We start from the raw sequence: 115343 nt of genomic DNA, 5'->3' as shown, positions 1-115343 counted from the left end.
TGTAGCTTCACTAATTTTGTACTCATCCATTAATTTTTTATAATTATTAATCGTTGATATAACTTCTTGTTCAACAACACTATTCATTTTAATGACACTATGATTTAGTTTACCTTCAAAGTATTTAGTAATCATTTGATTTGTTCTTGATATTAAATTACCAACATTATTTGCTAAATGAGCATTATATGATTCAACGAATAAATCTTCAGTAAAGTTACCATCTTTTTCAGTTGGTAATTCATAAGCTATATAAAATCTAAATCCGTCAGCTCCATATTTTTGAATTATTTCAATTGGGTCAACTACATTACCAATCGACTTACTCATTTTAGTTCCACCACTAAGTATTCAACCATGACCTAATAAATGGTTTGGTTGTCTTAAGTTTAGACCTTTTAAAATAGCTGGTCAATATATTGAGTGAAATCTAATAATTTCTTTTCCAGCTAAATGTAAAATTTCTGTATCCTTATCTTCTCAATATTTTTTAAAATTGTTATCATTTTCTTGTAAGTATCCAAGTGCAGTTATATAGTTAGTTAATGCATCAATTCAAACATAAACAACATGTTTTGGATTTTCATTAATTGGTATACCTCAACTAAATGAAGTTCTTGTTACTGATAGATCTTTTAACTCTGGTTTAACAAATGAATTTATCATTTCATTTCTTCTATACGCTGGAATTAAAAAATCACTAGCTAAAACATCATTTTCTATAAAATTTTGAAATTTAGACAATTGTAAAAAATAAGTGTCTTCTTGAACAACTGCAACTGCATTATTTGATATTTTACATCTATTATCTTCTGTGATTTGATCAAAGTTTAAAAACTCTTCACAACTAACACAATAAAAACCTTCATATTTACCTTCATAAATATATCCTTCTTCTAATAATTTTGTAAATATCTTTTTAACAGTTTCTTTATGATAAACATCTGTTGTTCTAATAAATTTATCATAATCAATATACAAAAGATTTCACAAAGTTTTAAAACTTTCTACTTTATCTTTTAAATATTCCATTGGCGTTAAATTTTCTTCTTCAGCTTTTTGCTCAATTTTTTGCCCGTGTTCGTCACTTCCTGTTAGAAAGTAAGTTTCATAACCATCAAGTTTTTTATATCTTTTTAAAATGTCAGCTAATGTTGTTGTATAAGCATGACCAATGTGTAAATTTCCTGAAGGGTAATAAATTGGGGTTGTTATGTAAAATTTTTTGGGCATATATGACACCTTTCTCTTTTATTAAAATTATTTTATCATTTTTTAGGTTTTGATTTTGATATAATTTATTTATAAAGGGCAGAGGTAGCGAAAGCTTGAGAAAAACTCTTAGAACCTGATCTAGTTAAAACTAGCGTAGGGAGTCCTAAATTGATTTTTTTTCTGTTTTTTTATGTGGGGGTTTTTACATGGAAAAACATTTTTTTATAAATGTTAAAAGACTTAGAACAAAAGACATCGCCATAATGGGAACGATGTTATCAATATATGTTATCTTAAATGCAACCACAGCATTTTCTTTTTCTATTTTCTTTTTATCATTTAACTTAAAACTTATTCCAATATTTATACTAGCAGCTTATACTGATTGATTAAGAACATTAATTATTGGTTTAATTGGTGGTTTAATTGGTTATTTTTTGCCAACTAATGCAGACGCAGGAATACCTATAGCTTATATTTTTGATTATTACTTTCCATTATTGTTTGTTAGTTTTTGTAGCGTATTATTACCAAGAAATTATAAAAAAATAATTAATTATTCAAATTTTTATAATTCATTTATTGGTCATTTTTGAGGTGTTATAAAAACTTTTTTTATTTGATTGTGGCAACAAAAAATTTTTGTTTTAGTTTTAGCAATTTATGTAATAATGAGTTATTGTTCAAAAATAATAGGTGGGGTTTTATTTTGGTCTGCTGGGAAACCAGAAGGCGATAACGTTTGAATTTGATCTATGATTTATAATATACCAAACTCTATAAATAACTTTGTTTTTTTCGTTTTATTTATTCCAATTACTTGTTACACAATAGAACCTATAAGAAAGCAAATATATTAAACAAAAAAATAAAAACTTTTATTTAAATATAGCATTGAATTTTTCTGAACAATATTGATATAATTTATTTATAAAAGGCAGAGGTAGCGAAAGCTTGAGAAAAACTCTTAGAACCTGATCTAGTTAAAACTAGCGTAGGGAGTCCTAAATTGATTTTTTTTCTGTTTTTTTATGTGGGAGGATTTTACATGGAAAGACATTTTTTTTATAAAGTTAAAAAAATTAGAGTAAAAGATATAACAACAATGGGCATAATGTTGGCTTTATATTTAGTTTTAAATGTAATGATAGGTTATTCTTTTGGTGGTTTATATTTTACAATTAATATACAGTTCATTCCTATCTTTATTATGGCTGTTTATACTGATTGATTAAGAACATTAATTGTTGCAATGATTGGGTCTGTAATTGCTTTCTTTTTACCAGCAAATTTAGATGCTGGTAATATTCCAGCTTATTTATTTGATTATGCAATCCCTTTATGAATAATAGCAGTTTGTAGCTTATTTATGCCTAGAGAAATTAAAAACATTGTGAAATATTCAAGTTTTTATGATAAACGTATTGGTAAAATTTGAGGTTCAATAAAATATAGTTTTATTTGAATTTGAAGACAAAAGGGATTTGTTATTGGCATTTTTGTTTTTGTAGTATTGTTTTTTATTTCAAAATCAATTGGTGGAGTATTATTTTGAAGAGGTGATAGACCAATTAATTTTCAACTATTTATTTGAGCAGGAGGTGTGAATCTACCTAACTCTATTATTGATTTAATTCTATTAGGTATTCTTATTCCATTAGTTTGCAATATATTACAACCAATCAAAAAACAAATATATTAAAAAGACTCTTTTGCTTCCTTATTTTTTATATTTTGATAAATTTATATGGCAATACCCATTTGGGTTTTTGTCTAAATATTTTTGGTGGTATTCTTCAGCATTAAAAAAGTTTTTCAATAACTCATTTTCAACAACAATTTTTTGGGGATCATTGTTTTGTTTATCAGATATATAGTTTTTCGAATAATCTAATATAGTTTTATCTTCTGAGTAAATTCCAGTTCTATACTGAGTTCCTTTATCATTTCCTTGCTGATTTAATAAATAAGGATTTATAATTGAAAAATACAAATCAAGAATTTCTTTTAAGCTTATTTTATTTTCATCAAATTCTATTTTAAGAGTTTCAGTATAATTTGTTTTGCCCGTACACACTTGCTCATAAGTTGGATTATCAATATCTCCTTGAGCATAACCAACAGTTGTTTTTAATATTCCTTTTTGATAATCAAAGAATGCTTGAACACCTCAAAAACATCCTCCAGCTAAATATATTGTTTTCATTTTATATCTCCTATTTAGTTTTATGTTTATTAATCATATCAACAAACATTTCATTTATTCCACTTAAGTTATCTTTATTTAAATTCATTTCATTTTCATATGCATCAATCATTTTACAAACCTTTGCTACAAGTACTTCACCTTTATTTGTTAAATAGATTTCATTTTCATTTGCTCTTAAAGAGGTTTTGATTACTATAAATCCCTCTTTAATAAGTGTTTTTATGTTTCTATGTAATGTTGGTTTAGTGGTATCTGTTAAATAAGCTAGCTCTGTTTGACTTATTCCTTCTACATTCTTAATAAACATTAAATGAAAATATGCCAATGGATATAACGATGGATATTCATGTGTTATTATTTTAGTTATTTGTCTTTTAATAATCATTATAAGTAGTTCACCCTTAAGTAAAACACTTAAATTATTTAAATTATATTTCTTTTTCATTGCATCCCTTTCGTTAAAGTTGTAATATATAATATAACTTGTTTCATTTGAAATTAGTTATATTATTTGAAACATTTATTATCTTGTTAGATTTATTAATTTTACTAAAAAGTTAAGGAGATTATATGGAATTAAACAATAAAAAAATAAATGGTGTTAGTTATCACTTATTAGAAGCTATAAAAAATAGAAAAGGTTTTTCTATAGGGGTTTTATTGCTAACTATTTTTACTGTTTTATTAATGGTTTGAAATATTAAATGTGTAGAATTGATTACTTCTTTAATGGTTTCTAAAAGTGTTTTAGATTCTATGAAAGATATAGATCCAAAAAATATACAAGCACTTATACAATTATTAAAATTGCCAGAAGGCATAACAACTGATCAAATTATGAAAATATTAGCTAGTTGTTCAACAACACCAGAATTTTATCAAGCCATTATTCAAGAATTTTTTTATAAATTCATAAGTTATGATGGGTCACAAATTTATATTAATCTTTGAGGGGCTAAGTTTGGTTTGTTTGCTTTAGCTTACTCAATGATAGCGGATATAATTGTTATAATTATTATGTCTTATATAAAATATATCTTTTCTGGAAATGTAGCTTTAGCTTACGAAAATAAATTGAGACGCCAACTAATTAGTAAATTAATTGATCAAGATGTTCAATTTTTTGATTTGAATCAATCAGGACAAATTATTTCAACAGTTATAAAAGATAGTGGGGGTTTAAACAACTATATTAAAGAAGCTCCAGTGATTATTCTTTTAGCAATTTCAACAACAATTTCTTCTGCAATTTTAATGTTAACTATTAGCTGAAAACTTGCATTATGTGTTTTTGGACTATTAATACTTTTTGTAATTATTATTTTTATCAGTATTAAAATTTCCAACAAAGCAACTAGAAAAATAAATGCTATAACTGAACAGCAAAATAATGATATGAGTGAAAAAATATATAGTATTAAGTTAATTAAATCATCAGGCACTTTTGAAAAAGAAAGAAAACACTTTGATGACCTTATTCAAAAAACAAACAAAAAAGAGAAAAAGAAATTTTTTGTTGGCGAGTTGCCCTCAGCTTTAATTATTGGTGGTGTTGGAAGTTTTTCAATGGCTTCTATTGTATTTGGTGTCTTCTTATTTATTAATGATACACAATCATTAATAAGTATCATTTCTTCTTTCACAACAGGTGTTATCACTATGACAATCCCAATTATGCAATTAAGACCTATTATTAACGAAATACCAAGAACCAAAATAGCTGCGTGTAATATATCAAAACTATTAGAAAGTGAAATTACAATAGATAAATTTAAAACTCAAACAATAAACGAAAAAGTGGAATCAATTAAGTTTGATAATATTAATTTTATTTATCCAAATACTGAAAAAATTATATTAAAAGATTTTAGTGTTAAATTAGTTAAAGGTAAGAAATATGCTTTTGTTGGGCCTACTGGCTCGGGTAAATCCACAATAGCTAAATTACTTTTAAGATTTTATGAAATTCAAAATGGTGAGATATTAATTAACAATAATATTAATCTAAGACATTTAAATCTTAAATCTTGATTAGATAAAATAGGTTATGTTGATCAAGAACCACAAATACTAAGTGGAAGCATTTATGATAATGTAGCTTATGGTTTAGAAAATAAAACTATAATCGAAATAGAAGAAGCATGTAAAAAATCAAAACTACATGATTTAATTATGACTTGACCTGATGGATATGACACAATTTTAGCTGAACGTGGTGCTCAACTATCTGGTGGTCAAAAACAAAGATTAGTTATTGCTAGACTTATTTTAAAAGATCCTGAAATATTAATTCTTGACGAAGCTACTTCTGCGCTAGATAATATTGTAGAATCTGAAATTCAAAAAGAACTTGAAGTATTAATGGAGGGAAGAACCACAATTTCTATTGCACATAGATTATCAACTATTAAAAGTTTTGATGAGATATTTGTGTTAGAACCTGGTGTTGGAATTGTACAAACAGGAAATTTTGAAGAGTTAACAAAAAAAGAAGGACTATTTAAAGCTCTTTATAAATTATCGAAATAGTTATAATTATTTATTAATAGGTAATTAGAAAAAATTAATAAAAAAAGGCTATTAGAAACCTTTTATAAATTTAAATTAATCTTTTTTTATTTTTTTGTTGTTCACCAATCAATTTACAAATAAAAAGTCTAATGAGTGCATAACTAATTGAGCTTTTATTGAGTTTATATCTCATAATAAAGATTAATCACTATCAAACTTAATGAAATCTTGAAACAAATTTTGAAAATCACAAGTTTTATTACCAATTCCTAAAAGATTAGTTTTTTTAGTTAGTTGTTCAGCAATTCCTTTAATTAATGAATTATTTCCAGATATCGTTATTAAAATAACGCAATCATTTTTTGTAATCGTGTTTATATATGTTTCAATGGACACTGGGTCTGATTCTGAAATAATATTTAAACCTTTTCAACACATTCTTTGCACAAAATTTTTTGATATATTATATGAAAGATTAAACGCAAAAATAAATATTCTTTTCGAATATGTAAAACAATCATTAAAAATTTTTATATCTTTATGTGAAAGATAATTAAATTGTTTTTCAAAAGATTCATTATGTATTTTTACATACTTTTTATAAAAAACCTTTGAATTGTTATTTATTTTTTCTGAAACGTTTACAAAATTTCCATCAATAATAATAGACTTAGAAATATCTGAAAGTCTTAACTTTAATTCTCTGTAACCTTTTAAATTAAGTTTTTCTGCAAACCTTGTTATTTTTGTTGGACTGGGGTTGCCCACTTTTTCTGGACCCCCAACTTTGATTTACTCCAGCATTTAAAAAACTTACTTTTACAGGTTCGGTGAAAATTCCCATTAAAGGTGCTAACCACTTGTTACTTCCAAATAATGATATAATTTGAATCATTGTTCATGTTATACCTCACATTATTCAACCTCAACCAAAAAATGTTACAAGTGCTAACAATATTCCAAAAAAACCTATACCAAAGTTTTTAACTAACATTTCATAACTTTTATTTATTTTTTCTAAATAAAAAGATTCCATTTTTTTAAGAAATCACCCAGACAAAGGGCCAACAACCATTGCACCTATAAATTGATTAGGTGAACCAGGATGTGAACCATCAGCTAAAGTTATGTGATTAGCATAAATTCAATCTGTCCCAATTATTGTTCCTAAAATTACAAAAGTAGCTAACATCCCTCCTCTTATTCCATAAATCATTCTTGCTCCATTGAATGCGATTAAAATTGGAATTAAATATTTTATACCAGGGTCAACTAAACGGCCCAACATTGGGGCATTAAATCATCCTAAAGGTTTATTGTTATCATAGTCATATAAAAAAACATTGCGGTTCATAAACCTCATGCTAAAAGTACACCAATTGATGGCATAATCATCCCAGCCATAAAACCTTTTAAATTTATTATAAATAAAATTTTCATGTTTTTGATGATTTTTACAATCTTTAATAAAAAAGAAAAAAAGCTGCTAAGCAGCTTTTCTATTCTTTATTTTTAAGTTGTGGAAATAATAATACATCTTTTATTGATTCACTATTAGTTAATAACATAACTAATCTATCAATTCCAATACCAATACCAGCAGTTGGAGGCATTGCATATTCTAAAGCTTCAATAAAATCTATATCCATTTCAGTAGCTTCATCATTTCCTGCATCAGCTTCTTTAATTTGATCATTAAATCTTTCATATTGGTCAATAGGATCATTTAATTCACTAAATGCATTTGCATATTCTCTACCAATAATAAATAGTTCAAAACGATCGGTGAATCTTTTATCATCTTTATTTGTTTTAGATAAAGGTGATATTTCTTTTGGGTGACCATAAATAAATGTTGGTTCAATAATTGTACTTTCAACAAATTCTTCGAAAAATAAGTTAATAATGTGTCCAACAGTTTGTTGGTGTTTTTCAACATGTATGTTATTTTTTTTAGCTAATTCTAAAGCTTGATCAATTGACATTTCTTTTCAAAAGTCAACACCAGTTAAATTTTTAATCTCATCAACCATGTGTAATCTTTTAAATGGTTTTGATAAGTCTAATTGATGTTCACCATATTGAATAATTTGCGACTTATTAACTACTTCATTAGTTTTTCTAAATAACTCTTCAGTTAAATCCATTAAAAAATAAAAGTCTTTATAAGCTACATATAATTCAATAGAAGTAAATTCGGGATTATGTCTTGTGCTAATTCCTTCATTTCTAAATATTCTACCAATTTCATAAACTCCATCAAATCCACCAACAATTAACCTTTTTAAATGTAGTTCTGTAGCTATTCTTAAATAAACATCAGTATCTAGGGCATTGTAATGTGTTTCAAATGGTTTTGCAGCAGCACCACCCTTTATATTGTGCAATATAGGTGTTTCTACTTCCATATAACCTTTAGCATCTAAAATATTTTGAATAGTTCTAATAATTTTTGTTCTAGAAATAAAAGTTTTTTTTGTTTCTGGGTTAACAATTAAATCAACATATCTTCTTCTGTATTTTTCTTCTATATCTTGAATACCAGCGTGTTTATCTGGCAACACTTTTAATGATTTAGAAAGTAGTGTGTATTCTTTAGCTCTTAATGATAACTCGCCATGATTTGTTTTCATTAAAATACCTTTAAAACCAACAATATCACCTAAATCTAATTCTCTAAATAAGCCAAACTCTTCTTCACCAATCTCATCTAATCTCACATACACTTGTAAAGAATCGTTTTGATCATCAATATTAATAAAAGCTGCTTTGTTACCAGCTTCTCTATATAATCTGATTCTTCCAGCAATTGAGATTTCTTTTTGGTTTAAAGATTCTAATTCTTCTTTTGTATACTTATTAAAATTAGATATTATTTCATTTAATGAATGAGACCTTTCATATTTTGTAGCTTCAAAAGGGTTTTGACTTAATTCTTGAAGTTTTAATAATTTAGCACGACGTATTATTTCTTGCTCTGTAAATTTTCTTTCTGACATCTTATTCTCCTTTGTAAAGTTTTATTATATCTATAATATCATTAAATGCTTGAATTTGATTTGCTTGTTCTTTTAAACTGCTAATATTTTTAGTTTTATCTAGGGCAGCTAAGTATCAAGTCAAGTGTTTTCTAAATTCCTTAATAGCAAATTCTTCATTACCTCTTCATTGAATTAAAAGTGTGGCGTGATTTAAAACTGTGGCTTCTCATTCTTGTAAAGTAGGTTTAGCTAATTCTTCACCAGTCTCTAAATAATGATTTATTTGTTTAAATATTCATGGATTACCTTGACTAGCTCTGGCAATCATTACTGCATCACAACCAGTTAAATCTAACATAGCTTTAGCACTAGGCCCATCAACAACATCCCCATTACCAATAACAGGAATAGAGACCGCTTGCTTTACTTCTCTGATTTTTTCTCAATCAGCATTGCCAGTATAAAACTCATCTCTTGTTCTACCATGAACAGCGATTGCACTAGCTCCAGCTTTTTCAATTAACTTTGCGACTTCAACAGCATTAACACTATTTTTGTCTCAACCTAGTCTAATTTTTGCTGTTACAGGTTTTTTAGTATTATTTACAACTGCTTGAACAATATCAAAAATAAGGTCTGGGGATTTTAATAAACTTGATCCACTAGCAGATTTAATAGCAACTTTTGGGGCAGGGCAACCAATATTAAGATCAATAATATCACAATCAACATTTTCATCAATTCATTTTGTTGCAGTAATAAATGAATTTACATCATTTCCAAAAATCTGCATGCTCATTGGGTGCTCTTCTTTATTAACTTCTAACATTTCATAGGTTCTTTTGTTATTGTGTGTCATTCCTTCAATAGAAACCATTTCAGCACATACAAGACTTGCTCCATGTTGTTTTGCTATTAATCTAAAAACAGGATTAGATATACCAGCCATTGGAGCTTGTACAAGTTTACTTTTTATTTCTATATTTTTAATTTTCATAATTATCCAAATACCTGCCCTTCTACATAAAAATCTCTATTAATGTCTGTGAATTTTATTGAAATTTTTTTATTTAAGTGTTTGAAATTATCTTCAATATGACTAACCATTTTTTCTCTTAATTCTATTTTTCTACAAATTCAGTTTATTTCTATATATTTTTTCTTTATCACTTTCTGGTGATAGTATTGTTGATGGAATGTAGACATAAGAAATAGCGTTTGGTTTAGCCTGAATCAATAAAGCTAATTCATTTGTTTTTTTGAATACTTTATTATTTCTTTTTCTGTTAGTCCATAAAATTTTAATATTGGCAAAAGAACTCTTTTCTAATTAGTAATATTTTAACAAATAAAAAAATAAAGGAATTAACCTTTTATTTTTATTATTTGATTGAATCTAAAATTGTATTATTCAAAATTTCTATTTTATTTGTTCTAGATGATCATTTGAAAGAACTGTTTGTTTGTTTTTCTGGTATTTTAGAAAACTCTGAATCTAAATCTCCTGTTACAAAAAACTCAGCATCATTTCCAAATTGCTTGACTAATTTTTCTGTAATAGGTTTAGGGTTCATCGATTTGTGACCTCCTGAAAATTTATCCCACTTAGATGTTACCATAGTTGTAGAAAATATTGTATATTTTGATTGACCTATAAGTTCTGCGACTTTTAATGTAGCTGAATTATCAGAGCTGTGATGTGCTGCTATTAGAAGGGCTGTTTCTTTTTCTTCAACTTTTTTCATAAATTTATCATCTCTGAGTATTCCTTGATTTTGTAAATCTCCCAAAACCAAAACAGTGTTACCGTCAGCTGTGAACCTGAGAACTTGACTAGTGTCATTTGGGTCTTCTCAAGGTTTTTCTTTTAAAGTTTTTAAAGTTTTATTTGAAGAATAAGCAGAAAGATTTTCAAAAGTTCCACCTAAAAAATTGTATTTTTTTGAAAATTTTGTATCTACTTTCCCATTTCAATTAGGAGCGTTTCTTATAATTGTTTTTTTAAGGTTATCATATTCTAAAGGAGCTATAACTTTTGTTTTATCTTGTTCATAAGATTTTAAAATTTCAAAAACCAAATCATAATGATCTGAGTGCTTGTGTGAAATGAAAATTCCATCAAGATATTGGATCCCAGCTTTATTTCTCATAAAATCAATAGCTCATTTTGAAGATGTTTTTTTCGCTTTTGTTCAATTTTTTTTAGGGCTGACTTGATAATTATTTATAAAGAATTGTTCTGATTCGCTATTAGAATGGCTATGTTCTATTTCAGCAAACTCTAATTCATTTTTACTCGTTGAATCAACACCAGAACCTGCGTCGATTAAAACTGCATGAAAATCTTTTTCTACAATTGTAAAATTAGCATTTCCAACTGACATGACATAATAATTTACATTAGTTAGTTCTTTTGTTTTTGATGGTAAAAATATATAAAAAAGAATTGAACCAATTACTAAACATAGTATTAAAATTAACGAAAGTGTTATTGCTTTAACTTTTTTCATTATTACCCTTTAGAACTTGATGATCCTCTTTTAGAAAGACCATTGATTATAAATTTATTAAATACTACAAACACAACTAACATTGGTAAAATTGCTATAAAAGACGCAGCCATTTTAAGATTTATAGGGTTAAAACCAACTTGTAATTCTGGTTCAAGACCTGAAGTTTGCATCATTTTCCAAAGCATAATAGGTATTGTTTTTCACTCTGAGTTATCTCGCATTATAGTTACTGGCCATAGAACTGAGTTTCATGATTCAATAAAAGATATTATGAAAGCAGTAATAATAGTTGCACTAATAGCTGGTAAAGCAATTTTTAGAAAATATTGAAAACTAGAAAGACCATCAATTTTTGCCGCTCTTTTTAAATCTCTATTTAATGCATAAAAAGCATTGCTCATTAAGTAAATTGTAAAAACATTACCTATAAAAGGAATAATTAATGCCATTAAAGTATTTGTTCAGTTTAATTGGACCATAAGAATATATCTTCCAAGTAACATAGCTTCTCCAGGGACCATCATAATTGAAAACATTATCATCATGAATAATGGGTTGATTTTTGTTCTTCAATTATAAATTGCAAATCCCCCAATAATAGAAGCTATCAATTGAGTCAATGTTGATAATATTGCTATAAAAAATGAGTTTAAAAAAAATCTTTGAAAAGATATTGAGTCAGAAGAAACAGAATCAATAAAATTAAACATGTTTTTGTATGTTTCTAGACTTCAACTTTTAGGCCATAGCAATTCTCACAAAGTTCTTGTCTTTGTTGGATCAACTTCATCATAACTTTTAAAAGACGTAATTAACATTCAATAAAAAGGAAATATCGTAATAACAAACATAACTAAAAGTATAGTTCAATTCAAAAGTCCGGGTGCAATATTTTTATATCAAACATCACCAGACATTCTTAATGTATTTTTTTGTATTTTTTTAACTTTTTTTAAGTAGAAAAAGTTTTTAAAGTTTATTCATTTTAAAGAAAACTTAATGAAAAAAAACAAACTTATTTTCATAATAAACGCATTAAATCAATTATTAGACAAAATAATTTTTTCTTCTTTTTTTTCTATTTGACTTTCGTAATTAGAAATTTGAAAATTGTATTTTTCTCTTGATAAATTTTGGCTAGCCATATTTTCCTTTCTATCTGTATTTTTTATTTAAAAATCTAGATAATTTTTTATTAAATATTGTCATAAGCAAGGTTAATACCATAAGAACTATTGAAGCAGCTCCAGCTTTTCCATAAGAAGGTATACCACCTCCACTTGGATTAACTTTGTCAAATATATAATAAACAGCTGTTTGTGCTGAAGATTGTCTTGCTTCGGAATAGTTGTTAAATAAACCTAAAGGCATAAACTTAAACCCCCCAATTATACTTGTGGTAATCATGTAAATTATTACTGGGAGTATTTGGGGTAATGATATTTTTCAAAATTGTTGTCATCTAGGGGTCCCATCTAATGAAGCTGCTTGATACAATCTTTTATCAACTCTTAAAAAAGCTGATGTGAACATTATTATTTTAAAAGGCAACATCCTTCATACACCAAATATAACAAGTAATATCATGGTATATTTTGGTTCTCTTCAATTTACATTAAAATCTTTTATAAAAATTTTCATAAATGTATTTATAACTGGGGCACCACCATTTAAAAATAATGTTGAGAAAACCATAGCCACAGCTAAAGATGATGTAACATAAGGTAAAAATAATGTTGATTGGAAAAAACCATATGCTTTTTTGCTTAAAAGATTAGAAAGTGCTTTTGCAGTAAATAAAGCTATAAATAACGATATCGGCACTGAAATAACAACGTATATAAATGTATTTCTTAATGAATATACAAATTCTCTAGTTTGATCTTCAAAAAGTATAAATTTTATTTGTTGGAAGCTGAAAACAAAATTTCCAACAGATCCCCCAGCACTAAAACCATATCTAAAAACTATAAAAATTGAAAAATAAGAAAATATTAAAACAAATATTAAACCTGGTGTTATTCATAATAACTGATTTAAAAAGTCAAATTTACTCTTTTCCATATTTTTTGGTTTTGGTGTTAAGAACTTAGGTTTAAAGTCACTGTTTTTTTTATCTTGAACACCTTTAGGATTATCTTTTAATTCTTTGAACTCTTTAGTTTTTGTTTTTTTAGATCAATCATTATTTTGCATATTCAACCTCTATTTTATTTTGATTTTCATCAAAAACATAAATATTATTAGGGTCAGTATACAATTTTATAGTTTTGTTTTTTGCAACAATTTCTCAATCTTTTGGGTCTATAACTATCATTAGTTCTGAGTTATTTGTTTTTATTTTAACGTGATTTTGTTTACCTAATTGTTCAACTAAAACTACATGTCCTTCTGCTAAAAAAATTAAATTTTTATCTCTTTTTGTTAATATTTTTTCTGGTCTTATACCTAATTTAAAATTTCTAGATTCTGGTAGGTTTTTAAAGTTTAAAAACTCATTAGATGGTAATTTGAAACCACTTTTTGTTTTAGAAGCTTTTATAAAATTTATATTTGGTGTTCCTATAAAATTAGCCACAAACTCATTTGATGGGTGATTATATATATCTAATGGAGAACCTGATTGCTGTAAAACACCCTTATTCATAACATATATTGAATCAGATATACTCATAGCTTCTTCTTGGTCATGAGTAACAAATACAGTGGTAATTCCAACACTTTTTTGAAATCTTTTAATTCACTCTCTTGTTGTTAATCTTAATTTAGCATCTAAATTTGACAACGGTTCATCTAACAAAAGAATATTTGGTTTTTTTACAATAGCTCTTGCTATTGCTACACGCTGTTGTTGACCACCTGACAATTCACCTGGCTTTTTATTTAGCTGATTTTGTATTTCAACTTGTGTTGCTGTTTCAAAAACTAACTCTTTAATTTTTCTTTTTCTTGTATAAATTTGCTTTTTGATTTCATTTTTTTGATCTTTTGTGTCTTCTAGAGAAGAGTTAACTAATAATTCTTGATCTAATGTTGAAAAATTTCTTAATAATATATCATTAACACGCATTTTTATATCAATTTTAATATTTTCTTCTAAATTGAAAGTTGCTTTATATTTTATTGAAAAATTAAATAAATTATTAAAGTACCCAATTGTTCTAACAAATCTATTATCAGCATATTTTAATAAAATTTCTTTTTTAAATTTATCTAAGATATTTTTGATTAAAGAATAAATAATTTCATTTTCAACTTTTAATTTTTTTGCTTCACTATTAATAAAACTAATTATTTCGTAGTTTACTTTAGATGCAACATTGTTTTTAATAAAGTTTGATTCTATTTTTGTTTTTAAAGAAAGCAATAATTTTTCAATAATTGTATTAACTTCCTTAAATTCATTATTAACAAAACTAAATGTTACTTCATCTTTTGTAATTTTGTATTTTTCATACTCAGAAGATGTTAAATTAGAAAAAATTACAATATTTAATTCTTTTTTTTGTTGTTTAGAGATTTCCTTTTTAGTCTTTTTCATTGTTTTTTTTAATTCATTTGTATATTTAGAAAACTCTTTATTTTTATCTTGAATATTTTGTTTTAAATTTTTTATAAAAATAGAAAATCTAATATCATATATTGAGTCAAAAGACTTTAACTTTAAATATAAGTCATTCTCTACTTTATTAATTATTTTTTCAAAAGAAATTTTTGATTTATCATACAAATAAGTTTTAAGTTGATTAAATGCATCATTTTTTTTGTTTTCAGATCCTTGTGCGTTATTTATTACTGATACACAATACTCATTTATAGATTGTTTATGGTTTCTTAAAAATTTAACCTTCAAATTTGCTTTTAAATTTTCAAATTCATTGTTAAATTTATTAATTAATGAATCAATTTCTTTTTGTTGTTTTATTATTATTGAATATCCTTTTGATTCATCAATTGCTTTAATTCTTAATTTGTTTATTTTGTTCTCATAACTTAATTCTTTTTTAAATTTTTTTGAATAATAAAGAGGGTAAGCTATATTTTTAAATACACTCATGTGTGTATACAATGCATAACTTTGGAAAACTAAACCTATATTTCTTTTTTGGCTAGATTTGTGAGTTACATCAATCCCGTCAAAAAATATTTGACCAGAAGTTGTATTAATTAATCCTGCTATGGCATTTAAAGCTGTTGTTTTACCACATCCAGAAGGTCCTAAAAGAGAAACAAGTTCACCTTTTTTTATTTCGATGTTTAAATTGTCAACAGCTAAAAAATTACCATAATCAATATTTATATTTTTTAGTTTAATACTCATTTTAATCTCACTACTTAATTCTATTTATTTTTAATTGTTATTTTTTTTAATATGTCGCCACCATCATGTGTCAGTATGTGATATGCCAATTTTGTAACATCAAGATTTGATGCACTTTCATAATTTAATAAGTCAGCAAATTTTGCGCCTTTTTTATACATTATAGAACTACCTTGAGTCTCAATTGTGGCTTGTTTAATAGCGTCTCTAAATTCAGTACCTATTGGTGATGGTGAAGATGCAACTAATATAGGTTTAGATTCATAATTTGTTTTTGATGAGTTAGATATCCCGGCTATTTTTGATAAGTAATCTTCTACAAAACCTGTATTGATAGAACTTATTGTAGCTCTTGTGTTAGTTTTTGAAGAATCTGATGCATCAGCCAATGGTGTAAATAAATCTTCAAATTTTGCATCTTGATTGTTTCTTATTTCTTTACTTAAGGTGTCAAGTTTATTAACTCTTTCATCTTCTGATTTATTTTCAAAAGTATAAGTTGTAACACCATCAGCTATATTTCTTGAAATTTTATTTCTTAAATATGATAAATTATTGATTTCTTCTAAAGTTGGTATTTTATTTTCAAAACCTTCAAATTTATATTTTGTTTCATCTTTATCAATATTTTCAATCATATCTTTTTTTAATGTTTCAAATGCAAATGCTTCTGCATTATTATAAGTTCCATTAATATATTCTTTAAAGATTTTTAATCCATCTTTTGTTGCAGGCATATAATTTGTTTTAAGCGCAAATTGTGCTGATTGCTTTGGTTGCATTATATATTGTAAGAAAGCAGTAACGCTTTTTTCTTTTTTATCCGCATTTTCACCATTTGATTTAAAGCCTGCTATACCAGGACCTTGTGACATGAAAGTGTCATTTTTATTTCCAATTGATGATGTTGTTATCAAATCTGCATTTGATGTTGCATAAGCAGAGTTTGATTTAGTTTTACCATTAGCATCTTTTGTTTCATATCTTAGTGTTGCAGATGTATAGTTATAAGCACCCGCAGATGATCCAGACCCAACAAGTGTTGTCCCATTTACAAAAGATTTACTTGTGTAAACTGCACCACCAGTTGTTGAATATTTACTCATAAAAACACCTTTTCATGCATCAAGCTTTTGACCATCTAATTTGTCATCAACCAAATTTTTAAGATCATCTAATAAAGCAGTTGTTTTTAAAAATGACTTTGAATTTTTATCTATTTGAAAATCTGTCCCAGTAACTTTATTTTTTGCATTAACATTTGTTTGAGAATTATAAAGGAAATTATTTTTGCTATCAGTAATATCTAAAGATCCGTTTTTTTCTGGGTTTTCTGCTGCTCAATCCATAAAAAATTTATTTTCTATAGAATCAATAGAAAATGCATAATGGGAATTAGAGTTATTTAAATCTGTTAATTTTTGAATTTCAGTTTGGTCTTGTGTAACTAATATACTTTTTCCAAATGCTGTTTCGTTATAATCTATAGCACCATTAGTTTGATATATTGCTTTAATCACTTTTGCTATTGTCATGATGTTTTTTGAATCTTTAAAAATATTTTTTATTTCTTGAATATTAGTTACACCGCTAAGTATTGACTCAAAACTATTTCTATCTGATTCTGGTAATGTATTGTATGTATTATTAGCTATTTCTTTATTAAAATAACTTCCTTCATTTGCTTTTGGTCTACTTCCAAGAGAAAGTTTTCTTTCTGTATTATTGTATTCGTTAAGAATGTTTCTTATAGTTCCTTTATTTGTTTCTTGTCCTTCAATCAGTGTTTCTTGTAAATCAGCTAAAAGTCTAACATTAATTATTGAATAATCTACTGATTTTCCAAAGGGAAGTACTATTTGTTTACTTTGATATTCACCTTCTTTTAAATATGTTTCAGTAATTAAGGAATCATTGAATTTTGAATACTCATCTTCACTACCATAAGAACTCTTCATATCTCTAACTTTGTCTTTTGCATTAGAGTATGTAAATTGTGAAACAGCATCACCATAAAATACATATAAGTCTGGTAAATTACCTTTTGCAGCTATGTTTTTTGAAATGTTTCCAGATTTTTCTCACCTAGCTTCAATTTTAGCCATTTCACCAGAATTAATTTGTTCAGCATAGGTTTCATTAAATTCATCAATTAGGTCTGAATAACCTTGTTGTTTATCTTTTGATGTAGTGCCTATTGTTTCTTGTGGCATTAAAAATATTGCATTTTTTTCTGGTTTAACACCCCCACAAGATACAGCAGTTAATGAAGCAGGAACAGTTAACGTTGTTGCAGTAAAGATTGATAATAATTTTTTCATTTTTCTCCTTAGGTTTTATTTATGAAATTTAAAATTATTTAGCAACTAATATAAAAAAGATAAAAAATCAACGCAATACAAACCAGCTGACCTTTCTATCTTTTTTAATTATAGTTTTAGATTGGTCTAAAGCAGGTCGATAACCCATTATGTTATCTTGTATAATTTTTATATTAAGTTGTTATTTTTATTTTATATATTTAATTTACAAAAAGGGGGGTTTTATAAATTAAAAAAATGGGAGACCCATTTTTTTGTTATGATCAATCAATTGATTGAGGATCTGCTGGGTTTGAGTTTTTTTCTAAACTGTCAATCAATCCATTTTTAATATGAATAACTGTGTTAGCAATTTTAGCGATGTTAGGGTTGTGAGTAACTACAACGATCGTTGTTTTTTGTTCACGGTTAACTTTAACTAAGATTTCAAGAACTTTACGACCCATTTCTTCGTCTAACGCACCTGTTGGCTCATCAGCAAATAAAATTTCGGGGTTTTTAGCTAATGCTCTTGCAATAGAAACCCTTTGCTGTTGTCCACCAGACATTTGGTGAGGATATTTATTAATTTGTTCTTTCATACCAATTGTTTCAAAAATTTCTTCAATTGTCATACCTTTTTTCTTTTTGTTTGCTAAGTTTTGTCCAACTTCAGCATTTTCTTTTGAAGTAAGATTAGTTAAAAGGTTGTATTGCTGGAAAATAAATCCTACATTTTTTCTTCTAAATTTAGTTAGATGCGAATCTTTTAATAACGAAAGGTTTGAACCTAATACAAATACATCTCCTTCAGTTGTTTTATCTAAACCTGATATAACATTTAAGAAAGTTGTTTTTCCAGAACCAGAAGGCCCAAGAATAACAATAAAATCACCTTTATCAAGTTTAATATCAATTCCTTTTAAAATTGGAGTTTCTAAATCACCAGTTTGGTATGATTTTCTGACGTCTTTTAATTCAATTATGTGTTTTTCCGTATTTGGTTTATGATCTTTTGTAAAAACTATTTCACCATCAGATAAAATTCTTTTTGAATACTTGTTAGTTAGCTGATATTGGAATTTTTGTTTTTGTTTTAAACCTTTAACACCTTTATCAAAACCTGGTGTGTTATCAATAGAAGTATATTTTCTATCTTCTGATTTAAATTCTTCAAAAGTTTCACTTTCATTATCATAATTTATTTTTTCAATTGAAGCAATAATAGTGCGATTGCTTTCCACCTCACCGTCCACAAAAGGAGAAGTCATTATTGTTTCTTCTTTAACATGTTTAAGTTCTTCTTTTTGAGCTTTTTTAATTTGTTTTCTTGACAAAGGTTTTTCTTCAATAACACTTAGTTTTTCACCAACAGATTGGTCTAGTGTGTTTTTAATAAGAGCATCTTCTTTTTGAGTCTCTTTTTGAGCTTTAAGTTCTTCTTTTTGAGCTTTTTTGATTTGTTTTCTTGTCAAAGGTTTTTCTTCAATAACACTTAGTTTTTCACCAGCAGATTGGTCTAGTGTGTTTGTAATAAGAGTCTCCTCTTTTCTTTTAGCTTTTTTTGTCTTTTTTGCTAATCTAGCATCTTCTTTAGCTTTTTGTTTAGCAAGAGCTTGCTCATTAGCTTCAATTTCACCCTTAGACTTTTCACCGCGAGCATGTGCTTTATTTCTTTCTAAAACATCTTTATATTGACTAAGAACTTCTTCTTTAGAAGGCAGTTTTTTGTTTACGTCTTTACTCATAATTTTCTCTTTTCTTTCAAGTCATATTAATTACTTTAGTTAAAACAATATCAATAAAATTATATCATAGCATTTTTGTATTAAATCAATTTGTTTAATTCTGTGTACTTTATAGTGTAGTCTTTATTGCAAAAATCACAATTAATATAAACATTTTCTTTGTTATTAATTAACTCTAATAATTCTTTTTTTTCTAAGAGTTTTGCTAGATTAAAAATTTTTTCATAATTGCAATTACACTCAAAAATTATTTGACTTGTTGACAAAACTTGAGCATCTTCAAAAATGTCTTTTATAACTTCATAATAATTTGTTGATTTAACTAAAACATCAGTTAAATATTTTGTATTACCAATTTTATTTTCTAACATTTCAATATTTTCTTGAGTGTGTTCAGGTAACAACTGAATTAAAATACCTACAGCTTTATCGATTTTAAAACTATTATTAAAAGTAACATCTGTGGCTATCAAAGAAGTTATTTGACTACTTTTTTTCAAAAACTGCATAAAAATAGAATCCATATTTGAACCTTTTGTTTTAATTGATGAAATATATGGTGCTTTTAAACCCATATCTCTTGAGTAATAAATTTCTCCAGTTTTACCTAGCATTAAATCCAAGGGATTTATGTCCTCAGTAGTTTCACACATTTCAAAGTGTTTTACTTTACTTGTTGATCTTATTTTGTTATCTTCAAACTCTGTAATCATTCTTTTAATAACACCCTCATCAGTAGAATATGCTGTTGATATTTTGTTATTATCTTTATTATCTATAGCAACCAGTGTATTATTAATGGTAAATTTTGCTAAACAAATATTTACTATTGGTGAAGATTGTTGTAAATCACAAATTTTATTAATTGAATCTGAAATATCTACTATTGATATTTTTGCGTTGTGTTTGTTGCTTATCGCTCTAATTTGTAAATCCATGTTTGCCCTTTTTATATTATTTTTAATGTAATATTATAATAACTTAAAAATACTTAAATGAAAGCAAGAAAGGGTTATTATGTTAGATATTAATTTTGTAGAAAACAACTTAGATTATGTTAAAAAGCAGTTAAATAAAAGAGGTTTAGACTTTTCTTTAGAAATTGATTTTATTGTTAAATTAAACATTGAAAGAAAAAATATTTTAAAAGATGTTGAGATTAAAAAATCATTAAAAAATAGTTTATCTAAAGAAATTGGTTTATTAATGAAAAACAAAGAATTTGATAAAGTAGAAAAAAATAAAAATCAAGTTAATAAATTAAACAGTGATATTGAAGTTTTGGACAAAAAACTTTTTTCTATAATTAATGAACTAAACGAAAAATTACTTTATATTCCAAACATCCCAAACAAACATATGCCAATTGGTCTAAGTGATGAGGATAATCCAATTATTAAAGTTTGAAATTCAGATAATTTAGTTAAACACAATAAGCCACATTGAGAAATTGCTAGTCAATTAAATTTAGTGGATTTTGAGTTAGGACCTAAACTAAGTGGTAGTCGTTTTGTTGTTTACAAAGAACAAGGTTCTAAACTTGTTAGAGCATTAACAAACATTTTATTAAATAAGCATATATCAGTTGGTTATAAAGAAATCACAGTTCCTTTGATTGTAAATGCTGCTGCTATGCAAGGAACTGGTCAACTACCAAAATTTGAAGAAGATGCATATAAAGTTGGTGAACAATATTTAATTCCCACTGGTGAAGTTCCACTAACTAACTTACACGCTAATGAAATTTTAGATTACAAAAAGTTACCAATAAAATATACAACTTTTTCTCAATGTTTTAGAAAAGAAGCTGGTAGTGCTGGCAAAGATACAAAGGGGTTAATTCGTTTACACCAATTTAATAAAGTTGAGTTAGTTAAAATAACAGACCAAGAGTCAAGTTTTAATGAACTAGAATTAATGTTGGTAGATGCTGAAAGTATTTTACAATTATTTAACCTTCCTTATAGGATTGTTGAATTATGCACTGGAGATGTTGGCTTTAGTAGTACAAAAACCTATGATATTGAAGTTTGATTTCCAGCACAAAATAAATATAGAGAAATTTCAAGTGTTTCAAATTGTATAGATTTTCAATCTAGAAATATGGCAACAAGATATAAAACAAAAGATGGTGTAACCAAATTAGTTCATACACTTAATGGTAGTGGCGTAGCTATTGATAGATTAGTTGGTGCTATTTTAGAAAACTATTGAGATGGTGAAAAATTAATACTTCCTGAAATTTTAAAAGTTTGATTTGATAACCAAGAATATATTAAATAATTAGGTAAGTGATTTATGAAAAATATAAACCAAACAATAGTTGCCCCAACAACTAGTTTAACTAATCAAGCCATTGCATTAATTAGAATTAGTGGGGATGAAGCATTTGATATAATTAACAAATTAATAAAATATCCAATAGATAAAACAAAAAATGTTTTATTTAAAAAGTTATATGATGAAAAAGATTTAGTTGATGAAGTTATCATCACTTCTTTTGTTGCGCCTAATTCTTTTACGGGAGAAGATGTTATTGAAATTGCTTGTCATGGAGGTATTTTAAATACACAAAGGATTATTAAATTAATTATTAAGAAGGGTGCAAGAATGGCAAATAAAGGTGAATTTAGTCAAAGAGCTTTTTTAAATAACAAAATAGATTTGATTCAAGCAGAAGGCATTAATGATTTAATCTTTGCTAAAAATGAAATGGCACTTAAAATTGGTGTTAACAATATGGGGGGCATTTATAATAATGGGGTTTTAGAAATTAAAAACCAACTATTAGATGTTATTTCAAGAATACAAGTTTCTATTGATTATCCTGATTATGATGATGTTGAGGGAAGTTCCATAGATGAATTAACCCTTTCTTTAAAAAAAATAAATGGATTTGTAGATAAATTATTAAAAAGATCAAAATTAGCTAATTCAATTACAAATGGAATTAAAACAGCTATTGTTGGTAAGACAAATGTTGGAAAATCTTCGTTGTTAAATGCCTTAATTCAAGAAGAAAGAGCTATTGTTACAGACATTGAAGGAACCACAAGAGATATTGTTACTGGCCAAATAAATTTTCAAAATTTAACACTTGATCTTATAGACACTGCGGGTATAAGAAAAACAAACGACATTGTTGAAAAAATAGGTATTGAAAAGTCTTTAAATGTTATTAGTGATTCTGATTTTATTTTGTTAGTTGTAAATGCTGAAAACATTCATGACCAAGACAATAAGGATTTAATTTCAAAAATAGGTGATAAAAAACATTTAATTGTTGTTAATAAAAAAGATTTAATTTTAAAAAAAGATATTACAGAAATTTCAAAAAAATTTAATAATGTTATTTTTACAAATGCATTAAATTATGATGTTGATGATTTAATAAATTGCATTGAAAAAATGTTTTTAAATGAAGAACTATTAAAAAATGAAAATTTAGTTTTAATAAATATTGAACAAATAAATTTGGTTGAACAAATAAAAGATAAATTGCTTAAGTCTTTAAACTCTATTCTTGAGGGTATGCCAATAGATATAGTTAATGTTGATTTAAATGTTGCTTGAAATTTATTAAATGAACTTGTTGGTGAACAATATGACGAAGAAATAATTGACAATATTTTCAAAAAATATTGTTTGGGTAAATAATAAAATTGATATAATTTTATTAAATGAAAAAAAATAAAGAAGAGGTTTAAATGAAAATAAACAAAATAAAGTTTTCAATAATTTTATTTCTTGCAATAACTCCAATTTCTTGTATATTATTAGATGTCATTATGAATACAATCTATGGGATTCAATTAAAACAAGAATTTGAACCCCAAAAAGTTGGTTTTATTGGAACAGTTTGTGAACAAACAATTTACTTTTCTGTTTGATCTGCTTTAGTTACATCTTCTTGAGGGTTTATTAAATTAATTAATTACATAAAAACTGATAAAAAAGTATCTTGAGCTGAATCTAAAAATACTGAAACAATGGTCTTAACTTACAATTTTGTTTCAATGATAATATTTACAGGAACAATGTTTATAGCAAGAGATACTATTGTTGGTTTTACAAATTGATATAACACTACTAAGTCTGTTGTAGAACATTGAATTTGTCCATTTATTATAATAATCTATTATTTTTGTTTTAGAGAACAAAGACCTGATTTAAGTTTGAGAAATTACATGGTAAATCACGCTTGAAAAAACAACATTTTAGAACTGTTTTATGGTGCATATTTAATAATAAGAGTGATTTACATTAAAAAATACATGGATTATAATACATCACTTAGACCTTTTCCGTATGAGCAAATGGATCCTTATAAAACAAGTTTTATTCAAATGTATGGTTTAATGCTTGCTGCTATTTTTGCAACTTATCTATTTAGCGGTTTATTTGAATATTTAAGTTTTAAAAATTCATTAATAGTGAACAAAAGAGCTTTTAAAAAGTTTAAAAAAAATTAATTTTAACAATTTTAATTGTTATTTTTTTGTCTATTTTTTTGAAAAAAATTATTTAGTATTTTGGAGTAAGTTTCTTTTTGAAATTCATTTTCAATTTTAATTAAATTTAACAACTTTTCGTTAATTGACAATTTAGATTTATAACCAAACTTTTCGTTTTCTAGTAAATAATAAACTTTATTTATTTTGGCCTGTTTAATAGCTTGATAACACATCTCACAAGGTTCTAAAGTTGTATAAAGATTATATTTTTTAAGGTTCGTTGTTTTAAGTAATTTAAAAGCTTTATTTATTGCATTAATTTCTGCATGCCCTGACACTTTTAATTCTTTCTCTTTGTTATTTACCCCTTCACTTATTATTGTGTTATTTTCAAATATACAAGAATAAACTGGTACATCATTAGTTAGTAAACATATTTGAGTTTTTAATATTGAATCTTTAAACATATTAATCCTTTCAAAATAAAAACCATGATACAAGACACATTCTCTTATAGCTGCTACCTTCCGGTCCTGACTCATTCAAGCGTTATCTTTATCATGGCATATTTAATTATATAACATTTATATTAAATGTTGTTTGTTTTAATTTTCCTATTTTTTTGTTGTTTTCTTCTTCTATTTATTTCTTGACTAGAATTATTTGCTTTCTTTTTATTATAAAAAAAGAATCCTAGTGTTTGACAAATTTGGAATGTTGATGAGAATATTCAATAAATTGCAACACCAGATGCTACAGAAATAATAATTATAATAAATGTTAAAGCAAAAACACCTTGAATTAAATATTGTTTTTTTCTAGATTTTTTTTGTGCTACTGTCAATGTTGAAGAAGGTTGTTTTATTGATTGTAAAATTAATGGTAGCAACATTGAAAAAATTTGTAAAGGTAAATATATTGCAATTATTAAAATATAAATATACTCACCTTGTTGAATTTGTGATCAAGGTTTATCAATAAGAGATATTAAACCAACTGATGCAACTTTTAAAGATCTTGTAGATCTAACAATCGCATATGTGGCAAATAAGAATGGCATCGTTATAACAGCACCAGCCATTGCACTAAAAGGGGAAAAACCCTCTTTTTTATAAATTGCATTTATTTCTCTTTGTTGTTTTTGTTTAGCTTCTTGAGATTTGTCACCCTTATACTTTGCTGTAATATCTGCTGTTTTAAGTTGTACTCTTTGTTGTAAATCTTGATTAACTTGAGATTTTCAAGTGAATATAAGTGTAAAAGATTTAATTATTATAACAGTGAATAACATTGCAAATATAACAGCAATACCATAACGTGTTTCATTTAATTCTGGATTAAGCGAACTAGACATCATATAAATTAAAGAATTAAGCAATAATGCAATAGGGTATACAAAGAAACCATAAAATGGTGATTTAGTTTTTGAGAAAGCTTCTCCTCAACTTCCTATGACGTTGTATGCATATTGTTGTCCGTCCATATTACCAGTAATTATGTTTCACCAGTTTTGTGACGTGTGTTCGCCAAAAATTGATGTTACTATTTCAAAAGAAATACCAGCAGAAAAAACTTTTCTACCTGTTAAATCTGTAACGTCTTGAATTGCATATGGTGACTGATACATTTGCACACAACCTCAAAGCATTGATACAATGATAAATAAAAATGTTAATATTTTAACTCATCTCCATATTAATTTAATTCATCTTTTTCTATAATCAGGGTCTTTCATTTTTTCAGAAAAAGTTCTTTTTGTATTTAATGTTTGATTTTTACTCAAATAAGATAAAACTCTTGCATCTTTTGCAAAAAGCATAAACTGTTCATTATTATACATGATAGAACCCCCTGTATGATTTCTATTTAACTGATTTTATAAGATTTGTAAGATCTTTAGAAACTTCTTCAAAAGTTTTATAAAGTAAGTTTTTTCTAGCTATTATAATTATATCAAAAGGAGCATTAAAATCGTTTTTAATTATATCAAACACTATTGACCTAATTTTTCTTTTTATTTTATTTCTAAGCACTGCGTTACCTATTTTAGTTCCAACGCTTATTCCATACCTAAAATTTAATTCTTTATTTTTAGAATAATAAATTACAAATGTAGAATTTTTAAATGATTTATTTTTACCAATAATGGTTTGAAATTCATGATTTTTTTTTATTATTTTTTTGTTTTTCATATTTATTAAATAAAAAATAAAGCGGAAACTAAGCTGTTAATTTCGCTCTACCTTTTGCTCTACGTGCTTTTATAATTTTTCTACCGTTTTTTGTTGCCATTCTTGCTCTAAAACCATGTACACGTGAGTGTTTGATTTTTGATGGTTGTCAAGTTCTTTTCATATTCACAAACCCCCTTCTGCTCTTTTTCTTGGATAACTTAAATAATTATAATATGAAGTTTTACAAAAATGTTGCTTTTATTTGTATTTTTTTATTTATTAGCGTACCTATTTTTTTATAAATTAAATATTTTTTATTTATTGTGGAAAAGTGGAAAAAAACCTTTTGCATTATGTTTTAAGCATTTGTGTAATCATTTTATATGTGGGTTTATTTAAGTAAGGTTATTTTTTATTTTTATTGTTGATAACTATTATTTTTTTGTGTTTAAATCATATATGAAATTGAAAGGTTTGTTTTTATGGAATTGAGTGTTGTTTGACAAAAAGTATTGTCAGAGTTGTATTTAGATAAAACTGTTGATCAAGAAATTAAAAATGAGTTTTTGCCATTTACTAACCTTTATAAAAAAAATTCCAAAGAATTTATAATTGAAGCAAAATCTACTTTAGCTTTATCTTTTTTAAATCAAATAAGTGGTCAAATAAAAACTTTTTTATCCACATATATAAATGGTGATTTTGAGTTGTTGTTTTTTTCTACAAAGAATTTACCAAAAATTGAACACGAAGCACAAAATGATTTATCTTTTATTAAAAGTGGTCAATTATTTGAAAATTTTGTTATTGGTAAAAGCAATCAACAAGCTTTTATTGCTGCTAAATATTTTTCTGAAAGTGTAGATAATTCTGTTTTTAACCCATTGTTCATTTATGGAGATTCTGGTTTGGGTAAAACACACTTATTAGAATCAATAACTAATTTTATTAAAGACAAATCTACAAATAATAAAGTTTTATATTTAAAAGCTGATGAGTTTACTTCTCAGGTTGTAAGTGTTTTGAATAGTGGAGATGTAGATATTGAAAAGTTTAAAAATGACATTTTAAAAAATGATGTTTTTATTATTGATGATGTTCACTTCTTAACAAAAAGAGATAAAACTAATGAGTTTTTGTTTTTTATAATTAACAATTTTTTGGAAAACGGGAAAAAGCTAGCTTTTTCTAGTGATAAGAACCCTGAATCTTTAAATGGTTTTGAAAGAAGGATGATAACTAGATTTAATTCTGGTTTGTCAGTTTGTGTTGAAACTTTAGATCCTCAAACTGCTGAAGATATTTTAAAACTTAGAATTGGCGAATTCAGATTAAAAAGAGGTGTTGAGCCTGCTGCTATTAAATTTTTGGCCAATAATTTCGGTGGAGATGCAAGGAAGTTGAAAAGTTTAGTTAACAGATTAGAATTATTAGTTATGAGTAATCCTGTTGATAGTAAAATAACATTGGATGAAGTTGTTGATTTTTTTAGAGACATTCCTTCATCGAATTTGGGTAAATTAAATGTTAAAAGAATAAAAGAGGTTATTGGTGACAAGTTTGGTGTAAGTGTTAAAGCAATTGATGGAAAAGCTAGAACGACCGCTATTAAGGACGCAAGACATGTAGCTATGTTCTTTGTTAAAATACTATTAAATCACACTTCTACTCAAATTGGTTCGGAATTTGGTGGTAGAGATCATAGCACAGTGTTAAGTGCTATATCAAAGATTGAAAAAAACATTTACGAAGACAAAAAGTTTAAAAAATTAATTGATACTTGAAAAAATGAAATAATGAAATAGTGTGGGTTTTATTGGAAATGTTTTTGTTTATTATTTTTCTAAATTGACTTCTTATATTTAAGTTTTTAAAACTTTTCCACAAAACAACAGCATAATAAAAATATTTAGAAATCAGTAATTAAGTAAATAGAAATAATACATGTGTGATTAATCTCATTTATGTGAGATAATAATAAAAGTTTTAGATTGGGAGATATTTATGAATATTAAAATTAACAGACAAGCTTTTTTAGATGGTATTAACAGTGCTAGTAAAATTATTGATCCAAAAAGTTTGTCTCCAGCTACAACGGGTGTTTTAATAGAAGTTGGTGTAGATAAACTAACAATTATTTCGACAAATAATTCAACAAGTTTTAAAGTTGAATTATATAAACAAAATTCAGATCTTGAAATTATAACCCCTGGAACTATATTGGTCAAGCCAAAATTTATAATTGATACTTTGAGAAAACTTGAAAATCAATTTATTAAATTGAGTGTTTTTGAAGAAAGTGAATTAGAAATAATTACAGAAAAGTCATCTTTAAAAATTGGTTTACTAGATCCAGAAGACTTTCCATTACTTGGTTTTGTTGAAAACGGACTTGAAATAACACTTTCACCAGTAGAGTTTAAAAACACAATTAATCAATTAATTAATTCAATAAACCCTTATAAAGAAAGAACTGTACTAACTGGTTTAAATTTAAAGACAAAAGAAGATTCAATTGTTTTTTCTGCAACAGATTTATTTAAAATATCTTTAAAGAAAATACCAATCAATACTCAGGGTGAAAAAATAAATATAATAATTCCCCACAAAACATTAACAGAATTAATAAAGTTGATTGAGAATGTAAAAAAATTAAAAATTGTTGTTTTTGATAACTACACAACTTTTGTTTTTGATAACAAAACTTTTCAATCAATTTTAGTCGATGGTAATTACCCTGATGTTGAGTCTGCTTTCCCATCTGTTTTTGGAACATCAATAAAAGTCAAAACAAAAAAAATATTAAAGTTGCTAAACAGATTTGAATTACCTTTTGAATCATCAGACCCCACAATAAATTTAAACATTAAAAAAAATGAGATAACACTTAAAACAACAGTTGATTCAGTTAAATATGAAGAAACTTTTAATGATTTTGAGTTTGGCGGTGAAGAAATTGAAGAAGTTAAATTTAATACAAGATTTATTTTAGAAGCAATTAAAACATTTGATTGTGAAGATTTAGAAATTAAATTTTCATTACCTTCAAGAATGGCTGTTATTTCTTCTGAAGAAGAACCAAAATTAAAACAAATCATTTTACCAAGAGCATAAAAGACCTTTCAAAATGGAAGGTCTTTTATTTATTATATTTTATTGCACCTTCAATTGCTGAATAACCTTTTTTCTTAGAAATTGTTACTGGGAAATTAAAAAAATCTTCAAAGAAATCTTTAACACCAATAATTCCAGCTAAATCACCAGAAACAAATAAACCATTTTTAATAACACTACTTCTAATAATTGGAGATGACGATTCAAGAACGTTTGTTATAAGTGTTTTATAATTTGTAAATAATCTGATAAATAGTTTTTTAATTTCAGCACTAGCACAAACAATAACTCTGCGATCATTTGTTATTAAGTCTCTACCAAAAATGCTTAATTCTAATTCGTCTCTTAATTTAATAATTGTTCCAATTGATCACTTAATCTTTTCAACTGTTTCATCATTAATAACTAATTGATATTGTTCCTTTATAAATTGAATTATGTTATCATCAAGTTCTTTTTCCCCAGCAATTGTTACCCCACTTTTTTCAATTTTACCGTTAATGATTAATGCAACTTTTGAACATGAGTATCCAATGTCTAATATTAAAACCCCATACTCATCATTTACATTAGCATTTGAACCTATTGCTGATAAGAGTGTTTTTGATACAAACTCAACAGATGAAGCCCCACCCTCAACTTTTAAAATGTTATATATAAAATCTCTAATAAAATCTAAATCAGAACTCGGAGAAGAAACTACAACTTCAGCATTTTTAAAAACATTAAAAAAATCCTCAACAAGAATTTTTAAATAAGCTTTAAAAACTTCAAAATCTTGAACTGCATAATTTTTTAGTAACCTAATAACAACTAACGGATCATCTAATCTACCAATTGCATTTTCTACATCTTTACCAACTAAAACAATTTCTCTTGTTAAGTTATTTCAACAAACAACTGATGAGTTGTCATAAACTTTACCGCTAATTGATGAAATAATTCTTGTATAATTTTCTTCTAAAACTATACCAACTTTTTTATTTTTCATACTTATCATTCTATTCTATTCACTATATTATAATATATAATTAATTTTAAATTAATAATAGGTGGGTTAAACATGTTGAATCAAATAGTTGTTGTTGAGGGTAAAACTGATTCTCAAAAACTTAAAAAAATATTCGGAGATAAACTTCAAACACTTGAAACAAATGGATTAGCATTAAATCAAAAAACAATAGATTCAATTAAAAAACTAAGTGAAAACAACGAAATTATTATTTTTACTGACCCTGATGGGCCAGGTAAAAAAATAAGAGAAACTATAATTAAAGAAGTAAATAAAAACGTTTATAATGCTTTTATAAACAAAAAAAACTTTACTTCTCAAGACAAAAAAATTGGAGTTGCTGAAGCTAACGAAGAAGAAATTAAGAAAGCTCTTAATAACTTTATTGAATATAATGTAAATAACGAATCGATTTCTTGAATAGAGTATAAACAAAATGATATTTATTTAAAATCAAATAGAAATAAGATATCTAAAAAACTAGAAATTAATTTAGAGCTATCTTCAAAATCTCTCTTTAAATGACTTAATTGAATGAACTTAGATGTTAATAGCATTAGAAAAATATTGGAGGAATAAAATGAAAGTGGTAGCTAAAAAAAAGTTTGGGCAAAATTTTATAAGTGATAAAAATCTCATAACAAAAATAATTAGTATTTTAGGAGAAGATAAAAATCAACTTATAATTGAAATTGGTCCAGGAACTGGGGCGCTTACAAAAAAACTTGTTGAAAAATTTAAAAAAGTACTAGTTATTGAAATAGATAGAGACATGGAATTAATTTTAAAATCAGAAATACAATCACCCAATTTAGAAATATTAATTCAAGATGTTTTAAAAGTTGATTTCAAAACGTTAATTAATGATGCCAAAAAAACCTTTAGTAAAATATCAATAATTTCCAATATGCCATATTACATAACAAGTGAAATTTTATTTAAAACACTACAAAACTCTAATAATTTAAATAAGGCTGTTTTTATGATGCAAAAAGAAGTAGCACAAAGAGTTTGTGCAAACCAAGGTGAAAATAATTACAACAACCTTTCTGTGGCTTGTAGTTTTTTTGCTGAAAAAAAATATGAGTTTACAGTAAAAAAACAAATGTTTTCACCTGTTCCAAAAGTTGATTCATCAATAATCTCATTAACTTTCAATAGTAATAAAACACACTTAGTTAAAGATCAAGAGTATTTTTTAGTTTTTGTCAGAAAAATATTTAACAATAAAAGAAAAACTATTTTAAATAATCTTTCTAACATAACTAATGATAAAGAACTATCAAAAATAATTTTGAAAGAAGCAAAAATTAATGAAAATCTTAGACCCGAAGTAATAAGTTTGGATCAATTTATCGACATTTTTAACATTTTTACTAAAAACAAATTATAAAAATAGTCCAAAACAACATAACAAGTTATTTTAAAAGCATTTTAAGGGCTTTTTTAAGTTTTTAACTATCTTAAAGAAAACCACCCCTAAAGCAGGTTAAAACACTTAAAAACAATGATTTTAAAGCCATTTTATATTATAATATAATAAGAAAATAGGAGATATTAAAATGGCAGAACAAAATTATGGTGCTGAATCGATTAAGGTACTTAAGGGTTTAGAAGCTGTTAGAAAACGCCCTGGTATGTATATTGGGTCAACTTCTAAATCAGGTTTACACCACTTAGTATGAGAAATTTTAGATAACTCAATTGATGAGGCTATGGCTGGTTTTGCAGACAAGATAACCCTAACATTAACAAAAGATGGTGAAGTTATTGTAGAAGACAATGGTCGTGGTATCCCTGTTGGTGTTCAACAAGATTCTGGTAAATCTGCACTAGAATTAGTTTTTACTCAATTACATGCTGGAGGAAAATTTGATTCTGATTCTTATAAAATTTCTGGAGGTCTTCATGGGGTTGGTGCTTCAGTTGTTAATGCGCTTTCTTTATATGTTGATGTTGAAGTAAAAAGAGAAGGTAAAATTCATAAACAAATTTTTAGTGTTGGTGGGACTGTTCAAACTGAAATTGAAATTATAGGCGAAACAGTTCAAACTGGAACAAAAGTAAGATTTAAACCAGATCCAGAAATTTTTACTGAAGTTATTGATTATGATTATGAAACAGTTAGAAATAAAGTAAAACAGCTTTCATATTTAAATAAAGGTCTTGTTATTCAATTTAATGATGAAAGAATTGATAGATCAATTGAATATCACTTTCCAAATGGGATATTAGATTACGTCAAAGAAAAAAATGAAACAAAACAAAAAATTAACCCATCAGTATATTACATTGATGGAAAATATGGAGATATTGAAGTTGAAGTTGCGCTTCAATACAATGCTGAATATCAAGAAAGTTTAATTACTTTTGTCAATAACATTAATACTCACGAAGGTGGAACACACGAAGATGGTTTAAGGCAAGCTCTTGTTAGGGTTTTGAATAGGTATGCTGAAAAAGTTGCCATTGGCAATAAGCAAGCCGCTAAATATTCATGAGATGATATTAAAGAAGGTATGGTTTGTATAGTTTCGATTAGACATACCGATCCACAATATGAGGGGCAAACTAAAACAAAACTTGCAAACCCTGATGCCAAAAAAGCTGTTGATGTTGTTGTTGGTGACTCTTTTGAAGAATTCTTATTAAAATCACCAGAAGATGCTAAAGCTATTTTGGATAAAAATGCAAATGCTCAAAAAGCAAGAATTGCTGCTCAAAGAGCCAGAGAAGAAACAAGAAGAAAATCAGCATTAGATACTTTTTCGCTTCCAGGTAAATTAGCAGATTGTGAAAGCAAAGACCCATCAATTGCTGAATTATACCTTGTCGAAGGAGATTCAGCTGGGGGTAGTGCTAAAACTGGAAGAAATCGTAAATTTCAAGCAATATTACCTTTAAGAGGAAAGGTTTTAAACGTTGAGCGTGTTGCTGAAGTTAGAGCTTTTGCAAATGCTGAAATCAAATCAATTGTTACTGCAATTGGAACTGGGATCAAAGAAGAATTAGATCTTTCAAAAATTAGATATGGAAAAATTGTTATTATGACTGATGCTGATGTTGATGGTGCTCACATTAGAACATTGCTACTAACATTTTTCTATAGATACATGAAACAATTAGTGGATAATGGAAATATTTACATTGCCCAACCACCACTATTTAAAATTGAAGCAGGCAAAAAAGTTGAGTATGCTTACTCAGATGCTGAGTTAGAAAACTTCAAACAAAATGAGTTTAAAGATTCAAGATATACAATTCAAAGATATAAAGGTCTTGGAGAAATGGACCCAATTCAATTGTGAGAAACAACAATGGATCCCGAAAAAAGAACAATGTTACAAATAACACATGAAGACGCAGCTATAGCCAACGAAGTGTTCTCTGATTTAATGGGAGAAGATCCAGAATTAAGAAGAAACTACATTCAAGAAAACGCAGAATTTGTAGAAAATATAGATTTTTAATAGGGTAGGTAGAGAATATGAATGAAGATAAAAAACTAGAACATAATCATGGGACAATAAAACATATTGATATTGCGGCTGAAGTTAGAAAAGATTTCTTAGAATACTCAATGTCTGTAATTGTTAGTCGTGCTCTTCCAGATTTAAAAGATGGTTTAAAACCAGTTCACAGACGTATTATATATGCTATGAATGATCTTGGAATTACTTCTGACAAACCTCATAAAAAATCTGCGCGTATTGTTGGGGAAGTTATTGGTAAGTATCACCCTCATGGTGATACAGCTGTTTATGAGTCAATGGTTAGAATGGCTCAAGACTTTTCTTACAGATATCCTTTAGTAGATGGACATGGTAACTTTGGTTCAATCGACGGTGATGGAGCTGCTGCTATGCGTTATACAGAAGCAAGGTTATCAAAAGTTGCTAATTATTTAATAAAAGATATTGACATGAACACTGTGCCTTTTGCAGATAACTATGATGCTAGTGAAATTGAGCCATCATATTTAACTGGTTATTTTCCAAATCTTTTAGCTAATGGAGCAATGGGTATTGCTGTTGGTATGGCTACAAGCATCCCACCACATAATTTAAGGGAAGTAATTTCTGCTATTTCTGCTTATATTAGTAATAAAGAAATAACGATTGATGAAATATTAGATAATCACATATTAGGCCCTGATTTTCCTACTGGGGCATTAATGACTAACGGAATTAGAATGCGTGAAGGTTATAAAACAGGCCGTGGTGCTGTTATTATTCGTGCAAAAATAGCACTTGAAGAATCAGACAGACATGCAAGATTTATTATTACTGAAATACCTTATCAAACAAATAAATCAAAATTAATTGAAAGAATTGCTGAATTAGTTAAAACTAAACAATTAGATGGAATATCAGATATTAGAGATGAATCTAACTATGAAGGAATTAGAGTTGTTATTGAATTAAAAAGAGATTCAAACCCAGATGTTGTATTATCAAAATTATATAAATTTACTAATCTGCAAACATCTTATTCATTAAATTTACTTTCATTACACAACAATATCCCAATGCTGTTGGATTTGAAAACAATTATTAAAAATTATGTTGAATTTCAAATTAATGTTATTATTAAAAGATCTGTTTTTGAAAAAGAAAAAATCGAAAAACGCCATCACATTCTTGACGCTTTAAATAGAGCTTTGGATAATATTGATGAAATTGTTAAAATACTTAGAAGTTCGCCTGAATCAAGTGAAGCTAAAAGTAAATTAACTGAAAAATTTGGTTTTGATGAAGAACAAAACAAAGCTATTTTAGAAATGCGTTTACAACGTTTAGTTGGTCTTGAAAGAAGCAAAATTCAAACCGAAATGCAACAAATTAAAGAAAGAATTAATTATCTAGAAAAATTAATTTCAAATAATGATGAACAAAACGATGTTCTTAAAAATCAGTTAAATGAAATATCTCTAAAATTCGGTGATGACAGAAGATCTGAAATCATTGATGAAGGGTTGATGGATATTGAAGATGAAGAGTTAATTCCGGATGTCAAAACTATGATTCTTTTAAGTCAAGAAGGTTATATAAGAAGAGTTGATCCTGAAGAATTTAGAATTCAAAAACGTGGTGGGCGTGGTGTTAGTGTTAATTCAAATAATGATGATCCAATTGTAATTTCTGAAATGGGCAAAATGAGAGATTGAGTTTTGTTTTTTACTAATTCAGGTAAAGTATTTAGAACTAAAGCTTACAATATTAGACAGTACTCAAGAACAGCAAGAGGATTACCAATCATCAACTTCTTGAATGGGTTGACTAATGAAGATAAAATAACTGCAATATTACCATTAAGGAATGTTAAAGAAAAAATGAAGTACTTAACATTTATAACTGAAAAAGGAATGATTAAAAAAACCGATATTAAATTATTTGATAGCATAAACAAAAACGGAAAAATTGCAATTAACTTAAAAGAACAAGATCAACTAGTAACTGTTTTTGCAACAACTGGTGAAGATACAGTTTTTGTTGCAAACAAATCAGGAAAAGTTATAAGAATCCAAGAAAAAATAGTTAGACCTTTATCAAGAACAGCTTCTGGTGTTAAAGTAATTAAACTTGATAAAGAAGATGTTGTTGTTGGAGCGGTAAGTTCATTTGGTGTTGAAAACATAACAACAATTTCTGCAAAAGGAAGCTTTAAAAAAACAAAAATCGAAGAGTACAGAATTTCTGGGCGTAACGGTAAAGGTGTTAAGGTTATGAATATAAATGTAAAAACTGGTGAATTTAAATCAATCATTGCCGCAAGAGAAACAGATTTAATTTGTATTATTTCAACAGATGGTAATTTAATTAAAACTAAAGTTTCTGATATACCTGTGTTGGGTAGATCAGCTAGTGGGGTTAGAGGAATTAAACTATCTGAAAAAAATAAAATTAAATCAGTTCTTCTTCAATACCGTAAACACGGTGAAGAAAACATTGATTTTGAAGAAGATTAATAATTAAATAAAAAACGCAGAAATGCGTTTTTTATTTAAAACATCCGAAAAATAAAATAAATTCTTTTAACCTTTTAAAATGATAAAATAAATAAAGGAAAGTGAGATCATCAGAATGAATAATAACACAACAATTTATCGTAAGTATAGACCAAGTAATTTTAATTCTGTTGCAGGTCACAAAAATGTAGTAGAAATATTAAAAAAACAACTTCAAACAAATAAAATTGCTCAATCATTTCTATTTGCAGGACAAAGAGGTACTGGTAAAACATCTATAGCAAGAATACTAGCTAAAAGTGTTAATTGTGAAAATCTAATTGAAGGTCTTTCATGTGAAACCTGTAAAAATTGTGTGTCTTCTAATGAACAAAAAAACCCAGACATTATAGAAATGGATGCAGCTTCAAATAACGGGGTTGATGAAATTAGAGATATAAAAAACAACGTATCAACATTGCCTTTAATTGGTAAATATAAGGTATACATTATTGATGAAGTTCACATGCTCACGAAAGCAGCTTTTAATGCTCTTTTAAAAACCCTTGAAGAACCACCAAAACATGCAATATTTATTTTAGCTACAACTGAGTATTCAAGAATACCTGCGACTATTATTTCAAGATGTCAAATATTTAATTTTAAAAAAATAGATAAAAGTGCAATTAAAGCTAGAGTAAAATTTATTATTGATAATGAAGGATTTAAAGTCGAAGAAGAAGTTCTAACAGAAATAGCAATTCTTTGTGATGGTTCGCTAAGGGATGCTTCTAATATAATTGAACAATTAATAAATATATCAAGCATACAAATTTCAATGAATGATTTAAAGTCAATTTTTTATGTTGCACCAAAACAAGAAAAAATAGAATTAATTCTAAATATAATTCAAAATAATCCTCAAAATATTATTAAGTATTTTGAAGATGCTGATAATCAAGGTATGGATTTTGATGTCTTAACATTAAGTTTAATTGAAATATTAAAAGAAATTATAGAGTTTAAATTTTTAAAATTAGAAAGTTACTTATCAGTTTTAGATCAAGAAGATTTAAACAATTTTAATGAAGTTGAAATAAAAGAATTATTCAAAATAGCAGACAACCTAAGTGAAGTTTATGCAAAAACAAAAGGTACAAACATCAATTTCAATTATCTTTTAATTAGTATTTTAAAACTTCTTGATAAAAGCATAGGTTTTACAATAAAAGATGAAATAGTAAATAAAAACATCGCTAATCATAAAATAAATTCTCTAGTTTTTAAACCAAGTGAAGCTGAAGAAACAATACAAACCACTAAACCTTTAACTTATGCTGCTTCAAAAGATTTTATGAGCGAATTTAATGAAAAAGCAAAGGAAGAAATAAAACAAGAAGAAATTAAAAACGTTGAACATAATCTTTTTTCAAATCAAAATCAAACAAATAAAACTCTTGAATTCACATTTAATAAATCAGAAGAGATTATGGAAACAAACAAACAAGAAAAAATATCACAAGAAATTATTGTTGATCAAAAACAAGTATTATTTGAAACAGTTGATTCAATTATTTTTGATGTAAAACAAAAAATATTTGAAAATGAAAACAAAAAATCATTTCTAGTTTCAATAATAGAAGTAATAAATTTATTATTAAAAGCAAACAAAGATACAAGAGAGGAAAACCAAATAATTTTAGGCAATATATTTAATGTTGATCATGAAGGAAAATTTGTTAATAAAGAATTAGCTAATGAATTATCGCCGCTTATAGGTTTTAAAATAATAGCTAGCTCAGAAAACCAAATATTATTAAGACACGATAATTTTAAAAATGTTAAATATCTTTGCTACTCACTTTTAGAAGAATCCTTTTTAGAAAAAATTAAAACTATTTTTAAGGGAAGAATCATCATTCCTATATCAGAAACATTATGAAATGATATTAAAATTGAATATAAACAATTAAAAGAAAATAACACTTTACCCGAATATATTCCCAGAAGTTTTAACGAATATTATGAAGAAAAAAGAAAATCACTTTTATCAAGTAGTGTTGATGAAAAGACTTTAAAAGCTGCTTCTGAATTATTTAATATAGAAGATATGGAAGTGGAATAAATAAATGAAAAATAATTTAATAGAAGAAATTGTTTATGAAATTTCAAAAAATACAAGTTTAACCCAAAAAACAACACAGAGATTATTGAATAATTTAATTAAAGACCAAGATATTTTTAATAACTTTATCAAAAACTTAGATACTTTAAAAGCACAAGTTTCAATGTGTTGTATTTGCAACTATTACAAAATAGATAAAAAATGCATTATATGTTCTGATGAATCAAGAGACCAAAATATAATTTGTGTAGTATCTAATCAATTAAATGTTGATAATATTGAAAAAAATAATCAATATAAGGGTTTGTACCATGTTCTTGATTCAGAAATAAATTTAAATAAAAATGTTTCTCTAAATGATATAGATTTTGAAAGTTTATTTAAAAGACTTTCAAAATCAAAGGAATTGATATTAGCCTTAAATGCTACTTTTGAAGGTGAATTAACCGCTAATTACATTTATCATGAAACAAAAAAACTGAATATTAATGTAACTAGGATTGCTAAAGGGATTCCAATGGGGGGTTCATTAGACTACATGGATGAATTAACGTTGATTGATGCATTTAAAAATAGAAAGAAATACGAGGTTTAATATGTTTATAACTTTAGAAGGAATGGATGGTAGTGGCAAAACAACTGTTATTCAAAGATTAAAAAAAGACTTAGAAGCACAAGGATATTCTGTTGTTTTAACTAGAGAACCTGGCGGACTTGAAATTTGTGAAAAAATCAGAACAATACTACTTGATAAAGATGACAACAAAATGGAGTCATGAACCGAAACTCTTTTATTTATAGCTGCTAGAAAAGAGCACCTTGAAAAGTTAATTAAACCCGAACTTGAAAAAGGTAATATTGTTATTTCTGACAGATTTTTAGATTCAACAACTGCTTATCAAGGAGGGGCTAGAAATTTAGGGGTTGATAGAATTCAATCACTCCAAGAAGAAGTACTCGGTGATTGTTTGCCAAATCTAACTTTATATTTTAAACTTTCTTTTGAAGAAGCTGAGAAAAGAATTTCAAAAAGACTACAAGATAAAAATAGATTAGACGAAGAAACACAGTTATTTAAAGAAAAAGTTAAAGAAGCATTTGAAAAAATTGTTATTCAAAACCCTGAAAGAGTTAAAGTTGTTGATGCTTCGCTTGATGAAAATGGTGTTTATGAAAGTTCAATCAAAATAATAAGAGAAGAATTAAGTAAATGAAAAAAATAGAGATTAAAAACAACTTAGCAAAATTAATAAAAGAAAACAGAATGTTTCATTCTATAATTTTGTCAGGAAAAAATTATGCTGAAGTTATAACAGTCTCTAATGATCTGGCAAGAATGTTTTTTTGTGAAAAAACAAACATTGATAATGATAAGTGCAATGCTTGCAAAAGATTTTTATCAAATAATATAATTGATTATTTAAAAATAGGTGATGGTAATTTACCAATTACAAAAGTGCAAGTACAAGAAATTATTTCAAGATTTTCGCTTACTTCAGTTGAAAAATTTAATAAAAAAGTTTATGTTATTGATTGTGCTGAAAACCTTAAAAATGATGCTGCTAACTCTTTACTTAAATTTTTAGAAGAACCACCAAAAAACACATTTTCAATATTGCTAACAAAAAATAAAACAGATATTTTGCCAACAATAAGATCTAGATGTAATCTCATAAATGTAGAAAACGAAAAGATAATAGATTGTAAAAACAATATATTAGTAGATATGCTTTATAAAAATAAAGAAGATATACTAATATCTAATATTGATATTAAGAAAATTGAAAAAAGCGAACTAATTAAACTATCAGAAGACGCTTATGAAATAATAAAAGAAAAATTTCCTTTAAACACAAATTTATTTGAAGTTTGATTAGAGTTTATTTTGGATTTAAAATTTTCTATTTCAAAAAATATAAGCATAGATAATTGGTTAATAAATGTTACAGAGGTGATCTAAGTGAAGGTTTTAAATAATTTATTAGATTACAAAAACAGAAAAATTTTTCAAGATACTGAAATGTTTAATTTTACTCTTGATAGTGTTTTGATATCAAGATTTATAAAACTAAATAATAAAAGAAAGAAAATAGTAGACTTTGGAACTAACAACGCTGTTATTCCTTTAATAATAAGTAAATATACTGATGCTAAAATTTATGGAGTAGAGATTCAAAGTGTTGCTGCAAGGATTGCAGAAGAAAATATAACAATTAATAGTTTAAAAAATCAAATTAAAATAATTAATAAAGATATTAAGGTTTTTGCAAAAGAAAACGCAAATCAATTTGATATGGTTATTTGCAACCCTCCATTTTTTAAAAAACATGAAGAATCAAAAACTAAAAAAATTAGTCAGGAAGTTGTTAATGCTCGTCATGAAACACTAATAACACTTGAAGAAATTATTCAAAGTGCTAAACTCATTTTAAAAAATGGTGGATCTTTAACACTGGTTCACAGGCCAGAAAGAACTGGTGAAATAATTAATTTATTATATAAATACTCATTTTTTCCAAAAAGAATGCAATTTGTTTATTCTAAAAAGAATGGAGTGGCTAAAACAATGTTAATTGATGCTATTTTAGAGGGTAATGAAGGTATGGAGATACTTGAACCAATAATTTCACACAATGATGATGAGTCTTATACGAACCAGTTACTAAAGTTGTTTAAGGATTAATATGAAATTAGATAAAAATAAAAAATATATTATTGGTGTTTCTGGTGGCCCTGATAGCATGTATCTTTTAGAATTTTTAAAAAAAGAACAAATAAAAAATGTAATAGTTTGTCACGTTAATTATCATTATCGTAAAGAATCAAATTATGATCAAAAAATTGTAGAAGACTACTGTGCTATAAATGATTTAAAGTTAAAAGTTTTAAACGTAGATCAAGATTACAAAAAGTTAAATAGCAATTTTGAATCTTGAGCAAGAGAAGTAAGGTATAACTTTTTTTTAAAAATAGCAAAAGAAAATAATTTTGAAAATTTGTTGTTGGGTCACAATTTAAATGATTCAATAGAAACATTTATAATGCAAAAACAAAGAAACAATCTTGTTTCATTTTTTGGAATAAAAAAAATATCAAAAAATAAAATTCTTGATGTATATAGACCTTTATTAAATGTAAAAAAAAGTGAAATACTAAAATTTTTGAATGAAAATAAAATCAAGTATGCTTTAGATGATACAAATAATGATGAAAAATACAAAAGAAACAAAATTAGAAAATCTTTAAATGAAAACGATTTTGAATTAATTGTAAATGAAATTAATTTTAAAAATTTAGAACTAAATAAAATTATGAATAAAGTTGATTCATTTATTAAAAGTAATATTGACAAAGAAAGTCTCAACTTAAATCAAAATTTACAAACAAGCGAATTAGATTTTATTCAAAGATGTATTTTTGAGTGATTAAAAAGAATAAAAAAAGATTTTTTAATCTACAATAGATCAAACAAAACTTTAAATGAAATTGCTAAAAAAATAAAATTATCAAATAAAGCTTTTTGAGAAATACAAATAGAAAATTTTATTATTTTTAAAGACTATAATAAATTAAAAATAATAAACAAAAATTTAAAAACAAAAAAAACAGTTAAAATAAATAGTGAAGAAGATTTTAAAAAAATAATTTTTTTTATAAACTATAAAGAAATTGTGGGTGTGATAAAAAGAGATGGTTTGTTGTTTCCATATGTTGTTACAAACGATTATAATTACTATAAGACAAGAACTAAAGTTGGAAATAAAAAAACAAATAGATTTTTTATTGATAAAAAAATTAATAATTACAACAGAATAGCAAAAGCAGTTGTTTTTAGTACAAAAGATTACAAAATCTTAAATAAAATTAAGTAGTTATATGTTATAAAAATGTTATTATATATTTAACGAAAACCGAAAGGAAGTTCTAATGACTAACAAAAAATCAAAATCAACACTGTGAGCATGAATTATAATTATCGCAGCAATATTAATAATATCTGCAATAGTGGCTGTTTCAAGTGAAGGAACAACAGAAAAAATAAATTGAGCGCAATTAGAAAAATGAATCATAGCTTCTGCTCCAACGCCTAACCCTAAAGATAACCCAGTTTGAGCAAATGTTATTGTTTATAATAATGCATACAATACTTCAATTGTTACTGGTCTTCATCAAATAACAGGAGAAGATGGTGTTGCTAGATATGTTAAATTTAAAGCATATATACAAACAAGTAACATTTCATTAGAAATAAAAACTGATGCCGGAACAACTGTTACTGTTGGTAAAATATGAGAGGCTTTGCAATACACAGGACAAACTTGAGTAGCATTGTTATCTTCATTATTGCCAATGTTATTAATGATAGTTGTTTGTGGTAGTTTAATTTACTTTATGATGAAAAGCTCTGCTGGAGCAGGTTCTGCATCGGGTGGTATATTTGGTATGGGAAAAAACAGAGCTCGTGCTGAAAAATCATTAGTTAAATTTTCAGATGTTGCTGGAATAGAAGAAGATAAATCCGAGTTAATTGAATTAGTTGATTACTTAAAAAATCCAACAAAATATGAAGAAGCTGGAGCAAGAGCCCCAAAAGGTGTTCTTATGGAAGGTCCACCAGGAACTGGTAAAACACTTTTAGCTAAAGCTGTTGCTGGTGAAGCTGGAGTTTCCTTCTTTTCAATAGCTGGTTCAGAATTTGAAGAAATGTTTGTTGGAGTTGGAGCAAGTCGTGTTCGTGAAATGTTTAGTGATGCAAAAAAAACCGCACCTGCCATTATTTTTATTGATGAAATTGATGCTGTTGGTAGAAAAAGAAATGGAAATATCGGTGGTGCTGGAAGTGAACAAACTCTTAACCAACTATTAGTTGAAATGGATGGTTTTGGAACTAACTCAGGAATTATTGTTATGGCTGCAACAAACCGTGCAGACGTATTAGATCCAGCATTATTAAGGCCAGGTCGTTTTGATAGAGTTATTCAAGTTACTTTACCAGATATTAAAGAACGTAAATCAATTTTAGAATTGCATGCAAAAGGCAAAAAAATTGACAAAACAGTTGATTGATATAGAGTTGCTGAAAGAACTCCTGGGTTTTCTGGGGCACAACTTGAAAACGTTTTAAATGAAGCAGCAATATTAATGGTTAGAGAAAACAAAAACATTATTAGTATTGTTGAAATTGATGAAGCCATTGATCGTGTAGTTGGTGGACCGGCTAAAAAATCAAGAGCCATGACAAAACTTGATAAAGATATTGTTTCTTATCACGAATCTGGGCATGCATTAATTGGTTTAAAATTAGATAGTGCATCTAAGGTGCAAAAGGTAACTATCATTCCACGTGGTAATGCTGGTGGGTATACAATTATGACTCCAAAAGATGAAACAGTATTTTCATCTAAAAAAGATTTATTAGCAAATATTGCTGGGTATCTTGGTGGTCGCGCTGCTGAAGAAATTAAGTTTGGTAAAGACAATGTAACAACAGGTGCTCATGATGATTTAGATAAAGCTACAAACATTGCAAGAAGAATGGTTGTTCAATTTGGTATGTCTTCATTGGGTATGACTAAATTCTTGACAATGGCTGAAGAGTCATATGGTAAGATTGAAGGAACATATTCAGATGAAACTGCGGCTAGAATTGATGCTGAAATTTCTAAAATTTTAGAAGAGTCATACATAATATCTTTAAAAGTTATCAAAGAAAACATGGATACTTTAGAATTACTTGCTGAATCATTAAGAGTTCTTGAAACAATAACTGCAGAACAAATTGATTACATTCACAAAAATAAAAAATTACCTCCAGAAGTTGTTGAGCAAAAAGCAAAACTTACTCCTGAAGAACCTGTTTTAGAAATTAAAGTTGAAGAATCTAAAGAAGATGCTGAATAAAACAAAAATATCTTAACCACATGGTTAGATATTTTTTATTTTTATTTAATAAAAAGTGTAAAATATAAATACAAATTAGAAAGGTATTAATGCTATGGAAAATAAATATGACATTATTGTTGTTGGTGGTGGGCATGCAGGTGTTGAAGCAGCATTAGCTTGTGCACGACTAAATAAAAAAACAGCTTTAATTAATCTTTACGAAAATAAAATAGCAGCAATGCCATGTAATCCAAGTGTTGGTGGACCGGCAAAAGGAATAGTGGTTCGAGAAATTGATGCTCTTGGTGGTGAGATGGCTAAAGCAGCAGATGCAACAGCCCTTCAAACGAAGTTGCTTAATTCATCAAGAGGGCCTGGTGTTTGAGCAATAAGAGTTCAATCTGATAAAGATGAATATTCTAAATATATGTTAAAAATCATTAAGAACCAAGAAAATCTTGATTTAATATCTGAAGTTGTTATTGATTTAAAAATAGAAGATAACACCGTAAAAGGGGTTTATTTAACAAATAAAAAATTAATTGAATCTGATGTTGTTATTTTAACAACAGGAACATATTTAAAATCAGAAATATTAAAAGGGGAAGATAAATATTCTTCTGGACCAAATGATGAAATTACTACTAATGGCATTTCTGAATCTTTGAAAGCTCATGATATTGAGTTGTTTAGATTTAAAACAGGAACACCTGCAAGAGTTTATAAAAATTCTGTAGATGTATCAAAAGCACAAAAAGAACCGGGAACATCAAAAGAATTAGCATTTAGCTTTTCAACTAAAAATTTTACAAAAATTGAAGACCAAGAATTATGTTATTTAATTCATTCAACAAAAAAAACAAAAAAAATAATAGAAGACAATCTTCACAGGTCAGCTATGTATTCAGGGGTTATAGAATCTATTGGCCCAAGATATTGCCCGAGTTTTGAAGATAAGATAGTAAGGTTTTCAACTAAAGAAACACATCAAATTTTTATTGAACCAGAATCAAAATTGGGTGATGCTTGATATATTCAAGGATTTTCAACATCAATGCCAATTGATGTTCAATTATTAATGATTAGATCTTTACCTGGTTTTGAAAAAGCAGAAGTTAAAAGTTGAGCTTATGCTATTGAGTATGATTGTATAAATCCTATGCAACTAAAACCAACATTAGAACTAAAAAACATTTCAAATCTTTTCACCGCCGGGCAAATAAATGGAACAAGTGGATATGAAGAAGCGGCAGGGCAAGGATTAATGGCTGGTATCAATGCAGTTAGAAAAATTAATAAAAGCGAACCTTTAATTTTAAGAAGAGATCAAGCCTACATTGGGGTTATGATAGATGATTTAATTAATAAAGGTGTTTGAGAACCGTACAGATTATTAACAAGTAGAGCTGAACATAGATTATTATTAAGAAATGATAATGCTGAAAACAGACTTAAAAAAATTGGGTATGATATTGGATTAATCAATGATGATGAATATAATAATTTTTTGATTTTTGAAAAAGAAATAAAAGCTGCAATTGACGAGTTAAAAGTAACGCGATTTACACCCAAATCAGATTTAGCAATTAGACTTGGAGAGTTAAATCAAGCAAATATTAATCATGGATATAGTGGATTAGAACTAGTTAAAATACCAACAGTTAACGTAAAAGAGTTAGTACCATATTTTGATTCACTTAAAAAATTAAGTGAATTGCAACTTCAATCGCTTGTTATAGAAACAAGATTTGAAGGATATATTAACACAGAAAAAAAAGTTGTTGAAAGATTAATAAAGTTAGAAAAAAAGCAAATTCCTGATGATCTTAAGTATGATTTAGTTGAAAATCTAGCTACAGAGGCTAGGCAAAAATTAATAAAAGTAAAACCCATAAATATTGGTCAAGCATCAAGAATTACTGGTGTTAACCCTTCAGATATACAAATGTTACTATTTTACTTAAAAAATAACTATTCAAACTAACACATTTATAAGTTTATATTTTATAATATAATACAAAAGGAGACACATATGTCATTCGTAAAAAGTAATCAAAAACACAAGAACTCATGAAGTTTATTCTTTCAATTAATAGTTATAATTTTAATTATCATAGTTTTTAAAGTAACTAATCAACTTACCTTAGGAAATCAAGAATGATTAGAAAAAATCAATCAACTAATCATAGGAACTAATGAAAAATGATTTAATGGTTTTAACATATTGCAATCAATTGTAGGACCAATTGGTTTTAAATCTTTTATACAATTCAAATCAGTATTTGGTACTGAGGTTGCATTACCAGTATTGTTTGATATGATTTTAAATTGAGCAACAGTTTTGTTTTTAATTTTGTACATTCAATTAATATTTTTCTCAATTAGAAGGGAAAATAGATTTAACAGAATCATTAGTGAAAAAGATGAGGATTTTGAATTAATTGAAGTTAAACAAAAAGTTGAAAAACCAGTTATTGTCCAAGAAGTTAAACAAGAACCTTTAGTTGAAGAAAAACCAGTTAAACTAAAGACAAAAAAACAAAAAGTTGAAAAACCAGTTATTGTCCAAGAAGTTAAACAAGAAGATACACTTATAGCTAATCCAAAAAAACAAAAAGTTGAAAAACAAGTTTCTGCTAAACCAGCAAAAATAAAGTCTGAAAAATTAACAAAAGAAGCTAATGTTAAACCAATTTCAAATTCATCAGCTAAAACATCTTTTGAAACAGTTCAAGTTACAAAAAAACATTATGAACAAGTTTCAAAAGCAGATATTTTAAAAAAACTATATGAAGTTTTCCCTAATGAGAAAAAATCATATATGAAAAATACTATTGAAGTAATTTTTAAAATTATTGGAGATAAAATAAACTTAAGAGAAGAAGTTATTATTAACAATTTCGGAAAGTTTATTTCTCAACATAAAGATGCAAGACAAGGAATTAATCCTTTAACAGGACAACAGCTTGATATAGAAGCGTCAAACACAATTAAGTTTAAAGCAGCAAAACACCTTAAAGATGAAATGACAAAACAAACTTGAACAGGTTTATATTTTGTAAATAAACAAGTTGAAATGGATAAAACTATAGTTGATGAAAAAGTTAATGATTTTATAATTGAAGAAAAAACAAAATCAACATCTAAACCTAAAGTTGAAAAAAATCAGCAATCAGCAGAAGAGTTACTAAAAAAATATGAAAAAAATTTAAAAGAAAAAAAACCTAGTCAATTAAATTCAAAAATGTCAACACAAGAAAGAGCTAAATTAGATGGATCTGATTCAATTGAAGAAACCAGATCTGAATTACAAAAACACGCAAATTCAATTAGAAAAATTGCAACTGAAAAAAACTTAAAAAAAAGTTTAAGTGATATTAACTTGCGCGACATGACTAAAAAAGAAATAATTGTTTATATGCACAAAGTTAAACAAGAACTTTCAAAATAATTTTTGAGATAAATCTTGAATAAATAAAAAGCCCCAATAAGGCTTTTTATTTTATGGTAATTATTATAGAGAAGAGAAAAAAATGTTTAAAAAAGTTGACAAAAATTCTAAATGTTATGAATTTTGAAGTTTATTCTTATTAATAATAGGAATTTGCGTAGGGAGTGGTATTTACCTTAAAAATAAAGAATTAATAGAACAGACAAAAAACCCATTAATATCAGTTATTTTATGACTAGTAATAGGTTTTATTTGTGTTATATCATTTGTAACATTTATAGAAATTGCTAGATCTACTATAGACGGTGGAAACGGAACAACAAGTAATTGATCTAGAATTTTTATAAGTAGAAAAGTTGCATCTTTGTATTCAATATTTTATATATTTATATATATGCCTTCATATCAAGCAATATTTGTAGCAGCAACGATAACATATTTTTTAGAAATGGTGGGAGCTAAATTACTGCCATATCAATTATTATTAATATTTTTGATAATTGGTGCAAGTCTATATATCATGGGTGTTATATTAAATTTGAAAGCAAGTAAGTTTTCAAAATCACTTCAACTTTGAAGCTTACTAATAAGATACATACCACTTATAGTAGCTTTTTTTGCTGGTTTTATTCTAGCGATTTTTAGTAAAAATAATTGAAATTTAAATTCTACTGGTGATGCAACAACATGAAATATGTTTGCTGGTTTTGGAGCAATTTTATTCTCATTTGATGGATATACATTTGCAGCTAATAAACAAAAAAATATTAAAAATAAAGAAGTAGTTGGAAAAGCAATAATCATGGGTTTAATTTTTATTTCAATTTTTTACTTTTTAATGGCAATATCACTTTTTATGGGTGGTGATGGAAGTATACAATCTGTTTTAATTAGAGTAATTTCATTGGGAGAACCAAAAAAAGATAGCGCAGCGACAAAAGTTGCTACAGTTATTACTTTAGGGATAATGACAACAATTTATTTATTAAACGTTAATATGTTTACTCATTTTGGAATAACAAGCATGGTATCTGATCATAATATGAAATTAGTTTATATGCCAAATGTTAAAAATAAAATTAAATTTGCAGCTATATTTCAATCAACTGTTTCATATTTGTTCTTTGCAGCACTTGTAATCTGCGCTGTTTTGGTCAGTAATGGGGATTACCAAGGAATAACAAGCAAAACTGCAAATAATTCCCTAGCTATGACTTATATTGGACAAATGGCTTCAGTTGCTGTAGTTCTTCAATTTTGGCTTTTAACATCTTTAATAGTTGCTGCGATGGTAAATAGATTTACTAAAAAAATTGATTTAGAAAAACAAAAAGGATTTTGACCATGTTCTATAATAAGTTTAATTGCTTTTACAATTGTTGATATTTTTGGATTACTTGTTTTTCTTGTTCCGGATTTAATAAAATCTCGAGAGCTTAAGACTAATTGAGTTGAGTCTGGTGGTTTAATATTCACAATGATATTTATAACTTCAATCTTATTTGTTGTTATAATGTGATTAGTGCAAGAAGAAATTTTCAAAATTAAACCTTTTAAAAATAGTTTTGAAGACTTGGTTGACAAAAACATGAAAGTTAATAACTGAGAAAATTAGGAGCAAATATGTTTAAAAAAAGTAATATACCAAATTTTTTAACTATGTTAAGGATTTTTTTAGGATTAGTTGTAATTATTTTATTATCAATTTTAATAATCTTTAAAAAAGATGTAGAAAGTCGCGGTTCATTCAAGATTGATCACTTTTTACTAGCTGCTGGAATTGTGTTTATAGCAGCCAGTGTCACTGATTTTTTAGACGGATACATAGCAAGAAAATATAGTTATGTTTCTGAATTTGGAAAATTTTTTGACCCAATTGCAGATAAAGTACTAATTAATGCAACATTAATTTTATTTATTCCTTTAGGATTAATCCCTTTTTGAATAACATTAATTTTAATATTAAGAGATACTGTTGTTGATTTTATAAGAATGATTTTGAGTTCTAAACAAATAACATTATCTGCAGGAATACTAGGTAAATTAAAAACTGTATTTCAAATGGTTGGCTTATCAATATTGTTTTTTCTAGCATACTTTGTAAATTTTCAAGGTATTGAAACAAATGACATTGAAACAAAAGATATAATAATTAAACAAGTTATTTTAATTCCGATGTATATAGCAACTGCATTTAGTTTAATTAGTGGAGTTACTTACTTTATAAAAGCAAAGTCACAACTTTTTTAAGATAAATTGTTTATTAAATCAAAGGAGACTAATGCCAATAAATTGATCAGTTTTTAAATCGATACTTAATATTGATATTAATAGTAGCCAACAAGAACAATTGCTTAATTTTTATGAAATACTAAAACAAGAAAATAAAAAACATAATTTAACAAGAGTTATTAATTTTGAAGAGGTATTTTATAAACATTTTTTAGATTGTTTAGTGTTTACCCAAAATATTAAATTGAATGACCAAAAAATTATAGATATTGGTTCTGGAGCTGGCTTTCCTGGAATAGTATTAAAAATAATTTTCCCAAATACAAAAATAACACTATTAGATTCAAATAATAAAAAAATCAGTTTTTTAAATAAAGTTATTAATGATTTAAAGTTAGTGAATATAAGAGCAGTTCATGAAAGAGCAGAAGCATTATCACGAATTGAAAATGAAGAATACGATATTGTTATTTCTAGAGCTGTAGCATATCTTGATGTAATTCTTGAGTTAAGTGTTAGGTTTGCTAAAAAAAATGGCAAAATAATACTTCTAAAGGGGCCAAGAGGTGAACAAGAACTTGCTTCACAAGTTAAATTAGCACCAAAATTAAATTTAAAATTAGATGATGTTTCACATTTTTATCACAGTGAAATAGGTAAAAGAATTAATGTGTTTTTCACAAAAGTGAAAGAAACTCCTGAACTATACCCAAGAGAATATGCAAAAATAGTAAAAGAAAGCACAAAAAACAATGCATAAGGATTTAGAAATTGGTGACTATGTCATTTTAAAAAAATCTCACCCAAGTAAAACAAAAAAGTGAAAGTTAATTAAAATTGGAGCCAATTATAAATTTCAAAGCTTTGAATTATATAATCTTTTTATAGAGTTGGATAGGCCAACTATGGATAAAACAATTAAATATATAGAAAAGAAGGAGAATTAAAATGAGTTTAAAAGTTGGTATAGTAGGTTTACCAAATGTAGGTAAATCAACATTATTTAATGCAATCACAAATTCAAGAGTTGAAGCAGCTAATTATCCTTTTGCAACAATTGAACCAAATGTAGGTGTTGTTGAAGTGCCTGATTTAAGACTTGAAAACATTTATAAAATATTTTCATCAAAGAAAAAAATATCAACAACCATTGAATTTGTTGATATAGCTGGTTTAATTGCTGGGGCTTCTAAAGGAGAAGGTTTAGGAAATGCATTTCTAGCAAACATTAGAGAAACTGATGCGATTTGTGAAGTAGTTAGATGTTTTGATAATAAGGATATTACTCATGTTGAAGGAAATGTTGACCCAATTAGAGATATTGAAATTATTAATTTAGAATTAATGCTTTCTGATGAAGCTTCTATTAAAAAAAGAATTGAAAGAATTACACCCAAAGTAAGGGGTGGAGATAAAGTTTTAAATGCTGAATTGGAATTATTAACAAAAGCTGAAGCTTGTCTTCAAAATAATAAACTTTTAAATACATTAGAACTTAACGAAGAAGAAAGAAAAATATTTTCACATTTTCAGTTTTTGACAGCAAAAACTTTTATATATTTATGTAATGTAAATGATAATGAGTTGTCATTTGATAATGAGTATGTTCTTAAAGTGAAAGAATTTGCAAAACAAACTAATTCGTCAGTTGTTAAAATTTGTGCGAAGATTGAAGAAGATCTTTCAGATGCATCTGAAGAAGAAAAAAAAGAATTCCTATCTGATTTAGGTGTTGAGTTCTCAGGTTTAGAACAACTTATTAAAGCAGCATATGATGCTCTTGGTTTGCAAACTTATTTTACAGCCGGACCTCAAGAAGCAAGAAGTTGGCAATTTAAAAGAGGGTGAACAGCACCTCAATGTGCCCGGGTAATTCATACAGATTTCGAAAAAGGTTTTATTAAAGCTGACATATACAATGTTGAAGATTTAATGGTATGTGGAGATGAAAAAAAAGTCAAAGAATCTGGAAAAATGCGATTAGAAGGAAAAAGTTATATCATGCAAGATGGTGATGTATGCTTCTTTAAATTTAATGTCTAATTACAAAACCTTTAAAAATCTTTTATATCAAGGACATGATATAAAATATACATTGAGTTACAAAGACCAAAAACACATTATTTTAAAAGTTGTTGCTGGTGAAATAAAAGTTAGTGCGCCCCACTTTGCTGAATTATGAGAAATAGAAAGAATACTTTATAAAAATATTACAAAAATATTGTCTGTTCAAAGTAACCACATTGTTACTTCTGTTTATGATTTAAATGCGTCGCAGCCATGGATTAAAATCATGGGAGAAAAATATCAAATTGAAATAAATGAAGAAATTACTAGAGCAAAAATAGTTGATAAAACAATTAAAATTAAAAATTATTATGACCAAGAAATTCAAATTAAAAAAATTTATAGCTTGATAGCAAAAGAATTTAAAAACTGATTTATAAGTAGAACAATAGATTGAAGTGTTAAAATGAATATCCCATTTAAAAACGTATCTGTTAAACTTATGAAAGCTAAGTGAGGTTATTGTTTACCAAAAGAATCAAAAATTTCTTATAATACAAAGTTACTACATTTTGATGATGAACATATAAGTTATGTAATTATTCATGAACTTGCACATATTCTTCACGCAAATCACTCAAAAGAGTTTTGAAACTTTGTAGAACAATATTCACCTAAATATCGTGAGATTCGAAAAACATTAAATTCTACTGGTGTTTAACACAAAGCATTTTTAAAATGTTATTATATTTCTTAAGTGATTAGGAGGTTATTATGAAAAGTTTATTTATTAAAACTGTTCATTTACCGTTATCACAAATAATTTTTTTCATTCTTTCATAGTCACCATTGTTTGGTGACTATTTTTTTTGAAAAAATATAAAAGGAGAAAAATAATGGAAACTATTTTAGATAAAGATAAAGTTGCTTTAGCACTTGATGTTCATGAAAAACCAAGATCAAAATTGCAATGAACAATTTTGTCATTACAACACGTATTTGCTATGTTTGGTTCAAATGTATTAGTTCCTATGATAATAAATAGTACAATTTGTCCTTCGGGCAATTTTCACTTAATGAATCCATCAATGGCTTTGTTTGCATCAGGGTTAGGTACTTTAATATATATAGCTTTAACAAAAGCAAAAGTACCAGTTTACTTAGGTAGTTCTTTTGCTTATATGATTGCTGTTGGTACATCATATAAAAATTATGGTAACTCAGTATTTTTTGCTATAATGTTTGTCGGTTTAATATATATATTATTCGGCATAACAATTTATTTCTTAGGAAGTGGATTTGTTAAAAAAATATTCCCCCCAATTGTTGTTGGACCACTAATTGTAATAATAGGATTGAGTGCAGCTCCAGCATCACTAGTGAATTCAGGAATTACTGGTAAAGATTGATCTGAGGTTGGAAATGTTAATTATCCTCAATGAATTGCGTTTTTAATAGCTTTTATAACGTTTATAGCTATTGTTATAATAACAATTAAAGCAAAAGGGATATCAAAAATAATTCCAGTAATAATCGGTATTGCTGTAGGTTTTTTGACAGCTATCATTATTCACATTTGTAAACCAAGTTGAGGTCTAATAGACACATCCAAAATAACTGATGTTTCAAAATGAGAATGATACCCTTCATTTCAACCATTTTGAAAAGATATTACAGTTAAAAAAATAGGTCTTTCTATTATAGCAATTGCACCATTAGCTATTGTTGGTATGTCTGAACACATTGGTGACCATATAAGCATTGGAATGATAACAAATAAAGATTTTGTTAAAGATCCTGGTTTGCACCGCACACTTATAGCTGATGGAGTTTCAATCATTGTTGACGGATTTATTGGTGGACCACCCAATACAACTTATGGAGAAAACACAGCGGTTGTAGGTATAACAAGAATTGCATCAGTTTGAGTTACTGGATTTGCAGCTGTTATAGCAATGATTTTAGCATTTATAGCACCGGTCAATCAAACAATATCAATGATTCCAGCACCTGTGATGGGGGGTATTGGAATGGTTATGTTTGGATTTATAAGTATAAATGGAATTAGAATACTAGCAACAAGTGATGTAGATTTTTTGAATATGAAAAACATTTTTGTAACTTCAACTATTCTTGTTCTTGGAATAGTACTAAGTATTATTGGAGATTCTATATTTGGTTTGCCTGGGATTGGCATTGCTGCATTTGCTGGAATATTATTAAATTTACTATTACCAGAAAAAATGCATCAAGGCATGCTTTATTTTTCAATCTTTAATAGAAAAAAATCAAAAAAAAGTAAATAAAAAAACATATAATCTACTCCCTCTTTTTCAGAAGTGTAGATTATATTTTTAACATTTTATTTGAAGCACTTATTTGTTTTTATACTAAATGGCATCTTTTTGAAGGCTAAGTGCTATTATTTAGATATACAGGAAAACAAAACTTTGCTAAAATATAAAATAAATGTTTGACTGTAGAAAGGAAAACATTATGAAAAAAATATTAGCAATTAGTTCAACTATTTTAATAACTGTTAGCGGAACTTTGGCATTAACAGCAGCAACTTCTTTTGTAACTAAAATTTCATCAAGAAAACCAAATGATGAAATAAAATCTTTTAATAAAGTTATAAGTAATCAGATAATCAACTCACAAAAACACAACAATGATGAAAATTTTGAACAAATTTTGTTTCTTAATAATCAAGAATTAAAATTAGAAAAAGTAGATGTTAGGAGAGAATTAGACAGCTTATTTTATAGTTTTTTTCAAAATAAATAAAAAAGTACTTCTGGAAAAATTGAAAATAATTACATTATGGAATATGCAAAAAATGAGTCTCAAAAAATTCTTGATTCTTTCGAAAAAGAAAACATAAGTTTTTCAAGTCTTATTAATTTTTTACAAAGAACAGTTCCTGATTTTGGAAAAACATATAATCTATATTTAAATGATGGTGCAGGTGTTAATGTGTCTGCAAACCATAAATTAAATGAAGTTGCTTTTCAAAGAAATCTTAGTAGCCGTATGTCATTGGGAGGAGGAGGACATTTCACCCATACTTATACAAATACAGAAAGTCTACAAAAAAATCGGGAGTTAGTAGAAAAGTTAAGAACATCTAAAGCTTCAATTACTACAATAGCAGCGACTGCTGCTATTGCTGCTGCTGGCTTTTATGCAACTGGTGTTTTATTACCTTGGGCTGTTACTTGTACTGCAATTAGTGTTATTGCTTCAACTGCAGCAGCAGGTCTTTCGCTGGCATTAACAAATTATGATAAAGAAATGAGTAAAATAAATAAAGGTTTTTCAACATTATCAGCAACTATAACATTAGGTCACTCTCTAGGCAAAACAGCAAAAGCTATTTTATTAACTTTAACTACTACTGCCGCTCCATTATCTTGGGCTTTTCCAGCAGTTCTTGCATTAATTGCTACCTCTACAGCAATTAATGCTTGAATAGATGCAAGTAAGAAAGGAATATAATATGATTTCAACTAAAGACTTAATAGAATTAGCAATTATGTTGGTAGCGATATACATTTCAGCATTATTAGTTATATTTCCTTTGATGCACTGAGCAGTTAGCGTAGATTTAAAAGTTAAGTATAAATTGGTCGGAACTTTCATTAGTTCAAAATTTGATTTAGATAATTTTCCAATAATTTTAAAAGGAGACAAGGAAAAATTATTAACCTTTTATTTTTGAACGATTTTATTATCAATTATAACATATGTTGGTTTTTTATTTTTTATACCAAGTGATTCTAGCGTCTTTAAATTTTATATTATAGCTATGTCAATTTCTCTTTTATTAGCTCTGATTCTTGTTAGTTTTTTTATTTATCGAGTTAATAAGAAGTTAAAATTATTGAAGCTGTATTCAAAAAAATATATTATTGAATATTTTAAAAATGAAATTAAAAAGCATGAAACAACATCGGAATACAAACAATTTACTTTATATAATGAATGAAATGAAAAATTTTCATTCCACAATTGACGAATTCAATTTCAACAAAGAAGATTTCAAAAAAAACTAAAAGCTTCTAATTTAAAAAATGATTACTATAAACAATTCAAATTGTTTTTAAAATATCTAAGAATTAATGCTTATTTTATTAGTCAAACAAAACAAATAGATTCAATAAAAATTAAAACCGATAATCAAGAAATAAGTATAAAAGATTTAAAATCACTTTTAGTTGAAAATTTTATTGCTATGCTCCAAAATTCCTAAAAAAATAAAATCTGTTGTCAGTGTGATAACAGATTTTATTTTTTTGCTTTAACATTATTGCGTTTTTTTGAATTTTTAAATTCCTTTTTTTCAACGCTATCTTCTTTTACAACAGAAACATATTCTTTTCAAGTTCCATCTGGTTGCTCGTATTCTCTATAACCACACTTAGTTATAGTAAAATTTGAGCACCCACGACCCCTATTAAATTTAGATTTAATAAACACAAGACTGCCTTCACCACATCTTGGGCAAGGTATATCACTTGTTTTAGAATTTTGAATAACTTGTTTTACTGATTCTGATAATTCTTTATATAATTCACTTAATCAATGTTTATAATCGAATTTTCCTTCAGCAATTTCATCAAGTTTTTCTTCCATATTAGCAGTATAATTTAAGTTAAAAAATTCTAAGTATTTATCATATAAAAATCTTTCAGCTTCATATCCTTTTTCGGTAACTTCAAATGGTTTTCCTCTATGTGGTATGGCATATTCTCTTTCTTTTAACTTTGTTAAAGTTGGAGAATATGTTGAAGGTCTTCCAATTCCAAGTTCTTTAAGTTCTTTTATTAAACTTGCTTGATTAAACATTCTGGGAGGAGAAGTTTTAGCTTCTTCCATAATTATTAAGTCTTTTGATATGTCTATTGAAAAGTCTGCATTCATTTCAAAAGCAGGTTTATCAATATCAATTTCTTGGATTTCATCACCATTTTCGTCTAATTCAATATTTTCATCAGTATCGTTAGCTTTTAAACCATTATAACCTTGATCTAAAGTTTCTTTTCAAGATTGTTTAAATTCATACCCATTATTTCAAAAAGTTCAATTATGATAATAACCACTTGGTCCTTTCATTAATGATTTGATGGTATTTCACCAAATTAAGTTGTAAAGTCTTGCTGCATTCTTATCATCAACTATTGTCTCGATGTTATCGGGTCTTTGATCTAAATTTGTTGGTCTTATTGCCTCATGAGCTTCTTGTGCATTTGCTTGTGTTTTAACTGGAACTGCATCTTTAAATAAGCCATTTTTAAAATTTTTATTAATAAAGTCTTTTGCTTCAGCAGTAAATTCTGTTGAAAATTTATTTGAGTCAGTTCTTATATAAGTTATAAGACCTGCTTCATATAGTTTTTGTGAAGCAACAGTGATTTGAGCAGCACTCATTCTTAACTTACTAAATCCATCTTGAAGTAAACTAGCTGTTGAAAAAGGTTTAAAACTTCTAACTTCAAAAGGTTTTGATTTATATGACTCGCATTTAAATGTTGAGCTTAAATTTTTTAAAATGTTGTTGGCTTGTTCTTCAGAAACAAAATAAGTTTTTTCTGTATTGACAATTAAGTTGTTATCATCTCGGTGTAAGGTTAAATTAATATTTCTTTTTGAATCAATAACAAATATTTTTTTATAAATTATTTCTTTAAAAGCTTTAATAATTTTATCTCTTTGAACTAAAATATTAAGTGCAGGAGTTTGAACGCGACCAGCGCTTAATAATCCAGTGCCTTTTTGTAAGGAATTAGAAACCAAATACCCAATAATTTTGTCCAACATTTGTCTTGAAAGTTGTGCGTTAACTAAATTTTGATCAATATCTCTCATTTCACGGAATGCTTTAACAACAGCTGCTTCGGTGATTTCATTAAATGTTGCTCTTTTAATTACTTTTTTATCTTTGATAAATAAGTTAGAAAGATGTCATGCAATTGCTTCACCTTCTCTATCAGGATCAGAAGCCAATATTATTTCGTCTGCATTTTTACCAGCCTTAACAATTTCAGCAACGTTTTTCTTTTTTAATTTGTCAACAGTAAATTTTGGAGTTACTGTTTCAAAGTCAATACCAAGTGCTCAAGGCCCAGAATCAGATATTCTGTTGATGTGCCCCCCACTAGCCATGACTTCATAATTATTTTCAGGAAAGTTATCTTCTAAAAAATGCTTTATTTTATCTATTTTTGATGGTGATTCTAATAAGACTAATATATTTGACATTTACTTACCCCCTTCATCCAATATATTAAACACTATTTTTTGAAAGAAAAACAAAATTTTATAAAATTATTTTTTGCACAATAAAATATGTAAAGTATTTAAATAATATTTATTTAAAAAAATAATCAAGTAAATAATAATAACTAAAAATTAAATATTTTCAAAAATAAAAGTATAAAATTATTACCAATTAGTGAGGAAAAAAACATGACTGAAAAAATTAGATTGAGATATGCTCCATCACCTACAGGTTACTTACATATAGGCAATACAAGAACAGCTTTAATGAATTACTTATTTGCTAAACATTTTAATGGTGACTTTATAGTTCGAATTGAAGACACAGATCTTGAAAGAAATGTTGAAGGTGCTATTGAATCACAATTTGCAAACTTAGAATGATTAGGAATTGATATAGATGAATCATTTTTTAAACCAGGTAATGAATCATATGGAAAATATAAACAATCTGAAAAATTTAAAAGATATGAAGATTTTGCAAATAAACTTGTAACTCAAAAAAAAGCATACTTTTGTTTTTGTACTCTTGAAGAATTAGAACAAGATTATAAACAACAAGAAGCAAAAGGAATAGTTGCTACAAAATATTCTGGAAAATGCAAGTTACTTTTACAAGAAGAAATTGATAAAAAGATTTCTAACAATCAAGAATATTCAATAAGATTTGCTGTCATTGACGATCAGATTCATTTCGAAGACTTTGTTAAAGGGAATATTAGTTTTGATTCAAGTCAACTAGGAGATTTTGTGATTTTAAAATCCAACAAAATAGCTACATATAATTTCGCTGTAGTGGTTGATGATCATGATATGGATATAACACACGTATTAAGAGGTGAAGAACATATTTCCAATACACCAAGACAAATACTTATTTATAAAGCTTTTGATTGAAAAATGCCTGTATTTGGTCACATGTCATTAATAATTGATAGCTCAGGTAAAAAGTTATCAAAAAGAAGTGGTAATGCTTTATTTTTCATTGAACAGTATAAAAAACAAGGTTATTTACCAGAAGCTATGCTTAATTACATTTCATTATTAGGATGATCACCAAGTGGAGAAAAAGAAATTTTTAGTAAAGATGAACTAATAAAAATATTTGATGATAAAAGATTTAGTAAATCACCTTCAACTTTTGATATGACAAAAATGAAATGAATCAATTCTCAGTATATGAAAAAAATGAGTGATGAAAAATATTTAGATTTTGTTTTTAATTTTATAAATAAAGAAATATATGGTATTGAAAGCAAAAGCAAAGATTGAACAAATAAAATGTTGTTATTGTTTAAAAATGAAATAGAATTTGGAGAACAAATTAACGACCATTTAGATTTATTTTTTGTTGATAAGCAAATTTCATTAGAACTAAAATCAAAATTTAATGAAATATTAAATGCACCATTAGTACTTAATGCTTTTGAACAAGGATTAGTAAATATAAAAGAATGAACAATTGAGGAAATTAAAGAGCTTATTAAAGTAGTTTCTAATATTACTCAAACAAAAGGCAAAGAATTGTTTATGTCAGCTAGAATTGGATGTACAGCATCAGAGCATGGCCCAAGTCTTGCTGATGTGATATATTTATTAGGAAAAGAAAAAGTTTTAGATAATATTAAAAAAGTAAAGTAGGTAAAATGCAAAAAGTTTTTAGAGATAGTGTACATGGAGATATATTTTTTGAAAAAGATATGTTTGTCGAAATATTAAATACACCTGAAATGCAAAGACTTAGAAGAATTTTTCAACTAGGTGGTTCACAATTTGCTTTTTCGAGTGCTACACACACAAGATTTATGCATTGTATAGGTGTTTATGAAGTTGTAAACCAATTTATAAATCTTTCTCAATTCAATTCTATAGATGAAAAAGAAAAAGACTTGATTAAGTTAGCTGGTTTAATGCATGATATTGGTCATGGTCCCTTTTCTCACACATTTGAAAAAGTTTCAAATAAAAGTCACGAAGAATATAGCGCAGAAATAATTTCAAACAAGAAAGGAAACATACGACCAATATTAGAAAAATACCAAATAAATCCTGATGAGGTTATTTCCATTCTTAAAGGTAAACACCCTAAAAAACAATTAAATTTATTAATAAGTAGTCAACTAGACGCAGACAGAATTGATTATTTAAAGCGTGACTCTTATAATTGTGGAGTGAACTATGCTTCTTTAGATACTAGTTTTTTAATTCGCAATGCAAAACTTATAGATGATAAAATTGTCTATCCCATTAAAACTGTTTATGCAATTGAATCTTATTTATTGGGAAGATATCACATGTACAAACAAGTTTATGAACACAAAGCATCAATAGCTTTTGACACACATTTCAGAACCTTATTTTTAAGGTTAAAAGATTTATATGATCTAAATTTTAAATTTAAAGAAAAAAGAATTAGTAAATACTTTTATTCAATGTTTGATCGTGGAGAAATACCAGTAGATCTATATTTAGAATTAGATGATATGACAACAATTGATATTATTAAAAATCTTGTTAAAGAGAATGATGAAATTCTTTCAGACTTAGCAAATAGAATTTTAAATAGACAATTTTTTAATTTTAAAGTTGCTGATGAATTTAAAGCAAAAGAAATAAAAAATAAACTTAAAGCAAAAGGTTTGGATTTAAAATACTACTTTATAGAATTTAAACCTAAAAAAACTTTAATATATAAAGACGGAGTAATTGATGGTAAAGATCAAAGTATTTACATTCAAGATTGAAATGGTAAAATAAAATCTTTTAATGAATTTAGCTTATTAGCAAATACAATAAAAGAAATAGAGCATGAAAAAATTGCAAAAAAATACTTGTTTCCAAAAGAAATGGTTTAGAATATACATTTAGGAGGTTCAAAATGACAAATAAACAAAATATTGATTTAGCGTACGATTTTTTAAAAAAAGCAAAGGGTCCATGTAAATTATTGGAAGTTTGAGAAGGAATTAAAGCTCAGGTTATTAACAACAAATCAGATGAAAACGAAACAATTGCTGATTTATATAGCGAAATGATTTTAGATAGTAGATTTGCTTTAAGTAAAACGCAAGGTTGAACTGTTGCTGATGGTAAAAAAGTTGAAAACATCAAAACAGAATTAAAAATAACCCCTAAAAAACCAAAAGATAAATCAGAAGAAGACTCTATTGATGATGAAGACGAGGACTTAGAAGTCTATGATGAACTTTTTGTTGAAGAAGAGGAAGAAGAAACTATTCAAGTTTTTTATAACGAAGACGAAGATTAATATATAATTAAAAAAGTTGTTGACTTTTATGTTTTAACAACTTTTTATTTTGAAAGGATATTATGGCAAAATATATTTTTATTACAGGAGGAGTTGTTTCTGGTCTTGGAAAAGGAATTACAGCATCTTCTTTAGGGACTATTTTAAAAGCAAGTGGAGTTAAAGTTTATATGCAAAAATTTGACCCATATTTAAATGTTGATCCAGGAACAATGAGTCCATACCAACATGGTGAGGTTTTTGTGACTGAAGATGGTGGAGAAACTGATTTAGATTTAGGGCACTATGAAAGATTTATTGATGTAAATTTATCTAAATTTTCATCCAACTCAGCTGGTAGAATATATAAAGATGCTATTAATGCTGAAAGAAGAGGGGATTGAGGTGGCCAAACAATACAAGTTGTACCACACATCACTAATTCAATTAAAAACAAAGTTTATCAAGCAGCTAAAACAAGTGGTGCTGATGTGGTTATAACTGAAATCGGTGGAACTGTTGGTGATATTGAATCACAACCCTTTATTGAGGCTATTAGACAAATAAGAATGGAAGAGGGAAAAGAAAACGTAATTTTTATTCATGTTGCTTTACTTGTTTATTTACAAACTTCAAAAGAATATAAAACTAAACCAATTCAAATGTCAGTAAAAGAGTTATTGTCATTAGGTATTCAACCAGATATTGTTGTTCAAAGAACTGATAAACCTTCATCAGGTGATATAAAAAATAAAATTTCGTTATTTTGTAATATACCATCATCACATGTAATTGATGCGGTTGACAGAAGTTCTATATATGAAGTTCCAATTGACATGTTTGATCAAAATCTTCATGAAATAGTAATAAAACAATTAAACTTAAAAACAACAAAAACAAATCTTCAACCATGAGTTAATTTTGTTGAAAAAATAAAAAAATCTTCTGAAGAATTTGAAGTTACTTTTGTTGGTAAGTACATTGAATTACAAGATGCTTATCTTTCTGTTATTGAATCACTAAAAATTGCTGGTTATGAATATAATAGGAAACTGAAAATTAATTGAATTCAAGCTGATAATATGACTCAAGAAAACTATGAAGAAATTTTAAAATCTTCAAAAGGTATTTTAGTACCAGGAGGATTTGGAGACAGAGGGATTGAAGGGATGATTCTTGCTGCTAAGTATGCAAGAGAAAATAACATTCCATATTTAGGTATATGTTTAGGCATGCAAATTGCTACAATATCTTATGCAAGAGATGTTGCTGGATTAAAATCTGCACACTCAACTGAATTTGATCAACACACAAAACAACCTGTTTTTGATTTTATAAAAGGTATTGATATAGAAAATCTTGGAGGAACTTTAAGATTAGGTCTTTATGAAACTCAAGTTAAAAAAAATACTCTATTAGAAAAACTTTATGAAAAATTAAATTTTTCAGAACGTCATCGTCATAGATACGAATTTAATAATGAGTTCAAAACAAAACTTGAACAAGCTGGATTAGTGTTTTCTGGAATTTACAAAGAACTTAATTTAGTCGAGGTTGTTGAACTACCAAATCATAAATTTTATATAGGTTGTCAGTTCCACCCTGAATTTACTTCAAGACCCAATAAACCAAACCCATTGTTTAGAGGTTTTGTAGAAGCAATTGTTAAAGAATAAAAAAAAATCTCGCTTGAGATTTTTTTATTTTATTCAAAATCTTTTATAATTGTGTTTTCCATTACTGCGAACATCTTCTAAAACCCCACCATTTTTAATAATAACTTTTTCTGATGCTAAATTTGTATCTAAGCAAGTAATTAAAACTTGATCAATTTTTTCTTTTTTGCAAATTTGCAATACTTGAAAAAGCATTTTGCTTGCAACACCTTTATTCCTATGTTTGGGAGAAACAGCATAACCAATATGCCCACCATAATTTAAAAGATAGTCATTAAGAGAAAGTCGCAAATTTATTAAACCTAACAAACTATCTGTTTCATCAACTGCTAAAAACTGTCTAAAAGACACTCAATTATTTTTACCAACACCTTTATTTACAAAATCAATTCAGTCAATAGTATTTTTAAAATCTAATAAATCAGCTGAACCTTGGACCCCATCAACTGATTCGCCAGAAAAAATAAAATCATTTTTTAATTCTTCTAATTGATTTAAGTATTTAATTTGTGGTTTTACTATTTTTATTCTCATACTTCTCTTTATTAAATTTTATATTAAGATTATAATCTATTTAGTTATAAAGCAGGAGGTATTATGTCAAATATTATTGAAATAAAAGATCTAGAAAAAAAATTTAAAGAAAAAATTGTTTTTAAAAATTTAAACCTTAATATTAAAAAAGGTGAAAAAGTAGCTATTATGGGTTCTAATGGGTGTGGTAAAACGACTTTAGTCGAAATGATTGCACAATTTGATAAACCTACTAGCGGAGAAATAAAAATAAACATTCAAGGAAATTTTAAAAATGAAATAGGCATTCAACTTCAAACTGGTGAGTGACCATCTGGAGTCACTCCACAAGATATGCTAATTTTTTATAGAAGCGTTTATCCAAAATTCACACCAGAGTGAGAAAAAGAAATTTCCACTGTTTTTGATATTCAAGATTTTATAAAAACACCATTAAAAAAGTTATCAGGTGGTCAAAGACAAAGGTTCAATGCGATGATATCTGTTATGAATAATCCTCAAATAGTCATACTTGATGAATTAACTACTGGATTGGATATGGAGTTACAAAATAAAATAATAGATTTTTTCAGCAAAAAATTAACTGAACTTAAACAAACACTATTATTAGTTTCTCACCATCCTGAAGAAGCAGAAATTTTGTGCAACAGAATTATAATTATAGCTGAGCAAAAAATATTTTTTGATGAAAAAATAAAAGATGTTATGAAAAAGTATGGTTCCTTAAGATCTGTAATGAATTTATTTTTTAAAGGAGAATTGAAAAATGAAATTAAATAATTTAAATTTTAAAAACCAAAGTAGTATTTTTAAAAACTTAAATCTACTTGTTTTTAAATCTTTTATAAAAGACTCAAGGAATTATGTATTCATGATAATTATGCCAATATTTTTAACAACAATATTTTTTTATGTTTTTGATAAAAGAGGGGCAACAGTTTTTAGTTATGCATTATTGCCTTGCTTAACAATCATAACATCTTTGACACCTTCAATAGTTGAATGAAAAAATTCAGTATTTTTAAAAAGAATAGATATTACTGGAGTAAAAAAAAGTATGTTTATTGCTTCAGTTTGATTTGTATACTTGTTGGCTGGTATAGTTTGTTATCTGATAATTTTAGTTTATGGATTAATATTGGCTTCAGTTTCTTTAAAAGGGAAAGATTTTATAGAATTTCAGCATATGTTTTCAACTATAAAATATGGATATTTAGTTTTGTCAATATTTTTAGTTTGTATAACTTCAATTGCAATTGCAACGTTTCTTGGAGGATTAGCTAATGCTCCAGGAGCAATACAGGGTATTGTAATGATAGTTTATTTTATTACAATGTTTTTATCTGGTGTGATGTTACCCCCACAATTAATATATTCAAGTAAAGTTTTAGTTATTGCTACATATCTTATTCCTCATAAATATTGTGTATTTTTATATTTGCATGCAATGAATCCTGGGGGTTGAAAAGATATAGTGAAAATCATGCCTACTCAAAATCCAATGTCATTTCAAGGTGCATATAATAGTTTTACACATTCTTGACAACCAATAATAGGATCAATATCAGCATTAATATTATTATTTATAATTACAATTAAAACATTTAAATGAACTGCAAAAAGATAATTATTTTTTAAAAAACTTTTAAAAGTTGTATAATCATAATGAATAAAAGAAAAAGAGGATAAAATGACAAGAATTTATAGTAAAAGATTAGTTAATGCTACTGCTATGGTTAAAGCAGCTCATGAAAATAAATATGCAATTGGACACTTCAATATCAATAACTTAGAATGAACTAAAGCTATTTTAGAAGCTGCTCAAGTTTCAAACACACCAGTAATATTAGGGACAAGTGAAGGTGCTATTAAATATATGGGTGGCCCAATTACAGTTGTAGGAATGGTTAATGGACTGTTAGAAGAATTAAATATATCAGTTCCAGTTGCTTTACACTTAGACCATGGTCAATCAATTGAAATGGCTAAAAAATGTATTTTAGCTGGTTATTCATCAATTATGTTCGATGGATCTCATTTACCTTATGAAGAAAATCTAGCTAAAACAAAAGAAATTTTAATTTTTGCTAATGAACACGAAGTTTCAGTTGAAGCAGAAATTGGTTCAATTGGTGGGGAAGAGGATGGAGTTGTTGGTAATGGTGAACTTGGTGATCCAATACAAGCAGCAGAAATTTCTAAAACAGGAATTGCAATGTTAGCAGCCGGAATTGGAAACATTCATGGTAAATACCCAGAATGATGAACAGGGTTATCATTTGATACTTTAAAAGATTTACAAGCAGCATGTAACATGCCTATGGTGTTACATGGTGGAAGTGGAATTCCTCAAGATCAAGTTATTAAAGCTATTTCATTAGGAATCTCAAAAATCAATGTTAATACTGAATTGCAATTAGCTTTTAGAGATGCTACAAGAAAATATATTGAAGCTGGAAAAGATCTTGATGATGCATCAAAAGGATTTGACCCAAGAAAATTATTAAATCCAGGTTACCAAGCGTTAAAAGAAACTTTTAATGAATTAACTGGTTGATTTGGGTGCCAAGGTAAAGCTTAATAAAAGTTTTAATGCAGCAAAAAATGCTGTATTTTTCATTTCTTTTTAAATAATTGTTATATACTTATAAATGTACTGAAATTATCTAAAATGATAACATAGTGTGAAAGGAGATACATTATGCCAAAAAAGGATATTCAACCAAAATACTTTGAAGAAGCAAAATTTACTTGTACAACTTGTTCAAATAAATTTATTTGTGGAACAACTAGAAAAGAAGAGGTAAGGGTTGACGTTTGTTCAAACTGTCACCCATTCTATTCAGGAGCTACAAACTTTGCTAACACAACAGGGCGTGTTGAACAATTTAAATCTAAATTTGCAAGAAAAGACGAAATTAATACATCTGTTCAGGAAGCATCTAAAAAGCAAAAACAAGAAAATAAATCAAAAGACAAAAAATAGAAAAAGTCAGCAATGGCTTTTTTGTTTTATAACACTTTAAAATAATACCCTTTTGTTTTAAAATTAAAAATAGTTATAAGTCATTTAGAAAGGGGTATTTTATGTCATACAAAGTTAAGGATTTTGCCCCTATTTTAAAAATTGATAGTATAAAAAAAGTTAACTTTTCTAATATAAGTGGGGAAACTACAAATATTTACTTATCTGAATCAGAAGATAAAGCTTTAAAAAAAATATTATTAGGAAAAATTAAAAATAAGTCAGGCAGATTTAGAATTGATGAAATTGATGTTATTAATAAAAGCTTTGTTAAGCGCAAAGTTGAATTCATAACACCTGACAAATGAGTTAATCGTTTTGTACCGATTAGAGTCATATTAGTTTTTTCTTTGTTTTTTGATCTTAATTTCTTAAAAAAAGCCAGAATAAATCATACCGATAAAAAGTATGAATATTTATCTTTAGTAGATTCTAAAAATGATGTAAGTGATTTAAAAGTAAGAAATGAAGTAAATAAAGCAATTGAAAAATATTTAAAATCTGTTGCTGATAACCATAAAAAGTTAAACAAAAATTTGTTAAATCAAATTTCAAATATAAATGAAAAAAAATCAGAAGCTATTTTTGAAGAATTTCCACCACAAATAAAAGTTATAGCAAAAGCTATTTATGATAATGAATTTGAAATACTATTTAATAAAAAGTTATTAAAGTTTAATCAAGTTTTGTTTGATAAAATAAACTCTATAAATGACATAAGAGACGCATGTCCTTGTGAATATAATGCGAAAAGATCTAAAAATAAACTTTTAAGAAAAAAATCTCACCTTTTTAAATTTGCTCAAACAAAGTACATAGTAACTAAACAAGCAAAGTTTATAGCAATAAACATAAACGATACTAGATTAAAAACTATAAAAGCAACTTTTCAAAAAAGAGAATTAAAAAAACAATTAAAATTTGAATTAAGTAAGTTCTACAAAACATTTAATGTTTCAAAAGAAATGAGTCAAAAAGTATCATTTGAAATGAATAACTGACAAAAAATTATAGAAGATTTATTTTTTGAAAACTCAAAAGTGGAAAACATTTTTATTTTGGATTTTGTTAAAGAAGAAACAAAAAGATTAAGAGAATACGTTGTAAATAAAATACATAATGATTATCATAAATTAATATTTACTGTTGAAATAGAATATGGTAATAAAAACGAATTTGCTGCACTTAAAAAACATTATAAAAAAAAGGTTAAATCTATTTTTATACAATCAATAAATATAATTAATAAAACAACTAAAAGATTAGACCTTAATTTTGAATGATGATTGAAAAGTAGTTTTAAAATTTCTTCTTTAAACATAATTTATGCAAAAATTTTAAAAGCAATTAATATGGGTAAAAAAAATATTATATTTTCTGACTTTCTTCACTTACTAACAAATAACGATTTCAAAACTTTAATGAAGTCTATTGAAAAAATAAATGAGTTTTATCCAGATGTATCAATAACTATTCTACATTCTAAATTAAAAACATTGCAAGATCTTCACCCCAAAACTTTAATATATGCAACAATTAAAAACGAGATGAAAAGAACTAATGTTTTAGATTTATTAAATGAAAAGTATCAAGAAATATTTGATGGTGAACTATTTTCATCAAACAAATTAGAATTTACAAAAAGTAATGATCAACTTATTAAAATTGAAAATAGGTTATGAAATATAAAAGTATCAAGTAAAATTAAAAATGGATATTTATTAATAAACCCATTTGAAGTAGAAACAGATTTTATAGAAGATAAATCACTTCCTTTAAACATAAAAATAATTAAAAATTCAAGATTTAATGACAAAAATATTTATTGTGGAATTACCACAAATAAAGCAAGGATATTTTTTTACGAAAATAAAAAAAGTTATGAAAAAGACCAAAAATTGACGATTTATTTAAAAAACCAATCAGTGATTTCAATTATAAACAAGGAGGAAGATAATGCATAAGTTATTAATAAATAAAATTAAAAAATATAAATCTATAATAATTGCTAAACATGTTAAGCCAGATTGAGATGCGCAAGGTAGTTCAATGGGATTAGCCTATTTAATTCAACAGAACTTTCCAGAAAAACAAATATATATTCCTGGTGATAGATTAGATGATAATAAAGATTTTTTAGCTAATGAACTTACAGATGAAATAATTAAAGTATCTTTAGTTATAACTGTTGATACAGCAGTTAAAGAGAGGATTGACTTTAATAAGTTTGACTTAGCAAAAGAAACATTTAAAATTGATCATCACATTAATATTGACTCATATGCTGATTTTGAAATAGTTGATGAGAATGCAATTGCTTGTACTCAAGTTATAACTTTGTGAGCTAATAAAATGAAACTTAAATGATGTGCAGAAGCTGCTAATAATCTTTACAAAGGACTTTTAACAGATAGTGGTAGATTTTTATTTCCTAATACTAAAGCTTCAACTTTTGAAGCTGCAAGAATACTATTAGAAAATGGTACTAACTTAAAAAAAATTCATGATAGTTTATATGTTTCTGACTTAAAGAAAAAACAGTACTTAAATTATGCTTTCTCAAAACTTGAAGTTACAAAAGAAGGTGTTGGTTGAATTATAATAAATAAAGCAGATCAAAAACTCTGAAATTATAATTATGAAGACTATAAATCTGCTTTAGGAACAATGAGTGGCTTAAATGAAATTAAAATTTGAGCATTAATCATTGAACTAGAAGATGAAATAAAAGTTTCATTAAGAAGTAGAGATTTTGAAATTGATAAAGTAGCAAACAAATATAGTGGTGGTGGTCATAAACTTGCTAGTGGATGTAAACTAAATAAAATAGAAGATTACAAAAAACTTGTAATTGATCTTAAAAAAGTTATTAAAGAAGGAAATAAGTAATGATACCTAAAAATGAATTTAATATACCTAAAAACAATTTAGGTTGAATAGAACTAATAACTGGATGTATGTTTGCTGGTAAGACAGAAGAGTTTATAAAAAGGTTAAATAGACATGCATATGCGAAAAAGAATATTATAACTTTTAAACCAATAATTGATGATAGATATTCAAAAGAAAATGTTGCTTCTCATTCTGGAACTAAACTAATATCTAGTCCTGTTAAAGATACAAATGAATTAAAAAAAATTTTTGCTAAACAAAATGCCATTAATCCTATTGATGTTGTTGGTATTGATGAAGTTCAATTCTTTGACGAAGCAATAGTTGATTATGTTAATGAATTAGCAGATAGTGGAATAATTGTTATAGTTACTGGACTAGACAAAGATTTTAAATGTGTCCCTTTCAAAAATGTTGATAGATTACTACCATTAGCTGAAATGGTTGATAAGTTGACAGCGATTTGTGTAAAGTGTGGAAACTTTGCAAACCGAACACAAAGAATTATAGATGGAAAACCAGCTAAATGGTCGTCTCCTTTAATATTAGTTGATGGGAACGACAGCTATGAAGCAAGATGTAGAAATTGTTATATTTTAAACAAGGAGAAATAAAATGAACCCTAAAACATTAGAAGCATTGGAAGCAATGCAAAAAAGAGTTCATCAAATAGATGAGAGTTTACAATCTTCAGAAGTTATTTCGGATGTTAAAAAATTTACACCCTTAAATAAAGAAAGAGCATCTTTAATTGAAGTTGTTGATGAGTATATTAAATACAATGAAGTAATAAAGAATATTGAAGAAGCTAAACAAATAATTAGTGAAGAAAAAGATCCAGAAATGCTAGAGTTAGCAAAAATGGAATTAAGTGAAAACGAAAAAATTGAAAGAAAAATAGTTGCAATAATTGAAGAAATGCTGCTTCCTAAAAACCCGAATGATGACAAAAATGTAATTATTGAAATTAGAGGAGCAGCTGGTGGAGATGAAGCTAATATCTTTGCTGGTGACTTAATGAGAATGTATAGAATTTATTCTGAAAAACAAAATTGAAAAATAAATATACTAGAGTCATCTTCTTCTGAAGCTGGTGGTTTTTCACAAATTTCATTTATGGTTAAAGGTGAAAAAGTTTATTCTAAACTTAAATTTGAGTCAGGTGCGCATCGAGTACAAAGAATACCAAAAACAGACACTAAAGGAAGAATACAAACATCAACTGCTACAGTTGCTGTTTTACCTGAAATTGATGAAGTAGAAATTGAAATTAAAAACTCAGACCTTAGAATTGATACTTATAGATCATCTGGAGCAGGTGGGCAAAGTGTTAATACAACAGATTCAGCTGTTAGAGTTACTCATATTCCAACAGGAATTGTAGCAGCTTCACAAGATGAAAGAAGTCAATATGCAAATAAAGATTTAGCTATGGCTATGCTTCGAGCAAGAGTTTATGAAGCTGAAGTTGAAAAACAACAAGCCCAAGCTGACGCAACTAGAAAAAACGCCGTTGGAACTGGGGCTAGAAGTGAAAAAATTAGAACTTATAATTACCCTCAAAATAGAGTAACAGATCATAGAATAGGATTAACACTTAATAAACTAAATCAAGTTATGGAAGGAAATATTGAAGAATTTATTATTGCTTTAGTTAACGAGGAACAAAGAGCAATAGTTGAAGAACAATTAAAGCAAAATGATAATTAAAAGTGCAATTCAAGCTTATGAGTTAATTAAGAATGATTTTACTATTTTTTCAAAGTCTGATGCTTATGAGTTAATTGAACATATTTCTAAAAAAAAATATGATCTTTTGGTTTTAAATCCTAATGAAGATTTACAAGTAAATTTTTTTCGTAAATATTTAAAAATAAAAGTAAAACTTAAAAAGGGTGTGCCGATAGCTTACATAACTAAAAATAAAATGTTTTGTGGTTTAAATTTTAAGATAAATAACAAAGTTTTAATTCCAAGAAATGAAAGTGAATTAATTGTTCAGTATGCTTGTAACTTTTTAAAAAACAAAAAAAATATTAAAGTATTAGATCTATGTTGTGGAAGCGGTTGTATTGGAATAAGCACTGTTTATTTAAATTGAAAAAGTATTAATAAAATAACTTTTACAGATATTTCAAAAGCTGCTTTAAAAATAACAAAACAAAATCATAAGTTATTAAATCTAAAAAATAATGTTAAATTTATAAAAGGTGATTTTTTAGACCCTTTTATTAATAAAGAAAAATTTGATTTAATTTTATGTAATCCCCCGTATATAAAGTATGGAGATTTAAATATTTCTGATAGCGTTTTTAAGTATGAACCACATAAATCTTTATTTGCAAAAGAAGAAGGTTTGTATTTTTACAAGAAAATGTTTGCTAATATAGAAAAATTAGTAGACATATCTAAACCATTTAATATAATTTTTGAAATTGGTTGAGATCAAAAAGAAAAATTAGAAAAATTGATATCATTAAATCCAAATATAAAATACGAGTTTAAACAAGACTTTTCAAAACTTTGAAGAAATCTTATAATAAGTAATAAGTAGGAGATATATGCAAAAACAAAAAATAGCTTTAAAATCTAAAATGTTAAATTTTAGGATTAAAGACACAAATGAAGATTTCCAAAAATTTAATGCATACTTATATAAAGTATCATTTTTTAATATAATTATTTTTTGTTTAACTATAATTCCAATAATAGTTTTCAGTATTACTTTTTTTGTAGATGTCAATTTAAAATTCTATTTCGATCATTATAAAGAACTGTCAATAATTGTAGATTTACCTTCAAAACAAACGATTCTAACCCCATTAGCAATATCGTGAGTTTTTATTACTTTTTGCTTAATGCTTATTTTGTTTTTAAAACCAGTTATAACATCAAAAACAATAAGCAACGGATATAAAAATTTGTATTGAGTTATTCTTTTATTATTTGAAATTACAGTATTTTTATTAGCAGCTATATCACAATATTCGCACAATCAATATCAAAACTTTTTTGATTTTCAACCATTATTAGCTCCAGATGAATTAGGTAATGAAATTTTTAAAGATGTTACAACGTTCTTTGCAAAACATAAACAAAATTCTTATAAGTGGGTAACAACTGATTTGTTATGGTGATTTCTTTTTTTACAATTCGCTGTAGTTTTTATGATGTCTTTAAGTATTCAAAACTCGATAGTTCTAGATGTTGACCAACTAAATATTGATAACTACATTACTTACATCAATAAAAAACAAAAAAAAATAACATCTTCTAGAATTAAAGAAATTTTTTCAAAAGTGTTTAATAATTCTGATAGAACCTTAGCGGCTTGAACAATAATCACAGCTTTTTGTATTTTAATACCTTCTTTAACTTATATTTTTTTAACATCTTTTAATTCAACAAATATAGCAAAACTATCCTCTTTTATTGATTCATTCCCTAATTTTGCTAGACAATTTGACACTTCAAACCAACTAGTCAATGGATATGAAAATTTAATAATATTTAGTAATAAGTATTTTGCATATTCTTCATTGCCTGTGATTATAATTGGCATAGCTCTTTCAATATTAGTTTATTTTGTTTCTGTTTTAACAAGAGGTAATAGTAATTCTCAACAAATATTTATTTTTCAATATGGTTTAACAGGTGTTATGTTGTTGTTAGTTCTGGGTGTTATATTTTATTCAGAAATAGAAATTAGTTCATTATTAAGCACATGAAATGAAAATAAAGATAACTCAACAATCGGAATCAATTATTTAAATAAAGTTAAGGTAGTAACTGGAGACAATTGAGAACAAATTAACAATCATTTCAATATTGATAAATTTTATAAGCCAGTAATTTTTAAAATTGTTAGCCCAATTAACATTTTTTCACAATTTATTGTTTTGACATCAACTCTTATAACAAGTTTTGCTATTGTTGGAAAAAACATTTATGATAAATCTAATTTTAAAAATAATCTAAAATCTAAACTAACACAAGCGAGAAATAAATAGTATGTTAAATAACTTACAAATAAGTGATGCAATAAATAGACTTTTAAATCAAGAATTAGTTATTATTCCAACTGATACAATTTTTGGAATTTCAGCTATTTATTCAAGTTCTAACATCAATAAAATTAATAAAATTAAAAAAGCAAAAATATCCAAACCTCTTATTGTTTTAATAAGTTGTACTTCACAGCTTGAAAAATTAGGTATTCATGAAAAACTATTATTACAAGAAAAAATAACATATATTGTTGAAACAAAAAATAAAACTACTCTTGCAATAAGAATGATTAAAAGAAAAGATATAAAAAAAATAGTTGATTCAGTAGGACCAATAATATCAACAAGTGTAAACTTTCATGGCAAAGAAACTATAAATACAGAAAAGGAATTAATTGGATTTAATAAAAACATTCAAGTTTTTTTTGATAAAGAACCAGATGACATACACCCATCTAAAATTTATAATACAATTACAAAATTATGAGTAAGATAAATAAAATGATAGATAGTTTAAATTTAGCAGAATGATTAGTGTTTGAAGATAACTTAGCAAAAGTTGATCCAAAAAAATTGCAACAGTTTCACCTTTGTTTTCCTCAGTACACAAAATACTTAAACAAGAACATTTTAAACATAAAGAATGACGCTAATTTTATTATTCAAAAGTACCCTTTTGTAAATCAATTAAATGATCAAATTTTATTCGATATATCACAAAGAAATGAACTGATTAAACAAATTGTAAAAATTTCTATTAAACAAAGAAGTTCTAGTGAAATAAGATTTCCAGATGAAAGTTATGATAATAAAAAGATTGCAACATATGCTAAAACACTTATTAAAAACTTAAATAATTTTATTTATAAAAATAAAATAAATAAATTTTGAACTGATGTTGTTTTAATTAACAATAATAAAATAACACCTTATATAAGTAACATAGAAATAATTTGTACAAATGGAAAAGAATACTTTATATTATTATTAAAGTTTTCTAAATCCCCATATATTGATAAATATAAATATGAATCAGAACTTATTAATAATACTATTAGTGAGTTATTTAATATTAAAATAAAAGAAACAATACTTTTAAACATAATGTCTGAGCAAGCTATCTGTAAAATTTAGATTAGGTTTTTTAAAGGTTAAAAGGTATAATTAATTAAGTTATATTTACAAGGAGAACAATGAAAAAAGAATACGACATAATTTTTGATTATAAGGACAATAAACATTTCAACCAAGATTTAAATGGCCTAATAAGAAAATCTAATAATGAAAATTTCGAAAAGTGAATTTTCAAAAATAAAAATTTAAACAACTTTTTACCAGTTACAATTATTAATGAAAAAAACGAAATTATTGCAGCTTTAGGAATTACAAAATTTGAAATTTTTATTGGTGATGAAAAATGCACAGCAATTCAATTAGGTAACTTATTTTTGAAAGAAGCTCATAAACATGAAAATCTTGAAGTTGAATTAATTAATGCAGCAATAGATAAATACTCAAATGTAGTAGACATTATTATTTCATTTTCAAATGATATTGATGAGCATATTTATGAACAAACTAAGTTTAAAAAAACTAAAGAATACCTTTATTTTTTAAATTGAAAACACAATGAAGACACTGTTAGAAATAAAATTAAAAAACTTGATTTAGATTTACTACAAGACTTTGAAATTATGACTGAGAAAATCAAACACTCAACTAAACAATCTTCACATTTAGATTCTAAGTTTGATAGTTCTATTAAAACTTTTAATATTTTAAAATATTTCTCAAATGATACATATCATATACCAAGTTTAGATGTTGTTGTTTGTTATAAATATAATAAAGATGTTTTTGATCTTATTTCGATTTTTGCGCATGATAAAGTAGATATTGAATACTTACTAAAAATTATTGTACCAAAACATATTAAAAGAGTAGACTTTGGTTTTATTCCAGATTTAAAAGAAGGTTTACACATAGCTAATACAGACATTTTTGTTAGAAGTTCTGAAAACAAAATTAAATCGACTCTTTGAACAAAAGAAATTACAACAAATATTAGTGACAGCAAAATAATATTCCCAATTTTATCTAGACAAAAATAAAAAGGTAATTATGAAAAATCACAAAAAAATAAAGTCTTACAAAATATTGATTAAAAATCACAAAAAAATTTTTCAAAAAATTGTTTTTGATGTAGGCTTTGATAATTCACAAGTTAAAAAAATATTTAAACTATCTCAAAAAAATATTATTTTGAGACTTTTTTTAAATGTCATAACAATTGAAAAAAAACACTTAAGCAGTTTTTATAATGAAGCAGTCTTTTTATTAATAATATTTTGATTTATTGACAACGATTTTGAATATAAAAAAAATCAAGATCAATTTAATTTTCAAGTAAAGTTAAAAAAATTTTTAAATAATTTAACTATAAGTAGTGATTTAAATTTAGAAGAAGAAATTTTAAAAAGTTATGATACTGAAGATTTAAAAAAATCACATAATGATATTCTTAATAAACATAATTGATTTAAACTATGTGGAAACATATTCGCATCCATTAGTTTAGAAAAAAATCAAGAACTTTATAACTATGGATATTTAGTGTCATTGTTTATTTTTATTTCTTTTCAGTATAAAAAAATAAACATAGAAAACTCTGAAAATTTATACATTTATAAACTTAATGCAAATACTAAGTTAAATGAAGCTACAATGAAATTATCACCAATGCAATTCAATCATTTAATATTGAAAACAAATCATTGATTAGAAAAAATTAAGTTAGACAAAATTATTAGCAAAGGATAATATTATGAAAAAACCAATAGTAGTAACATCATCACTAATTTGCATATTCTTAACTGCTTTTTTACTATATTTAGGCTTGAATGTAGGTTTAACATTTCTTTTTAAAACACCCATTACACTTATTTCTGTTTTGGTTTCTACCCACATTTTAGCTATATTGTGAAGTTTTGTGATTTTAGGTAATAAAAAAAGAAGAATTGAAACAAGAATAAGGTGAACAATTTATATATGTCTTGTGCCCTTTTTTGGTATTGTTTCATATTTATTTTTTGGTAGACCTTACAAATATAAAAAAAATAAACTTTACAAATACAAAAATGATAAGCATTCTAATTTTATGGATATACAAAATTCTCTTGAAAATTTATCTGATTTAACTAAACAAAGCCCTCAATTTAAAAGAGCATTTATATCATCGCTTAAGCAACAAAATCAAAATATTTACAAAAATTTTAAAGTTGATTTTTTAAAAAATGGAAATGATTATGTTCAAACTTTATTATCTGAACTTAAAAAGGCTAAAAGATATATATTGATAAATATGTTTATAATCGAAGAAAGCGAATTTTTGGATCGTGTTTCAGAGATACTGATTAAAAAACTTAAAGAGGGTGTTGAAGTTTATATTATTTATGATTTCTTAGGATGTTATAATCAATTTAGAAATACAAAGAAAAAACTTAAATTAGCTGGAGCAAAAATGTTGGGATATTCACCTGTGCATTTCCCTTTTATTGTTTGAAAAGCAAATTATAGAAATCACAGAAAAGACATTGTCATTGATGGTTTTTATGGTTTTGTTGGTGGAATTAACATTGGAGATGGTTATTGTAATATAGGATCTAAATTTGGATACTGAAACGATTCAGCTTACAAAATTAGTGGAGAAGTAGTTAAAGAAATAGAAAATATATTTATTCGTGACTGAAATTTTTACAGCAAAAAGAAAATTGACAATCTTTTTTTAAAAACAATTTTTCATGAAAAAATTGAAAATAATCCAAAAGAATTTATTCAAGTTGTTGCTAATGGACCAAATCACCCTCGATCTACTCATTTAGATGTTTTGCTTTCATTGATAAATTCAGCTCAAAAATCTATATGAATAAAAACACCATATTTTATTCCACCCCCAGAATTATTAGATGCACTTTGTTTAGCTGCTAATTCTGGTTTGGATGTTAGGTTAATGATTCCTGGAAAGACTGATAAGTTTATGATTTTAGATGTATCTAAAAATAGAACTAAAAAATTGTTTGAGAGTAAAGGTAAAATTTATTCTTTAAATAATACTTTTCTACATGAAAAAACTTTTATTTTTGATGATTCAATTAGTTTTGTTGGAACTACAAATTTAGATTATAGAGCACTTTTTTCAGATCAACAAACAATGGTTTTAGTTAAATCAGAAGAGCTAAATAAAAAATTAAAAAATAAAATGGAACATGATTTTAATATCGCATACAAATACTCTAAGGTGCCATTAAAACATGCCAAACCACTTAAAAGATTAATTATTAAAATTTTTAATGCGATAGCACCAATTCTTTAAGGAGGATTTATGGTTAAAAAAATTTATGATTATGTCAATGATCAGTACTTAATAATCAAAAGCTATTTTTTAATTTCTAATTATGATTATGAAATTTGTGATTTTATTAAAAAAAATAACTTAATTACAAATATAGCTCAGTTAAAAGAAACTATTGCTATTTTAAACAAAACAACTTTAGTTAATGACTCAAGTTTTGAATTAGAATTAAACAATAGAAAACTTATTTTAATATTTTTGTTAAATGTTCTTTTAGAACTTTATACAAAGTCAAGTTTTGCTGAAACAGTTAATAAAGCAATTTACAGTTTCTACATAACTATTTTAAACGAAAATAAAGATTTAATAGTATCTTCTAACAAGCCAATTATTCTAGTTTTTAAAAACCTAGAATACTTTGAAAAGCAGTCTTTAAAAAATCAATGTAAAACCCTTAAAGAGTTTTTAAATTTTTACTACAAAGATAAAAATTTTTTATTGGCTTTTAATAAACATATTAATTTATTACAAATAATTGAAAAAATAATAAGCTAATTTTTAGTTTAATATTTCTGTAATATGTTAATTGAATATAATTAAAAATGCAAGAACTTTAAAAGCGCTTGCTTTTTATTTTTTTTTTGTTATGATTTGAAATAAGACAAAGGAGTTTTTATGAAAAAATATAAAAATAATTTGAATATTAAGTTAGATTTAACTTTTTTTATAGATACTCCGTTGTCTATGAAAAGTATTTTTTTAAATAAGCAATTAAAACAGACCGTTATTAATCAAACAATAACTACATCTTTTAGCTAATGAATCAGTGTAGTTGTATTTTAAAATACATTACTAAGAAAATATTTATTTTTCTTTATATATAATTCCATAATATTTATATATAAAGAAAAATTATAAAATCATTTAACTTAGTAAGACTAAGTTTTTTTTGTTTAATCTGCAATTTATTTTTCATTTATTAGAAAGGATAAAAATGGAAATAATAAAAGAAGAGCTTGAAAATTTAATCGAAAAAGTTAGCGACAACCCTTTAAATAAAAAATCAAGCCATAAAATATTATATCAAATAAATCATGGTTTTCAAGAATCTGTTTTAATTTTGGATGAATTTTGCAAAAAGCATTCATTATTGACTTATTCTTTAAAAAGAATATTTTTTGCTCTTATAACTATTTATTTGGCTATTATAGTTGTGTTCTGAATGATTTCTTTTGTAGTAAAAGATGAGGTCTTAATTGCGGACCTATCTAGTAAGTTTGCTAAAATGGGGATTGAACGAGGAGATACTCGATACAATAAAATTTTAGAAAATAGAAAAGAAGCTTTAGGCGTAAGTGGCCCATTAATATATCAAATATTAAATTACTTAAAAAATGTAACACCACTTTTCCCTAAAACTGTTCAAACTAGTCCAATATTAAATGACATAACAGGAAACATTGAAACAACACCTGTTGTTAAGTGATTTTATTTAGGTTTAGCTTTAAAACCTACCAACAAACCAATATTTACTCCAGTCTCGGAAATATTTTCTAGTGGGATGAAAATATCTTTTGTTGTAGGATTCATAGGTACATCATTTGGTTACATCCTTGGTATTCCGCTGGGGGTATATGCTGCAATAAAAAAAGACAAAACAGCTGACAATGTTATTAATTGATATAGTTTGATTATGTTTGCTTTGCCAACACTTGTTACTATTAAAGTATTTTATGAAATATCAATGGGTTTGGGCTCACACACTTCTTGAACAACTGGTGGTCTTTATACGCGAATGTTCCCAATTTTAGCCATTATTTTATTAATGGTTCCTGGTGTAGCTTTTATGACAAGAAGATATGTTGTTGATGAAATGAATGCTGATTATACTAGATTTGCGACAGCTAAAGGAATGGGAGAAAAATATGTATTTTTTGTACATGTTTTTAGAAATTCATTTATTAGAATGGTAAGGGGAATGCCTGGAGCTTTTATTTTTACAATTTTTGGAACTAGTTTATTGATTGAAAGAACTTGAAATATTCAGGGAATGACTTACTTTGTAATAGGCGCGATGGGAAGTAAAGATTTATTTACAGTTATGGGATTTGTCGTTATTTCATCTTTTCTTGGTATTTTTGCTAACCTTATTGGAGATTTACTTTTAGCGATTCTAGATCCAAGAGTTAAATTAAGTTAAGAAAGAGGTTAATATGGAATATATAAAATCCAAAAAATTTAATTTAGATATTTACAATATTGACTCCAACTTATTTGAATGGGTTGGTGATGATGTAAAACAAGCAGAGCACATTTATACTAAGCCTTATAGTTACTGAAAAACTGTTTTTAAAAAAGCTTTTTCAAGTTATTTATTTATTACATGTTTTAGTCTTTTAGTTATTTTTTTATTAATGAGTTTTACAATAGCTGTTGGAAAACCAGCTGTTCCACTATTATCACAACCATCTTTACCACATGGACCATCGGCACAGCATTGGTTTGGCACTGGTAAATTAGGAGAAGACATTTGAAATAAAGTTTGAATTGGGTCTAGAACTACTCTGTTTTTTGCAGCTATGGTTTTTTCAATTCAAATTGTTTTAGGACTAATAATCGGAGCTATTTGAGGTTTTTATGCTAAGTTAGATATGTTATTTTTAGAAGTAACTAGATTTATTACCATTATCCCTGATATGATTTTGTGACTTGTAATTATATTCTTAGCTGGTGGTGAAAAAGGTGTTGGTATTATTGTTTTTGCAGTATCGATCACTAGTTGAATTGGTTTAGCCTCGTTAATGAGAATTCAAATTATTTTAACAAAGCAAACAGAATATAATATTGCGTCAAAAGTGTTAGGAACAAGTGGACCAAAAGTTATAAAAAATAACATTTTACCTAAGATTTTACCAATTGTAATTCAAGAAATAGCTTTTGCACTTCCAGCAGCTATTTCAATTGATTCTGGTTTAGCATATCTTGGTTATGGGTTTATACAACCAAATAAATTAGAAAAAGCATCTTTAGGTTCAATATTAAACGAAGTACTTTCGGATAACTCTTGACAAGAGTATCCATATCTTTTAATTGTCCCACTAGTTTTCGTTGGAGGAATATCTCTTTTGTTTTACATGATGGGAAAAGTTTTAGCTGATTCACTGGACCCTAAAACTCATAGATAACATTTTATTTTAAGGAAAGGTAAAATTTATGAAAACAACAAATTACAAAAAATCCACACTTATATCTTTATTAACTGGTGGACTTGTGGTTAGCATTGCATCAACATCTGTTGTGTCTTGCTCGGCTTCACTAGAAAAAATCCAAGGACGTAAAAGAGATGTTAAAACATATACCGAAGCTTTTTTATCTGTCCCTGATAGTTGAAATATTGCACATACACAATTAACTACAAATGCAGGTTTTTTAAGTAATCTTTATGCTGGAGCATTATCAATTGATGAGTATGGAAGAACTTATGGTGACATTTTTGAATCAGGCTATGCAACAGGTAATAGCACTTATGTAGCTAAAGATTCTAACGCTGGAGAAGGAGTTAATGACTACACAACATGAAAATATAGAATTAGAGATAATGCGAATTGATTTAATGGTAAAGGTGAAGTTTTAAGGGCAATTAAAGCAACAGATTTTGATAATGCAGCTGCTTATATTCTTAATGTCAATAACATTTCCGAAGTAACTGCTCTATGAACTACTTTTATTAAAAATGCAGAGCAAATGTTAGAACTGTTGGGTCCTATTTTAAATAATATTGAAAAAAACCAAGAGTTTATACCAAGCGATGAAAATGTAGAAAATGTAACCGCTTTAGGTGTTTATAAAGTTTTGATTGAAAAAATGAAGAGCTCATCAACAATTTCATTTGTTGCAAAAAACTCTAAATATAAAAAAGCTCCGTCATCAGGTGATGATGAAAGATCAGAAGAAGAAAAAGATGAATTTATAACCAAAAAAGTTTCTATTGATGATGGTGGTTTTGGTTTGATTACTGATAATGATAAAAATACAGTTCAATATAATTTAGTTAAACCAGCAGCGTATTTTGAAACTGTTTTAACTTACGCACCATTTGCTCCAATTCATGAGTTAATTGTAGGACAGTTGGAAAATGGTCCTGTTGATGTTTATAGTGGTGCTTATTTACCAAAAGAAATTACACCAGACAAGAAAATTGAATTTGTAAAAAATAAAAATTATCATTTTGCACAAAGAACAGAAATTGAAAATTTAGTTTGATTAAACGCAACAACCAATTTTAACAATGAAACAACTAGAAGAATGTTTGAAAAAGGTGAAATTGATGGATTTGGAGTTTCAGTAAATGATGTTGTTGGGTGAAAAAAATACATTGGTGATGATTATGATAACCCAAACTTTAAATCAATATATGTTTCTGAAATAGTACCTGGAAGTCATTATAATATAATTTATAATTATTTTAACACTGATATACTTTCAACTACAAATTCAACTACTGAAGAGAAAAATAAAGCTATTGCAGCAAGTAAACTATTAGAATCAAAAGACGCAAGAGTTTTTATCGCAACAAATTTAAATAGATCAACTTACGCTAAATATTATAGTAAAAGATTTGATGAAGAAGGCTCTACAACATCTAAAAATATTGTTAACTCATATACTTTAGAAGGCACAGGTGTAGATCCTGATGGAAAAGATTACACTCAGTATGTTGCAGAAGAAGCAGAAAAAAAAGTTAAAAGTCATGGTGGCAGTTTAACTAAAGATGATTGAAAAAATGGGAGTGATCCTTTATTAAACCATCCAGAACTTTATGGAAATCACAAAAATCAAGAAGATGTTATTTCTGATGTTAATAAATTTATTGATGATAATAAAATTGCTCGAAATAAAAACAACAAGGTTGAATTAAGAGTTTTAATGGACCCAAGTGGTACTAATTCTAATAGTCCATTTTTTCAATCAACGTTTAATAATTTCAATGCAGTTAAAGATAACCCTATTCAAATTGAAAGTTTTGTCCCAATTGATAATAATGATTACTCAGCAAGGAATGGAGAAGGTCGTTATGACATTGCTATTTCTGGTTGAGGACCTGATTATGCAGATCCATACACTTTCTTAGAAACAGTAAGAATAAAAGGAAGTATGAGCCATTATTCTGGAACAAACCGATTAATTAATGGTGAACACACAAAATACCAAGATGTAGTTCGTACAACTGAGTTTGACAAACTTGTTGAAGATTTAACAGACTATGATACAAAGGTTAAACAAATTGATCTTAATAATGATTTAGATGTTAAACAAAGATATGAAGCATTTGCAGAACAAGAGTATAATTTCTTTTTTGAAAATGCTCTTCAAACACCTTGATTTTCTACAAATGCTTATAAATCTTTTACTGTTAACTATTTAAGAAACTTTACAGGTGGTAATGCTATTTACGGAAATTCAGCTGATCGCACTTTCTTAAGAAGAAAAAATGAACAGCTTTGAACAAGAGATCAAAATTTAAAATGAAGAGATTTTGTTAGAGAACAAAGAAAAGAAATAAAAGAAAACCCAGGACATTTAAAAGAAGGGAATATTTTATTTTTAAAATAAAATAAAAGGTGAAAAAAATGAAAAAACTTATTAAATCATTAAGTGCTATAGGATTAGTTGTTACAACTTCAACAGTTGTTATTTCTTGTGAAAAAACTATTCCAGCATCATTAGTATCATTAGGTAACCCTTCTACACTTAATCAAATTGATATTGGACAAAAAACTTCATTACCCATTGCAATCAATAATAGTATTGAAGGTTCAACTTTAAAAGTTGTTTCTTCTGATCCAAAAGTATTAACTGCTGAGGTGGTAGAAAATGAAATTTCAATTGAAGGTATTGGAATAGGAGATGCTTTCATAACAGTAAGTTATGAAAATGCTCTAGATATAAAAATAAAAATTAAAGTTGTTGCTTTTGAAAAAAAAGATTTATCTAAAATTATTTTAGATCTAGGTAAACCTTCAGAAGAAACACCTAGCAAAGAAGACATTATAAAAGCTTTAAATGCAAGAATAGATGAAAAATTAACTGAAGAAGACGATATTACTATCGAAATTACAGCCAAATCTTCAACAAATTATGCTTATTTTACAATTAAAGCAAAAGAAAAATCACAATTCGTTACCGGTGAATTAAGAAATGAAATTAAAGAAGTTGATGCTAATGAACCAAATGAAAGTGGTGGTTCAACAAAAAAATCAGAAGCACCTAATCAATCAGAAAATAATGAATAAAAAACTTTTAAAATTTATATAATAAATTTACAAGTTCACAAAACAATACTGCACATTAACAAAACTAAAGAAATTAATAAAACTATTTTTGAAATTCTTCTGTTTAATCCTTCTTGAGGGCTAAAAGTAGGTTGATATCTTTGTAATTTATTATTATGGTATCTTAAGGACATGCGACTTCGCATTAAACCTAATATTACTCAACAAATGGATAAAACTATAAAACCAGATGTTATTAAATATTCTCAATAATTTTTAGTGCTTTTATTTATTAAATGGTCGATTAGAAAAGTTAACCCGATATAGGACAATGAAATAACTAAAACAATTAAATAGTCATAATACCTTAGTTTTTTAGCACTTTTATAAGTTGTTACTTTTTGTAAGGTTTCTCTTTCAAAATTTGATGCTTTATTGTTATGTGAATTTGTTTTTTGTGTTGAATCTTTTAGCATAATGAACCTTTTATATAATGTTACAACTTTTAAAAATTTTTAAACATAATATTTATCATCAATGTTACATAAATACCAAAAGGAGATAAAATGCAAAAGCCAAATAAGATATTATCTGTAAAAGATGTGGAAGTAAAGTTTCGGGTTAGAAACAGAATTTTAACCGCTATTAGGAGTGTTTCGTTTGATTTATATGATGGTGAAATTTTAGCAATTGTTGGTGAATCTGGTTCTGGAAAATCAGTTATTACAAAAACATTTACTGGTATGTTAGAGACTAACGGATGAATAAGTGAAGGTTCAATTGTTTATAAACCAATTCAAGAAGCTATTGATGACCAAAAAGCCTTTTTTAAAAAACCCTTTGATATTGCAAATGTAGAAAAAGTATTAATTGATTCTGGGGTTGTTAGTTTTGTAAAGAAAAAAAATCAAAAACAGACAAATAAAATTAAAACTCAGATAAAACACATATTGAGTCTCAATCCAGAAGAAACAACTAAAATTGTAAATAAAAAGGAATTACTTGAAAAATTGGAGATAAAAATTAATAAGTTAGAATTATTAATAACTGATTTAAATGAAAAATCTTTAGAATTTAAAAGGCATAAAAATTTTAAAAAAATTTCAAAAATTACAAGTAAAATAAATAAATGCGTCTTAGATAAAGAAATTATTATAAATGATGAAAAAAGAAATGAGTTAATTTCTAATTTAAATCAAAAAATTATTGAACTTGAAGTCGACACAATGAAGGTTAGAAAAATGAATAACTTTGAAAAAAATACACTTCGAAAAGTTATTGCAGCTATTGAAGCTTTTATTGATAGCGATATTGCTATAAGTGAATCTTTGCAAAAACAAATTGATAATTACTTCACCAATAAAAGTTTTTTAAGTAATTTAGAATTTGAATTAAAGGCTATTTATGATCAAATCATCAATCATAAGACAGTTGACAAAGAACACTTTATTAACTTAATGTTTGATTGAGATCAAATTTCTAAAAATTATATTACCAACAAAAAAAATGCAAATAAATCTATGCGAGAACTAAGAGGTAAAACGATTGCAACAATATTTCAAGATCCAATGACTTCTTTAAATCCTTTATTAACGGTTGGTTTTCAAATTACTGAAATCTTAAGAAGACAATCGCATTATTCGAGAGAAGAAGCCAAAAAACAAGCAATCATATTATTAGAACAAGTTGGGATACCTGATGCTAAAACACGTTATAAAGATATTCCTGGTCAGTATTCTGGTGGAATGAGACAAAGAGTTGTTATTGCAATTGCTTTAGCTTGTAAACCAAAAATTTTAATTTGTGATGAACCAACAACAGCACTTGATGTAACTATTCAAGCTCAAATTTTAAAGTTGATTAAAGATTTACAAAAAATATACAAATTTTCTGTTATTTTTATTACTCATGATTTAGGTGTAGTTGCTAGTATTGCGGATCGTGTGGCTGTTATGTATGCAGGTCAAATTGTAGAAATTGGAACTAGTCATGAAATTTTTAAACAACCAAAACATCCATACACTTGAGCGCTACTTTTATCTTTACCTCAGTTAGGAACAAAAGGTGAAAGAATTTATTCTATAGCTGGTACACCACCCAGTTTATTCAATGAAATTAAAGGTGATGCTTTTGCTCCAAGGAATAAACACGCTCTTGCAATTGATTATATACATGAACCACCAATGTTTAAAGTCACTGAAACTCATTATGCTAAAACCTGGTTGTTACACGATAATTCAAAAAAAGTTGAACCACCAAAAGAAATATTAGAAAGAATTAAAAAAGGTAGCTAAATATGTTAAAAGACGATAAAGAAGTTTTATTAAATGTCCGAGATTTAGTTATTGAATTTAGAAATAAGGGTAGAAAATTCCAAGCTGTTAAAAATGTTTCTTTTGATATTTATAAACAAGAAATCTTTGGATTGGTGGGTGAATCTGGTTCTGGAAAAACAACTATTGGTCGAGCAATAGCTGGTGTTCAAGAAATAAAGGATGGTTCTATATATTTAGATAATCAAATTGTAGCTGGTCAACCAACATCTCTTTATAAACTAAATCAGCAAATAAACAAAAATATTTATGTTATAGAAAATAAATATATAGTAAACTGCAATTATATTGAAAAATTAATTTTTCAATTAAAACTTTCTTATGTTAAATATAAAGATAATCCTGAAATGTTGATAAAAGCAAACTGAAAAAAAGTGTTTGCTAGCTCAAAAATAGCTTTAATTCACCATTTAACAAAAGATTGTTTAAAATTTATTAATCAAAACATTAAAAACTTTGAACGAATTAATCAATTTGTTACTAATATTCACAATTACATTCCTGAAGTGCCAATTGAATTAGAAAATTCTATTTTAGCCAAAAATGTAGACACAAAAGATATTTTTCTTAAATTAAAAGAAAAAATAAGTTTAGACTTTTTTGATCTTGATGAAATACAGAACAAGGTTAATGAAGTTATAAAAAATAAGAAGCAAACTTCTTTTATAGAGTTATTGCACTTCATTTTTACTAAGCTAGAACTTATTAAATTAAATAACGATAAGATTCTTAGAAGAATAAACATAGCAAAACATTTAGAAAAACAAAATCTTGATCTTTCAGCTCCAAGAGATAATAAAAACAAAATTATAAAATCTTATTATGATCAAATTTACATTAAAAAGTTAGATTTTAAGTTAGCACTAGTTGATGTCATTAATCAAAAAATAAGTATTTCAAAAGAGGCAAAAATTTTAAATGACAAACTAGCAGAAGAAAGCAATGATAATCAAGAGTTGATAGATCTTTATATTACAGATTTAAATATAATTAAAGAATTTTGAAAATGAAAAAACAAAAAAATTGCTCTTAATGAAAGACAAACTAATAATATTGTTGAATTAATAAAATATTTAAAACTGCCATCAATTGATGATTTAGTCCAAGAATCTTATTTATTTAGTATCCCAACAAAGCAACAAAAACGTCAAAACAGAAAAAACATTCAAATGATTTTTCAAGATCCAGGGTCTTCGCTAAACGAAAGGATGTCTGTTGAAAACGTTATTGCTGAAGGTTTAGAAAATTTTCAAGAGTTATATAAATCTGATGAGATACTTGATGAATATATTGATTATTATAATTCTCAAGAATTAAACAATATAATATCCAAAGATAATATTAAAAATTTTAATGAAGTTAAAAAATATGTAATTTTAAAATTGATAGAATCTGTTGGGTTGCTACCAGAACATTTATCAAGATACCCCCATGAATTTTCAGGTGGACAAAAACAACGTATAGGAATCGCTAGAAGCCTTGCATTGAAACCCAAAATTATAATAGCTGATGAACCAATATCAGCTCTTGATGTTTCTATTAGAGCACAAGTTTTAAATTTATTTCAACAATTTAAAGAAGATTATGGCTTAACATATTTCTTTGTAACCCATGATCTATCTGTTGTTAAATTTATTGCTGATAGAATTGCTGTTATTTATCATGGCGAAATTGTCGAAATGGCATTAGCTGAAGAACTATTTAAAAATCCATTACATCCTTATACTAAAAGTTTATTATCAGCAATTCCAGTTCCAGATCCAGATTATGTTTTTGATAAAGAACTTATTGAATATCGCCCTTGAAAAGAACATTACGATTATATTTTTGACATGCCAAAGTTTGTAGAGTTCTCAGACAATCATTTTGTTTTAGCTAATAAAAGAGAAATTGAAAAAATGAAAAAAAGTTAAATTGATTTTGAATAAAAAAGTTAAATGTTAAAAAATATTTATAAAATAAAAACTACCTTTAATAAATGGGAAATATAAAATCTACACTTCTAAAAAGAAAGGTAGGTTTTTTTATTTTAAATATTTAACAAAAGAACAATGACCTAAAATGATAAAATTGAAATGAGGCAAGTATGAAGAATGCTTTTAAAGTAGCTATTAACAACAGGAAAACCAGTCAGAATGCAAAATTTAACACGAAGAATTATACTGAAAAGCATTTTAGTTAATAATATAGGTGTGAATGTAATACAAACAAAGCAATGAAACGGTAGGACTCACAAAAGAGATGACTCTGACATATTCTCAATTATTAATGATTTAAACGATGAATCTGATTATACATTGGCACTAAAAATGTAGCACTAAAAATAATAATAATAATAATAATAATTGATTTTAAATAAATTAATGAAAAGGGTAATCCTATTTTGATAGGCACTACTAGTGTTGAATGATCAGAACAAATTTCAAGATACTTAGAAAAAGCTGGTTTAAAATCTGATTATTTAAAAAATAAGGTTTTGGAATTGCTAATCTAAGTAAATGTATTTATGGAGTAGAAGAATAGCTATTATATTATCTCAAAACGGGATAATAATAAGCGATATAACTCTTCGTAATTACATGACAAAGTGAGGTATCACAACATTTACGCTTAAAAGCAAAAGCAAGCAAGAAGTAAAAAAACAAATGTTAAATACAATGATTTTGTTAATATAAACTACAACCCGTCTATTAATAATATAATAGCAACATATGTTTATTATATGCCTGCATATTGTCTTCAAAACCATATTTATTTATCAATTGCTATTGTTCATAAAACTAAAAAAGTAGAATCTTGGGAGCTGTCCGAAACTAATGATGTATCATTGGTGGTTGACACTTTAAGCAAACTTAATAGAAAAAATTTCATTTGACATTCTGATCATAATTTTCAGTATTTATCACATGATGTTGTCAATAAAATTAAAAAAATGAGGGCAAAACTTCTATGAGTAGAATAGGCAATTCTTTAGATAACAGAGAGTCAGAGTATTTCTTTGGAAGCTTAAAAAAAGAGTGTTTAAACAAAATAAATACCAAAACAATGAAATTAAAAGAAATTTATAACAATTTGAAATCATATATAAGTTGATACAATAATAATATAATGTGAAGGTGATGAATTATCAACCCAACTTTTACTAGTATTAGTTAATTAATAAACTGTAGATTTTATTTTTTCAGTTTTTAATAAGGATAGTTTTTATTTTAAAGTTTTGTTAACTCATTTAAAATAAGTTATTGTTTTTTTAAGTAAATAACTATTTTTTTAAATTAATGCTTTATAATTATTATTGGTGAGTTCAACACACACGGAATTGTGAAGGGAGGAAATATCAATGCCAACAATTAATCAATTAGTTAAAACAAATCGTAAAGCTAAAACTTGAAAAACAAAAGCACCTGCTCTAAATAGAGGGGTTAACTCTTTAAAAAAGAAAGTAACTAAAGTTTCATCACCTCAAAAAAGAGGAGTATGTACTCGTGTTGCTACAATGACACCTAAAAAGCCTAACTCTGCCCTACGTAAATACGCACGTGTAAGATTAACAAACGGAATGGAAGTTAATGCTTATATACCTGGAGAAGGGCATAACCTGCAAGAACACTCAGTTGTACTTATTCGTGGTGGAAGAGTTAAAGATTTACCCGGAGTACGTTACCATATAGTTCGTGGAACACTAGATACTCAATCTGTAAATAACCGTCAAAAATCTCGTTCATTGTACGGAACTAAAAAACCTAAGAAATAAAAGATATTCAATAATTATAACACCGTTGAAATCAACCACAATTATGATTAAACAAGAAAAAAATGAAAGGACCTAAAAAACATGCGTAAAAATCAAGCCGAAAAAAGAGACGTTTTAGCAGATCCAAAGTACAACTCAAAATTAGTTACACGTGCCATTAACAAAATTATGTTAGATGGTAAAAGGGGTATTGCTCAAACTATTATTTATGATGCATTTGATATCATAAAAGAAAAAACTGGTCAAGATCCTGTTGAAATTTTTAATAAAGCAATTGAAAACATTCAACCTCACTTAGAATTAAAAGTTCGTCGTATTGGTGGTGCTAACTATCAAGTTCCCGTTGAAGTTTCAGCAGAAAGACAAATTACTTTAGCATTGCGTTGATTAATTAGTTATTCAAGATTAAGAAATGAAAAAGTTATGACTATCAAATTAGCTAACGAAATTATTGATGCTTCAAACAACATGGGTGGATCTGTTAAAAAACGTGAAGACACTCACAAAATGGCAGAAGCAAATAAAGCATTTGCACATTATCGTTGATAATATTATCAATTTTAAATATATACACAAAATAAGGAGAAAAAAATGGCAAGAGAATATAGCCTAAACAACACTCGAAACTTTGGTATTATGGCTCATATTGATGCTGGTAAAACAACAACAACAGAGCGTATATTATTCCATACTGGTAAAATTCATAAAATTGGTGAAACTCATGAAGGAGCTTCGCAAATGGACTGGATGGCACAAGAACAAGAGCGTGGTATTACTATTACTTCAGCAGCTACAACAGCCTTCTGAAATAATAATAGATTCAACATAATTGATACGCCAGGTCACGTTGACTTTACTATTGAAGTTGAACGTTCATTGCGTGTACTTGATGGAGCTGTAGCGGTTCTTGATGGTCAATCTGGTGTTGAACCTCAAACTGAAACAGTTTGAAGACAAGCAACAACATATAGAGTTCCTCGTATAGTTTTTGTTAACAAAATGGACAAAACTGGTGCAGATTTTATTTATTCAGTTAAATCAATTGGTGATAGATTAGGGGCAAAAGCTGTTCCAATTCAATTACCCATTGGTGCTGAAGATAACTTTTCTGGGCTTATTGATTTAGTTGAAATGAAAGCTTATGGTTTTGATGGTAAAGCAGAAGAAATAGCAACTGATATTGCTATTCCTGCTAACTTATTAGATCAAGCACAAGAATTAAGAGATAAATTAGTTGAAACTGCTGTTGAATATGATGAAGAATTGATGATGAAATTTTTAGATGGAGAAGAAATAACTGTTAGCGAATTAAAATTAGCAATTCGTAAAGGTGTTCTATCAGCTGAATTCTTTCCAGTATTAGCTGGTTCAGCTTTTAAAAACAAAGGTGTTAAATTATTATTAGATGCAGTTATTGATTATCTTCCATCACCACTTGACGTTCCTTCAATTAAAGGAGTCTTACCAAATGGGCAAGAAGCAGAAAGACAAGCAGATGATAAAGAGCCTTTTTCAGCATTGGCTTTTAAAGTTATGACAGACCCATTTGTTGGAAAACTAACTTTCTTTAGAGTTTATTCAGGTGTACTACAAAAAGGAAGTTATGTATTAAACTCAACAAAAGGTGAAAAAGAACGTGTAGGACGTATTTTACAAATGCACGCCAACAACCGTAATGAAATTGATGAAGTGTATGCTGGAGATATTGCTGCAGCAGTTGGTTTAAAACAAACTACAACTGGAGATACATTAGTTGATGAAAAACACGAAATCATTTTAGAATCAATGGTATTTCCAGAACCAGTTATTCAATTAGCTTTAGAACCAAAAACTAAAGCTGATCAAGAAAAAATGGGATTAGCTTTATCTAAACTTGCAGAAGAAGATCCAACTTTTAAAACATTTACTGATGAAGAAACTGGACAAACTATTATTGCAGGAATGGGTGAACTTCATTTAGATATTATTGTTGACCGTATGAAAAGAGAATTCAAAGTTGAAACAAACGTTGGAGCACCTCAAGTTTCATATCGCGAAACAATAAAATTACCAGCTAAATCAGAAGGTAAATATGTTAAACAATCAGGTGGACGTGGATCATATGGTCACGTTGTTATTGAATTTGAACCAAATCATGATAAAGGTTTTGAATGAATTGATAAAATTACTGGTGGACGTGTTTCAAAAGAATACATCAATGCTGCCCGTAATGGTTTAGAGTCAGCTTTACAAAATGGTATTGTTGCTGGATACCCAATGATTGATGTTAAAGCAACAATCGTTGATGGATCTATGCATGATGTCGATTCAAATGAAATGGCATATAAAATTGCTGCATCATTTGCACTTAAAGAAGCAGCAAAAAAAATGAACCCAATTATTTTAGAACCTATAATGAATGTTGAAGTAACAATTCCTGATGAGTATTATGGAGATGTTATGGGTAATATTTCATCAAAAAGAGGTTTAATTGAAGGATCAGAACAAAGAGGTAACGCACAAACAGTTAAGTCGAAAGTTCCTCTAACTGAGATGTTTGGTTATGCCACTGAACTTCGTTCATTTACACAAGGTCGTGGAAACTATACTATGATCTTTAGTCATTATGCAGAAGCACCAAAGAGTGTAGCAGAAGAAATTATTAAAAAATCAGGTAAATAATTTAAATTATTATCATTAAATATTAACAATAAATATATATAATTAATTAATAGAAACGCCCCTACGGGGGCGGTAAAGATACTAGAAAGTAAATCTAATATCGCAAAAACTATACAAGGAGAAATAAACAAATGGCAAAAGAAGCATTTGATCGTAGTTTACCCCACGTTAACATTGGTACTATTGGACACGTTGACCATGGTAAAACTACTTTAACAGCTGCAATTACAAAAGTATTAGCAGCAAAAGGTGGAGCAGAGTTTAAAGATTACGCAAATATCGATAATGCTCCAGAAGAAAGAGAACGTGGTATTACTATTAATACATCACACGTTGAATATAAAACTGAAAAAAGACACTACGCTCACGTAGACTGTCCTGGACATGCCGATTATGTTAAAAACATGATTACTGGTGCTGCTCAAATGGATGGTGGAATATTAGTTGTTGCTGCAACTGATGGACCTATGCCTCAAACTCGTGAGCACATCTTGTTATCAAGACAAGTTGGAGTTCCAAAAATCGTTGTTTTCTTAAACAAATGTGACATGGTTGATGATGAAGAGATGATCGACTTAGTTGAAATGGAAGTTAGAGATTTATTATCTGCTTATGACTTTGATGGAGATGGAGCACCTGTTATTAGAGGGTCAGCTTTAGGAGCATTAAATGGTGATGCTAAATGAGTTGCTGCAATTGAAGAATTAATGGCAGCAGTTGATGAATACATCCCAACTCCACCTCGTGATTCAGACAAAACATTCTTAATGCCTGTAGAAGACGTATTTACTATTACAGGTCGTGGAACTGTTGCAACTGGACGTGTTGAACGTGGAACTGTTAAAGTTAACGAAGAAGTTGAAATCGTTGGATTACACCCAGCAGCTTCAAAAACTGTTGTTACTGGTTTAGAAATGTTTAGAAAATTATTAGACTTTGCTGAAGCAGGGGATAATGTTGGAGCATTATTACGTGGTGTTGATAGAGACAGTATTGAACGTGGACAAGTTTTAGCTAAAATTGGAACTATTAAACCTCATACTAAATTAAAAGCATCTGTTTATGCATTAACTACTGAAGAAGGTGGACGTCATAAACCGTTCTTTAACAAATACCGTCCTCAGTTTTACTTCCGTACAACTGATGTTACTGGTGAAGTAATCTTACCTGCAGGAATCGATATGGTTATGCCTGGGGATAATGTTGAATTAATTATTGAATTAATCAAACCTATCGCTGTGGAAGAAGGAACTAAATTCTCAATCCGTGAAGGTGGAAGAACTATTGGTGCTGGAACTGTTACAAGTATTGAAGCTTAATTAAAATTTAAGAAATAAAAGAACTCTTTTTTAAGAGTTTTTTTATTTTTACTTGCTTTATAGTTAGTGTAATGTTTTATAATCAACTTATGATAAAAGGAGACATGTATGAAGCAATATCATTCAATAATAAATAATAAAAAAATAGATAATGGAAATTGATTAGAAATAATCAATCCATCAACAAATCAAGTTTATGCACAAGTGTCAGCTTTAACTAAAATTGGACTTGATGAAGCTTTTAAATCAGCTAGATCAGCTTTCAAAATATGAAGCTCATTAAATGTAGAAAAAAGAAAAGAAATATTAGTTAACTGAAAAAAATTAATATTGTTAAATAAAGAAGAGTTAGCACAAATATTAGTTAGCGAAGTTGCAAAATCACATAAAGATGCCTTATCAGAAATTATTAGAACCAGTGAGTATATTGATTTAACGATCAGTGAATTTGAAAATATGGAGTTATTAACTTTTGACAATACTTACAATGGGATACAAGAAAATATTTATGCTGAATACCACAGGATTCCTAAAGGTGTGGGAGTTGCTATTTCACCATTCAACTATCCTGTTAATTTAAGTATCTCCAAATTAGCTCCAGGTATTTTAACTGGAAATACATTTGTATTTAAACCAGCAACTCAAGGTTCTGTTGTTGGTATTAGACTAATTGAATTAGCTATTGAAGCTGGTATTCCTGCTGGGGTTTTAAATGTTGTTACAGGAAAAGGAAAAGATATTGGTGATGATATAGTTAAAAATAATGAAATTGATTTTATTTCCTTTACTGGATCAGTGGGCGTAGGAAATAGAATAAAAGAATTAGCTTCATCAAAAGATTTAGTTTTAGAACTTGGTGGGAAGGATGCAGCAATTATTTTAGATGATCATAATCTTGAAAATATTGCAAGTGATATAGTTGCTGGTGCATTTAGTTATTCTGGACAAAGATGCACTGCAATAAAGAGAGTTATAACAACAAATGCTATAGCAGATAAAATTTCACCTTTATTAAAGTTAGAAGTAGAAAAATTAACTGTTGGTCTGCCAACTGAAAATACTATAATAGTTCCACTGATTGATAAAAAAAGTGCTGATTATGTTGAAGAACTAATCAATGATGCGATACAACATCAAGCGATTGCTTTAACTAGTATTAAACGTAAAGAAAATTTGATTTGACCAGTATTATTAGATAAAGTCTCACTAAAGTCTAAAGTGGCTTGAGAAGAACCTTTTGGACCTATATTACCAATAATTAGAGTTGAAAAAATTGATGATATGATTAAAGTTGCTAATGAATCAAATTTTGGTCTTCAAACAACAATTTATTCTAAAGATGAAAAATTAGCTTATGAGTTAGCTTTTAAATTAGAAGTTGGAACTATAAATATTAATCGTAGAACTCAACGAGGACCTGATGTTTTACCATTTTTAGGTGTTAAAGATTCTGGTTTTGGAGTTCAAGGTATTAAAGAAACAATAATGTCAACAACTAGATATAAAGGAATAATTAGAAAAAAATAAACATGAATCAGTGTTTGTAATTATATCTATTCTTATTAATGCTTTTACATTAATCTTTTATAAGCTTAATAATTTATCTAATGTGTCTCCAACACCGCCTTCATTGTTTGTTAAATCAGTAATGATAGAAGCAACTTCTTGTAGTTTTGGATTTGCATTTTTTAAAGCAACACTAGTTCCAACAGTTTTTAACATTTCATAATCATTTAGTTGATCACCAAATGCGATTGTGTGTTTTAAAGATATGTTGTAATATTGAGCAACCATTTCAGCTGCAAAACCTTTATTAACAAATTTATTATTAATTATAAGTATAGGTTTTTCGCTAATGTGTTCAACACCATAAATTAAATCAGATTTAACTATAACAGAATTACCAAAATCTTTTTTTAGTGTATCAACTATATACTTAAAATTAGTATTAGACTTAAGTTTTATTATTAAGTTACTTGCAGGGCCTTTTCAATCATTGATAATATCTCCCATTTCAGTTTTATCTTCTGAATCAACTACAAAAAATTTATCTTTAGGATTTAAAGACATACCATGATTATAATATTCAACAACAGCATTATCTATTAAATCATTTAATACTTCATGTTTGAATATTTGTTTAATAATTGTTTCACTTATTGGCAGAACTATTCTTTTAAATTGCTTGTGAACAGGATCTGATATATGACCACCATCTAGTGAGATAAGTATAGTTGACATATTAAGGTCTTTGTATATTTTTTCGGCATCTCTTGAGACTCTACCAGTACAAATGCAAACTATATGACCTGCTTGAGCTGCTTTTTCTAATGAATTTCGAGTTTTAGGATGAATGGAAATATGGTCATCCATTAAAGTTGTACCATCTAAGTCTATTAAGATAAGTTTTTTAATTATTTTATTTTTCATTTTCTAATTACCTATTCATTTTTATAATATGATTTTAACACAAAACCTAACTACCCAAAAGATTCCAAGAATATTATTAAATGAAACAATATTTAATAATGTGAATTAATCATAGAGAAAAGCATATAAGTTATAATAAATAAAGAATAAAGAATATAAGGAGACCCATGAAAAAATTATCAACAAATGAAATTAGAAATATGTGACTTAACTTTTTTAAAAGTAAAAATCACCACTTTTTACAACCAGTTAGTTTAATACCTGTTGAAGATCCATCTTTGCTTTGAATTAATTCTGGAGTTGCAACCTTAAAACCATATTTTGATGGTAGAAAAAATCCACCAGCACCAAGATTAACCAATTCGCAAAAAGCGATAAGAACTAATGATATTGAAAATGTTGGTGTTACAGCTAGACACCACACAATGTTTGAAATGCTAGGTAATTTTTCTATTGGGGATTATTTTAAAAAAGAAGCTATCGAATTTGCTTGAGAATTGTTAACAAGTGAAAAATGATTTGCAATTGATAAAAATAAACTGTACATAACAGTTTTTGAAGAAGATCAAGAAGCATATGATATTTGAGTTAATACAATTAAAATTAAATCAGATCATATCTTTAAAATGAAAAGAGAAACAAATTTTTGAGATGTAGGACAAGGTCCTTGTGGTCCAAACACTGAAATATTTTTTGATCGTGGTGAAAAATGAGATAAAGAAAATATAGGTATAAAATTATTATCAAAAGATATTGAAAATGATAGATATATAGAAATATGAAATATTGTTTTTTCACAGTTTAATAACGATGGAAAAAATCAATATTTTGAATTACCAAGAAGAAATATAGATACTGGAGCTGGTTTAGAAAGAATAGCTTCTATTTTTCAAGATACACCCACCAACTTTGAAACTGATATTTTTTGACCAACAATAAATAAAATACAATCATTAACAAAAAATAATTTTTCATATTCAATTGAAAACTATACCAACCCAAAAGAAGAACTAACTAAAATAAACACAAATTTTAAAGTTATTGCTGATCATGTTCGAGCAACTAGTTTTGCAATTGCTGATGGAGTTTTTCCAGGTAATAAAGAACGTGGGTATATTATTAGACGACTTATTAGAAGAGCTTTAATTAAAGGTTTAAATTTAGGAATAGAAAATACATTTTTATACACTTTAGTTGATTGTGTCATTGAATCAATGTCTGATTTTTATCCATACTTAATTGATAAAAAAGAATTAATTATTAAAACAATTAAAACAGAAGAAGAAAAGTTTTTGCTAACTTTAAATAAAGGTTATGAAGTTTTGGATAAAATTATTTTTTCTAAAAAAATAGTATCTGGTGAAGATGCTTTATTATTATTTGAATCATATGGTTATCCAATTGAACAAACTCTAGAAATTGCTGAAGAAAAAAAAGTTAAAGTAGATATTGATAAATTTTATAAATTAATGGATTTAAAAAAACAAGAGGCTAGAGAATCAAGAAAAGAGTTAAAAGCTTGAGATAATCAAAATGAATTATTTACCAAATTAAATATTACTTCTGAATTTACAGGTTGAGAAGAAACAATTTATAATTCAGCTAAAGTTCTTTATATATTCGACGAGAATGGTTCAATTGAAAAAGTTAATAATAAAAATGTATTTGTAATTTTAGATAAAACCCCATTTTATGCTGAAAAAGGTGGGCAAGCAGGTGATTCTGGAGTATTGGTAAAAAATGGTATTGAATTTAAAGTAACTGATACACAACAAGGCCCAAAAAATCAAAATATTCACTCAGTAAATGTCACTGGTGAGTTAAGTGTTGGTGACGTTGTTAATGCTATTGTGGACCATGAAAAAAGAGTTCTGACAATGAAAAATCATTCAGGAACACATATTATTCATTCAGCTTTAAGAGCAGTTTTAGGACATGATGTTATGCAATCTGGTTCATATAATGACGAATTTGGATTAAGAATGGATTTTACATATAATGAATCTATAACTCATGAAGATCTTAAAAAAGTTGAAGATTTAGTTAATACAAAAATTCATGAATCAATTAAAAGGGAAGTTTATTTTTGTTCTATTCAAGATGCTACAAACAAATATAATGCTTTAGCATTTTTTGCTGAAAAATATGATGAGATAGTTAGGGTTGTAAAGTTTGGCGATTTTTCTAGTGAATTGTGTGGTGGAACACATGTAAAAAATACCAAAGACATTGAAGAATTATTAGTAACTAGCATACAGTCAAAAGGAAGCGGAGTTTATAGAATAAAGTGTTTAACATCTTTTAAAACTATTTCAAAGTATATAAAAGAAGAATTTAAAATATATTTACAAAAAATAAAGGAAATCAAAACTAAATATAATAACCTTAAAAATATTTTTGAATCCAAAGAATTAGAACAAATATTTGAGTATGTTAATAAACTTGAAATTTCAAAATTAAATTATGAAATTTTGAAGTCAAAACTTGTAACTTTAAATGATAAATTTAAAGTATTTGAAAAGAAAGTTTTAGATTTGCAATCTGAACAAAAAATTAATCTTTACAAAAACTATAAACCAGAATTAGTTGAAGGAGTTAATTATGTAACAATTGAAGCAGAAGGTTTAATTATACCTGTAATTAAAGTTTTAATTGATGAGTATAAAAACAAATATGATAGATTGATAATAAAAGTTTTTTCAAAAACAACAGATCAAAACTTTGTTGTAGTAGGAGTTACACAAGACATTCAAGACAAATATAAAGCAATAGATATATTTAAAACCTTAGAAAAACAACCAAAGGGTGGTGGCAATGCATCACTTGCTCAGGGAAAATATATTTAAAATAAGAATATGTTATAATTATTTGAAAAGAAAGGATCGGGAATTATGGACATTTTTAAAAGAGCTTTATCAACAATGTTAAATGGTTTTTTAGGGGTTATAACTGTTGGTATTCTACCTTTGGTATTATGACTGTTAGACAAACCATTAGTAGGACAAATGTTGTTAGGTACACCTCAAGCATCAAATAGAGTGCAAGCATTAGTTTATGGAATATTTTTTGTTTTAATATCAATAACTATTATTGGGCTTATCTTAATAATGATTTGATGTGTATTAGGTAAAGAGCCGCTAGCTTTAGAAGTTACTAAATTATTAGTTAAGTAATTTAACCAATCACAAAAATTGCTATGGCAATTTTTTTATATTCCCAATTAATTTAGATGTACTATTTATTTACTAAAAACATATTAATTCAAATAACTGAAGATTTAAAAAATAAAAAGTTTTTAATTGGTGATTTAGAATTTGATATATTACCTCAAAATATAATTAATGATTCATTTTCTTCTTCTAATTGAAATAGAGCATTTAAGTTTAAACCAAATAAAGAAGTTTTAGAATATAAAACATTTTTTACTATGGTTGAAATAGATTTATTTTTTAAAAATAATAAGATTGAAGTTTTAACTAAAAAATCTTTTTTTCAAAACATAATAAATCAACCTTATTTTAAAAATTGTTTTTTAAATGAAATAGTTAAACACTATTTTAAAAATACGCTAAGATCTAGTAAAACTTTAGATAATGAATCACTTTTTTTAGCCAAGTATAAACCAGAGAATAAAAAAGATATTTTAAGAATTGATTCATTTGATAGATTTGTAATATTTGATGAAAATATAGATTTTTCAAAAAAGAAATTTCAAACTTTATTTATATATAAAAAAGGTTTAAAAAAAGCAACTTGAAGTGTAAATAGTAAAAATCAATTAATATATAAAATACCAAATAATTTAACAAGTGAATTAATTAATCAAGCATTTGCTTTTGATTTAAATGGTCAATATTTTTTAATAAACAATAACTCAAAAAATAATCCTAACTTAATTTTTGAGTTATTAATAAATGACAATCTTGTTCAAAAAACTTTATTACAAAGTATTATTCAAGCATTAAACTCAATAGAGGATCAACACACTTCTTGACATTTATATAATTTTACAAAAGAATTAAAGTATATAGAAAATGATATTAACAACTTATCAAGCAACCATGAAATAATAAGTTTGAAAAGTAAAATATTTAAACAAAATTATTTAAATTTGTTACCTAAGTTAAATAAATAATTTACTCAAAAATAAAACATGCTATAATTAAATAGACTGATTTTTATTGTGGGAGAAGTGTCTAATGCTTCACATGTACCACAGCGAGTAAAAAACAGCCGACTAAAATTTACATTAGGAGGAATAGCCCGTGGCTAAAAAAATCACACGTATCGCAAAATTAGAATTTATGGCGATGCAAGCAAAACCAGGAGCAGAGTTAGCTTCATTAGGAATTAACATGCCTGAGTTTACAAAACAGTTTAACGATGCTACAAAAGATCGTGCAGGAGACGTTGTTCCTGTAGTTATTACAGCTTATGATGATAAGTCATTTGACTTTATACTAAAAACAACACCAGCAGCTATTTTATTAAAAAAAGCAGCAGGAATTGAAAAAGGTTCAAGTAATGCTAAAGCTAAAATAGTTGGATCTGTATCAGCTGCTCAAATTAAAGAAATAGCTGAATACAAATTAATAGACCTAAATGCTAACACAGTTGAAGCTGCCATGAAAATAATTGCAGGTACTGCAAAAAATATGGGAATCAAAGTTGAAGGTATGGAGGAAGTTAACTAATGGCTAAAATTTCAAAGAGAATGAATAGTGCTAATGCATTAGTAGAAAAACATAAAGTTTACTCTTTAGAAGAAGCTATCAAGTTAACTAAAGAAACTGCAACTACTAAATTTGATTCAACTGTTGAGTTAAGTTTTAATCTAAATATTGATCCAAGAAAAGCAGATCAGCAAATTCGTGGAGCAATAGTTTTACCAGCTGGTACTGGTAAATCACAAAAGATTTTAGTGTTAACAAATACTAAAGTTAAAGAAGCTCAAGAGGCAAAAGCTGATTTTGTTGGTGGGGAAGAATTGATTCAAAAAATTCAAAAAGAAAACTGATTTGGATTTGATATAATAGTAGCTACACCAGAAATGATGGCAAAATTAGGAGCTATTGGTAAAATTTTAGGACCAAAAGGTTTAATGCCTAACCCTAAAACAGGAACTGTAACTGTTGATGTAACTAAAGCAATTGATGAAATTAAAAAAGGTAAAATTGAATACCGTGCTGATAAAGAAGGAAACATCCATACAATTATTGGTAAGGCATCTTTTACACCAGAACAATTAATACAAAACTATGAAGCTATGAAAGCTGAAATTAGAAGAGTTAAACCACAAACTGTTAAAGGTGATTATATTATTAATATTTCACTTTCAACAACAATGGGTCCTGGTATTAAAGTTGAAACAAACTAAAAATATTTTAAAAAAGATTTATTGCGAGCAAATTATTGTGAGCAAAAAGCAATTTCATTTTGAAGTTGCTTTTTGTTTGTTTTAGGTAATCACAAGATGGGGGTTTTTTAGATTTAATTTTAATTCTAGTGTAGTTTTAATATTTTTTTGTTACTTTAGAAACTTGATCTAAATTACTTTGTTTAAAACTTCAAGAAATTCTGTTTTCATTGTAAAAAAAGTTTTACATGCACGTTATTCGAAGTTATGATTTAGATTTCAAAAAATTATAAATTTTTTTCGTATCTTTTTAAATGTCTTGATAAATTTATTGCTGTTAATTTTAAAAAAGCAAAGCCAAATATAGAGCCATTATCAACATATTTTAGCACACTAAGATAATAAACTTTTTATTCGAAGGTATATAAGATACATTTGTAACTCATAATTTATTCTTCTTCATAGTCATCTCACTTTAAGTTCCTTTGGTTTGTTTGATCTTGTCAAGAAAAGTGAACACAAAAAATTTCATATTAAAAATTAGTTAAAGAAAACATTTTTTATCTTTTTGGCGCACTTATAGTTATATTCAGAAATGAAAAACGCTAACCTGAGCTAGCGTTAGTTGGGTAACAAACTAAAGATTTTATTTACATTACGAGTAGTTTTTTTGATATAAGTTTAACGAATTAGTCTGCGTGTAAATATCCAAAAACCAAAACCTATTACTGTTGCGCTTATTAATATTAAAACTAATTGATATACAACAGGATTATAAAAGTTTTTGATTATCGATTTATTGAGATTCGGAACTATTTGCAATGGTTTGAATTCTAATATTTGATTACTTTCTTCTTCGGAACTATTTATGAAATTACTATTAACAGAGTAATTAGCAAAAATCCAGTAGTAAAAAAAGTTTTCAAAGTTTTTTATTTTTTGTCAATCATCAACAAAAAAGTTAGGCGATACAATACTTGAATAAATTAATATACCTGGCAATACATATATATATTTTTTAATTGAACTTATTTCATCTTTTTCAAAATCATTTGGTTTAGTTTTCATTAATGTGTTAATAGCAATCAAATTTGATAACTGGTTTCATGCTTGCAAACCAACAGGTATTTGTACTTCACCTTTTTGTGCATAATCATTTAGTTTATTGTTTCAATCCCGATTGTCTCAAATTTCTAATTGTCTAGAAATATTTTGTGTATAAAACTTAGGTGATGAATTTAAAGGAAATGTTGAATTGTTTATTAAAACTCTTTTAGCAAAATTTATTATAATTTCATTTCACTTTTGACTTTCTGAATTAAAAAATTCATTCTCAATTATTTTTGATACTTTTTCAATTTCTTTTAATAAAAATGAAAAGTTATTTTTATTAACAACTTCAATAACATTTAAAGAGTTTTTATAATCAGTTGAAAGACTTTCAAATAAATGCTTTTTTTCATAAATTCTTTCATTTATTTTATACATCATTGTATCTTTAAATTCATCATTAATTTCCAAAGTTTCTTTTTCATCATCGTCTTCTGAGAAAACTTTATTAATTGTTTTAATGTCATAAATTCCGTTTTTTATGATAAAGAAAGAATACTTATCAAACCCTGTTTTTTTTGCGATTGTTTGATCCTCGCCAATAAATTTTTTATTCAATATTTGATTCGAATGAAATCCTTCGTTTAATATTCTTTCTGCTAGTGAATCTTTTTCGATTCCGGCTTTGAAAGCTTGATCGGTATCATATTCTACATAAAGAGAAGTTGTATCTGGTAAAGTGGGTGATGTTCGTAGTTCTTTAGGTATTAATAACACCGAACCCATACCAAATAATGGTAAAAACAAACACAAGATAAAAAATAATGAAGAAACAGATAATGTAATCTTATTTTTTAAAAAAGCAAATACAAAAAGAAATACAGCGGTGATTAAAAAATCAATTGGTAATAATACAAACACTATAAAAGGATAGTTGTTCATTTCGTATGGAATTTTTATTGAGCAAACTATCAACATTATTATCGACAGTATAAATAAATAACTAATTGTTAAAGTTTTGTTTGCTATTAACCTATTAAAAAATATTTCTAAATAATTAGAACCTTTTCTTCTTTCTAAATTCATAATTCCCTTATTGAAATCTTCACAAAACAAAGCATCAAGATTTACTATTTCATAAACACCCAAACTTAAAATTCCAATAATAAAAAACAACATCAAACCAATAGCGTTGGTATCTTTAAAACCGATTAGAAAATAACTTGAAATAATTATAATAACTGTTGTAATAGGAAATCAAAATAAGTTAAACTTAGAAACTCATGTTTTTTTCAAAGAAAGATGTAGTGAAGCTTTATTTCATTTTTTTAATAAACTTATTTTCATATTAATATCCTTTCAAAATTTCTTCAACTTTTATTTTAGATTTTGGATTTCTAATATTTTTTTCATAGAGTTCAGCTAAGTTGTCTTTTTTGTTATTGAAGTTTTTTTCTAAAATAATTTCACCTTTATCAACCAAAACAACTTTGTTAATAAGTTTTTCTAATTCTTCAATATCATGACTAGTAATTAAAACTATCAGATCAAACTTTTCAATTAACTTTTTAAAAAGTAAAATAAAGTCTTTTCTTGTTTGAATATCCATATTAGCCATTGGTTCATCACAAATTATCATTTCTGGCTTATTCATCAAAGCACAAAGTAATAAAAATCTTTTTTGCATTCCTGAAGACAGATGTAAAAACTTTTTATTTTTATATTCTAATAGTTCAAGTGATTCACTTAATTCTTTAAAACGTATTTTAAATTGTTTTTTATTTCCATCAATATTTGATAGCAAATAATTATGATAACAATAATCTATAATTTTAAAGTTTTTTGGAAAGTTATTTTGATCTGGGAAAAACTCAATTTTTCTTAAATCATATTTGCTTATTGATTTACCATTGACCAAAATTTCTCCTTGGTCTAATCTATATTCTTTAAATATAGATTTAATAATAGTTGTCTTACCAGCCCCATTGTTTCCTATTAACCCAAGCACTTCACCATTTTTAATTGAAAAATTTACATTATTAAGAGAAAAGTTTTTAGAAAGTTTTTTACTAACGTTTTTTAGAATTAGTTCCATACTATTCTTTTTCCCTAAAGCTGTATCAAAAACCAGTGCTGAATGTAGACCAAATAGTTTTTTTCTTAATTATTGAAATCGCATATTGTGAATAAGGTCATCCAAAATTTACAGCGTAACTTTGTGTTGCTTTATCATACCCATAAATTAAAACGTTATGAGCAAAACCTTTAGTTCAAAACGACAATAAAACTGGAACTTTGTATTTGATTAGTCAGCTTTCTGGTTCTGAAGTGTGCCATCATGAAGCACTATAATCATCTATTATTTGATTTTTATTATTTCCTAATCAGTTTTTTAAAGCAGATCTCATGCTTGATCCAACTCTCATGTTTTTATTTCTATTGTTTTTTTCTCAAATTTTGTAAGGAACAGCTTTCATATTACCATCCCCGTAATTCTTATGAACAATTTCTTTACGGCTAAAAACATCATAAAAACTTTCTTCATGAGGTAAAGCAACTTTAATGTACGGTTCTATTATTCTTTTAGGTTGTATTTTTGTATAATCAAATTCCCCATAATATTCTGGGTTTTTAATATATTTAAACTTTTGTCCTTTGTACATATTATCTGGTATTTGTCCTAAAGTGTAATAATCTTTTTTTCAAAAAACTTGAAAATAATTAATTAAAGAAGTTAGAGAAACATACTCACACAAACCCCTATCATTAGGCAAAATAAAGTCCCCGTCTTTTTTGTGTGGGTCTTCTTCAGAGATTGAAGTATACCCTAAATTATGATTAGATTTTAAATTCATAAAAAATTCATAATTTGGAACTAAATTAGAAAAAGTTGAAATTTCTTTTAAAGTTCCAAAATGATCTATTATGTCAGAATCATTTCCTTCTTTAAAAATTCTTTGGTTTAAGACATTGCCATTGTTTTCACTCTTATTTGTTAAAAGTTGACTTTCCACTTTAGCGATATTAGAAATGTTGCTTTTTTTAGCAATAGGAATAACCGGGATAATTGTTGATGAACTTGATAAAAAACTTACAAAAACTATTTTTAATAAAAAAATCATAAAAACCTCCTTGGTTTAGTTTATAATATAATTTTAGCATTTTATTTTAAAATTTAATAAATTTAAAAAACACTAAAAAATAAAAAACACTTTTTTTCAAATATTTAATAAATATTAAGTTTAGTTATGATAAAATTACTAATAGCTATTAATACCATAGACAGTAACTGGGTTTCCCCTTAATTTGTTACCGAGGATTACGTAACTATTTATTTAAAATAATAAATATAAAATAAACATATATTATGTTTAAAACGTTACCCTTGGTTCTCTTAAGTAACCAAGGGTTTTGTTTTAGTAAAATAGAACATAAAAAAGAAGGAGGTTTTTCATGACAACAACTAGACCAGCTCATACTAAAAAATCTGAAATTGTTGCAGAGATCGTTTCTAAAATTAAAAACGCTCAAGGTGTAGCAATTGCAGAATATAAACATTTAACAGTTGAACAAATGTCTCAACTTAGAAGAGAAGCTCTTAAACAAAATATTGAGGTTAAAATTTATAAAGACTCATTATTTAGAAGAGCTGCAAAAGAATTAGAACTAAGTGAATTAGATGTATATTTAACTCAACAAAACGTCTTCATATTTTCAAATGACGAAGCTATTGGCGCTGCTAAATTAGTATCAAACTTTGCTAAGAGAAATGAAAACTTAGTTTTAAAAGCAGGTATCTATGAAGGCAAAGCACTTGACACTAAAGGTGTTATTGAAATAGGTGCTTTACCATCAAAAGAAGATCTTTACTCAATGTTTGCTTCAAGTCTTATTTACCCATTACGTCAATTTATAGGTGTAGTAAATGCTGTAGCAAATACAAAATTAGAATAATACAAAATCAAATTGTATTAATAGCCAATAAATAAAATATAAAAATAAATAAGGAGACCAAAAAAATGGCAATTAAAAAAGAAGATATTATATCAGCATTAGAAGAAATGAAATTAACAGAGTTTAATGAATTAGTTAAAGCTATTGAAGAACACTTTGGTGTTGTAGCTTCAGCTGGTATTGCAGTAGCAGCTGGACCAGTTGCAGACTCAGCACCATCAGAAGTTTCAGTTTTATTAACAAGCGTTGGAACACAAAAAGTTGCAGTTATTAAAGTTGTTAAAGAAATTACTGGATTAGTATTAATGGATGCTAAAAAGTTAGTTGATTCAACTTTACCAGCAGTTATTATAGAAAATGTTAAAATTGAAGATGCAGAAGCTATGAAAGCTCAATTAGTTGAAGTTGGTGCATCAGTTGATTTTAAATAAAAAGCAACTAAAAAACCTACAAAATAAAATTAAATAACGCAAGTTGTTTTTTTGTTTTTAACTTAATAATAAGTGAAAAAAGTTTGTGGCGAGTTGAATAGTTAGTGCAAAAGTTAAAAGAATCTCAATGGAGATTTTTTTTTAATTTAAATCAGCATACAAAAAAGAACTAGAAAACCACTGAACTTTACTTTGTGTGCTTATTTAAGTTAAAAAGGAGAATTTAACTATGTTAGGGCATTATCAAAAAATAACTGGACAAGAACTATTTTCTATAGTTGGGTTAGAAATTTATATATTTATTAAATAAAACTTTAATTAAGTTACATTTAGTTTCAATGAATGAAGAAAAAATTAAAATTATTAATATAAATGAAAATGAAGAAGCTAAACAAGTTCAAAATTTAATAATATTGGCTAAAGTCGAACTTAGATTAATGAACAGAGAAAAAAAGGAAATAAAGTAATATGGCTAAAAAATGATAATGCACAAACTTTGACGATAATAAACTTGTTCATGCAGGGCCTCCTTGTGATTGTTTCAATGGATGTGGTAAATCACTTTGTTTTAACTATTGTGAAGAAGAAATGTTTGGTGGTGAAGAAGATGACTAAAAAAAGTATAAACAGTTGAAATGTTAAAATTTCAAGAACTTTAATAGATAACGATAATTGCACTGAAGGGTCAATTAGATTTTTTGTGCGTTCTAAAGATAAAGAAAATTAATTAGCTTTTAATGTTCCTAAAACAATGGTTACTGACAAAGATCAGTCAAAATCTTATGTTTGAGTTTGAATTCCTAAAAAAGCATCTAATGGCAAAGCATTCTTAACTTGAAGCTATTTATTTACTAAAGATAAAAACAGCTGGGAATTGGCAAATAAAGTCTGTATAGGTTTTAATAAGATAGTTGCATTATTAAATGAATGTTTTATTTTTACAAGAAAGTTACTTACTTCAATACAAAATGGATTAATTAAAATTTCTATAAAGCTAAAGAACAAATTCAAAAAATATTTACTTTAAAACAAAGTTTTGAAGCTAATGAAGAAATTGTAAAAAACAGTATGGCTAAAATGGATCAACTTGTTTATGGTGGTATCCAGAAATCAATAGATACCGTAAATAATGAACCTGTGCCTGATGGTGTAGTTCTTAGCGATAATAATGATATTACATGATAATTAATAAGTTTGAAAACGTTGCTGCGAATAAATAATTTAGAGAATTTATATAAATATAGTGTGTTAGGTAACTAACCTATTTTTTCATTTTCTAATTTTTATTAAAAAATCATTTTGTAGCTTATTTTCTTTATTTGACATTTTAATAAGTACTTTAATAAGAGAACTAACAAGTTGTTTAATAAAAATTTAGAAGGTATTTTAAGTTACCAAGCAGATTACTATAATGGGTGTTACACAGAAAGTAACATACATCATTTCGTTAAGTCGATTAGTAATCGTAAAAGTTATAGCTTTAAAACATTTAAAAATTTAATGGTTCTTAAAGCTGGCAAAATAAATTGCTTTAAAGTATTCGATATATGAGAACATGAAAAGAATACTGAATTTGACAACAACGTGTATAACAATAAACACATTCAATGATATTTTAAATATAAGAAAGTTATAACTCATAATACAGCCGTCAAGACAGGGGCAATAGGTTCAAATAGCGCTAAAACCAAAAATTGACCTTATAATTCTAATAAAAATTAAATACACAGTAATAAAAAATTCAAAAATATTTTTTAGTAAGAAATTAAATATTTCCTAGTTTTTGTTGTGCAATTTTTTAAAGATTTGATAAAATAAAATTAACATATGCAGATTCAAAGTTTAAAACCCCAAATTTAAAGTGAGTTTTTATTCTATTTTATCTTTTGTACCAAAACTAAAACCTGCTCAAAAGTTTGCTTTTTTATTGATAATAGTTTATAATAATTTAATCGGGTTTAGTTTAGACGTTAAGAGCTTCTGCTAATCTCAATTTTGTAATTAATATAAATTGGGAGGAACAAATGCAAATAGACTATTTTTTAGACAAACGTTTTATTAACAAAATGGATAAAGAAAATATTCAATCTGTATTGTTTCAATCACTTAATTGCAAAATAAATTTTGATCCTAAAAAATCAATACAACAAGATATTTACCTAACTAATTTTATGAAAGCTTATGAAATTAAAAAATTTGATTTAACTTACAATGATATTTTTGCAAGAAACATTATTGCATTATTATATGCTGAAAATGAAATTCAAGACTTAAGCTATTCTGAAGTTATAAAAACTATTTTTTCAATAAATAACGGCATGAAAACTAAAACAAAATTAGAAAAATTAATTTTAAATGTTATTGAAATTAATCGCTTAATAAATAAAATAGATTTTAAAATTAATGAAGAAAATTATGAACTTATTATTCATTTATTATTCAGAAATAGAGAATTGAATTTAGATAGAAAAATAAATTACTATAGAAGTGGCAAAAATACTTTAGGATTAACAATCGATATTGATCCTAAAGATATTGAATTAGAAATGCAAACAATATTTAAGTATATGTTGCAAAAACCAGAAGATAGTTTTGATGGTATAACTAAATTAATAATTATTTTTTATAGTTTATTAATTGTTGAGCCACATCAAAAGTTTAATATAATACTTAGTTTTATACTAACCAATTGGTATGTAAGACAAAATAATATATCTAGTTTAAGAAATTTAGATTTGTTTACAATATTTAATAACTGAGATTTTATAGTTAAAATTATCAATAATTCTTTAAAAGATAAGTTAAATTTTGATGAAGTATTATTGAAATCTAAACAAATTATTAAACACGGTTTTAAAACAAATTATCTTAACGAATTATTTGAACAGTGAAATGAAGAAAATAAAGTTTTGAATAAGTGAGACGTTGAAGCAAAGTTTATACTATTAAAAATAATTGGCAATGAAGAACAATCAGTTTCAAAAGAAGCAATTATAAAAGCACATTTATTTAAAAATAACTTAATTTCAAAAAATATTGAAATTGAAAAAAATATTGAAAATTTGATTAATCTAAAATTAATTAAATCTGACAAAAATAAAACACATTTTGAATTAATAGTTGAAGAACTATCAAAATTCAAAGAAATTATTAGATAAAGAAAGGCACAAATGACATACAAAATTAAAAAAATAAATCGTGGTGTTGAACGTAGAGATTATTCAAAAGTTAGTGGAAATGTAGCATTACCAAATTTGATTGAAATTCAAACAAAAAGATTTAAGTGATTTATAGAAGAAGGAATTAAAGAAGTACTTGATGAATTTTTTGAAATGACATCATCTGATGGTCTGTCTGAATTACATTTAGAAGGATGACATATTAAAGAAGCTAAAATATTGCCACAAAAAGCAAAAGAACAATCAAAAATTTATGAAGCACCAATTTATGTAGACTTACATTTAAAATTTACTAAAGTTGAAGAAATCTCAAGAGAGTTTGAAGAAATTGTTGAAAAAGATGTTAAAACAGTTTTAACAAAATGATTAATTGAAAAAACAGAATCTAAAAATGTTAAATTTTTAAAAGAAGGAAATGGGCTTTTATTTTTTGAAGTTAAATTAAAAGCCGTTGAAAAACCAGATATTGTTCAAATTAAAGTTCTTGAAGAATTAGAAAATGTAATTAATGCTGAAGTGATGTTTATGAAATGGGGACAAGTTTTTTTTGGAGATTTTCCTTTAATGACTGAATCTGGAACTTTTATTATTAATGGTTCACAAAAAGTTATTGTTTCTCAATTAGTTAGATCACCTGGTGCATATTTTAAAAATGAAATTGATTCAAAAACAGGGGAAGCAATTTATAATGGGGATATTATTCCAAGTCGTGGAACTTGATTAGAATTTGAAACTGATAAAAAGAAATCAGCTGAATCAATAAATTCCTTATTTGTTAAAATTGATAAATCAAGAAAAACTACTGCGACATCTTTATTGAAAATACTTGGTTTAACTAAAGAAACTATTTTACAAATTTTTGATAAAAATCCTTCAATTATTGAAACATTAAAACATGATAATGATACAGGTGATGCATCAGTTGATTGATCACAGCATGTTCAAGAAATTTATAAAAAAATTAGACAAGGTGAAACAGCTACTGCTGATGGTGCGTCTAAATATATCAATGGATTATTATTCGATCGTAGAAAATATGATTTAACAAAAGCAGGCAGATTTAAATTACAACAAAAATTATCAATCAAAAACCGTTTATTAAATAGAATAATTGCTGAAGATATTGTTGATTCAAAAGGCAATGTTTTAGTGGCAAAAGATACTGAAGTAACTAAAGCAAACTTTAAAGAAATTTCAGAAATTTTAAGTCAAAAAGGTGTAATGGTTTTAAAAATTGATTACAGTCCAGAAATTAATGGTTCAAATGAATTACAAATTGTAAAAGTTTATTTAGATAATAATAAAGCAGAAACTGTTTCTTTAGTTGGTATAACTTCAGATGCAAAAGAAGAACACATTACAGTTCCAGATATTATTTCAACTATTTCTTACATTTTAGGTTTAGAACATGGAATTGGTGAATATGATGATATTGATAACTTAGCAAACCGTAGGGTTAGAACTGTTGGCGAGTTATTACAAAATCAATTTAGAATGGGTCTAACTCGTATTGATAAAAATGTTAAAGAAAAACTTTCAACAAGTGATTTATACAAAGTAAAAGTTTCAACAATTATTAATGCTAAACCTTTAACAGCTGTTATTGGAGAATTTTTTAATCTTTCTCAATTGTCGCAATTTATGGATCAAATAAACCCACTGGCTGAACTTACAAATAAAAGAAGACTTACTGCTTTAGGGCCGGGTGGTTTATCTAGAGACCGCGCTAGTTTAGAAGTGCGTGACGTTCACCCTTCTCACTACGGAAGAATTTGCCCTATTGAAACACCTGAAGGACCTAATATTGGATTAATTAATAACTTGTCAACATACGCTGTTGTTGATGATTTAGGTTTTATAACCACTCCTTATTTAAGAGTTCAAAATGGAGTTATTCAAGAAGAATATGATTATTTAACAGCTGATCAAGAAAAAGACTTTGTTATTTCTCAATCAAATGTTAATAAAGATGAAAGCAATAAAATTTTTGATAAAACTGTTGTTTCACGTTATAAAGGTGATGACTATATTGCAAATATTGAAGAAGTGCAATATATTGACGTTTCGCCAAAACAAATTGTTTCAGTAGCAACATCAGCTATTCCATTTTTAGAAAATGATGATGCTAACCGTGCTCTTATGGGTGCTAATATGCAACGTCAAGCAGTGCCAACAATTGCTCCAGAAGCTCCAATAGTTGGAACTGGTATTGAATTTGAAGCTGCTCGTGATTCAGGAGTAGCTGTTGTGGCTGCTCAATCTGGAGTAGTTAAGTATGTTGATTCAACCCAAATTAATGTTGAATCAAAAGATGGTTTCAAAACTTATTCATTAGCAAATTTTGATCGCTCTAATAATGGGAGTTCAATTGTTCAAAAACCAATTGTTAAAGTTGGTGATAAAGTTAAAGCCGGTGAAATTATTGCTGATGGTCCTTCTATTGATCAAGGTGAATTAGCTATTGGTCAAAACGTTGTTGTTGCATTTACAACATATAATGGTTATAACTTTGAAGATGCTATTGTTATGTCTGAAAGAATTATCCAAGAAGATAAATTTACATCAGTGCATATTGATGAGTATGTTTTAGAAGTTAGAAACACTAAACAAGGTCTTGAAGAAATTACTTCTGAAATTCCCCAAGTAAGTGAAAATGCTAAAAAATACTTAGATAGTGAAGGTATTGTAGCGATTGGTACTGAAGTTAAAACTGGAGATATTTTAATTGGTAAAGTTACTCCAAAAGGACAAACTCAATTATCTCCAGAAGATAAATTGTTACACGCAATATTTGGCGAAAAATCAAGATCTGTGAAAGATAACTCATTAAGAGTTCCAAATGGTGGTGAAGGTATTGTTCAATCAATTAAAAGATTTAAAGCAAAATCAGTATCAAATCCTGATGGAATAGAGTTGTCAGCTGATGTGCTAGAAGTAATAAAAATTTATATAGTTCAAAAACGTAAAATCCAAGAAGGTGACAAAATGTCAGGGCGTCATGGAAACAAAGGTATTATTTCAAAAATTCTACCAGTTGAAGATATGCCTCACTTAGAAGATGGGACACCAGTTGATATTTTATTAAACCCGCAAGGATTACCATCGCGTATGAACTTTGGTCAAATATTAGAAATACATTTAGGAATGGCAGCTAAAAAATTAGGTGTTAAAATTGCAACGCCAGTATTTGAAGGTGTAAATAGTCAAGATTTAGATGAAATCATGGCTGAAGCTGGAATGGAAAACTATGGTAAAGTTACATTAATTGATGGTCAAACTGGAGAAGCTATTGATAAGCCAATTTCAGTTGGGGTTATGTATATGTTAAAACTTTCACATATGGTTGATGATAAATTACATGCAAGAAATGTTGGACCATATTCATTAATTACACAACAACCACTTGGAGGTAAAGCTCAAAATGGTGGACAACGTTTTGGAGAAATGGAAGTTTGAGCACTTGAAGCTTATGGAGCAGCTCATACTTTAAGAGAAATGTTAACTATTAAATCAGATGATTTAAAAGGTCGTACAAAAACTTATGAAGCTATTGTTAGATCAAAACCAATGCCTACACCAGGAACTCCTGAGTCATTTAATGTTCTTTCAAAAGAAATTATGGGGTTAGGTTTTGACATTTACTTGTTAGATGAAAAAGGTAATAAGCAACAAATAATTGCGTATGATGAAGTTGATTCAGACACAATGAGTGAAGAAGATTTTAAATACACATCAAATCACAAAGTTACATTTGAAGAAAATACTAACTTAGTTGAAGTTGACAGTTTGGACAACTTTGCAGATGTTGAAGAATCAGAAATAAAAGCTTCATTTGAAGAGGAGTAGAAGGAAAAATGCAAAACAAGAATAAAAAAATAATTAAAATTAACTTAGCTAGTCCTGACACTATTCGCTCATGATCACATGGTGAAGTAACAAAACCAGAAACTATTAATTACAAAACTTTAAAAGCTGAAAAAGACGGTTTGTTTGATGAGAAAATTTTTGGACCAACAAAAAACTATGAATGTTTTTGTGGAAAATTTAAAAAAGCTAACCCAATGAATAAGGGTAAGAAATGTGAAAAATGTGAAGTCGAGTTAACTGAATCAATTGTTCGTCGTGAAAGAATGGGGCATATTGAATTAGCTGAGCCTGTTACACATATTTGAATGGTAAAAGTTTCACCATCAAGAATTGCATCTTTGCTTAATTTAAAATCAAGAGAGCTAGAAGAAGTTGTTTACTTTGTTTCTCACATAGTTTTAGATGCTGGTGACTCAAAACACTTTGTTTCAAAAGAAGTTCTTGATTTAGGTGTAGCAAAATCACAAAAAACTCGAAACAAATTAAGACCCGCAATTGAAGATATCATTAAAATAATCAATGATGTAGA

101 protein-coding genes, 1 other RNA gene, 1 pseudogene, 3 riboswitches and 1 other annotated feature (2 of these 107 running past the window's edge) are annotated in these 115343 nt (G+C 26.6%); of the genes and pseudogenes, 76 read left to right on the top strand and 27 right to left on the bottom strand.

All coding sequences use genetic code 4. The annotated features are described in order from the left end of the window. On the bottom strand, positions 1-1233 hold the 5' portion of the coding sequence (metG, locus tag EELLY_RS02570) for a methionine--tRNA ligase (RefSeq protein WP_104205911.1). The gene continues 297 nt to the left of window position 1, outside the view; only the first 1233 of its 1530 coding nucleotides appear in the window; it begins with the start codon at positions 1231-1233; its stop codon lies beyond the left edge, outside the window. A gap of 70 nt (positions 1234-1303) precedes the next feature. Continuing rightward, positions 1304-1392: riboswitch (TPP riboswitch) on the top strand. 29 nt (positions 1393-1421) lie between these two features. On the opposite strand from metG, the gene EELLY_RS02565 reads away from it, so the two are divergent. Beyond that, on the top strand, positions 1422-2075 hold the full coding sequence (locus tag EELLY_RS02565) for an energy-coupled thiamine transporter ThiT (protein WP_104205910.1): 654 nt from the start codon (positions 1422-1424) through the stop codon (positions 2073-2075). 69 nt (positions 2076-2144) lie between these two features. Then, positions 2145-2233, top strand: a riboswitch (TPP riboswitch). Between the two features lie 30 nt (positions 2234-2263). After that, complete coding sequence (locus EELLY_RS02560; RefSeq protein WP_104205909.1) at positions 2264-2917, top strand: energy-coupled thiamine transporter ThiT; 654 nt, start codon at positions 2264-2266, stop codon at positions 2915-2917. 18 nt (positions 2918-2935) lie between these two features. Here EELLY_RS02560 and msrA read toward each other — a convergent pair whose 3' ends face one another. Beyond that, the gene (gene msrA / locus EELLY_RS02555; RefSeq protein WP_104205908.1) at positions 2936-3421 is read right to left on the bottom strand and encodes a peptide-methionine (S)-S-oxide reductase MsrA; all 486 of its coding nucleotides are present in this window, start codon (positions 3419-3421) and stop codon (positions 2936-2938) included. Between the two features lie 10 nt (positions 3422-3431). Further along, on the bottom strand, positions 3432-3869 hold the full coding sequence (locus EELLY_RS02550; protein ID WP_104205907.1) for a MarR family winged helix-turn-helix transcriptional regulator: 438 nt from the start codon (positions 3867-3869) through the stop codon (positions 3432-3434). Positions 3870-3994: 125 nt separating this feature from the next. Here EELLY_RS02550 and EELLY_RS04300 point away from each other — a divergent pair, with 125 nt between their 5' ends. Further along, on the top strand, positions 3995-5953 hold the full coding sequence (locus tag EELLY_RS04300) for an ABC transporter ATP-binding protein (RefSeq protein WP_104205906.1): 1959 nt from the start codon (positions 3995-3997) through the stop codon (positions 5951-5953). Between the two features lie 183 nt (positions 5954-6136). Here EELLY_RS04300 and EELLY_RS04130 read toward each other — a convergent pair whose 3' ends face one another. From EELLY_RS04130 to EELLY_RS02490, 11 genes are all read right to left on the bottom strand, one after another. Next, positions 6137-6703, bottom strand: a complete 567-nt coding sequence (locus tag EELLY_RS04130; RefSeq protein WP_181021044.1) for a MurR/RpiR family transcriptional regulator — start codon at positions 6701-6703, stop codon at positions 6137-6139. Then, positions 6654-7289 carry a PTS sugar transporter subunit IIBC family protein gene (locus tag EELLY_RS02535; RefSeq protein WP_219818101.1) on the bottom strand — a complete coding sequence of 212 codons (636 nt, stop codon included), beginning with the start codon at positions 7287-7289 and terminating at the stop codon, positions 6654-6656. The genes EELLY_RS04130 and EELLY_RS02535 overlap by 50 nt, the downstream gene beginning before the upstream one ends. Positions 7290-7434: 145 nt before the next feature. Then, the gene (lysS, locus tag EELLY_RS02530) at positions 7435-8934 is read right to left on the bottom strand and encodes a lysine--tRNA ligase (protein ID WP_104205904.1); all 1500 of its coding nucleotides are present in this window, start codon (positions 8932-8934) and stop codon (positions 7435-7437) included. Between the two features lies 1 nt (position 8935). Then, complete coding sequence (gene dusB, locus EELLY_RS02525; RefSeq protein WP_104205903.1) at positions 8936-9913, bottom strand: tRNA dihydrouridine synthase DusB; 978 nt, start codon at positions 9911-9913, stop codon at positions 8936-8938. A 385-nt stretch (positions 9914-10298) separates the two neighbouring features. Further along, positions 10299-11426, bottom strand: a complete 1128-nt coding sequence (locus tag EELLY_RS02520) for a ComEC/Rec2 family competence protein (protein ID WP_104205902.1) — start codon at positions 11424-11426, stop codon at positions 10299-10301. A gap of 2 nt (positions 11427-11428) precedes the next feature. Next, a complete protein-coding gene (locus tag EELLY_RS02515; protein ID WP_104205901.1) occupies positions 11429-12574 on the bottom strand; it encodes a carbohydrate ABC transporter permease in 1146 nt (381 codons plus the stop codon). Between the two features lie 10 nt (positions 12575-12584). Continuing rightward, on the bottom strand, positions 12585-13625 hold the full coding sequence (locus EELLY_RS02510) for a carbohydrate ABC transporter permease (RefSeq protein ID WP_104205900.1): 1041 nt from the start codon (positions 13623-13625) through the stop codon (positions 12585-12587). After that, a complete protein-coding gene (locus EELLY_RS04360) occupies positions 13615-15750 on the bottom strand; it encodes an ATP-binding cassette domain-containing protein (RefSeq protein WP_104205899.1) in 2136 nt (711 codons plus the stop codon). The genes EELLY_RS02510 and EELLY_RS04360 overlap by 11 nt, the downstream gene beginning before the upstream one ends. 20 nt (positions 15751-15770) lie before the next feature. Next, a complete protein-coding gene (locus tag EELLY_RS02500) occupies positions 15771-18071 on the bottom strand; it encodes a lipoprotein (protein WP_104205898.1) in 2301 nt (766 codons plus the stop codon). A 106-nt stretch (positions 18072-18177) separates the two neighbouring features. After that, positions 18178-18238, bottom strand: a riboswitch (nucleoside riboswitch). Between the two features lie 90 nt (positions 18239-18328). Continuing rightward, positions 18329-19189 (bottom strand): ABC transporter ATP-binding protein, encoded by an 861-nt coding sequence (locus tag EELLY_RS04410; RefSeq protein ID WP_407643904.1) that lies wholly within the window; start codon positions 19187-19189, stop codon positions 18329-18331. A 689-nt stretch (positions 19190-19878) separates the two neighbouring features. After that, on the bottom strand, positions 19879-20736 hold the full coding sequence (locus EELLY_RS02490) for an Hsp33 family molecular chaperone HslO (protein ID WP_104205897.1): 858 nt from the start codon (positions 20734-20736) through the stop codon (positions 19879-19881). 79 nt (positions 20737-20815) lie between these two features. Between EELLY_RS02490 and serS the strand changes: the two genes are divergently transcribed. From serS to EELLY_RS02475, 3 genes are read left to right on the top strand one after another with little or no spacing between them, the layout of a single operon-like run. Next, entirely contained in the window at positions 20816-22081 is a 1266-nt protein-coding gene (serS, locus tag EELLY_RS02485; protein WP_104205896.1) for a serine--tRNA ligase, read from the top strand. A gap of 15 nt (positions 22082-22096) precedes the next feature. Beyond that, the gene (mnmE, locus tag EELLY_RS02480; RefSeq protein ID WP_104205895.1) at positions 22097-23455 is read left to right on the top strand and encodes a tRNA uridine-5-carboxymethylaminomethyl(34) synthesis GTPase MnmE; all 1359 of its coding nucleotides are present in this window, start codon (positions 22097-22099) and stop codon (positions 23453-23455) included. A 50-nt stretch (positions 23456-23505) separates the two neighbouring features. Beyond that, a complete protein-coding gene (locus tag EELLY_RS02475; protein WP_104205894.1) occupies positions 23506-24270 on the top strand; it encodes a hypothetical protein in 765 nt (254 codons plus the stop codon). 11 nt (positions 24271-24281) lie between these two features. Here the strand turns inward: EELLY_RS02475 and EELLY_RS02470 are convergent, their stop codons facing one another. The 5 genes from EELLY_RS02470 to rpmH form a co-directional block, all read right to left on the bottom strand. Continuing rightward, positions 24282-24719, bottom strand: coding sequence for a nucleoside deaminase (locus tag EELLY_RS02470; protein WP_104205893.1), 438 nt, complete (start codon positions 24717-24719; stop codon positions 24282-24284). 9 nt (positions 24720-24728) lie between these two features. Then, positions 24729-24824, bottom strand: an RNA gene (ffs, locus tag EELLY_RS02465) — signal recognition particle sRNA small type. A gap of 17 nt (positions 24825-24841) precedes the next feature. After that, on the bottom strand, positions 24842-26092 hold the full coding sequence (gene yidC, locus EELLY_RS02460; protein ID WP_104205892.1) for a membrane protein insertase YidC: 1251 nt from the start codon (positions 26090-26092) through the stop codon (positions 24842-24844). Positions 26093-26114: 22 nt separating this feature from the next. Next, positions 26115-26444: a ribonuclease P protein component gene (gene rnpA / locus EELLY_RS02455; RefSeq protein WP_104205891.1), complete on the bottom strand. Its 330-nt coding sequence runs from the start codon at positions 26442-26444 to the stop codon at positions 26115-26117. Between the two features lie 28 nt (positions 26445-26472). Then, entirely contained in the window at positions 26473-26607 is a 135-nt protein-coding gene (gene rpmH, locus EELLY_RS02450; RefSeq protein ID WP_104205890.1) for a 50S ribosomal protein L34, read from the bottom strand. A 301-nt stretch (positions 26608-26908) separates the two neighbouring features. Here rpmH and EELLY_RS02445 point away from each other — a divergent pair, with 301 nt between their 5' ends. Both EELLY_RS02445 and dnaN read left to right on the top strand, forming a co-directional pair. Then, positions 26909-28231, top strand: coding sequence for a DnaA ATPase domain-containing protein (locus EELLY_RS02445; protein WP_104205889.1), 1323 nt, complete (start codon positions 26909-26911; stop codon positions 28229-28231). Between the two features lie 199 nt (positions 28232-28430). Then, on the top strand, positions 28431-29540 hold the full coding sequence (gene dnaN / locus EELLY_RS02440; RefSeq protein ID WP_104205888.1) for a DNA polymerase III subunit beta: 1110 nt from the start codon (positions 28431-28433) through the stop codon (positions 29538-29540). A 25-nt stretch (positions 29541-29565) separates the two neighbouring features. Here dnaN and EELLY_RS02435 read toward each other — a convergent pair whose 3' ends face one another. After that, positions 29566-30531, bottom strand: a complete 966-nt coding sequence (locus EELLY_RS02435) for a rod shape-determining protein (protein WP_104205887.1) — start codon at positions 30529-30531, stop codon at positions 29566-29568. 66 nt (positions 30532-30597) lie between these two features. Here EELLY_RS02435 and rnmV point away from each other — a divergent pair, with 66 nt between their 5' ends. From rnmV to EELLY_RS02320, 23 genes are all read left to right on the top strand, one after another. Beyond that, on the top strand, positions 30598-31131 hold the full coding sequence (gene rnmV, locus EELLY_RS02430; protein ID WP_181021077.1) for a ribonuclease M5: 534 nt from the start codon (positions 30598-30600) through the stop codon (positions 31129-31131). A 1-nt stretch (position 31132) separates the two neighbouring features. Further along, positions 31133-31945: a 16S rRNA (adenine(1518)-N(6)/adenine(1519)-N(6))-dimethyltransferase RsmA gene (rsmA, locus tag EELLY_RS02425; protein ID WP_104205885.1), complete on the top strand. Its 813-nt coding sequence runs from the start codon at positions 31133-31135 to the stop codon at positions 31943-31945. Positions 31946-32114: 169 nt separating this feature from the next. Beyond that, positions 32115-34022, top strand: coding sequence for a DNA topoisomerase (ATP-hydrolyzing) subunit B (gene gyrB, locus EELLY_RS02420; protein WP_104205884.1), 1908 nt, complete (start codon positions 32115-32117; stop codon positions 34020-34022). 17 nt (positions 34023-34039) lie between these two features. Next, positions 34040-36520: a DNA gyrase subunit A gene (gyrA, locus tag EELLY_RS02415; RefSeq protein WP_104205883.1), complete on the top strand. Its 2481-nt coding sequence runs from the start codon at positions 34040-34042 to the stop codon at positions 36518-36520. 115 nt (positions 36521-36635) lie between these two features. After that, positions 36636-38624, top strand: a complete 1989-nt coding sequence (dnaX, locus tag EELLY_RS02410) for a DNA polymerase III subunit gamma/tau (protein WP_104205882.1) — start codon at positions 36636-36638, stop codon at positions 38622-38624. A gap of 4 nt (positions 38625-38628) precedes the next feature. After that, positions 38629-39219 (top strand): recombination mediator RecR, encoded by a 591-nt coding sequence (recR, locus tag EELLY_RS02405; RefSeq protein WP_104205881.1) that lies wholly within the window; start codon positions 38629-38631, stop codon positions 39217-39219. A 1-nt stretch (position 39220) separates the two neighbouring features. Further along, on the top strand, positions 39221-39847 hold the full coding sequence (gene tmk / locus EELLY_RS02400) for a dTMP kinase (protein WP_104205880.1): 627 nt from the start codon (positions 39221-39223) through the stop codon (positions 39845-39847). Beyond that, on the top strand, positions 39835-40584 hold the full coding sequence (locus tag EELLY_RS02395; protein WP_104205879.1) for a DNA polymerase III delta subunit-related protein: 750 nt from the start codon (positions 39835-39837) through the stop codon (positions 40582-40584). The genes tmk and EELLY_RS02395 overlap by 13 nt, the downstream gene beginning before the upstream one ends. Continuing rightward, positions 40585-41307 (top strand): tRNA1(Val) (adenine(37)-N6)-methyltransferase, encoded by a 723-nt coding sequence (locus EELLY_RS02390; protein WP_104205878.1) that lies wholly within the window; start codon positions 40585-40587, stop codon positions 41305-41307. A gap of 1 nt (position 41308) precedes the next feature. Further along, on the top strand, positions 41309-42496 hold the full coding sequence (gene tilS / locus EELLY_RS02385; protein WP_104205877.1) for a tRNA lysidine(34) synthetase TilS: 1188 nt from the start codon (positions 41309-41311) through the stop codon (positions 42494-42496). Positions 42497-42551: 55 nt separating this feature from the next. Next, on the top strand, positions 42552-44525 hold the full coding sequence (gene ftsH, locus EELLY_RS02380) for an ATP-dependent zinc metalloprotease FtsH (RefSeq protein WP_104205876.1): 1974 nt from the start codon (positions 42552-42554) through the stop codon (positions 44523-44525). A gap of 94 nt (positions 44526-44619) precedes the next feature. Then, positions 44620-46491: a tRNA uridine-5-carboxymethylaminomethyl(34) synthesis enzyme MnmG gene (gene mnmG / locus EELLY_RS02375; protein ID WP_104205875.1), complete on the top strand. Its 1872-nt coding sequence runs from the start codon at positions 44620-44622 to the stop codon at positions 46489-46491. A 48-nt stretch (positions 46492-46539) separates the two neighbouring features. Continuing rightward, positions 46540-47958: an HU family DNA-binding protein gene (locus EELLY_RS02370; RefSeq protein WP_104205874.1), complete on the top strand. Its 1419-nt coding sequence runs from the start codon at positions 46540-46542 to the stop codon at positions 47956-47958. 82 nt (positions 47959-48040) lie between these two features. Next, positions 48041-49573: an APC family permease gene (locus EELLY_RS02365; protein WP_104205873.1), complete on the top strand. Its 1533-nt coding sequence runs from the start codon at positions 48041-48043 to the stop codon at positions 49571-49573. 8 nt (positions 49574-49581) lie between these two features. Beyond that, positions 49582-50208: a CDP-diacylglycerol--glycerol-3-phosphate 3-phosphatidyltransferase gene (pgsA, locus tag EELLY_RS02360; RefSeq protein WP_104205872.1), complete on the top strand. Its 627-nt coding sequence runs from the start codon at positions 49582-49584 to the stop codon at positions 50206-50208. Between the two features lie 31 nt (positions 50209-50239). Next, positions 50240-50950, top strand: a complete 711-nt coding sequence (gene rsmG, locus EELLY_RS02355) for a 16S rRNA (guanine(527)-N(7))-methyltransferase RsmG (protein WP_104205871.1) — start codon at positions 50240-50242, stop codon at positions 50948-50950. Continuing rightward, positions 50943-51137 (top strand): DUF951 family protein, encoded by a 195-nt coding sequence (locus tag EELLY_RS04405; protein WP_104205870.1) that lies wholly within the window; start codon positions 50943-50945, stop codon positions 51135-51137. The genes rsmG and EELLY_RS04405 overlap by 8 nt, the downstream gene beginning before the upstream one ends. A 1-nt stretch (position 51138) precedes the next feature. After that, complete coding sequence (ychF, locus tag EELLY_RS02345) at positions 51139-52233, top strand: redox-regulated ATPase YchF (RefSeq protein ID WP_104205869.1); 1095 nt, start codon at positions 51139-51141, stop codon at positions 52231-52233. Next, complete coding sequence (locus EELLY_RS02340) at positions 52205-52918, top strand: YgjP family zinc-dependent metalloprotease (protein ID WP_245859146.1); 714 nt, start codon at positions 52205-52207, stop codon at positions 52916-52918. Before ychF ends, EELLY_RS02340 begins: the two co-directional genes overlap by 29 nt. A gap of 175 nt (positions 52919-53093) precedes the next feature. Next, entirely contained in the window at positions 53094-54503 is a 1410-nt protein-coding gene (locus EELLY_RS02335; RefSeq protein WP_104205868.1) for a uracil-xanthine permease family protein, read from the top strand. A 190-nt stretch (positions 54504-54693) separates the two neighbouring features. Further along, positions 54694-54984 carry a hypothetical protein gene (locus EELLY_RS02330; protein ID WP_104205867.1) on the top strand — a complete coding sequence of 97 codons (291 nt, stop codon included), beginning with the start codon at positions 54694-54696 and terminating at the stop codon, positions 54982-54984. A gap of 36 nt (positions 54985-55020) precedes the next feature. Next, on the top strand, positions 55021-55695 hold the full coding sequence (locus EELLY_RS02325) for a hypothetical protein (protein ID WP_104205866.1): 675 nt from the start codon (positions 55021-55023) through the stop codon (positions 55693-55695). A 1-nt stretch (position 55696) separates the two neighbouring features. Beyond that, positions 55697-56449 carry a hypothetical protein gene (locus EELLY_RS02320; protein ID WP_104205865.1) on the top strand — a complete coding sequence of 251 codons (753 nt, stop codon included), beginning with the start codon at positions 55697-55699 and terminating at the stop codon, positions 56447-56449. Between the two features lie 35 nt (positions 56450-56484). On the opposite strand, the gene EELLY_RS02315 is transcribed toward EELLY_RS02320, so the two are convergent. Beyond that, positions 56485-58458, bottom strand: coding sequence for a type IA DNA topoisomerase (locus EELLY_RS02315; protein ID WP_104205864.1), 1974 nt, complete (start codon positions 58456-58458; stop codon positions 56485-56487). A 207-nt stretch (positions 58459-58665) separates the two neighbouring features. Between EELLY_RS02315 and gltX the strand changes: the two genes are divergently transcribed. The 4 genes from gltX (at position 58666) to pyrG (ending at position 63399) form a co-directional block, all read left to right on the top strand. Beyond that, on the top strand, positions 58666-60117 hold the full coding sequence (gene gltX, locus EELLY_RS02310; RefSeq protein WP_104205863.1) for a glutamate--tRNA ligase: 1452 nt from the start codon (positions 58666-58668) through the stop codon (positions 60115-60117). A 5-nt stretch (positions 60118-60122) separates the two neighbouring features. Further along, positions 60123-61331, top strand: a complete 1209-nt coding sequence (locus EELLY_RS02305; protein WP_104205862.1) for an HD domain-containing protein — start codon at positions 60123-60125, stop codon at positions 61329-61331. A gap of 23 nt (positions 61332-61354) precedes the next feature. Continuing rightward, entirely contained in the window at positions 61355-61744 is a 390-nt protein-coding gene (rpoE, locus tag EELLY_RS02300) for a DNA-directed RNA polymerase subunit delta (protein ID WP_104205861.1), read from the top strand. A 62-nt stretch (positions 61745-61806) separates the two neighbouring features. After that, entirely contained in the window at positions 61807-63399 is a 1593-nt protein-coding gene (gene pyrG, locus EELLY_RS02295) for a CTP synthase (RefSeq protein ID WP_104205860.1), read from the top strand. A 24-nt stretch (positions 63400-63423) separates the two neighbouring features. Here the strand turns inward: pyrG and EELLY_RS02290 are convergent, their stop codons facing one another. Beyond that, on the bottom strand, positions 63424-63933 hold the full coding sequence (locus EELLY_RS02290; protein WP_104205859.1) for a GNAT family N-acetyltransferase: 510 nt from the start codon (positions 63931-63933) through the stop codon (positions 63424-63426). A 63-nt stretch (positions 63934-63996) separates the two neighbouring features. On the opposite strand from EELLY_RS02290, the gene EELLY_RS02285 reads away from it, so the two are divergent. The 21 genes from EELLY_RS02285 to EELLY_RS02190 all read left to right on the top strand — a co-directional run bounded on the left by EELLY_RS02285 (position 63997) and on the right by EELLY_RS02190 (position 84501). After that, positions 63997-64713 carry an ATP-binding cassette domain-containing protein gene (locus EELLY_RS02285; RefSeq protein ID WP_104205858.1) on the top strand — a complete coding sequence of 239 codons (717 nt, stop codon included), beginning with the start codon at positions 63997-63999 and terminating at the stop codon, positions 64711-64713. After that, positions 64700-65560 (top strand): ABC transporter permease, encoded by an 861-nt coding sequence (locus tag EELLY_RS02280; protein WP_104205857.1) that lies wholly within the window; start codon positions 64700-64702, stop codon positions 65558-65560. Before EELLY_RS02285 ends, EELLY_RS02280 begins: the two co-directional genes overlap by 14 nt. 63 nt (positions 65561-65623) lie before the next feature. After that, complete coding sequence (fba, locus tag EELLY_RS02275) at positions 65624-66514, top strand: class II fructose-1,6-bisphosphate aldolase (RefSeq protein ID WP_104205856.1); 891 nt, start codon at positions 65624-65626, stop codon at positions 66512-66514. Between the two features lie 120 nt (positions 66515-66634). Beyond that, a complete protein-coding gene (gene rpmE / locus EELLY_RS02270; protein ID WP_104205855.1) occupies positions 66635-66919 on the top strand; it encodes a 50S ribosomal protein L31 in 285 nt (94 codons plus the stop codon). A gap of 101 nt (positions 66920-67020) precedes the next feature. Beyond that, positions 67021-68922, top strand: a complete 1902-nt coding sequence (locus EELLY_RS02265) for a hypothetical protein (RefSeq protein WP_104205854.1) — start codon at positions 67021-67023, stop codon at positions 68920-68922. Then, positions 68915-69847, top strand: coding sequence for a DHH family phosphoesterase (locus tag EELLY_RS02260; protein ID WP_104205853.1), 933 nt, complete (start codon positions 68915-68917; stop codon positions 69845-69847). The genes EELLY_RS02265 and EELLY_RS02260 overlap by 8 nt, the downstream gene beginning before the upstream one ends. Continuing rightward, positions 69847-70464 (top strand): thymidine kinase, encoded by a 618-nt coding sequence (locus tag EELLY_RS02255; RefSeq protein ID WP_104205852.1) that lies wholly within the window; start codon positions 69847-69849, stop codon positions 70462-70464. Before EELLY_RS02260 ends, EELLY_RS02255 begins: the two co-directional genes overlap by 1 nt. Position 70465: 1 nt before the next feature. After that, positions 70466-71560, top strand: a complete 1095-nt coding sequence (prfA, locus tag EELLY_RS02250; RefSeq protein WP_104205851.1) for a peptide chain release factor 1 — start codon at positions 70466-70468, stop codon at positions 71558-71560. Further along, positions 71550-72404: a peptide chain release factor N(5)-glutamine methyltransferase gene (gene prmC / locus EELLY_RS02245; protein ID WP_104205850.1), complete on the top strand. Its 855-nt coding sequence runs from the start codon at positions 71550-71552 to the stop codon at positions 72402-72404. Before prfA ends, prmC begins: the two co-directional genes overlap by 11 nt. A 7-nt stretch (positions 72405-72411) precedes the next feature. Then, positions 72412-73860 (top strand): hypothetical protein, encoded by a 1449-nt coding sequence (locus EELLY_RS02240; protein ID WP_104205849.1) that lies wholly within the window; start codon positions 72412-72414, stop codon positions 73858-73860. 1 nt (position 73861) lies between these two features. Next, entirely contained in the window at positions 73862-74353 is a 492-nt protein-coding gene (locus EELLY_RS02235; protein ID WP_104205848.1) for a Sua5/YciO/YrdC/YwlC family protein, read from the top strand. Positions 74354-74358: 5 nt separating this feature from the next. Further along, a complete protein-coding gene (locus EELLY_RS02230) occupies positions 74359-74991 on the top strand; it encodes a hypothetical protein (RefSeq protein WP_104205847.1) in 633 nt (210 codons plus the stop codon). Positions 74992-75050: 59 nt separating this feature from the next. Next, the gene (locus tag EELLY_RS02225; protein ID WP_104205846.1) at positions 75051-75968 is read left to right on the top strand and encodes a hypothetical protein; all 918 of its coding nucleotides are present in this window, start codon (positions 75051-75053) and stop codon (positions 75966-75968) included. Between the two features lie 10 nt (positions 75969-75978). Next, positions 75979-76677, top strand: a complete 699-nt coding sequence (locus EELLY_RS02220) for a hypothetical protein (protein ID WP_104205845.1) — start codon at positions 75979-75981, stop codon at positions 76675-76677. 4 nt (positions 76678-76681) lie between these two features. After that, complete coding sequence (gene cls, locus EELLY_RS02215; protein WP_104205844.1) at positions 76682-78229, top strand: cardiolipin synthase; 1548 nt, start codon at positions 76682-76684, stop codon at positions 78227-78229. A gap of 9 nt (positions 78230-78238) precedes the next feature. Then, positions 78239-78763, top strand: a complete 525-nt coding sequence (locus tag EELLY_RS02210) for a hypothetical protein (RefSeq protein WP_104205843.1) — start codon at positions 78239-78241, stop codon at positions 78761-78763. Positions 78764-78883: 120 nt separating this feature from the next. Then, the gene (locus tag EELLY_RS04185) at positions 78884-79027 is read left to right on the top strand and encodes a hypothetical protein (protein WP_181021041.1); all 144 of its coding nucleotides are present in this window, start codon (positions 78884-78886) and stop codon (positions 79025-79027) included. A 175-nt stretch (positions 79028-79202) separates the two neighbouring features. After that, on the top strand, positions 79203-80408 hold the full coding sequence (oppB, locus tag EELLY_RS02205; RefSeq protein ID WP_104205842.1) for an oligopeptide ABC transporter permease OppB: 1206 nt from the start codon (positions 79203-79205) through the stop codon (positions 80406-80408). A 13-nt stretch (positions 80409-80421) separates the two neighbouring features. Next, entirely contained in the window at positions 80422-81393 is a 972-nt protein-coding gene (gene oppC, locus EELLY_RS02200; RefSeq protein ID WP_104205841.1) for an oligopeptide ABC transporter permease OppC, read from the top strand. 28 nt (positions 81394-81421) lie between these two features. After that, positions 81422-83821 carry an ABC transporter substrate-binding protein gene (locus tag EELLY_RS02195; protein WP_104205840.1) on the top strand — a complete coding sequence of 800 codons (2400 nt, stop codon included), beginning with the start codon at positions 81422-81424 and terminating at the stop codon, positions 83819-83821. 17 nt (positions 83822-83838) lie between these two features. After that, the gene (locus EELLY_RS02190) at positions 83839-84501 is read left to right on the top strand and encodes a hypothetical protein (RefSeq protein WP_104205839.1); all 663 of its coding nucleotides are present in this window, start codon (positions 83839-83841) and stop codon (positions 84499-84501) included. Between the two features lie 14 nt (positions 84502-84515). Here the strand turns inward: EELLY_RS02190 and EELLY_RS02185 are convergent, their stop codons facing one another. Next, a complete protein-coding gene (locus EELLY_RS02185; protein ID WP_104205838.1) occupies positions 84516-84956 on the bottom strand; it encodes a hypothetical protein in 441 nt (146 codons plus the stop codon). Between the two features lie 90 nt (positions 84957-85046). On the opposite strand from EELLY_RS02185, the gene oppD reads away from it, so the two are divergent. The 9 genes and pseudogenes from oppD (at position 85047) to EELLY_RS02135 (ending at position 96074) form a co-directional block, all read left to right on the top strand. Beyond that, complete coding sequence (gene oppD, locus EELLY_RS02180) at positions 85047-86774, top strand: oligopeptide ABC transporter ATP-binding protein OppD (RefSeq protein WP_104205837.1); 1728 nt, start codon at positions 85047-85049, stop codon at positions 86772-86774. A gap of 2 nt (positions 86775-86776) precedes the next feature. Beyond that, positions 86777-88726: an oligopeptide ABC transporter ATP-binding protein OppF gene (gene oppF / locus EELLY_RS04350; protein ID WP_104205836.1), complete on the top strand. Its 1950-nt coding sequence runs from the start codon at positions 86777-86779 to the stop codon at positions 88724-88726. Positions 88727-89175: 449 nt separating this feature from the next. After that, positions 89176-89286 (top strand): annotated as a pseudogene (locus EELLY_RS04425) (preprotein translocase subunit SecA); the annotation flags it as partial. Between the two features lie 476 nt (positions 89287-89762). After that, positions 89763-89969, top strand: coding sequence for an IS3 family transposase (locus EELLY_RS02160; RefSeq protein ID WP_104205833.1), 207 nt, complete (start codon positions 89763-89765; stop codon positions 89967-89969). 184 nt (positions 89970-90153) lie between these two features. Continuing rightward, entirely contained in the window at positions 90154-90567 is a 414-nt protein-coding gene (gene rpsL, locus EELLY_RS02155) for a 30S ribosomal protein S12 (protein ID WP_104205832.1), read from the top strand. Positions 90568-90648: 81 nt separating this feature from the next. Continuing rightward, complete coding sequence (gene rpsG / locus EELLY_RS02150) at positions 90649-91116, top strand: 30S ribosomal protein S7 (RefSeq protein ID WP_104205831.1); 468 nt, start codon at positions 90649-90651, stop codon at positions 91114-91116. A 42-nt stretch (positions 91117-91158) separates the two neighbouring features. Further along, positions 91159-93228: an elongation factor G gene (gene fusA, locus EELLY_RS02145; protein ID WP_104205830.1), complete on the top strand. Its 2070-nt coding sequence runs from the start codon at positions 91159-91161 to the stop codon at positions 93226-93228. 131 nt (positions 93229-93359) lie between these two features. After that, entirely contained in the window at positions 93360-94547 is a 1188-nt protein-coding gene (gene tuf / locus EELLY_RS02140; protein WP_104205829.1) for an elongation factor Tu, read from the top strand. Positions 94548-94655: 108 nt separating this feature from the next. Continuing rightward, positions 94656-96074: an aldehyde dehydrogenase family protein gene (locus EELLY_RS02135; RefSeq protein ID WP_104205828.1), complete on the top strand. Its 1419-nt coding sequence runs from the start codon at positions 94656-94658 to the stop codon at positions 96072-96074. A 57-nt stretch (positions 96075-96131) separates the two neighbouring features. On the opposite strand, the gene EELLY_RS02130 is transcribed toward EELLY_RS02135, so the two are convergent. Then, positions 96132-96977: a Cof-type HAD-IIB family hydrolase gene (locus EELLY_RS02130; RefSeq protein WP_104205827.1), complete on the bottom strand. Its 846-nt coding sequence runs from the start codon at positions 96975-96977 to the stop codon at positions 96132-96134. A 167-nt stretch (positions 96978-97144) separates the two neighbouring features. Here EELLY_RS02130 and alaS point away from each other — a divergent pair, with 167 nt between their 5' ends. The 5 genes from alaS to rplA all read left to right on the top strand — a co-directional run bounded on the left by alaS (position 97145) and on the right by rplA (position 102354). Then, entirely contained in the window at positions 97145-99823 is a 2679-nt protein-coding gene (gene alaS / locus EELLY_RS02125; RefSeq protein ID WP_104205826.1) for an alanine--tRNA ligase, read from the top strand. A 45-nt stretch (positions 99824-99868) separates the two neighbouring features. Next, positions 99869-100150 (top strand): hypothetical protein, encoded by a 282-nt coding sequence (locus tag EELLY_RS02120; protein WP_104205825.1) that lies wholly within the window; start codon positions 99869-99871, stop codon positions 100148-100150. 56 nt (positions 100151-100206) lie between these two features. Then, entirely contained in the window at positions 100207-101112 is a 906-nt protein-coding gene (locus tag EELLY_RS02110; protein WP_146063617.1) for a hypothetical protein, read from the top strand. A gap of 130 nt (positions 101113-101242) precedes the next feature. Beyond that, a complete protein-coding gene (gene rplK / locus EELLY_RS02105) occupies positions 101243-101671 on the top strand; it encodes a 50S ribosomal protein L11 (protein WP_104205822.1) in 429 nt (142 codons plus the stop codon). Continuing rightward, complete coding sequence (rplA, locus tag EELLY_RS02100) at positions 101671-102354, top strand: 50S ribosomal protein L1 (protein WP_104205821.1); 684 nt, start codon at positions 101671-101673, stop codon at positions 102352-102354. Before rplK ends, rplA begins: the two co-directional genes overlap by 1 nt. 660 nt (positions 102355-103014) lie before the next feature. Here the strand turns inward: rplA and EELLY_RS02095 are convergent. The 3 genes from EELLY_RS02095 to EELLY_RS02085 are packed head-to-tail and all read right to left on the bottom strand — an operon-like array spanning position 103015 to position 106505. Further along, complete coding sequence (locus EELLY_RS02095; RefSeq protein ID WP_104205820.1) at positions 103015-104730, bottom strand: hypothetical protein; 1716 nt, start codon at positions 104728-104730, stop codon at positions 103015-103017. A 1-nt stretch (position 104731) separates the two neighbouring features. After that, positions 104732-105478, bottom strand: coding sequence for an ATP-binding cassette domain-containing protein (locus EELLY_RS02090; RefSeq protein ID WP_104205819.1), 747 nt, complete (start codon positions 105476-105478; stop codon positions 104732-104734). A 1-nt stretch (position 105479) separates the two neighbouring features. Beyond that, positions 105480-106505, bottom strand: coding sequence for a putative cysteine peptidase (locus EELLY_RS02085; RefSeq protein ID WP_104205818.1), 1026 nt, complete (start codon positions 106503-106505; stop codon positions 105480-105482). A gap of 136 nt (positions 106506-106641) precedes the next feature. Then, positions 106642-106807 (top strand) — a sequence feature (ribosomal protein L10 leader region). A gap of 29 nt (positions 106808-106836) precedes the next feature. Between EELLY_RS02085 and rplJ the strand changes: the two genes are divergently transcribed. From rplJ to rpoC, 6 genes are all read left to right on the top strand, one after another. Continuing rightward, positions 106837-107337: a 50S ribosomal protein L10 gene (rplJ, locus tag EELLY_RS02080; RefSeq protein ID WP_104205817.1), complete on the top strand. Its 501-nt coding sequence runs from the start codon at positions 106837-106839 to the stop codon at positions 107335-107337. Positions 107338-107402: 65 nt separating this feature from the next. Further along, on the top strand, positions 107403-107768 hold the full coding sequence (rplL, locus tag EELLY_RS02075; RefSeq protein ID WP_104205816.1) for a 50S ribosomal protein L7/L12: 366 nt from the start codon (positions 107403-107405) through the stop codon (positions 107766-107768). 338 nt (positions 107769-108106) lie between these two features. Next, positions 108107-108235: a hypothetical protein gene (locus tag EELLY_RS04345; protein ID WP_281253991.1), complete on the top strand. Its 129-nt coding sequence runs from the start codon at positions 108107-108109 to the stop codon at positions 108233-108235. Between the two features lie 1557 nt (positions 108236-109792). Then, positions 109793-110926, top strand: a complete 1134-nt coding sequence (locus tag EELLY_RS02060; protein ID WP_104205813.1) for a hypothetical protein — start codon at positions 109793-109795, stop codon at positions 110924-110926. Between the two features lie 12 nt (positions 110927-110938). Then, entirely contained in the window at positions 110939-114793 is a 3855-nt protein-coding gene (gene rpoB / locus EELLY_RS02055) for a DNA-directed RNA polymerase subunit beta (RefSeq protein ID WP_104205812.1), read from the top strand. 8 nt (positions 114794-114801) lie between these two features. After that, on the top strand, positions 114802-115343 hold the 5' portion of the coding sequence (rpoC, locus tag EELLY_RS02050; protein WP_104205811.1) for a DNA-directed RNA polymerase subunit beta'. The gene runs 3217 nt beyond the window's last position; 542 of the gene's 3759 nt are visible here — the first part of the coding sequence; its start codon is at positions 114802-114804; the stop codon falls past the right edge of the window.

This window comes from Entomoplasma ellychniae (genome assembly GCF_002930155.1).
Lineage (GTDB): Bacteria > Bacillota_I > Bacilli_A > Mycoplasmatales > Mycoplasmataceae > Entomoplasma > Entomoplasma ellychniae.
Note: the sequence above shows the minus strand (reverse complement) of the source record. Positions and strands in the feature narration are given on the sequence as shown.